Annotated in this window: 101 protein-coding genes, 4 tRNA genes and 1 pseudogene (1 of these 106 running past the window's edge); 38 read left to right on the top strand and 68 right to left on the bottom strand. The window is 62.4% G+C overall.

Translation table 11 applies throughout. The features are described 5' to 3' along the window. The 6 genes from tuf to rpoB form a co-directional block, all read right to left on the bottom strand. Window positions 1-482, bottom strand: partial view of an elongation factor Tu gene (gene tuf / locus QMG25_RS06605; RefSeq protein WP_283458426.1) — the 5' end (the start) only. 709 nt of this gene lie to the left of the window's left edge; 482 of the gene's 1,191 nt are visible here — the first part of the coding sequence; its start codon is at window positions 480-482; the stop codon falls past the left edge of the window. 160 nt (window positions 483-642) lie between these two features. Next, the gene (gene fusA, locus QMG25_RS06600) at window positions 643-2,757 is read right to left on the bottom strand and encodes an elongation factor G (RefSeq protein ID WP_283458425.1); all 2,115 of its coding nucleotides are present in this window, start codon (window positions 2,755-2,757) and stop codon (window positions 643-645) included. Window positions 2,758-2,829: 72 nt separating this feature from the next. Continuing rightward, window positions 2,830-3,300: a 30S ribosomal protein S7 gene (gene rpsG / locus QMG25_RS06595; RefSeq protein WP_038464713.1), complete on the bottom strand. Its 471-nt coding sequence runs from the start codon at window positions 3,298-3,300 to the stop codon at window positions 2,830-2,832. 1 nt (window position 3,301) lies between these two features. Beyond that, on the bottom strand, window positions 3,302-3,676 hold the full coding sequence (gene rpsL / locus QMG25_RS06590) for a 30S ribosomal protein S12 (RefSeq protein WP_038464715.1): 375 nt from the start codon (window positions 3,674-3,676) through the stop codon (window positions 3,302-3,304). 497 nt (window positions 3,677-4,173) lie between these two features. Next, window positions 4,174-8,076 (bottom strand): DNA-directed RNA polymerase subunit beta', encoded by a 3,903-nt coding sequence (locus tag QMG25_RS06585; RefSeq protein WP_283458415.1) that lies wholly within the window; start codon window positions 8,074-8,076, stop codon window positions 4,174-4,176. A 106-nt stretch (window positions 8,077-8,182) separates the two neighbouring features. After that, window positions 8,183-11,701, bottom strand: a complete 3,519-nt coding sequence (rpoB, locus tag QMG25_RS06580; protein WP_283458413.1) for a DNA-directed RNA polymerase subunit beta — start codon at window positions 11,699-11,701, stop codon at window positions 8,183-8,185. A gap of 476 nt (window positions 11,702-12,177) precedes the next feature. Here rpoB and QMG25_RS06575 point away from each other — a divergent pair, with 476 nt between their 5' ends. Continuing rightward, complete coding sequence (locus QMG25_RS06575; protein ID WP_283458412.1) at window positions 12,178-13,377, top strand: acetyl-CoA C-acetyltransferase; 1,200 nt, start codon at window positions 12,178-12,180, stop codon at window positions 13,375-13,377. Continuing rightward, the gene (locus QMG25_RS06570) at window positions 13,374-13,859 is read left to right on the top strand and encodes an aminoacyl-tRNA deacylase (RefSeq protein ID WP_283458410.1); all 486 of its coding nucleotides are present in this window, start codon (window positions 13,374-13,376) and stop codon (window positions 13,857-13,859) included. The genes QMG25_RS06575 and QMG25_RS06570 overlap by 4 nt, the downstream gene beginning before the upstream one ends. A gap of 369 nt (window positions 13,860-14,228) precedes the next feature. On the opposite strand, the gene rplL is transcribed toward QMG25_RS06570, so the two are convergent. The 8 genes from rplL to QMG25_RS06530 all read right to left on the bottom strand — a co-directional run bounded on the left by rplL (window position 14,229) and on the right by QMG25_RS06530 (window position 19,849). After that, window positions 14,229-14,606 carry a 50S ribosomal protein L7/L12 gene (gene rplL, locus QMG25_RS06565; protein ID WP_283458408.1) on the bottom strand — a complete coding sequence of 126 codons (378 nt, stop codon included), beginning with the start codon at window positions 14,604-14,606 and terminating at the stop codon, window positions 14,229-14,231. Between the two features lie 151 nt (window positions 14,607-14,757). Further along, window positions 14,758-15,321 carry a 50S ribosomal protein L10 gene (gene rplJ / locus QMG25_RS06560; protein ID WP_349307113.1) on the bottom strand — a complete coding sequence of 188 codons (564 nt, stop codon included), beginning with the start codon at window positions 15,319-15,321 and terminating at the stop codon, window positions 14,758-14,760. Window positions 15,322-15,713: 392 nt separating this feature from the next. Continuing rightward, the gene (locus tag QMG25_RS06555) at window positions 15,714-16,796 is read right to left on the bottom strand and encodes a GNAT family N-acetyltransferase (protein ID WP_283458406.1); all 1,083 of its coding nucleotides are present in this window, start codon (window positions 16,794-16,796) and stop codon (window positions 15,714-15,716) included. A gap of 171 nt (window positions 16,797-16,967) precedes the next feature. After that, entirely contained in the window at window positions 16,968-17,675 is a 708-nt protein-coding gene (gene rplA / locus QMG25_RS06550; RefSeq protein WP_283458404.1) for a 50S ribosomal protein L1, read from the bottom strand. 156 nt (window positions 17,676-17,831) lie between these two features. Next, entirely contained in the window at window positions 17,832-18,263 is a 432-nt protein-coding gene (rplK, locus tag QMG25_RS06545) for a 50S ribosomal protein L11 (RefSeq protein WP_283458401.1), read from the bottom strand. Window positions 18,264-18,393: 130 nt separating this feature from the next. Next, window positions 18,394-19,278 carry a transcription termination/antitermination protein NusG gene (gene nusG, locus QMG25_RS06540; RefSeq protein WP_283458399.1) on the bottom strand — a complete coding sequence of 295 codons (885 nt, stop codon included), beginning with the start codon at window positions 19,276-19,278 and terminating at the stop codon, window positions 18,394-18,396. Between the two features lie 89 nt (window positions 19,279-19,367). Then, window positions 19,368-19,658 carry a preprotein translocase subunit SecE gene (gene secE / locus QMG25_RS06535; protein ID WP_283458559.1) on the bottom strand — a complete coding sequence of 97 codons (291 nt, stop codon included), beginning with the start codon at window positions 19,656-19,658 and terminating at the stop codon, window positions 19,368-19,370. Window positions 19,659-19,776: 118 nt separating this feature from the next. After that, window positions 19,777-19,849, bottom strand: a tRNA-Trp gene (locus QMG25_RS06530). A 249-nt stretch (window positions 19,850-20,098) separates the two neighbouring features. Here QMG25_RS06530 and QMG25_RS06525 point away from each other — a divergent pair. Further along, window positions 20,099-21,334 (top strand): pyridoxal phosphate-dependent aminotransferase, encoded by a 1,236-nt coding sequence (locus QMG25_RS06525; RefSeq protein WP_283458398.1) that lies wholly within the window; start codon window positions 20,099-20,101, stop codon window positions 21,332-21,334. A gap of 365 nt (window positions 21,335-21,699) precedes the next feature. On the opposite strand, the gene QMG25_RS06520 is transcribed toward QMG25_RS06525, so the two are convergent. Both QMG25_RS06520 and QMG25_RS06515 read right to left on the bottom strand, forming a co-directional pair. Next, window positions 21,700-22,356, bottom strand: a complete 657-nt coding sequence (locus QMG25_RS06520; protein WP_283458396.1) for a LuxR C-terminal-related transcriptional regulator — start codon at window positions 22,354-22,356, stop codon at window positions 21,700-21,702. Beyond that, complete coding sequence (locus QMG25_RS06515; RefSeq protein WP_283458394.1) at window positions 22,353-23,627, bottom strand: ATP-binding protein; 1,275 nt, start codon at window positions 23,625-23,627, stop codon at window positions 22,353-22,355. The genes QMG25_RS06520 and QMG25_RS06515 overlap by 4 nt, the downstream gene beginning before the upstream one ends. A 114-nt stretch (window positions 23,628-23,741) precedes the next feature. Here QMG25_RS06515 and QMG25_RS06510 point away from each other — a divergent pair, with 114 nt between their 5' ends. The 4 genes from QMG25_RS06510 to QMG25_RS06495 all read left to right on the top strand — a co-directional run bounded on the left by QMG25_RS06510 (window position 23,742) and on the right by QMG25_RS06495 (window position 27,349). Continuing rightward, the gene (locus QMG25_RS06510) at window positions 23,742-25,070 is read left to right on the top strand and encodes a PspC domain-containing protein (protein WP_283458393.1); all 1,329 of its coding nucleotides are present in this window, start codon (window positions 23,742-23,744) and stop codon (window positions 25,068-25,070) included. Window positions 25,071-25,159: 89 nt separating this feature from the next. Beyond that, window positions 25,160-25,420, top strand: coding sequence for a hypothetical protein (locus QMG25_RS06505; protein ID WP_283458391.1), 261 nt, complete (start codon window positions 25,160-25,162; stop codon window positions 25,418-25,420). A gap of 132 nt (window positions 25,421-25,552) precedes the next feature. Then, on the top strand, window positions 25,553-26,578 hold the full coding sequence (locus tag QMG25_RS06500; protein WP_283458388.1) for a 6-phosphofructokinase: 1,026 nt from the start codon (window positions 25,553-25,555) through the stop codon (window positions 26,576-26,578). A 54-nt stretch (window positions 26,579-26,632) separates the two neighbouring features. Further along, complete coding sequence (locus QMG25_RS06495) at window positions 26,633-27,349, top strand: GNAT family N-acetyltransferase (protein WP_283458386.1); 717 nt, start codon at window positions 26,633-26,635, stop codon at window positions 27,347-27,349. Here QMG25_RS06495 and QMG25_RS06490 read toward each other — a convergent pair. The 5 genes from QMG25_RS06490 to QMG25_RS06470 form a co-directional block, all read right to left on the bottom strand. Then, the gene (locus QMG25_RS06490) at window positions 27,303-28,808 is read right to left on the bottom strand and encodes a DHA2 family efflux MFS transporter permease subunit (protein WP_283458384.1); all 1,506 of its coding nucleotides are present in this window, start codon (window positions 28,806-28,808) and stop codon (window positions 27,303-27,305) included. The two genes, QMG25_RS06495 and QMG25_RS06490, sit on opposite strands and share 47 nt — an antisense overlap. A 65-nt stretch (window positions 28,809-28,873) precedes the next feature. Beyond that, the gene (locus QMG25_RS06485) at window positions 28,874-29,470 is read right to left on the bottom strand and encodes a PadR family transcriptional regulator (protein ID WP_283458382.1); all 597 of its coding nucleotides are present in this window, start codon (window positions 29,468-29,470) and stop codon (window positions 28,874-28,876) included. A 262-nt stretch (window positions 29,471-29,732) separates the two neighbouring features. Continuing rightward, window positions 29,733-30,830, bottom strand: a complete 1,098-nt coding sequence (ygfZ, locus tag QMG25_RS06480) for a CAF17-like 4Fe-4S cluster assembly/insertion protein YgfZ (protein ID WP_283458380.1) — start codon at window positions 30,828-30,830, stop codon at window positions 29,733-29,735. 56 nt (window positions 30,831-30,886) lie between these two features. Further along, complete coding sequence (locus QMG25_RS06475) at window positions 30,887-31,489, bottom strand: heme-binding beta-barrel domain-containing protein (RefSeq protein WP_283458378.1); 603 nt, start codon at window positions 31,487-31,489, stop codon at window positions 30,887-30,889. Window positions 31,490-31,675: 186 nt separating this feature from the next. Then, window positions 31,676-32,410: a permease gene (locus QMG25_RS06470; protein ID WP_283458376.1), complete on the bottom strand. Its 735-nt coding sequence runs from the start codon at window positions 32,408-32,410 to the stop codon at window positions 31,676-31,678. Between the two features lie 145 nt (window positions 32,411-32,555). On the opposite strand from QMG25_RS06470, the gene QMG25_RS06465 reads away from it, so the two are divergent. The 14 genes from QMG25_RS06465 (at window position 32,556) to QMG25_RS06400 (ending at window position 48,338) form a co-directional block, all read left to right on the top strand. Then, window positions 32,556-33,254, top strand: coding sequence for a winged helix-turn-helix transcriptional regulator (locus QMG25_RS06465; RefSeq protein ID WP_283458374.1), 699 nt, complete (start codon window positions 32,556-32,558; stop codon window positions 33,252-33,254). A 66-nt stretch (window positions 33,255-33,320) separates the two neighbouring features. Beyond that, on the top strand, window positions 33,321-34,349 hold the full coding sequence (locus QMG25_RS06460) for a hydroxyacid dehydrogenase (RefSeq protein ID WP_283458372.1): 1,029 nt from the start codon (window positions 33,321-33,323) through the stop codon (window positions 34,347-34,349). 369 nt (window positions 34,350-34,718) lie between these two features. Next, entirely contained in the window at window positions 34,719-35,705 is a 987-nt protein-coding gene (gene mshD, locus QMG25_RS06455) for a mycothiol synthase (protein ID WP_283458370.1), read from the top strand. Window positions 35,706-35,781: 76 nt separating this feature from the next. Next, window positions 35,782-38,025, top strand: coding sequence for an RNA degradosome polyphosphate kinase (locus QMG25_RS06450; protein WP_283458369.1), 2,244 nt, complete (start codon window positions 35,782-35,784; stop codon window positions 38,023-38,025). After that, window positions 38,025-38,990: an NUDIX hydrolase gene (locus QMG25_RS06445; protein ID WP_283458366.1), complete on the top strand. Its 966-nt coding sequence runs from the start codon at window positions 38,025-38,027 to the stop codon at window positions 38,988-38,990. Before QMG25_RS06450 ends, QMG25_RS06445 begins: the two co-directional genes overlap by 1 nt. A gap of 227 nt (window positions 38,991-39,217) precedes the next feature. Continuing rightward, the gene (locus QMG25_RS06440) at window positions 39,218-40,849 is read left to right on the top strand and encodes a hypothetical protein (protein WP_283458364.1); all 1,632 of its coding nucleotides are present in this window, start codon (window positions 39,218-39,220) and stop codon (window positions 40,847-40,849) included. 3 nt (window positions 40,850-40,852) lie between these two features. Beyond that, the gene (locus QMG25_RS06435) at window positions 40,853-41,347 is read left to right on the top strand and encodes a GntR family transcriptional regulator (RefSeq protein ID WP_283458362.1); all 495 of its coding nucleotides are present in this window, start codon (window positions 40,853-40,855) and stop codon (window positions 41,345-41,347) included. A 64-nt stretch (window positions 41,348-41,411) separates the two neighbouring features. After that, entirely contained in the window at window positions 41,412-42,203 is a 792-nt protein-coding gene (locus QMG25_RS06430) for a thymidylate synthase (protein WP_283458557.1), read from the top strand. After that, window positions 42,200-42,787 carry a dihydrofolate reductase gene (locus tag QMG25_RS06425; RefSeq protein WP_283458360.1) on the top strand — a complete coding sequence of 196 codons (588 nt, stop codon included), beginning with the start codon at window positions 42,200-42,202 and terminating at the stop codon, window positions 42,785-42,787. The genes QMG25_RS06430 and QMG25_RS06425 overlap by 4 nt, the downstream gene beginning before the upstream one ends. A gap of 109 nt (window positions 42,788-42,896) precedes the next feature. Beyond that, the gene (locus tag QMG25_RS06420; RefSeq protein ID WP_283458358.1) at window positions 42,897-43,646 is read left to right on the top strand and encodes a WXG100 family type VII secretion target; all 750 of its coding nucleotides are present in this window, start codon (window positions 42,897-42,899) and stop codon (window positions 43,644-43,646) included. 299 nt (window positions 43,647-43,945) lie between these two features. Then, on the top strand, window positions 43,946-44,074 hold the full coding sequence (locus QMG25_RS06415; RefSeq protein ID WP_283458357.1) for a hypothetical protein: 129 nt from the start codon (window positions 43,946-43,948) through the stop codon (window positions 44,072-44,074). Between the two features lie 318 nt (window positions 44,075-44,392). Then, window positions 44,393-45,529, top strand: a complete 1,137-nt coding sequence (gene asd, locus QMG25_RS06410) for an aspartate-semialdehyde dehydrogenase (protein ID WP_283458355.1) — start codon at window positions 44,393-44,395, stop codon at window positions 45,527-45,529. Window positions 45,530-45,743: 214 nt separating this feature from the next. Beyond that, on the top strand, window positions 45,744-46,181 hold the full coding sequence (locus QMG25_RS06405) for a hypothetical protein (RefSeq protein ID WP_283458352.1): 438 nt from the start codon (window positions 45,744-45,746) through the stop codon (window positions 46,179-46,181). A gap of 6 nt (window positions 46,182-46,187) precedes the next feature. Continuing rightward, window positions 46,188-48,338, top strand: a complete 2,151-nt coding sequence (locus tag QMG25_RS06400; protein WP_283458350.1) for a L,D-transpeptidase family protein — start codon at window positions 46,188-46,190, stop codon at window positions 48,336-48,338. 31 nt (window positions 48,339-48,369) lie between these two features. Here the strand turns inward: QMG25_RS06400 and QMG25_RS06395 are convergent, their stop codons facing one another. From QMG25_RS06395 to QMG25_RS06365, 7 genes are all read right to left on the bottom strand, one after another. Continuing rightward, entirely contained in the window at window positions 48,370-49,557 is a 1,188-nt protein-coding gene (locus QMG25_RS06395) for a winged helix DNA-binding domain-containing protein (RefSeq protein WP_283458348.1), read from the bottom strand. Between the two features lie 337 nt (window positions 49,558-49,894). After that, window positions 49,895-51,028: a fatty acid desaturase family protein gene (locus tag QMG25_RS06390; protein WP_283458346.1), complete on the bottom strand. Its 1,134-nt coding sequence runs from the start codon at window positions 51,026-51,028 to the stop codon at window positions 49,895-49,897. Between the two features lie 171 nt (window positions 51,029-51,199). Then, on the bottom strand, window positions 51,200-52,285 hold the full coding sequence (locus QMG25_RS06385; protein ID WP_283458344.1) for a UDP-N-acetylmuramate dehydrogenase: 1,086 nt from the start codon (window positions 52,283-52,285) through the stop codon (window positions 51,200-51,202). Then, window positions 52,282-53,643 (bottom strand): MFS transporter, encoded by a 1,362-nt coding sequence (locus QMG25_RS06380; RefSeq protein WP_283458342.1) that lies wholly within the window; start codon window positions 53,641-53,643, stop codon window positions 52,282-52,284. The genes QMG25_RS06385 and QMG25_RS06380 overlap by 4 nt, the downstream gene beginning before the upstream one ends. Beyond that, window positions 53,640-54,080, bottom strand: a complete 441-nt coding sequence (locus QMG25_RS06375; protein ID WP_283458340.1) for a MaoC family dehydratase — start codon at window positions 54,078-54,080, stop codon at window positions 53,640-53,642. Before QMG25_RS06375 ends, QMG25_RS06380 begins: the two co-directional genes overlap by 4 nt. Next, window positions 54,080-54,529 (bottom strand): FAS1-like dehydratase domain-containing protein, encoded by a 450-nt coding sequence (locus QMG25_RS06370; protein WP_283458338.1) that lies wholly within the window; start codon window positions 54,527-54,529, stop codon window positions 54,080-54,082. The genes QMG25_RS06375 and QMG25_RS06370 overlap by 1 nt, the downstream gene beginning before the upstream one ends. Before the next feature lie 38 nt (window positions 54,530-54,567). Further along, a complete protein-coding gene (locus QMG25_RS06365; protein WP_283458336.1) occupies window positions 54,568-55,134 on the bottom strand; it encodes a TetR/AcrR family transcriptional regulator in 567 nt (188 codons plus the stop codon). Window positions 55,135-55,212: 78 nt separating this feature from the next. On the opposite strand from QMG25_RS06365, the gene QMG25_RS06360 reads away from it, so the two are divergent. Then, window positions 55,213-56,748, top strand: coding sequence for an MFS transporter (locus QMG25_RS06360; RefSeq protein WP_283458334.1), 1,536 nt, complete (start codon window positions 55,213-55,215; stop codon window positions 56,746-56,748). Window positions 56,749-56,811: 63 nt separating this feature from the next. Here QMG25_RS06360 and QMG25_RS06355 read toward each other — a convergent pair whose 3' ends face one another. From QMG25_RS06355 to QMG25_RS06275, 17 genes are all read right to left on the bottom strand, one after another. Further along, window positions 56,812-57,084 carry a DUF3188 domain-containing protein gene (locus QMG25_RS06355; RefSeq protein WP_283458332.1) on the bottom strand — a complete coding sequence of 91 codons (273 nt, stop codon included), beginning with the start codon at window positions 57,082-57,084 and terminating at the stop codon, window positions 56,812-56,814. 155 nt (window positions 57,085-57,239) lie between these two features. Further along, entirely contained in the window at window positions 57,240-58,112 is an 873-nt protein-coding gene (locus QMG25_RS06350; RefSeq protein ID WP_283458330.1) for an HpcH/HpaI aldolase/citrate lyase family protein, read from the bottom strand. 113 nt (window positions 58,113-58,225) lie between these two features. Then, complete coding sequence (locus QMG25_RS06345) at window positions 58,226-59,800, bottom strand: Na+/H+ antiporter (RefSeq protein ID WP_283458329.1); 1,575 nt, start codon at window positions 59,798-59,800, stop codon at window positions 58,226-58,228. 40 nt (window positions 59,801-59,840) lie between these two features. Beyond that, a complete protein-coding gene (locus tag QMG25_RS06340) occupies window positions 59,841-60,506 on the bottom strand; it encodes an NAD(P)H-binding protein (protein WP_283458327.1) in 666 nt (221 codons plus the stop codon). A 269-nt stretch (window positions 60,507-60,775) separates the two neighbouring features. Continuing rightward, a tRNA-Met gene (locus QMG25_RS06335) sits at window positions 60,776-60,849 on the bottom strand. A gap of 63 nt (window positions 60,850-60,912) precedes the next feature. Then, window positions 60,913-60,984: transfer RNA gene (locus tag QMG25_RS06330), tRNA-Thr, on the bottom strand. Between the two features lie 263 nt (window positions 60,985-61,247). Continuing rightward, window positions 61,248-63,167, bottom strand: a complete 1,920-nt coding sequence (locus QMG25_RS06325) for a DEAD/DEAH box helicase (RefSeq protein WP_283458325.1) — start codon at window positions 63,165-63,167, stop codon at window positions 61,248-61,250. A 362-nt stretch (window positions 63,168-63,529) separates the two neighbouring features. After that, window positions 63,530-64,192 (bottom strand): MOSC domain-containing protein, encoded by a 663-nt coding sequence (locus QMG25_RS06320; RefSeq protein ID WP_283458323.1) that lies wholly within the window; start codon window positions 64,190-64,192, stop codon window positions 63,530-63,532. A gap of 252 nt (window positions 64,193-64,444) precedes the next feature. Then, window positions 64,445-65,917 (bottom strand): MFS transporter, encoded by a 1,473-nt coding sequence (locus QMG25_RS06315; RefSeq protein WP_283458320.1) that lies wholly within the window; start codon window positions 65,915-65,917, stop codon window positions 64,445-64,447. An 87-nt stretch (window positions 65,918-66,004) separates the two neighbouring features. Next, complete coding sequence (locus tag QMG25_RS06310; protein WP_283458318.1) at window positions 66,005-66,637, bottom strand: PadR family transcriptional regulator; 633 nt, start codon at window positions 66,635-66,637, stop codon at window positions 66,005-66,007. A 167-nt stretch (window positions 66,638-66,804) separates the two neighbouring features. Next, window positions 66,805-67,479: a response regulator gene (locus QMG25_RS06305; protein WP_283458315.1), complete on the bottom strand. Its 675-nt coding sequence runs from the start codon at window positions 67,477-67,479 to the stop codon at window positions 66,805-66,807. Further along, window positions 67,476-70,016, bottom strand: a complete 2,541-nt coding sequence (locus tag QMG25_RS06300) for a sensor histidine kinase (RefSeq protein WP_283458313.1) — start codon at window positions 70,014-70,016, stop codon at window positions 67,476-67,478. Before QMG25_RS06300 ends, QMG25_RS06305 begins: the two co-directional genes overlap by 4 nt. Window positions 70,017-70,037: 21 nt before the next feature. Then, window positions 70,038-70,619, bottom strand: a complete 582-nt coding sequence (kdpC, locus tag QMG25_RS06295) for a potassium-transporting ATPase subunit KdpC (RefSeq protein WP_283458311.1) — start codon at window positions 70,617-70,619, stop codon at window positions 70,038-70,040. Window positions 70,620-70,623: 4 nt separating this feature from the next. Then, window positions 70,624-72,738 carry a potassium-transporting ATPase subunit KdpB gene (kdpB, locus tag QMG25_RS06290; protein WP_283458309.1) on the bottom strand — a complete coding sequence of 705 codons (2,115 nt, stop codon included), beginning with the start codon at window positions 72,736-72,738 and terminating at the stop codon, window positions 70,624-70,626. Further along, window positions 72,735-74,390 carry a potassium-transporting ATPase subunit KdpA gene (gene kdpA / locus QMG25_RS06285; protein WP_283458307.1) on the bottom strand — a complete coding sequence of 552 codons (1,656 nt, stop codon included), beginning with the start codon at window positions 74,388-74,390 and terminating at the stop codon, window positions 72,735-72,737. The genes kdpB and kdpA overlap by 4 nt, the downstream gene beginning before the upstream one ends. Window positions 74,391-74,398: 8 nt before the next feature. After that, window positions 74,399-74,464, bottom strand: coding sequence for a K(+)-transporting ATPase subunit F (gene kdpF / locus QMG25_RS06280; RefSeq protein ID WP_283458554.1), 66 nt, complete (start codon window positions 74,462-74,464; stop codon window positions 74,399-74,401). A 474-nt stretch (window positions 74,465-74,938) separates the two neighbouring features. Then, a complete protein-coding gene (locus tag QMG25_RS06275) occupies window positions 74,939-75,694 on the bottom strand; it encodes an SDR family oxidoreductase (RefSeq protein ID WP_283458552.1) in 756 nt (251 codons plus the stop codon). Between the two features lie 105 nt (window positions 75,695-75,799). On the opposite strand from QMG25_RS06275, the gene QMG25_RS06270 reads away from it, so the two are divergent. Next, on the top strand, window positions 75,800-77,200 hold the full coding sequence (locus tag QMG25_RS06270) for an amidohydrolase (RefSeq protein WP_283458305.1): 1,401 nt from the start codon (window positions 75,800-75,802) through the stop codon (window positions 77,198-77,200). Between the two features lie 278 nt (window positions 77,201-77,478). Here the strand turns inward: QMG25_RS06270 and QMG25_RS06265 are convergent, their stop codons facing one another. After that, complete coding sequence (locus QMG25_RS06265; protein WP_283458301.1) at window positions 77,479-78,180, bottom strand: transglycosylase family protein; 702 nt, start codon at window positions 78,178-78,180, stop codon at window positions 77,479-77,481. A gap of 408 nt (window positions 78,181-78,588) precedes the next feature. On the opposite strand from QMG25_RS06265, the gene QMG25_RS06260 reads away from it, so the two are divergent. Then, window positions 78,589-79,407, top strand: coding sequence for an MBL fold metallo-hydrolase (locus tag QMG25_RS06260; RefSeq protein ID WP_283458299.1), 819 nt, complete (start codon window positions 78,589-78,591; stop codon window positions 79,405-79,407). Between the two features lie 205 nt (window positions 79,408-79,612). Here the strand turns inward: QMG25_RS06260 and QMG25_RS06255 are convergent, their stop codons facing one another. After that, window positions 79,613-80,773 carry a cystathionine gamma-synthase gene (locus QMG25_RS06255; protein WP_283458297.1) on the bottom strand — a complete coding sequence of 387 codons (1,161 nt, stop codon included), beginning with the start codon at window positions 80,771-80,773 and terminating at the stop codon, window positions 79,613-79,615. A gap of 45 nt (window positions 80,774-80,818) precedes the next feature. Next, entirely contained in the window at window positions 80,819-82,204 is a 1,386-nt protein-coding gene (locus QMG25_RS06250) for a cystathionine beta-synthase (protein ID WP_283458296.1), read from the bottom strand. 150 nt (window positions 82,205-82,354) lie between these two features. On the opposite strand from QMG25_RS06250, the gene QMG25_RS06245 reads away from it, so the two are divergent. Next, window positions 82,355-82,774 (top strand): helix-turn-helix transcriptional regulator, encoded by a 420-nt coding sequence (locus QMG25_RS06245; protein WP_283458294.1) that lies wholly within the window; start codon window positions 82,355-82,357, stop codon window positions 82,772-82,774. Between the two features lie 103 nt (window positions 82,775-82,877). Then, window positions 82,878-83,279, top strand: coding sequence for a VOC family protein (locus tag QMG25_RS06240; RefSeq protein ID WP_283458292.1), 402 nt, complete (start codon window positions 82,878-82,880; stop codon window positions 83,277-83,279). A 129-nt stretch (window positions 83,280-83,408) separates the two neighbouring features. Here QMG25_RS06240 and QMG25_RS06235 read toward each other — a convergent pair whose 3' ends face one another. Next, complete coding sequence (locus QMG25_RS06235; protein ID WP_283458290.1) at window positions 83,409-86,855, bottom strand: bifunctional proline dehydrogenase/L-glutamate gamma-semialdehyde dehydrogenase; 3,447 nt, start codon at window positions 86,853-86,855, stop codon at window positions 83,409-83,411. Between the two features lie 146 nt (window positions 86,856-87,001). Here QMG25_RS06235 and QMG25_RS06230 point away from each other — a divergent pair, with 146 nt between their 5' ends. From QMG25_RS06230 to QMG25_RS06215, 4 genes are all read left to right on the top strand, one after another. After that, window positions 87,002-87,940: a LysR family transcriptional regulator gene (locus QMG25_RS06230; protein ID WP_283458288.1), complete on the top strand. Its 939-nt coding sequence runs from the start codon at window positions 87,002-87,004 to the stop codon at window positions 87,938-87,940. Then, window positions 87,937-89,166 carry an ArsB/NhaD family transporter gene (locus QMG25_RS06225; protein WP_283458286.1) on the top strand — a complete coding sequence of 410 codons (1,230 nt, stop codon included), beginning with the start codon at window positions 87,937-87,939 and terminating at the stop codon, window positions 89,164-89,166. Before QMG25_RS06230 ends, QMG25_RS06225 begins: the two co-directional genes overlap by 4 nt. Before the next feature lie 154 nt (window positions 89,167-89,320). Further along, on the top strand, window positions 89,321-90,274 hold the full coding sequence (locus tag QMG25_RS06220) for a DNA-3-methyladenine glycosylase family protein (RefSeq protein ID WP_283458283.1): 954 nt from the start codon (window positions 89,321-89,323) through the stop codon (window positions 90,272-90,274). Between the two features lie 72 nt (window positions 90,275-90,346). After that, window positions 90,347-90,625 (top strand): putative quinol monooxygenase, encoded by a 279-nt coding sequence (locus tag QMG25_RS06215; protein WP_283458282.1) that lies wholly within the window; start codon window positions 90,347-90,349, stop codon window positions 90,623-90,625. A gap of 85 nt (window positions 90,626-90,710) precedes the next feature. On the opposite strand, the gene QMG25_RS06210 is transcribed toward QMG25_RS06215, so the two are convergent. Beyond that, window positions 90,711-91,127, bottom strand: a complete 417-nt coding sequence (locus QMG25_RS06210; RefSeq protein WP_283458280.1) for a thioredoxin family protein — start codon at window positions 91,125-91,127, stop codon at window positions 90,711-90,713. Window positions 91,128-91,544: 417 nt separating this feature from the next. On the opposite strand from QMG25_RS06210, the gene QMG25_RS06205 reads away from it, so the two are divergent. Beyond that, window positions 91,545-91,811: a hypothetical protein gene (locus QMG25_RS06205; protein ID WP_283458278.1), complete on the top strand. Its 267-nt coding sequence runs from the start codon at window positions 91,545-91,547 to the stop codon at window positions 91,809-91,811. A 73-nt stretch (window positions 91,812-91,884) separates the two neighbouring features. On the opposite strand, the gene QMG25_RS20505 is transcribed toward QMG25_RS06205, so the two are convergent. From QMG25_RS20505 to QMG25_RS06185, 5 genes are all read right to left on the bottom strand, one after another. Beyond that, entirely contained in the window at window positions 91,885-92,082 is a 198-nt protein-coding gene (locus QMG25_RS20505) for a sunset domain-containing protein (protein ID WP_502866363.1), read from the bottom strand. Between the two features lie 5 nt (window positions 92,083-92,087). Further along, on the bottom strand, window positions 92,088-92,375 hold the full coding sequence (locus tag QMG25_RS06200) for a hypothetical protein (RefSeq protein WP_283458276.1): 288 nt from the start codon (window positions 92,373-92,375) through the stop codon (window positions 92,088-92,090). Between the two features lie 113 nt (window positions 92,376-92,488). Next, window positions 92,489-93,163: a hypothetical protein gene (locus tag QMG25_RS06195; RefSeq protein ID WP_283458274.1), complete on the bottom strand. Its 675-nt coding sequence runs from the start codon at window positions 93,161-93,163 to the stop codon at window positions 92,489-92,491. Window positions 93,164-93,477: 314 nt separating this feature from the next. After that, window positions 93,478-93,562, bottom strand: a tRNA-Tyr gene (locus tag QMG25_RS06190). Between the two features lie 145 nt (window positions 93,563-93,707). Further along, window positions 93,708-94,064 carry a hypothetical protein gene (locus tag QMG25_RS06185; protein ID WP_283458272.1) on the bottom strand — a complete coding sequence of 119 codons (357 nt, stop codon included), beginning with the start codon at window positions 94,062-94,064 and terminating at the stop codon, window positions 93,708-93,710. 191 nt (window positions 94,065-94,255) lie between these two features. On the opposite strand from QMG25_RS06185, the gene QMG25_RS06180 reads away from it, so the two are divergent. After that, on the top strand, window positions 94,256-94,744 hold the full coding sequence (locus QMG25_RS06180; RefSeq protein ID WP_283458270.1) for a YajQ family cyclic di-GMP-binding protein: 489 nt from the start codon (window positions 94,256-94,258) through the stop codon (window positions 94,742-94,744). Window positions 94,745-94,923: 179 nt separating this feature from the next. Continuing rightward, on the top strand, window positions 94,924-95,496 hold the full coding sequence (locus tag QMG25_RS06175; protein WP_283458268.1) for a VOC family protein: 573 nt from the start codon (window positions 94,924-94,926) through the stop codon (window positions 95,494-95,496). Here QMG25_RS06175 and QMG25_RS06170 read toward each other — a convergent pair. From QMG25_RS06170 to htpX, 4 genes are all read right to left on the bottom strand, one after another. Beyond that, on the bottom strand, window positions 95,463-96,137 hold the full coding sequence (locus tag QMG25_RS06170) for a response regulator (protein ID WP_283458267.1): 675 nt from the start codon (window positions 96,135-96,137) through the stop codon (window positions 95,463-95,465). The genes QMG25_RS06175 and QMG25_RS06170 overlap by 34 nt on opposite strands. Continuing rightward, on the bottom strand, window positions 96,134-97,495 hold the full coding sequence (locus QMG25_RS06165; protein WP_283458266.1) for a sensor histidine kinase: 1,362 nt from the start codon (window positions 97,493-97,495) through the stop codon (window positions 96,134-96,136). Before QMG25_RS06165 ends, QMG25_RS06170 begins: the two co-directional genes overlap by 4 nt. Next, on the bottom strand, window positions 97,482-98,177 hold the full coding sequence (locus QMG25_RS06160) for a histidine phosphatase family protein (RefSeq protein WP_283458265.1): 696 nt from the start codon (window positions 98,175-98,177) through the stop codon (window positions 97,482-97,484). Before QMG25_RS06160 ends, QMG25_RS06165 begins: the two co-directional genes overlap by 14 nt. Window positions 98,178-98,265: 88 nt before the next feature. Then, entirely contained in the window at window positions 98,266-99,132 is an 867-nt protein-coding gene (gene htpX / locus QMG25_RS06155) for a zinc metalloprotease HtpX (RefSeq protein WP_283458264.1), read from the bottom strand. Between the two features lie 181 nt (window positions 99,133-99,313). Between htpX and QMG25_RS06150 the strand changes: the two genes are divergently transcribed. Both QMG25_RS06150 and QMG25_RS06145 read left to right on the top strand, forming a co-directional pair. After that, entirely contained in the window at window positions 99,314-100,204 is an 891-nt protein-coding gene (locus QMG25_RS06150; RefSeq protein ID WP_283458263.1) for a hypothetical protein, read from the top strand. Further along, complete coding sequence (locus QMG25_RS06145; protein ID WP_283458262.1) at window positions 100,201-100,587, top strand: ankyrin repeat domain-containing protein; 387 nt, start codon at window positions 100,201-100,203, stop codon at window positions 100,585-100,587. The genes QMG25_RS06150 and QMG25_RS06145 overlap by 4 nt, the downstream gene beginning before the upstream one ends. 189 nt (window positions 100,588-100,776) lie before the next feature. Here QMG25_RS06145 and QMG25_RS06140 read toward each other — a convergent pair whose 3' ends face one another. Next, a complete protein-coding gene (locus tag QMG25_RS06140; protein WP_283458261.1) occupies window positions 100,777-102,246 on the bottom strand; it encodes a catalase in 1,470 nt (489 codons plus the stop codon). A gap of 2 nt (window positions 102,247-102,248) precedes the next feature. After that, window positions 102,249-102,716: a Fur family transcriptional regulator gene (locus tag QMG25_RS06135; RefSeq protein WP_283458260.1), complete on the bottom strand. Its 468-nt coding sequence runs from the start codon at window positions 102,714-102,716 to the stop codon at window positions 102,249-102,251. A 152-nt stretch (window positions 102,717-102,868) separates the two neighbouring features. Between QMG25_RS06135 and QMG25_RS06130 the strand changes: the two genes are divergently transcribed. Next, window positions 102,869-103,504, top strand: a complete 636-nt coding sequence (locus QMG25_RS06130; protein ID WP_283458259.1) for a DUF2461 domain-containing protein — start codon at window positions 102,869-102,871, stop codon at window positions 103,502-103,504. Between the two features lie 73 nt (window positions 103,505-103,577). Here the strand turns inward: QMG25_RS06130 and QMG25_RS06125 are convergent, their stop codons facing one another. Next, window positions 103,578-104,366, bottom strand: coding sequence for an oxygenase MpaB family protein (locus tag QMG25_RS06125; RefSeq protein WP_283458258.1), 789 nt, complete (start codon window positions 104,364-104,366; stop codon window positions 103,578-103,580). Window positions 104,367-104,711: 345 nt separating this feature from the next. Further along, the gene (locus QMG25_RS06120; protein WP_283458257.1) at window positions 104,712-106,127 is read right to left on the bottom strand and encodes an FAD-dependent oxidoreductase; all 1,416 of its coding nucleotides are present in this window, start codon (window positions 106,125-106,127) and stop codon (window positions 104,712-104,714) included. 204 nt (window positions 106,128-106,331) lie between these two features. On the opposite strand from QMG25_RS06120, the gene rarD reads away from it, so the two are divergent. Continuing rightward, window positions 106,332-107,315 carry an EamA family transporter RarD gene (gene rarD, locus QMG25_RS06115; RefSeq protein WP_283458256.1) on the top strand — a complete coding sequence of 328 codons (984 nt, stop codon included), beginning with the start codon at window positions 106,332-106,334 and terminating at the stop codon, window positions 107,313-107,315. Between the two features lie 20 nt (window positions 107,316-107,335). Here the strand turns inward: rarD and QMG25_RS06110 are convergent, their stop codons facing one another. From QMG25_RS06110 to QMG25_RS06095, 4 genes are all read right to left on the bottom strand, one after another. Next, window positions 107,336-108,157 carry a universal stress protein gene (locus QMG25_RS06110; protein WP_283458255.1) on the bottom strand — a complete coding sequence of 274 codons (822 nt, stop codon included), beginning with the start codon at window positions 108,155-108,157 and terminating at the stop codon, window positions 107,336-107,338. Window positions 108,158-108,304: 147 nt separating this feature from the next. Further along, window positions 108,305-109,051, bottom strand: coding sequence for a hypothetical protein (locus QMG25_RS06105; protein ID WP_283458254.1), 747 nt, complete (start codon window positions 109,049-109,051; stop codon window positions 108,305-108,307). 536 nt (window positions 109,052-109,587) lie between these two features. Next, window positions 109,588-110,949: a 4-aminobutyrate--2-oxoglutarate transaminase gene (gene gabT, locus QMG25_RS06100; protein ID WP_283458253.1), complete on the bottom strand. Its 1,362-nt coding sequence runs from the start codon at window positions 110,947-110,949 to the stop codon at window positions 109,588-109,590. Between the two features lie 85 nt (window positions 110,950-111,034). Next, window positions 111,035-112,465, bottom strand: coding sequence for a gamma-aminobutyraldehyde dehydrogenase (locus QMG25_RS06095; protein WP_283458252.1), 1,431 nt, complete (start codon window positions 112,463-112,465; stop codon window positions 111,035-111,037). Window positions 112,466-112,606: 141 nt separating this feature from the next. Here QMG25_RS06095 and QMG25_RS06090 point away from each other — a divergent pair, with 141 nt between their 5' ends. After that, entirely contained in the window at window positions 112,607-114,055 is a 1,449-nt protein-coding gene (locus QMG25_RS06090; RefSeq protein ID WP_283458251.1) for a PucR family transcriptional regulator, read from the top strand. 109 nt (window positions 114,056-114,164) lie between these two features. Here the strand turns inward: QMG25_RS06090 and QMG25_RS06085 are convergent. Next, a pseudogene (locus QMG25_RS06085) lies at window positions 114,165-115,343 on the bottom strand (hypothetical protein); the annotation flags it as partial.

The raw sequence follows: 115,343 nt of genomic DNA, 5'->3' as shown, positions 1-115,343 counted from the left end.
GAGAGCAGTTCACGAACTTCCATCTCGACCAAGTCGAGAAGTTCTTCGTCGTCAACCATGTCGGACTTGTTCAGTGCGACCAGCAGGTAGGGAACGCCAACCTGGCGGGCCAACAGAACGTGCTCGCGAGTCTGCGCCATCGGGCCGTCAGTCGCAGCAACCACCAGGATAGCGCCGTCCATCTGGGCAGCACCGGTGATCATGTTCTTGATGTAGTCAGCGTGGCCGGGAGCGTCTACGTGTGCGTAGTGGCGCTTCTCGGTCTGGTACTCAACGTGGGAGATGTTGATCGTGATTCCACGCTGCTTCTCCTCGGGAGCCGAGTCGATGGTGCTGAAATCACGCGCCTCGTTGAGATCGGGGTACTTGTCATAAAGTACCTTGGAAATGGCAGCCGTCAACGTGGTCTTACCATGGTCAACGTGACCGATGGTGCCGATGTTAACGTGCGGCTTAGTCCGCTCGAACTTTGCCTTCGCCACGGGTTCCTCCTAGAACGTTTGCTGTTGACTTACTCTCAGCGACGCTATTCGTCACCGAAATCCAAAGTAAGTCTACTGGGGGCTTTTGATATTTAAGAAATTACTGCTGCTTGGGCCTGCCACAGCATAAGGTGCAGGAACAGGCCCAAGCAAGGTGCGACTACTCGCCGCGGGCCTTCTGGATGATCTCGTCGGCTACTGCCTTCGGAACCTCAGAATAGCTGTCAAACTTCATCGAGTACACTGCGCGGCCCTGGGTCTTGGACCGTAGATCGCCGATGTAACCGAACATGCCGGACAAGGGAACAAGAGCCGTAATGACCTTGACACCGCTTGCGTCCTCCATGGACTGCATCTGGCCGCGACGTGAGTTGATGTCACCAATTACTTCACCCATGTATTCCTCAGGGGTGCGGACTTCAACTTCCATCAACGGTTCGAGCAGAACCGGGTTGGCCTGCCGAGCGGCTTCCTTGAACGCCATACGACCGGCGATCTTGAAGGCCATTTCGGAGGAGTCAACATCGTGGGACGCGCCGTCGAGCAGCTGGGCCTTGATGCCAACCATCGGGTAGCCGGCCAGCACGCCGTCAGGCAATGCGGACTGGATGCCCTGGTCAACGCTGGGGATGTATTCGCGCGGAACGCGGCCACCAGTGACCTTGTTCTCGAATGAGTACATTTCGCCGTCGTGCGTATCCAGCGGCTCAATGGAGATCTGGATCTTGGCGAACTGACCTGAACCACCGGTCTGCTTCTTGTGCGTGTAGTCGTACTTGGGCACAGCGCGCTTGATGGTTTCACGGTAAGCAACCTGCGGCTTGCCAACGTTGGCTTCCACGTTGAATTCGCGACGCATGCGGTCCACCAGGATATCCAAGTGGAGCTCGCCCATGCCGCCAATTTCAGTCTGGCCGGTGTCTTCGTTGAGGTTGACGGTGAACGTCGGGTCCTCGGCGGAGAGCTTCTGGATAGCCGTGGACAGCTTCTCCTGGTCACCCTTGGTCTTCGGCTCAATGGCCACGAAGATCACGGGAGCGGGGAAGGTCATCGATTCAAGCACGATCGGGTTCGCAGGATCGCACAAGGTGTCGCCTGTAGTGGTGTCCTTGAGGCCGATCACAGCGTAGATGTGACCTGCGTGAACCTCGGCTACCGGCATTTCCTTGTTGGCATGCATCTGGAAGAGCTTGCCGATGCGTTCCTTCTTCTGCTTGGTCGAGTTCAGCAGCTGAGTACCGGGAGTTGCCTTGCCGGAGTACACGCGGATGAAGTTCAACTGGCCGAAGAACGGGTGCGTTGCGATCTTGAAGGCAAGAGCCGAGAACGGCGCTTCCTCACTGGGCTCACGGGTGAGCTCAATTTCCTCGTTGCGGGGATCGTGACCGATCATGGCGCCGACGTCCAACGGGTTCGGCAAGTACTCGATGACAGCATCGAGCATGGGCTGAACGCCGCGGTTCTTGAATGCCGAACCACAGAACACGGGGTAGATCTCCGAATTCACGGTCAGCTTGCGAATGCCAGCCTTCAGCTCCTCGATGGAGGGCTCAATGCCTTCAAGGTACTTCTCCATGAGCTCTTCGGAAGCCTCGGCAGCTGCCTCAACGAGTGCAGCACGGTACTCTTCAGCGCGGTCCTGCAGATCCGCGGGGATCTCCTGAATTTCATAAGCGGCACCCATGGTGACGTCACCCTTGGAGTCGCCAGCCCAAACGAAGGCCTTCATGGTCAACAGGTCGACGACGCCAGTGAATTCGCTTTCAGCACCGATCGGCAGCTGCATCACGAGGGGTTTGGCGCCCAAACGGTTGATGATGGTGTCTACGGTGAAGTAGAAGTCAGCACCCAATTTGTCCATCTTGTTGACGAAGCAAATACGCGGAACATTGTACTTGTCGGCCTGACGCCAAACAGTCTCGGACTGCGGCTCCACGCCTTCCTTGCCATCGAAAACGGCAACGGCGCCGTCAAGCACACGCAATGAGCGCTCGACCTCAACTGTGAAGTCAACGTGGCCGGGCGTGTCAATGATGTTGATCTGGTTCTCGTTCCAGAAGCAAGTCACGGCGGCGCTCGTGATGGTGATGCCGCGTTCCTTTTCCTGTTCCATCCAGTCAGTCGTTGAAGCACCATCGTGTGTCTCGCCGAGCTTGTGGTTCACACCCGTGTAGAACAGGATGCGCTCAGTGGTGGTGGTCTTGCCGGCATCGATGTGAGCCATGATGCCGATGTTGCGGACCTTGTTGAGGTCTGTAAGCACGTCCTGTGCCACGGTTTCTCCCTTTTCTAGAGATGAGCTGGAGGGATGCCGGCGGGGTTGCCGCCAGCATTCTCATGGCTCTAGTTACCAGCGGTAATGGGCGAAAGCCTTGTTGGACTCTGCCATCTTGTGGGTGTCCTCGCGACGCTTGACAGCGGCACCAAGACCATTGGAGGCATCCAGAACTTCGTTGCGCAGACGCTCGGTCATGGTCTTCTCGCGGCGAGCCTTCGAGTAACCAACCAACCAGCGAAGGGCAAGAGCGGTCTGACGACCCGGCTTGACTTCAACCGGAACCTGGTAGGTGGCGCCACCAACACGGCGGGACTTGACCTCGAGGCTCGGCTTGATGTTCTCCATGGCCTTCTTCAAGGCAACTACGGGATCAGCACCGGTCTTTTCACGAACACCCTCAAGTGCACCGTAAACGATGCGCTCTGCGGTTGACTTCTTGCCGTCGACGAGAACCTTGTTGATCAGCTGAGTGACCAAGGGGGAACCGTATACGGGATCTACAACTAGCGGCCGCTTGGGGGCCGGACCCTTGCGAGGCATATTACTTCTTCTCCATCTTTGCACCGTAGCGGCTGCGTGCCTGCTTGCGGTTCTTGACGCCCTGGGTATCCAATGCGCCGCGGACGATCTTGTAACGAACACCGGGAAGGTCCTTAACACGGCCTCCACGAACGAGCACGATGGAGTGCTCCTGGAGGTTGTGGCCTACGCCGGGGATGTAAGCGGTAACTTCCACGCCACCGTTGAGGCGCACACGTGCAACCTTGCGCAAAGCCGAGTTCGGCTTCTTGGGGGTGGTTGTGTAGACGCGCGTGCAAACGCCGCGACGCATGGGGCTGCCCTTCAATGCGGGAGCCTTGGTCTTGGTGACCTTGGGTGTCCGGCCCTTTCGGACCAGCTGGTTAATCGTAGGCACTTTCGTGTTCTCCGTTGTTTTCTCGAGAGTTTTCTCGTGTTGCTGGCCCCGCCGATTGCATGAATCAGTCGGTGGGGATAAGCCGTTTACTGGTAGTCGCAGACTGGGCGACTTCACAGCGCCTAGGCATGCAAAAATGTGGCATTCGCTGTACAAGAACCGTACAACCCGGACCCGCATCCACTTTCCACGCCTCAACGAAGAAAATTGACACTCTTATCCACTGCCACACTAACAATTACTCACTACGTTATCACGGGATAAGCCCTGACCTGAAATCGGACCCTCCCGTGCCGCACAGGACCCGCGCAGTGCGGCCGGAAGGTGCTGGAGCGTTCCCAACAAACGCCCCAAATCTGCGGGAGCGTTTGCTTAACGGACGACGGCGGGCAGCTGGCCTCCCTCAGGAAGCCGGCCACCCGCCCGATCGTTGCCTCCCAAACCTCGCACGCTCGGTTCGGGCCCTTCGGCAACTCTCTTATCGCACTATCTTGCTGCTAGCCGGAGAAGTTGGTGCCCAGGTCGTAGTCATCCAGGGGGATGGCTCGGAACTCGGCGCCTAGTTCTCCCACGCCGCCCACATAGTCAAAGTCGCTGAAAGCGCTCGGACCGGTGAACAGGTTCGCTTTGGCTTCTTCCGTGGGCTCCACCGTAACGTCGGTGTAGCGCGGAAGGCCGGTGCCGGCAGGGATCAACTTGCCGATGATCACGTTCTCCTTCAGACCCAACAGCGGGTCCGACTTGCCTTCCATGGCCGCCTGCGTCAGAACGCGGGTGGTTTCCTGGAAGGAAGCCGCGGAGAGCCATGATTCGGTAGCCAAGGAAGCCTTGGTGATACCCATCAGCTCGTTACGGCCCGAAGCAGGCTTCTTGCCTTCGGACACGACGCGACGGTTTTCCGTCTCGAAGCGACCGCGCTCGGCAAGCTCGCCCGGGAGCAGCTTCGAGTCGCCGGACTCGATGACTGTGACGCGACGGAGCATCTGGCGGACAATAACCTCCACGTGCTTGTCGTGGATACCCACGCCCTGGCTGCGGTAAACGCGCTGAACTTCCTCAACGAGGTGCTTCTGTGCGGCACGCGGGCCCAGGATACGCAGAACCTGCTTGGGGTCAACAGCACCCACAATGAGCTTCTGGCCTACTTCAACATGCTCGCCGTCAGCTACCTGGAGGCGTGCGCGTCGGAGTACCGGATACGCGATCTCTTCGGTGCCGTCGTCCGGGGTGAGAACCAAACGCATCGTCTTCTCGGACTCATCAATGTTGATGCGACCGGCAGCTTCCGCGATCGGAGCAACGCCCTTGGGGGTACGTGCTTCGAAGAGCTCCTGGATACGGGGCAGACCCTGGGTGATGTCCTCGCCACGGCTGGCCGAAACAGCACCACCCGTGTGGAAGGTGCGCATGGTCAGCTGCGTGCCAGGCTCACCAATGGACTGTGCGGCAATAATGCCCACGGCCTCACCGATGTCCACGGTCTTGCCGGTGGCCAAGGACCGGCCATAGCACAGGGCACAAGTACCAACCGTTGACTCACAGGTGAGCACAGACCGTACCTTGATCTCTTCAATGCCGGCCGCGAACAGCTTGGCAATGAGGACATCTCCGACGTCGTCGCCGCCGGCCGCGAGCACAGTGCCGTCGGAGTCGAGAACCTCAGAAGCCAAGGTACGGGCGTAAACGCTGTTCTCGACTTCCTCGTGCAGCACGATCTCACCCGTGGAGTTGACCACGGCGATCGGCAACGTCAAGCCGCGCTCGGTGCCACAGTCGTCTTCACGAACAATGACATCCTGCGAGACGTCAACCAAACGACGGGTCAGGTAACCGGAGTTAGCCGTACGCAAAGCAGTATCGGCAAGACCCTTTCGAGCACCGTGGGTGGCAATGAAGTACTCAAGGACCGACAGGCCTTCACGGTAGGAAGACTTGATCGGGCGAGGAATAATTTCACCCTTCGGGTTTGCCACAAGGCCGCGGATACCGGCGATCTGACGAACCTGCATCCAGTTGCCTCGAGCACCCGAGGAAACCATCCGGTTGATCGTGTTCGTGGCGGCAAACGAGGCCCGCATCGACTCGGCGATCTCATTCGTTGCCTGGTTCCAGATGTCGATGAGCTCCTGTCGGCGCTCGTCGTCGGCGATCAAACCCTTGTCGTACTGGGCCTGGACCTTGGCGGCCTTGACCTCGTAGCTTTCAAGGATTGCCGGCTTGGAGACAGGCACCGCAATGTCGGAGATGGCAACTGTGATCCCTGAACGGGTTGCCCAGTAGAAACCGGCATCCTTCAGGTTGTCCAGTGTGGCTGCCACAACAACCTTGGGGTACCGCTCGGCGAGGTCGTTGACGATCTCGGAGAGCTGGCCCTTGTCCGCCACGGACTCAACCCACGGGTAGTCGGCAGGCAGTGTGTCATTGAAGATGACCTGTCCCAGCGACGTGTCGATGATTGCCGACTCGCCGGCTTCGAAGTCAACCGGTCCTTTCCGCTCGGGACCCGGAACGAAGTTCTTCAAACGAATCTTGACCTGTGAGTTCAAGTGCAACTCACCGGCGTCGTAGGCCATGACGGCCTCTGCAGACGTGGAGAACACACGGCCTTCGCCGACTGAACCCTCGCGCTTGGTGGTCAAGTGGTACAGGCCGATGATCATATCCTGTGACGGCAAGGTCACGGGGCGTCCATCAGAGGGCTTCAAGATGTTGTTCGAGGACAACATCAGGATGCGCGCCTCAGCCTGTGCTTCGGGGCTCAACGGCAGGTGCACTGCCATCTGGTCACCGTCGAAGTCAGCATTGAAAGCACCACAAACCAGCGGGTGAAGCTGGATTGCCTTGCCTTCAACAAGCTGCGGCTCGAACGCCTGGATACCCAAACGGTGCAGGGTTGGTGCACGGTTCAGCAACACCGGGTGTTCGGTGATGATCTCTTCGAGAACATCCCACACCTGGGGACGGAAACGTTCCACCATGCGTTTGGCGCTCTTGATGTTCTGTGCATGGTTTAGATCAACCAGGCGCTTCATCACGAAAGGCTTGAAGAGCTCCAGCGCCATCTGCTTGGGCAGACCACACTGGTGCAGCTTCAGCTGCGGACCAACAACAATAACCGAACGGCCCGAGTAGTCCACGCGCTTGCCCAGGAGGTTCTGGCGGAAGCGTCCCTGCTTGCCCTTGAGCATGTCGGAGAGCGACTTCAACGGTCGGTTGCCCGGCCCGGTGACGGGACGGCCTCGGCGGCCGTTGTCGAAGAGCGAGTCAACAGCTTCCTGCAGCATGCGCTTTTCGTTGTTGACGATGATCTCCGGAGCACCCAGATCAAGCAGTCGCTTGAGACGGTTGTTGCGGTTGATCACTCGACGGTACAAGTCGTTCAAGTCCGAGGTGGCGAAACGGCCACCGTCGAGCTGAACCATGGGGCGCAGTTCCGGCGGGATGACCGGGACGGCGTCCAGGACCATGCCCAGCGGGCTGTTGTTGGTGGTCAGGAACGCGTTGACAACCTTCAGGCGCTTCAAGGCACGCGTCTTGCGCTGGCCCTTGCCGTTGGCGATGATGTCGCGCAGGATCTCCGCTTCACCGGCCATGTCAAAGGTCTCAAGACGGCTCTTGATGGCTTCGGCACCCATGGCACCTTCGAAGAACATGCCGTAACGATCACGCAATTCGCGGTACAGGGCTTCGTCGCCTTCGAGGTCGGCAACCTTGAGCGCCTTGAAACGGTCCCACACCTGCTCGAGGCGGTCGATGTCAGCGTCGGCGCGCTTGCGCACGTTGGCCATCTGACGGTCCGCAGAATCGCGGGCCTTCTTCTTGTCGCTGGCCTTGGCGCCTTCGCCTTCGAGGCGTGCAATCTCACCTTCAAGATTGCGGGCGATCGTGGCGATGTCGCTGTCACGAGTGTCCACCATCTGCTTCTTCTCCAGGTCGTGCTCAACCTGGAGGTTCGGCAGTTCAGCATGGCGGGCTTCGTCGTCGACGCTGGTGATCATGTAGGCGGCGAAGTAAATGACCTTTTCAAGGTCCTTCGGTGCAAGGTCCAAGAGGTAGCCCAAGCGCGAGGGAACGCCCTTGAAGTACCAGATGTGCGTGACGGGTGCCGCCAGCTCAATGTGGCCCATGCGCTCGCGGCGCACCTTTGCGCGGGTGACTTCAACGCCACAACGCTCGCAGATGATGCCCTTGAAGCGCACGCGCTTGTACTTGCCGCAGTAGCATTCCCAGTCGCGTGAAGGTCCGAAGATCTTCTCGCAGAACAGGCCGTCTTTTTCCGGCTTGAGCGTGCGGTAGTTGATAGTTTCCGGCTTCTTGACTTCGCCGTGGCTCCAGTCGCGGATATCTTGCGCGGTGGCCAGGCCAATCTGCATAGTGCCGAAGGAGGATTCGCTGGACATATGGGTCCTGTTCTCTCTAATTCTCTAAAGTCTGAATGTCTTGGCGGGTACGGGAGGAAGTGAAGGTTCTTTCGGCGACGCAGCTGCGCGCCGCCGAAATTTCCCGCTAAACTTCTTCGACAGAGTTCGGCTCGGCCCGTGACAGGTCGATGCCCAGCTCCTCCGCGGCCCGGAAGACTTCTTCATCCGAGTCACGCATCTCAATCGTGGCGCCGTCGGTGGAAAGGACTTCCACGTTCAGGCACAGCGACTGCATTTCCTTGATCAGAACCTTGAAGGATTCCGGAATGCCCGGCTCCGGGATGTTCTCGCCCTTGACGATGGCTTCGTAGACCTTCACGCGGCCATGGATGTCATCGCTCTTGATGGTCAGCAATTCCTGCAGCGTGTACGCCGCACCGTATGCTTCCAGCGCCCAAACTTCCATCTCGCCAAAGCGCTGGCCACCGAACTGGGCCTTGCCGCCCAAGGGCTGCTGGGTGATCATGGAGTACGGTCCGGTGGAGCGGGCGTGAATCTTGTCGTCCACCAAGTGGTGGAGCTTCAAGATGTACATGTAGCCCACCGAGACCGGGTCCGGGAACGGCTCGCCGGAGCGGCCGTCGAAGAGCATGGTCTTGCCGCTGGAATCGATCAGGCGGTCGCCGTCGCGAGTTACGTTGGTGGAATCGAGCAACCCGGTGATTTCAGAATCACGAGCACCGTCGAACACGGGGGTGGCAACCTTGGTCTGACCGGTTTCACGCGGCAGGTTGGGCAGGTCCTTGATCCAGTCCGGCTCGCCTTCAACCTTCCAGCCGGTCTTGGCAACCCACCCGAGGTGGATTTCCAACACCTGGCCCACGTTCATGCGGCCAGGAACACCCAACGGGTTCAACACGATGTCAACGGGCGTGCCGTCTGCAAGGAAGGGCATGTCTTCGATCGGGAGGATCTTGGAAATAACACCCTTGTTGCCGTGGCGGCCGGCAAGCTTGTCACCGTCGGTGATCTTGCGCTTGTTGGCAACGTAGACGCGGACCAGCTGGTTCACGCCGGGAGGCAGGTCGTCTTCGGAGTCGCGGTCAAAGACGCGGACGCCAATGACTGTGCCGGACTCGCCGTGGGGAACCTTCAAGGAAGTGTCGCGAACTTCACGGCTCTTCTCACCGAAGATGGCACGGAGCAGGCGCTCTTCCGGAGTCAACTCGGTTTCACCCTTGGGCGTGACCTTCCCAACCAGGATGTCGCCGGCTTCAACCTCTGCACCAATGTGGATGATGCCGCGCTCGTCCAGGCCAGCCAGGATTTCCTCGGAAACGTTCGGGATGTCCCGGGTGATTTCCTCGGCACCAAGCTTCGTGTCGCGGGCGTCGATCTCATGCTCTTCGATGTGGATGGAGGAAAGCACATCTTCAGCAACAATGCGCTGCGAAAGGATAATGGCATCCTCGTAGTTGTGGCCTTCCCAAGACATGAAGGCAACCAGCAGGTTCTTGCCCAAGGCAAGCTCGCCCATGTCCGTTGCCGGGCCGTCGGCGATGATTCCGCCAACTTCCAGGCGCTGGCCCTCTGAGGCCAGAACACGCTGGTTGTAGGCCGTTCCCTGGTTTGAACGCTGGTATTTGGCGATCGGGTAGCTGATCTCCGTGCCGTCGTCGTTCAACATGACAACGACGTCGGCGGACACTTCCGAAACCACACCGGCCTTCTTCGCAATGACAACGTCACCGGCGTCGACTGCCGTGGCGCGCTCCATGCCGGTGCCCACGAACGGGGACTCGGAACGGACCAGCGGCACTGCTTGACGCTGCATGTTCGCACCCATCAAGGCGCGGTTGGCGTCGTCGTGCTCGAGGAACGGGATCAGGGCGGTTGCCACAGATACCATCTGGCGCGGGGAAACATCCATGTACTCGACATCATCAGCCGGGATCAGGACAGGCTCGCCGCCACCGCCGCGCTGGCGGACCAGCACGGAGTCTTCCTCGAAGTGGTTGTTGGCATCGAGCGGCGCGTTGGCCTGGGCGATGACAACTTCCATCTCGTCGTCTGCCGTCAGGTAGTCAACTTCGTCGGAAACGAAGCCTTCCTTGACACGACGGTAAGGGGTCTCGATGAAGCCAAACGGGTTGATGCGACCATAGGACGCCAAGGAACCGATCAGCCCAATGTTGGGGCCTTCAGGAGTTTCAATGGGGCACATGCGGCCGTAGTGCGACGGGTGAACGTCTCGAACTTCCATCCCTGCACGGTCACGGGACAAACCGCCCGGGCCCAGCGCGGACAGGCGACGCTTGTGCGTCAGACCGGCCAGCGGGTTGTTCTGGTCCATGAACTGCGAGAGCTGGGAAGTTCCAAAGAACTCCTTGATGGCTGCCACAACTGGACGGATGTTGATCAGGGTCTGCGGCGTGATCGCTTCGACGTCTTGGGTGGTCATGCGTTCACGGACAACGCGCTCCATGCGGGAAAGACCCGTACGGACCTGGTTCTCGATGAGCTCACCCACGGCGCGGATACGACGGTTGCCGAAGTGGTCGATGTCATCAACATCAACGCGCAGATCCACTTCAGCGCCATCGCGATGGCCCTTGGTGGTCTTTTTTCCTGCGTGCAAGGCGACAAGGTACTTGATCATGGCAACGATGTCGTCCACGCTCAGCACCGAAGCCTCGGGGTCGCTCAACGGCATGTCGATGCCAAGCTTGCGGTTGATCTTGTAGCGGCCAACCTTGGCCAGATCGTAGCGCTTGGGGTTGAAGTACAGGTTGTGCAGCAGCGCATCGGCGGCGTCAACGGTCGGCGGCTCGCCCGGGCGGAGCTTGCGGTAGATGTCCAGGAGGGCATCTTCGCGGCCGGTGGTGGCATCCTTTTCCAAGGTGGCGCGGATGGAGTCAAACTCGCCGAACTCTTCCAGGATCTGGCCTTCGGTCCAACCGAGGGCCTTCAGCAGTACGGTGACTGACTGCTTGCGCTTGCGGTCGAGGCGAACGCCAACCTGGTCGCGCTTGTCAATCTCCAGCTCGAACCATGCACCGCGTGAGGGGATGATCTTGGCGGTGAAGATTTCCTTGTCGCTGGTCTTGTCCGCAGTGCGCTCAAAGTAAGCACCCGGGGAGCGGACCAACTGCGACACAACAACACGCTCGGTGCCGTTGATGACGAACGTGCCCTTGTTGGTCATGAGCGGGAAATCACCCATGAAGACAGTCTGTTGCTTGATTTCACCGGTCAAGTTGTTCATGAACTCGGCCTTGACGTACAACGGCGCGGCGTACGTGGCGTCGCGGTCCTTGCACTCGTCAACGGTAAACTTGGGGTCAGAGAATTCCGGCTCAGTGAAGGACAGGGACATGGTGCCCTGGAAATCCTCAATGGGTGAAATTTCTTCGAAAATGTCGGATAGTCCGGAGGTGACGGCCACGCTGTCATCGCCGGCATTCACGGCTGACTGCATGCGGTCCTGCCAGCGCCCATTTCCTACGAGCCAGTCAAAGCTCTCGGTCTGGAGGGCAAGCAGATTCGGCACGTCAAGCGGCTCGTGAATCTTTGCGAATGAGAGGCGACTCTTTGCACCATCGGTGCTGTTTGAATCGATAGCGGTTGCAGCGTTATTTACATTAGAGGTGCTCGAGGCGACCAAGAGGGATCCTTCCACAGACCTGCAGGCTTGTTCTTACGACCCTCACCCGATTCACACCTGGTCATCAAACCCGGTGGAACGCTGGCCAGAACAGTCTTGGAAAGCGCAACATATTGGCGTAAAATGCCTCATGTTGCATGCCGTCCTTGACTCCTGACCGAAACAAAGCCCACCGCTATATGAAGGCTGAAGGTTAAGAGGGATACGCAAAGATCTACATTACAGTATTTTATGCCCGCGTGTCTACCCCAGTATCAAATAAATGGCAAGTATCAACCTTGTGTGCCACCCAGATGCCTGATTTTTGGCGGGTTTTCGGGTACTTCCGGGCCCACTATTAGCCCCATCACACAGCAACTTGCTGCCCCTTGCCGTTGCCCGAAATAACCTGCCGGGTGATGCTGTTACATTCTATGGAGAACAAGTGTGGATCAATGAGGATGCGCACGGAACGAGTTTCAAGGAGCACTGCGGCCATGACTGCACTATCAAACGATGTGGTAATTCTTGCAGGAGCCCGCACCCCGCAGGGCAAGCTCAACGGGCAATTGGCGCCCTTTACCGCCGTCGAGCTTGGCTCCAAGGCCATTGCAGCAGCCGTGTCGCGCTCCGGAGTGGACGTCTCCTGCATCAATTTCGTGGTCATGGGGCAGGTGTTGCAGGCCGGCGCCGGTCAGAATCCTGCGCGGCAGAGCGCGGTTGGCGCCGGCATTGGTTGGAATGTGCCCGCAGTGACCATCAACAAGGTGTGCCTGTCCGGCCTGACGGCCGTTATCGATGCCGCACGAATGATCCGCAGCGGCGAGGCAAATGTTGTTGTGGCAGGCGGGCAGGAGTCGATGACCCAGGCGCCGCACATCCTTCCCGGTTCGCGCAGGGGCTGGAGCTACGGGGCCGTACAAGCGCTCGATGTCGCGGCCCATGACGGTTTGACCGACGCCTTCGACAACGATTCCATGGGCCTTTCCACCGAGCGGGGCAATATTCTCTTGGGCATCTCCCGCACCGCACAGGACGAGATTGCCGCCGCTTCCCACCAGCGCGCAGCGGCCGCCGCTGACGCCGGCGTCTTCGAGAGTGAAATTGTGCCCGTCACGCTGCGCCGGCGCAAAGGTGAACCGTTGGTGCTCGACAAGGATGAAGGCATCCGCCCCCAGAGCACCGTGGAGTCCCTGGCTGGCCTGCGTCCGGCCTTCACGGCCGACGGCGCCATCACGGCCGGGAACTCATCCCCGCTTTCGGACGGGGCCAGTGCCCTGGTGCTGGCTTCCCGCAGCTACGCCGAGGCGCACGGGCTCGCGTGGCTTGCTGTCGTCGGCGCATCCGGGCAGGTGGCCGGGCCCGACAATACGCTTCATTCCCAGCCCTCCCATGCCATCGAAAGTGCCTTGGCAAAGACCAACTGGAGCGTTGCGGATCTTGACTTTGTCGAGATCAACGAGGCTTTTGCTTCAGTCGCCGTCCAGTCGATGCGCGACCTTCAGCTTCCGCCGGAAAAATGCAACATCCACGGCGGTGCCATTGCCCTGGGCCACCCCATTGGCGCTTCCGGCGCCCGCTTGGCACTCCACGCCGCCCTTGAACTAAGCCGCCGAGGCTCCGGCAAGGCTGCAGTTTCGCTCTGCGGAGGCGGCGGCCAGGGCGAGGCACTGCTCTTGTTCCTGGACGCTGAGTGAGTCCAGCCCCCGGACCCACTGGCCGTGCCAGGGTTGCTGCGGATGCGGCTGACCGCGGTTTGGCGGTGGACATCGTTGCCAGAGCCGCCGCAAGCTCGCTGGCTGAGGCTGCCGTCCTCCTGGGCATTGAGACCGCGGACATCGTGAAGTCCCTTGTCCTCAAGCGCAGCGACGGAGCCTTCCTCTTTGCCCTTGTGCCGGGTGGACGCTCCATCTCCTGGCCCAAACTGCGCGCCGCCGTGGGCGTGAACAAGCTGCAGATGCCTGCCGCCGACGTGGCACTCGCCGCCACCGGTTACGAACGCGGCACCATCACGCCGTTGGGAAGCACCACGGCCTGGCCGGTCTTCGTTGACGAATCAGTCCGGGGCCGCCGCGTTTCCATGGGCGCCGGTGAGCACGGCTTCAGCCTGTTCGTCGACGCCGACGCCCTCATCCTGGCATTGAACGCCACCGTCGCAGACATCTCCGTCCCCGAATAACACACCAGCGCTTGCGATCTTCGGCGGAGCTGGCATTCCCTCGGTTGGGCCCACGAGCGCGAGGGACCCGCTGCGAGCTTGCGAGCGGCGGGAGCGCTTGGGGACTATCCGACGCGTCGGCCGCGAGCGGCCTTTGGCGTCTCCTTTACGTCGCCTACAAAAAATGTCGGCTCCGCTGCCTTGCGGCCAGCCTGCAGTCTGGGCGCGGGGCCGGTGTTTCCGTAGGCCGCGTCGGGGAGACCGCAAGGCCGTCCGTGGCCGGCGGTCGGAAAGCGGCCGAGGGAATGCCGGTACCGCGGCGAGGAAGCCCCTGGACGCAGAAAAGCCCCGCACCAACCGGTGCGGGGCTTTTCGAGAAACGCGAGGTGATTACTTGACGGTAACCGTGGCGCCGGCAGCTTCGAGAGCGTCCTTGGCCTTCTCGGCAGCTTCCTTGGTTGCACCTTCGAGAACAGCCTTGGGAGCCGCGTCAACGACCTCCTTGGCTTCCTTCAGGCCGAGGGAAGTCAGCGCGCGGACTTCCTTGATCACTGCGATCTTCTTGTCGCCGGCTGCTTCGAGGATAACGTCGAATTCAGTCTGCTCTGCTTCTTCTTCAGCTGCACCGCCACCGGCGGGGCCTGAAACTGCAACGGCAGCTGCAGTAACTTCAAAGGTCTCTTCGAAGAGCGTAACGAACTCGGAGAGCTCGATGATGGACAGTTCCTTGAAAGCTGCAATGAGCTCGTCGTTGGTGAGCTTAGCCATGGGTGGCGCTCCTTCTATGTACAAGGCCCGAAGGCCGAATCTTAAAACCCAAATCCTCATGGATCCAGGGAAAATCTATTGGGCCACGATGAGCCCACGCGCCCGGCGCCCATGATGACGCGTCAGCGGCATCTTGGGCTGGCGTGGGGCCTTAGGCCTCGGTGGTCTCAGCTGCAGGCGTTTCTTCAGCGGCGGGTGCTTCCTCAGCGGCCGGAGCCTCTTCAACGGGAGCGCCTTCGGCCAGCTTCGAACGCAGGGCATCGAGGGTGCGCGCTGCGGCGGCCATCGGAGCCTTGAGGACGCCGGCAACACGGGCCAGCTGCAGTTCACGAGACTCGAGGGCAGCCAGTGCGGCTACCTCCGAGGCGTTGAGAGCCTTGCCTTCGAAGAAGCCGGTCTTGATGATCAGCTGCTTGTTGACTTTTGCAAAATCCGTGAGGCTCTTTGCTGCTGCAATGGCGTCACCCTTGATGAAGGCAATGGCGGTGGGGCCGCTCAGCTGACCCTCGAAAGCGCCAACACCAGCTTCCTTCGCCGCAATGGCCGTCAGGGTGTTCTTAACAACCGAGAACTTGGTGTCCTGGCCGAGAGAAACGCGCAGCTCCTTGAGCTGAGCTACGGTGAGCCCACGGTATTCGGTTAGGACTGCTGCAGTTGAATCATTGAAATCTTGTGCGATTTCTGCAACTGCAGCCACCTTTGTTGGCGTTGCCATAACCCTCCTTCCGGGAATATATGCCAGTCTGTTCCAGCCCTGCCCTGCCCCAGCAAGCTGGGCCTTGGGCAAATAAAAACGCCCCGCACAGGTGTACGGGGCGTTTTTGCAGCAGTTCCAGGAATTACTTCCGGTTCTACACTGCTCAATAAGCTTTGTGCACCTGCGCTGGCCGTCCATATAAGGACTTTAGGATGACAACCCGGCCCAGTTCCAGCGCAATCCCATGCATGCTGCATGGCTTGGCTGGGGGAGATTGACATCGACCGACGGTCTTTGGTTTCCCAAGAATACAGGAGCGCCCGCAAGGATTCCAAATCGAGCCAAACACCATTGGTCACCGGCGCTTGAATTGGTCACCGTCCCTTGGCCAATGGCGTCATTCAATCGCGTTAGTCACTGGCGTTGAAGTCCTTGCGCCACAGCCCCGTGACGCCGGCGTTGACGAATCCCAGCTCGGCATTCACGGAGCGCATGTAGTCCTTTTCCGGAGCGTTCCACGTGTAGATCGTTTCCAACTGCGGCAACAGGCGCATGAGCTGTTCCAGGTTGGCCACCTTGATGTGCAGCCCGATATCCCTGCCATGGTGGGATTCCTCAACGAAGGTGTCGTCCTGAAAAGCCACATCCTTGCGGCTGCCCAAAATGGAAATGGAGGTGAACCCCACCAAGGCGCCCGTTTCCAGGCATTCCGCGGCGCTGACCAAGGTGCGCCTTCCGGTGAGCGCGGACATCTCCTCGGCTTCACGCAACCTGGCGACGTCCCACGCCTCCTCGGGATGGCCGCCGTCGTCCCCGGTCTCCTGCTCCAGACGCACAAAGTCCTGTGCCCATTGCTCCGGGCAGCTGTCCATCCACCCATGCACCTGGTAGGCGCCTTGGTGCACGGCCACCGCGCGTTCGACCAACTCTTCGATCAGTCCGGTCTGCAGGGGCAGCGCGCAGACGCTAAATTGTTCCACCCGCTCCAAGTCATAGCCGGCGCTGTAGGCAAAGCGGGCCTCCCTGCTGCTCAGCGGCAGCGAGCCACTGCCCTGGGATGCAGGGATCAGCTCAGTGCCTCCGCCGTCCAACGCCGACGCCTGGTGGCTTGTCTCAACCATGACAACTTTGCGGTTCTCACCCTTCACAAACAGTTCGGCTGCTTCGAGTAGCTTCCGGCCCAGTCCAAGCCCCTCGGCCGCAGGCAGCACGTCAAGGGTGACATGGGCCATTTCAGTGTTGTCGTCCAAGGGCAAGGCGATGCCGACCCTGCCAATGATCTCCGCTCCCCTACGGGCAATCAGCACCACATACCACTCATAGGGATCGTGACACTGGGCAAAGAGCTCCTCTGCCGTGTAAGCCAGCTTGTCGTTGCCCCAGGTTTTGACGCGGACTTGCCGGGAGACTTCAACGGCTTGCCGAAAATCAGTGGCGGAGTCGCCGTCGAGCGTCTCTGGAATCCGCAACTGTTCGATGCTGATGACTGTCATGGCTTCATTACCCCGTAGCTATCCGTCTATGCGGGCGAACAATGGCTGTGCCATGCCCGCCCATTCCCCAATTGAAAACGTGTGGCGACCGCTGCTTCCCACCAGTTTACAAAAAAAGGAAGGACATTGCAGCCACGTGCTGCAACGCCCTTCCTTTTCAAGTAGTGAAACTTAGTCTTCGATGACTACCTTTGTCGCTTGGGGATCCACGGCGATGCCGGGGCCAAACGTCGTTGAGACGGTAGCCTTCTGCAGGTAGCGGCCCTTGGAAGCGGACGGCTTCAAGCGCAGCACCTCTTCCAAAGCGGCTGCGTAGTTCTCGCCCAGCTTCACGGCGTCGAAGGATACCTTGCCGATGATGAAGTGCAGGTTGGAGTGCTTGTCGACGCGGAAGTCGATCTTGCCGCCCTTGATGTCGTTGACAGCCTTGGCGACGTCGTTGGTGACGGTGCCGGTCTTTGGGTTCGGCATCAGGTTGCGCGGCCCGAGGACCTTGCCCAAACGGCCAACCTTGCCCATGAGGTCAGGGGTGGCAACGGCTGCGTCGAAGTCGGTCCAGCCGCCCTGGATCTTTTCGATCAGGTCGTCGGTGCCAACGAAGTCGGCGCCGGCTGCGATAGCAGCCTCGGCACGCTCACCGGTTGCGAAAACCAGAACGCGTGCGGTCTTGCCGGTACCGTGGGGCAGGTTGACCGTGCCACGGATCATCTGGTCCGCCTTGCGAGGGTCTACACCCAAGCGGAAGGCAACCTCAACGGTGGCGTCGAACTTGGACGGGTTTGTCTCCTTGGCGAGCTTGATGGCGTCGAAGGGTGCGTATGTGTTGTCCACATCGATCTTCGCCTGAGCTGCCTCATATGCTTTACTGCGCTTTGCCATGCTGCGTTTCTCCTTGTGCAGTTGTGGTCATTAGGACCGCGCGGGCCCTGCCACTACGTCCGTCGCCATCCACCCAAGGTGGGCTGGACGACGTCGTTCTTGATGAATTGGGTGGTGCGTCGGGGTCTCGAGAATCTCAACTCCGATTGGAGGGGCTTAAGCCTCGACGGTGATACCCATGGAACGGGCGGTGCCGGCGATGATCTTCTCGGCGCCTTCGATGTTTGTTGCGTTGAGGTCAACCATCTTCTGGGTGGCGATCTCGGTGACCTGTGCCTTGGTCAGCTGGGCAACCTTGACGGTGTGCGGGGTAGCTGAACCCTTGGCGACGCCTGCAGCCTTCTTGATGAGCTGTGCAGCCGGCGGGGTCTTGGTGATGAAGGTGAAAGAACGGTCTTCGTAAACCGTGATTTCAACGGGGATGACATTTCCGCGCTGGGATTCCGTGGCAGCGTTGTACGCCTTGCAGAATTCCATGATGTTGACGCCGTGCTGACCAAGCGCGGGACCGATGGGAGGTGCCGGGTTGGCGGCGCCTGCCTGGATCTGCAGCTTGATAAGGCCGGTGACCTTTTTCTTGGGAGCCACTGTAGGGTCCTCTTCTCTCAATAACTTTCCTGGGACGACGGAGCGCGTCCAGGTGGGTGGCCGAATGGCGTCCGGCCGAACGTTTCACGAAGAGCTAAGCAAACTCCCGCGGAACGAAAATTGTGGGCAACTAGATCTTGGTGACCTGGTTGAAGGCAAGGGTGACGGGGGTTTCACGCTCAAAGATGGATACCAACACGACCAGCTGATGGGCTTCGGGCTTGATCTCGGAGATCGAAGCCGAGAGGCCTTCAAACGGGCCATCCTTGACGATGACGGCTTCGCCGACTTCGAAGTCGATGACCGCGTCAATCGGGTCGTGACGCAGCGGGACGCCCGTCTCTTCGGCTTGCTGCTCCTCAAAGACCGGAGCAAGCATCGAGAAAACTTCGTCCAAGCGCAGCGGCACGGGATTGTGGGCGTTGCCCACAAAGCCGGTAACGCCGGGAGTGTGGCGGACAACGCCCCACGATGCGTCGGTGAGGTCCATGCGCACCAGCACGTAGCCGGGGATGCGAACGCGGTTGACAACCTTGCGCTGCGCGTTCTTGATCTCCACCACTTCTTCCATGGGGACCTGAATTTCGAAGATGAAATCTTCCATGTTCAGCGACAGGCTGCGCGACTCAAGGTTGACCTTGACGCGGTTTTCATACCCTGCGTAGGAGTGAATGACGTACCAGTCACCCTCTTGGCGGCGAAGCATGGCCTTGAACTCGTCCGCGGGGTCAACCTCGGGCTCTGTTGCGACTTCTGCGTCGGCATCCTCAGCGTCGGAATCTTCCGCATCCACGGCATCTTCCGCGACAGCAGGCTCTGCGGCAGCAACGTCGTCTGCGGCAGCAGGCTCTGCGGCAGCAGGCTCTGCGGCAGCAACGTCGTCTGCGGCAGCAGGCTCTGCGGCCCCTGCAGCGTCTTCTGCAACAGCATCAAGGTCGGCATTGATTGCAGCATTAGCAACCACAGTGTCCTGGTCCTGCTCACTGTACGTTGCCTCGGGCTCCAGCTCAGACACGAATTTCCTGCTTTCCTTGTGCGTTTCTTAAATGGCTCAAACCGACCCCATGCCGAAGTGTTTCGGCGAGGTCGGCCAAGTTGAGCGTTTTACTGCTCGATGTTTATGTTGCCGCCGAAGATCCACAGCACGGCCTTGCCGAAGCCCAGATCCAAGACGGTAACGATGCCCATCACGATGACAACAAATACCAGTACAACGGCGGTCATGTTGAGCAACTCTTTGCGAGTGGGGGTGACAACTTTCTTCAGTTCGCCAATGACTTGGCGGAGGAAGAGAGCCATCCGGCTAAAGAACCCCGGTTTGACGGGCTTAGTTGCCTTTTTGGCAGGGCCCTTGGAGCTGCTTGCAGCAGTTTCGGTCACCAGTGCCTCACTCATCATTTGTTGGATTACCCGCAAGTCCGTGAATTCGGACTGCACGCTATACAAAATATTCGCCCGAACACTGGCTAACCTGCACGAAATGTTCGTGCGGCACACCCGCTGTGCTCATGCGCAGGGCAGACAGGACTCGAACCTGCAACCTGCGGTTTTGGAGACCGCTGCGCTACCAATTGCGCCACTACCCTTTGGAATTCAAATGCTGGTGTTGCCAGCTGTGTCAGAGAAATCCATTCAGTGCTAATAACCATGAACAACTTACCGTCTGAAAGCCGGCTTTCCAAACCGACTTGCAGGCGTGAATCATCATGGCGCTTGAACACCGGTAAACCATTCTACGCATCTTCGCGCTGTACGTCGAACCGGGCAGCAGATGCGCCTAAAGTAGACAGTGACGATGTGTGCATTTTGAGCCTCCCACCGAAGAAAGAGTCCTGATGTCTGCCGAATTGACAGCTGACCAAGCCTCCGGGCGCCGCGTTTCCGCCCGGATTGCCGCCATTGCAGAGTCCGCCACCCTGGCCGTAGATGCCAAGGCCAAGGCCTTGAAGGCTGCCGGCCGCCCAGTCATTGGCTTTGGTGCCGGTGAACCCGATTTCCCCACCCCCGACTACATTGTCGAGGCGGCCATCGCCGCCGCCCGCCAGCCCAAATACCACCGCTACTCCCCCGCCGCCGGATTGCCTGAACTGCGCAGCGCCATTGCTGAAAAGACGCTTCGCGACTCCGGCTATGGCGTTGATTCCGCCCAGGTACTGGTCACAAACGGCGGCAAGCAGGCCGTCTACGAATCCTTCGCCACGCTTCTGGATCCGGGCGATGAAGTCATTGTGCCGGCCCCGTACTGGACCACCTATCCGGAGGCCATCCGTTTGGCCGGCGGAGTGCCGGTGGAAGTTTTCGCCGGCCCCGAACAGGACTACCTCGTCACGGTGGAGCAGTTGGAAGCAGCCCTGACCCCTCGCACCAAGGTGTTGCTGTTTGTGTCCCCGTCCAATCCGACAGGTGCCGTCTACTCCCCCGAACAGACCCGCGAGATCGGTTTGTGGGCCGCTTCCAAGGGTCTCTGGGTGATCACGGATGAAATCTACGAGCACCTGACCTACGACGGCGTCCCCTTCACCTCGATTGCCACAACCACCCCCGAGCTGGGCGACCGCGTGGTCATCCTCAACGGAGTGGCCAAAACCTACGCTATGACCGGCTGGCGCGTGGGCTGGATGATCGCACCCCTTGATGTCACCAAGGCAGCGACCAACATGCAGTCCCACGCAACCTCCAACGTAGCCAACGTCTCGCAGATGGCAGCACTTGCCGCCGTCGCCGGCCCGCTGACGGCAGTGGACGAGATGAAGGTGGCTTTTGACCGCCGCCGCAAGACCATGGTCGCCGCACTGAACGCCATCGACGGCGTTGAGTGCCCCACCCCGCACGGCGCCTTTTACGCCTACCCCGACGTCCGCGGCCTGCTGGGACGTGAAATTGGCGGAATACGTCCTGCCACATCCGCTGAACTTGCCGCACTGATCTTGGACAAGGCCGAAGTTGCAGTAGTTCCCGGCGAAGCGTTTGGTCCCAGCGGATTCATGCGCCTGTCCTACGCCCTCGGCGACGACGACCTCGCCACAGGTGTTGGCCGCCTGCAGGAGTTCCTCGGCTCCGCCAAGGCATAACCGCCCTGTTGCGGGCTACTTTTCTGCCGCGACCGCGCAACGTTAAGCACGAAGGTGCCGCCACTGTGACAGTGGCGGTACCTTCGTGCTTAACGGGGCGCCTGGGCTGGCATTATGCGCAGAATTTGCCCTCCAATCCTGCTCCAGTGATGCAGTGGCACAGGACTCCACCTGCAGTTCAGCGCATAGCCGCAGCCACGAACGCTGAGCCAGCTCCCGGGGCCAAATCTGTGCGCGAATGCAGAGCGTGACCAGCCAGCGGACGCCGCAACGGGAGGCGCCGGAGCGGGGATGGATTTTTGAGGTCGCCCAGCGACCGAGAAAATCTTACTGCCCGCGAGGGGCTTCCCGCAGCAGCTGCTGGCTTAGAGCAGGCGGCGGTCCACTGCCCAGCGGGTGAGTTCGTGGCGGGAGGAAAGCTGCAACTTGCGCAAGACCGCCGAAACATGGGTTTCCACGGTCTTGATGGAGATGAACAGTGCCTTGGCCACTTCCTTGTACGAGTAGCCGCGCGCGATCAGGCGCATGACTTCCAGTTCCCGTGCCGAGAGCTTGTCCAGTTCGTCCTCCACGGCCACCTCGGCCGTGCCGAAGGCATCAAGCACGAAACCGGCAAGCCTGGGCGAAAACACGGCATCGCCGCCCGCCACACGGCGGATCGCGGCGGAAATTTCGCTGCCGGAAATTGTTTTGGTCACGTAGCCGCGCGCACCGGCCCGAATCACCGACACCACATCTTCGGCGGAGTCGGAAACACTCAATGCCAAGAACTTCGTGCCTGGCAGCAACGCCGTGCAGCCGGCGATGACCTCGCGCCCGCCCTGTCCCCGTCCACCGGGCAGGTGCACATCAAGCAACACCACATCAGGCTGCACCGCATGGACTGCCGCAATCGCCTCCTCCACAGTTGCCGCCTCGGCCTGGACGTCAACGTCCGCCGCCAGATCTGCTTTGAGGCCGGAACGAAAAATTGCGTGGTCATCGACGATCACTACCCTGATGGGTGTTGCAGGCACAGTCATTTGGCTTCCTCGTTTGCTGATGTTTCGCTGGGCAGATGCAACCGGACTTCAGTGCCTTCCGCTGAACTAATGATCTCAGCGGTGCCGCCGTTGCGTTGCATGCGTCCGACGACGGACTCCCGGACTCCCAGCCTGTCCGGCGGCACCCCTGTCAGGTCAAAGCCCGCCCCGCGATCCTTCACGAACACGTCAACACCTTTTTCCGCTGCTTCGACGTACACGGAAACAGTGGTTCCACCGTGCCGTGCACCATTTAGCACGGCCTCGCGCACTGCCTGCACCAGCGCGTTCCCGCGCTCGGTCAGCTCGGCATCGCCCACGGCCACGACTTCCACGGCTTGGCCGTACAGGTCCTCGACTTCGGCGCACACGGCCTTGACCCGCTCAACCAGGGCCCCGGAATTGTGCTCGGCGTCCTGGTATATCCATTCGCGCAGCTCGCGTTCCTGAGCGCGGGCCAGCCGGGTCACGTCGCTGGGCGACTGGGCATTTTTTTGGATGAGCGCAAGGGTTTGCAGCACGGAGTCGTGCAGGTGGGCTGCAATTTCGGCCCGTTCCGTTTCGCGGATGCGCCCGGCCCGTTCACATTGGAACTCCCGCCAAAACTTCAGCGCCCACGGGGCCAGCACCAGCGCCACACCGGCCAGAACGGCGAGGGAGGCCACTATTGAGGCCCACACCAGCGTCCACGACCCGGAACCGGCCACAATCACGATGACACCGGCAATGACCAGCGCGATGCCTCCGCCCAGCCGCAGCAAGGCCATGGGTGTGTCTGCTTTTGCCGCGCTCAACAAGCCGATGCGACGGGTGTTGTCCAACTGCATCCAGGCCAAGACGGCGCCCAGAACAATGATGGACAGCGGGACCAACGTGCCCAGCTGCAGGTTCCAACCCATTTGACGGCCGAACAAGATGAAAGCAGCGGCAAAGAGTATCCCGCCAATGAGTATTTCCTTGAAGCCGACGGGAGGTTTTTGGCGTCCGGCGTTCGGGCGTTCCGCCACAGGGGCTCCTACTGCGGGCCGGAAGAGCTTCAAGCGCGGGTTTCCGTCCAACTCAACCACGGGGGCATCGGCGCCGGCGACTTCCCCCGCCATGGGAACCAAAAGCCACAGCCACGCGTAAAAAATCAGGCCCGCCCCAAAGAAGAAGCTCGTACCGATCAGGATCGCGCGCACAAGTCCCACCTTGATCCCCAGGTGTTGGGCCAGTCCGCCGCAAACCCCGGCGACAATGCGCTTCTGGGAACGGTACATCTTTGCGCTCATGACTCAATCCAAGCATGGCAGGGGACTCCCGGAGTGCTTCCCGGGGTTGGTTCAGGGTTCTTTCAGGCTCTCCCCCGATAGTTCTGGGACGTCTCCACGAGGAACCATTGAAGCATGGACACCACACACAGCACCCCCGAGCAGCCGGAAGGGCCACAGCCCGGACCGGACCTCCCCGAATCACAGCCTTCATCCGGGCCGGATGGCCACCATCCCGGACCGGGCACGCCCGAACCGCCGCCGGCGTCCGGCAAGTTCTTTCAGTGGGTTCGCGGCCTTGGTGTGCGTCGCGCCCCCAACCGCTGGATGGGAGGGGTGTGCAGCGGCTTGGCCGATCGGTGGGGCATCGATCCTGTCATCATCCGCGGCCTGACGGTGGTCCTGACACTGTTTTTCGGTGTTGGCCTACTGGTCTACGGTGTCGCTTGGGCGCTGCTGCCTGAACCCGACGGCCGGATCCACGCCCAAGAGGCCGGCCGCGGCCACTGGTCCACGGGTATGAGCGGAGCCGTGGCGCTGGCGATCCTTGGCTTGCTCGGTCAAGGGCCCGGCTTCGTTTGGGGCCGGGACGACTCCTGGTTCCCCTGGCCGCTCTTTTGGATCGCCGGAATCGCGGCCATCATTTACTGGGCCGCCACTCGGAAAAAGTCCAAGCCGTCCGCCCCGTCACCGTACGCAGGCCCAGCCCAGGCCCCGTGGCAGGAACCACCACTTGCATACCCTTCGACCGGGTACGTCACACCAGATCCGCGGACGTACGTGAAACGGAAGCCTGTCAAGGTCACGCCGCGATTGGGTGCTGCGGCGAGCCTGTTGGCCATGGGTCTGGCTGTGGTGGTCGGCGCCGTTGTACTGATCCTTGACAGCGCCAACATCCTTGACCTCGAGGGCTACCAAGTGGCCACGGCGGCGGCCGCCGCTGCCATCACCGTCGGCCTCGCCATTGTCGCCGCAGGCGCCAGGGGCCGAGCGGCAGGCGGGGTTGGCACATTTGCCGTTGTCATGCTGGTGCTGGCCGGCTTGCTGAGCATCCCGCCGTATAGCGGGCAGCTCACCGCCTTGAACAACATAAATTGGGCACCGGCCAGTGTCAGCTCCGCGGAAGCGGGCCGCTCCATGGTCTTTGGCGACGCCACACTCGACCTGACGCAGTTCACTGCGGCCGCCCTCACCACCGATGTTCAGGTCCCCGTCAACGTGGTCGCATCCTCCGTCACCATCAAGGTGCCCAAGGACATTCCAGTCCGGCTCAAGACTGAATTGGCGGCTTCAAATTTGATCGTTGACGGCGCCACCAAGGACGGCTCCTTGGCCGCGACCTCGACCACCGACCTCAACCCGCAGGCGAAAGGCCATCGCTTGGTCATCACCTTGCAGGGGGCGGCCAGCGACATCGCAGTAGTATCCGCTGCCTCCGCCGTTCCCGTGGGAGCAACGCCATGATCGGCACCCCACACCCAAGCAGCGCCGCGCCCGGCACCCCACACCCAAGCAGCGCCGCGCCCGGCACCCCACACCCAAAGGAGCACGCCATGAACACCCCCACAGAAACCAACCCCGCTGAGGACATCGGCAGCCCCCACGGCAGCAGCAGCCCAACGGCCCCGGAGTATTCGATGCGGGTGGGCACCATGGTGTGGGGCGCCGTCGTTCTTGTCCTTGGTGTTTTGCTCATTATCGCCAGGCAATCGGGGCTGGTGCTGGATGCCGGGCAAACTGCCATGTGGCTGCTGCTGGGCACGGGTGTGGCCATGGTTGCCGGCGGGATCGTGCACCTCTTGCGCCGAAAGTAGTGGCAGCCGGGGCCGTCCACCGTACGAACGCCAAGTTGCCCGGATCACATGAGCGTCTAGAATACTATGAGAGGAGCTCAACGGTGCGCTCAAAACCACATTGACTCCACCCCTCGAAGGGCCTAAATACACATGAAGATTGGAATTCTCACCAGCGGCGGAGACTGCCCTGGCCTGAATGCTGTAATCCGCGGAATCGTCCTGAAAGGCATCAAGGTCCACGGCCATGAATTTGTTGGTTTCCGCGACGGCTGGCGTGGCGTCGTCGAGGGCGACGTCATGGATTTGCCCCGCCAGATGGTGCGCGGCATTTCCAAGCAGGGCGGCACCATTTTGGGTACTTCCCGCACCAACCCCTTTGAAGGCAATGGCGGCCCGGAAGTCATCAAGGCCCACATGGACCGCCTCGGCATCGATGCACTGATCGCCATTGGCGGCGAAGGCACGCTGGCCGCGGCCCGCCGCCTGACCGACGCAGGGTTGAAAATTGTTGGTGTCCCCAAGACCGTGGACAACGACCTTGACGCCACCGACTACACTTTTGGCTTTGACACGGCAGTGCAGATTGCCACCGAGGCGATCGACCGTTTGCGCACCACCGGCGAATCCCACCACCGCTGCATGATTGCCGAAGTCATGGGACGCCACGTGGGCTGGATTGCCTTGCATGCAGGCATGGCCACCGGGGCCCACGCCGTGTTGATCCCGGAGCAAAGCACCAGCATGGAGCAGATCGTTGAATGGGTTCAGGAAGCCCACGACCGCGGCCGCGCGCCGCTGGTGGTGGTTGCCGAGGGCTTTGTCCCGAACCATCAGGACTCGGCCCATTCCGAGCGCGGACTGGACACCTTTGGCCGTCCCCGCCTCGGCGGCATCGGCGACCAGCTGGCACCGGAGATTGAGGCCCGCACCGGCATTGAAACCCGCGCGACTATTTTGGGCCACATCCAGCGCGGCGGCGTGCCTTCCAGCTTCGACCGCGTCCTTGCCACTCGGCTGGGCATGGCCGCCGTCGACTCTGTCGTGGAGGAACGCTGGGGCACCATGGTTTCGCTCAAGGGGACCGAAATTGAGCACGTGCCATTCGAGGCCGCCTTGGGCAACCTGAAGACGGTTCCGCAGCACCGCTACGACGAAGCCGCCATTCTGTTCGGCTAGTGAAATCCGCCGGCGCGGCCGTGCGTTGGCGTCGGGGGCGCTAACGTTTAAGCCATGACCTTCGACCTCGCCTCCGCCCCCATTGTTCTGCTGGCCTGGGAACGCGGCCTGGGCCTGCCTGCCAACTCCCTCTTGGTGGGGACGGCGAAGGGCAGGATCACCCACGCCGTGGACTCGCCGGAACTGACGTTCATCCGTCTGTGGGAACAGTCGATTCTGGTGGGCCCCCAGCACTTGCTTGACGCCGCCGAAGCCTACGACGACGACGAACTCAGCGACCACTCGACAATGCTCCGCATCACCCGGTACGACGGCGGCCGCGGTCTGGGCACGCAGGGCCTCTACTACGCCGACGACCTCGACGTGCTCCAACCGGTTCACACCGTCCACGTCGCCACGGGGCCCGAACCTGCCGCCGCACTGGAATCCCTCTGCCCGCCGGATGACATCAATGATGTTGCGCTCTCCGTGCTGGAACACAAGTTCACGGTCATGGATTCGGGCACGCCCGACGCCGGACCCGTCGCCTGCAGTGCCTACACCGAGTACCAGGGGCTGCTGGCCCAGATGGGCACGCTGGTGGTCCCCGAGTTCCGGCGCCAAGGCGCGGGGCGGCTGGCCACAAGCATCGCCGCCCAGGAGGCCCTGGCCGCGGGCCTCATTGTGCAGTGGCGGGCCGACATCAACAATTCCGCAGCCCACGCGCTGGCCACGTCAATGGGTTTTAATGTTGCCGGCTTGCAGACTCAGGTTGCCCTTCAGGCTCGCTAAATTCCGCATAAATCGCGGATACAGGCCGCGGTTTGGCAAACATGATGACCATGGCCGCCCCCAGCAGGACGGCCGCTGCCGGGAGCAGGGTCGACTGGGACATGGCCGTGGCGAAGCCCGCATGCAGGGACTCCGGCAGGGGCCCTGCCATCCCGGCAGCCTGTGCTGCCGAACCTGCCGGCATTTCAGCGGCCAGCCGTGCCGCGATGAGCGCAGCAATTGCGGCGCTTCCCAGCACTGAACCAATTTGCCGGGTCGTGTTGTAAACCCCGGCCCCGGCGCCGGCTTCGCGTGGTCCCAGGTTCCGGGTGGCCGTTGTCGAAAGCGGCGCCCAGATGCCGGAGCTGGCTATGCCCAACAGTCCGCTGGGGAGCAGGAACAGCCAGATGGGCGTCTCCGGGGTCATCAAGAAAGACGTCCAGGCCAAGGAGACGGACATCAGGATAAAGCCGGTGAAAGCCACATAACGCGGGTTCACAATGTCCACAAGCTTGCCGATGAAGGGTGCCAGGATCCCGGAAAACAGCGCCATGGGAACCAGCATGAGCGCGGACTGGGTGGGGGTCAGGCCCCGCACCAGCTGGTAATAGAAGAACAGCGGCAGGCTCATGGCCGTGATGCTGAACCCCATGGTGGTAATGGCTATGTTGGCCAGGGAAAAATTCCGCACCTTGAACAAGTGCAGGCGCACCAGCGGTTCGCCCTTGTTGATGGCTTGCCAACCGACAAAGAGCAGCAGGAAGAGAATTCCGGCAATGATCAGGCTCCAGACCGTAAGAGGACCGGTGATGGTGCCCCAGTTGTAGGTCTCGCCTTCCTGAATACCAAAGACAAGCAGCAACAGCCCGGCGGAGCTGAGCAGGACTCCCAGCAGGTCGAACTTGTGGTCGTGGGTCTGCAATTTCGGCACCAGCCGCCATGCCATGGCGAAAGCCACCACGCCCACCGGAACGTTGACGAAGAAGATCCATTCCCAGCCCAAGCCATCCACCAAAACGCCGCCGAGGATGGGGCCCACCAACATGGCAACCCCGGCCGTGGCACCCCAGAGGCCCATGGCCGGGCCACGCTTGTCGGGTGCAAAGATGCGCGTGATGACTGCCATGGTTTGTGGCGTCATCATGGCAGCACCCAAGCCCTGCACCGCACGGGCAAGGATCAGCATGCCGATGTCCCCTGACAATCCGCACCACAGAGAGGCCAGGGTGAAGACCGTCAATCCCGTCAGATAGAGCTTTTTGGGCCCGTACTTGTCACCGAGCCTGCCGGTCACCAGCAGCGGCACGGCATAAGCCAGAAGGTAGGCACTCGTTACCCAGATGACGGAGTTGATGTCGGTATTGAGCCCTTCCATGATCTTGGGGTTGGCCACCGAGACTATGGTGGAATCCACCAGGATCATGAAGAACCCCAGAACGAGTGCCCACAGAGCGGGCCACGGCTTTGCCACGATTTCCATGGGCTGATCCTTAGTGTTGGGAACTGTTGTTCAAGGTGTGCGTGCTTGTTGTGCCAGCTGTGGCTCTAAATCCCCGGTCGGACAGGCGGGGTTTCGTCTCGCCAGGGCAATGAACCGCTGTCAAGATCGCCGCAGAAACGCTGCAACCAGTCGAGTTCAGCGGTGAGCTGGTGTTCCCTGTAGCCCACATCAATCCAGTACTGGCGTGGCGCCTCTCGGGCAAGGGCCAATTTCCTGTCGGCTTCAAGGACGGCAAGCTCTTTCTCCAGCGTCTCACTGCGGGTTTCCAAGAGTTCAATGACTTCCGCAGCCGGCAGGTTGTGTGCTTCGGAAAGTGCCTGCGTGAAGCGGGGGTATTCCTTGACAGGTTGTGCCAGCAAGGTGCGCAGGTTCGCGGCCAGACGCTCCCGACCTGCAGGAAGGATGGCGTACACGGTGCGTTCAGGGCGGTTTCCGTCCCGGGTGGTTCCAATGGTCTCCACCAGTGCCGCCCCGGCCAACCGGCCAACGGCGTGGTACAACGTGCCCGGCCTGACCTTGAGCAGGCGGTCTTCATGGCGATGCATCAGCAGCTGGTACATCTCATACGGATGCATGGCCCGTTCCGCCAGCAGGCCCAATGCGGCCATGGCCAACGGCGAGAGTTGTTGTCCTGACGGCATGTCCGGCCCTTTCCGCAACGTTTCCCTGCTGGTTGTTCACTCGGCTTGCAACCCGCGATGGAATGCGGGCTTGCACGCATTTGCCATTGTTCCACAAGAAGTATTCCAGATGGAATAGCGTGGCCCGTTTCACCCACAACAACCCGCCATGCAGCACCACCCTCGTCGTCACGGGACGAGGGTCATGCAGGACAGGTTCCATACAGGGCAACGGCCATGCGGGTGAGCTTCCCGTGCGGCGAGGACCACGCGGTTCCGTCGCTCACTTGGGGACGCGCAAGAACCCTGTCTGCCTGCCCACTACCTGTCCGGCGTCGGTGGCAACAATGATTTCCTGGTTGGCAGGATACCTTTCACCGGCGTCGTCAACGCTCAAAACAGCGTCGGGGTCCACTGAGCGCTTCACCACGGCCAAGGCGATGGGACCCATTTCAAAGTGCTGGGCCACGGAGGTGACCGTTCCCACCACACGGTCCTCGAGGATGACCTCGCTGCCTGGAGCCGGGAGTGTGTGCAAGGATCCGTCAAGCTGCAAGAACACCAGCCGGCGCGGCGGGCGGCCCAAATTGTGAACCCGGGCGACTGTTTCCTGCCCCTTGTAACAACCCTTGGACAAGTGGACGGCGGTGCGCAGCAGATCAAGTTCATGGGGAATGGTTTTACTGTCGGTTTCGGCTCCGCGACGGGGGCGCCATGCGGCAAGGCGCAGGGCTTCTGCCGCCCAGACACCCGCCAGGGGGCGCTGTCCCACAGCTGATTCAAGCTCGCCTGCCGGGATGAGGTATTCGCGCCACGGACGTTCAAGGCCGGGATGTTCGGCCTCGGGAACAGCCGCGTAGCTGTAGCCGCCGGCACCAAGGTGCGGCCACGGGTCAACCCAAGCCAAGTACTCGTCCCATTCGGGAACCTCTGAAACCGAGCCGACCACGGCCCACTCGGCCGAAACATCGGCAACTTCAACGCGCAACATGAACTTCATGGAGGCAAGCCACTGGGCCAAGGGTGCAGCTTCCTCGGCTTCGACAATCAACCAGGTGGTGCCGCCGTCGTCCACCACCCTCGCGTCAAACTCGATGCGGCCTTGGACGGTGAGCAACAACAGCTCGGTTCCAGTGTTGGGCGCCAAGGCCGTCAACTCTTGGCTGGACAAGGTATTGAGCCAGCTCAGCCGATCCGGGCCTGCCACGCTCACCACTCCGCGGTGGGAAAGATCCACGACGGCGGTCCCTGGTTTGCCCAAATATCCGGCCAGCAGGCGTTGTTCGCGGTTGGGATCCCCATAGTGGGCTGCGACGCCGGCGTCCAGCCCGCCTGCCTGCACGGCTCCGTGACGGTTCAACAAAGGACTCAAATAGCTCATAACGCTTGCAACGCCTTCCCTCAGCGGCCTATTCCGCCACCCGGGGCGGGCGGCGGCTAGGAGTTGATCTTGTGCAGCGCTGCCGAAGCATGCGCGTCAAGGGATTTCCCCTGTGCGGCCACGTCCCAGCGCCAATAAAGGTCGCCGTTCACGAGCCCAAAAATACGGGTTGCTGCGGTGTAGTCCTTGGCTCCGGCACCGCGCATGACTGCGTCGGTGGAAAGCTGGATCTGCGGGCCCTTGATAGTGCCGTAGTACAGTTCGGAGATGCCCCCAGGATGGACAATGTTGGCCATGAGGTCAAAGCCCCCGTCGGCATTGCGCAGGGCTTCCACATCGTCTGCCGTCCGCAGGGCCGGAACCGTGTCGGCAGGGATCAGGCCCGGACCGCCGTCGGCGTCGTTCATGGGCCGGTCAAGCTGCCAAAAGCCCGTTTCCACGGACAACGGGCGCAGAATGGCACCCTCTTCATCCGTCAGCCACGATTCCGCCGAGTACTGCAGATAGGGCAGTCCATTGGCTTTGAAAGTGGCCGTTTGGAGGAAGTGCTCGTCGTCGGCTTCTCCGGCGCCAAGGCGGCCGGCACCACTCCAAGTGCCAAGCAGCCAGGACAGCGGAACCAATTCCGGGGTCAGGTCGGTGGGAATCTCAATGGGCATGGCAGGTTACTGCTGACCCTTGTACAAGCGCCACACCACCAGTCCGGCAAACCAGGCCATGACCACGCTGGCCACCACCAAAAGACAGATGTAGAAGATTTCCAAGGCAAGTACGCTCATAATTCCATCCTACAATGTTCTCCCGTGCTTCCTGACAGGCCGCTCCATGACGGGGTGGATGCGAGCCTAGTGCAAGACCAATTTTTCCACAAAGTACACAAGGGCGCCCAGGGACAGAATGGGCGCCAGTGCCGACGACACAACCCCAATCAGGTGCCCCGGCTCCCTGGACAGCGTCCTCAACTGGCGGAAGGCGGCCATGACAGCCCCCACCAGAACGCCCAGGACGGCAGCCTGCAGAACGCGCACATCGGAGAAGATCAAAGCGGCAAGGGGGCCGGCCAACGCTGCCAGGACGATCGCCAGCGGGGCAAGCACCCGATCAGGCCACGACAGCATGCCCACGGCAATGGCCACGACGGCGCTGATGGCCACGATCAGGGTCATGCCCGGTTCGCCCAGGAACCGGATGGAGGCCACCCATCCACTGGCAAAACCGGCTATGGCCACGCCTGTTCCTGCCCCGAGCGTGGATTCCAAACGATACTTTTGCCCAGTGCCCCGAATGAGTTGAACCACCATCACGGCAGCGAAACCCACCGCGATCATGATGGGCGTCCAGACAAGGTAGTCGCCGCCGGCATCCAAGCCGGCAGTCAGGGCGGAGCCCGCACCGGTCAGCGCGATGACGGTGCCCAGTGTTTTCTTGGCCGGGATACCCAAATAATACGGCCAGCCGTAACCAAAAGCAGCGGCAAGGGCTATCCCCACACCCACCGTCCAGCCCAGGCCCAGATAGTGCGCTGCCACCAGCAGCACCAGCGCAATGATTGAAATAAGTCCGGCAATTGATGACTTCACACACCAATCCTGCCTTATTCTGCCGGTACACTGTGGAACAACCCCCGCGGGCGGGGCGTCTTGATTCATTGACCCCTGTCATCCAGGGGCCTGCGGCTTGTTCGTCGCTGAAAGATGCGTGTTTGATGCACTTTGTTAGGAAGTCATGTCGCAGATTTTATTGTTGACCAACCACCGCGGCAGTTCCGTGGAGGTTCTGCCGGCACTGGAATTCCTCAGCCACAACGTCCGCATTCTTCCGGCAGTGCCCACCGCGCTGCTGGACGCCAAGCCCGCCGACCTCATCATGGTGGACGCCCGCAAGGATTTGGCCGGTTCCCGGTCGCTGAGCCAGCTGCTGCGCGCCACCGGCATCAGCGTCCCCTTGCTGCTGGTCTTGACGGAAGGCGGCATGGCGGCAGTCACAGCATCGTGGGCGGCAGACGACGTTGTTCTTGACTCTGCCGGACCGGCAGAGGTGGAAGGGCGCATCCGGCTGGCCTTGACCCGTGCAAGCAGCGTGGAAGACAGCACACACCAGGAAATCCAAGCCGCAGGCATTGTTATTGACGAGGACAGCTACACGGCCCGGGTGCACGGATCGGCGCTGAACCTGACATACAAGGAATTCGAGCTGCTGAAATACCTTGCACAGCATCCGGGACGTGTTTTCACCAGATCCCAGTTGCTGAACGAGGTGTGGGGCTACGACTACTACGGCGGCACCCGCACGGTAGATGTCCATGTTCGGCGCCTGCGTGCAAAGCTGGGTCCCGAGAATGAAAAACTGATCAGCACCGTCAGGAACGTGGGCTACCTTCTCAGCGTGTCCAAGACTCCCGACGACGCTCTCACGGACGCGTAGCTGCCTCGGCCTTCAAGCACTTTGCCCCACCGCAACCTGGGATGACCAACGAGAGGAACCCGCACCTTGGCTCAATCGACACACGCTCCCGGCCCCGAAACACTCCTGGTCATGGACCACGGCACCTTCGAAACGCAGTTTGACGCCCAGCGCCTTGAACGGTTGAGGTCATTGGTCCGGGTGGGCACTCCCGTGTCAACAGACTCCCTTGCGGACCCCGCAGTTGCCGGGCGGCTGGCCGACGTTGAAATTCTTGTCACCAGTTGGGGCGTGCCCATGCTTGACGAGGCACAGCTGGCCCGGCTGCCCAAGCTCAAGGCCGTCTTCCACTGCGCAGGCACTGTGCGCCCCTTTGTCAGCGCAGCCCTTTGGAACCGCGGAATTATTGTTTCCAACGGTGCCGATGCCAACGCCATTCCCGTGGCCGAATTTACTTTGGCAACGATCATCCTCGCCGGCAAGCGCGCGCAGGTGCTGGCCAACGACGCACGCACCCACAAGGGATCAAACAACTACGGACATCTGCGCGGGGAGCTCGGCAACGTGGGCAGGACCGTTGGGGTGGTGGGCTATTCCAGGATTGGCCGGCGCGTTGTTGAGCTGCTGCAGATGTTGCAGGATGTGCGCGTTCTCGTGGCGGACCCCTACGCCGACCCGGCCGAGGTTGCCGCAGCCGGCGCCACACTGCTCCCGCTGGAGGAGCTCATCCCGGCGGTGGACATACTCTCCCTGCATGCACCCGAACTGCCCAGCACGCGGCACATGATCGGAGCCTCGGAGCTTGCCGCCTTGGCGGACGACGCCACCTTGATCAACACCGGCCGCGGTTCGCTCATTGACACGGTTGCGCTGGAAGAAGCGTGCAGGAGTGGCCGCATCACAGCCATCTTGGATGTGACCGACCCCGAACCGCTCAACGCCGATTCCATCCTGTATGAGCTTCCCAACGTAGTTTTGACCCCGCACGTCGCCGGATCGTTGGGGACGGAAACGCGCAGGATGTCCGACATGGCGCTCAACGACTTGGCCCACTACCTCAACAATGAACCGCTGGATGCCCAAGTCCATGCAGCCGATCTGGGCTTGAGCGCCTGAACAGCTGAATTGGTGCACCCCATCCAACCCACTGTTTAACCGCAGGTTTAGTCCCGAATTTGGTCCGGGACAGCAAAAGGCCCATTTCCAATGCGGAAATGGGCCTTTCTGGATGGGTGGAGGACATACGGGTCGAACGTATCGAGGGCACCCCACTGGTGCATCCCCCCAGCGCAAACCACAGGAAACTGCTTGCTCCCGCATTTGCCTTCGCACTCCGGTCGCCCGGCTGTGCTGCCCTCAAACTGTATGCCACCGCCGTGCCAACGCGCAAACCAGCCTCCGTACAACGCACTCGCCGGCCTGCTGCGGCACAATCGCAGGCGCAGAATCTCGCATTCACTTGGACACTCCCACTAGGCTGTGGTTATGACCCCCGCAAAGACTGACAACTGGCCGGTGACGGTGGTTCCGGGCGCGCCCGGCCCCGAGCTTCTGTGTGAGATTCAGACTGTGATTGATGCAGCTGAGGACGCCGACGGCAATCCGCCCTTTTCCGAACAAACCCTTGTTGAACTCAAATCCGCCCAAGCTGGCCCGCACAGTGTCCTGACCATGCTGACCTACGCCCCCGAGGATGCCTCCCCCACAGCGGGCGAGGACCTTGCCGGTGTGGCGGTGGCGGTTCTCGATGGCAGCGAAGGTGTGCTGGAGATCGTGGTGCACCCGTCCTATCGCAATGAAGGCGTCGGCGCCATGCTGGTTGACAAACTCATTGAGGTCCGCGGACTTCAGGGCATCAAGGCCTGGTCCCACGGCGGCCATGAGGCTGCCGCGGATCTTGCCGCCAGCTACGGCTACCGCGCCATCCGCGAACTGTGGCGCATGCGCTTGGTCCGGCAGGCGCCGTCGTCCCCGGATCTGCCGGTGCAGTCCGCGCTTGACTACCCGGCGCCCGACGGCGTGACGTTGCGGACATTTGTCCCGCACCAAGACGAGCAGGCATGGCTGGCAGCCAATGCGGCCGCGTTCGCCCACCATCCCGAGCAGGGTGCATTGACGCTCCCGGACCTGCAGGCCCGCATCGCCGAGCCATGGTTTGATCCGGCCGGGTTCTTCCTCGCCGTGAACACCTCCGATGAGATTTTGGGCTTCCACTGGACGAAGGTCCACCCCGCTCGCGCCGGCCAGGCAGCCATGGGCGAGGTGTACGTGGTGGGGGTTGCTCCCGCAGCGCAAGGCCTGGGACTGGGCCGGACATTGACCAGGCAGGGCATCGACCACCTGCAAAATGCCGGTCTTCGTGCCATTATGCTTTACGTTGATGCAGACAATGAGGCGGCAGTTTCGCTGTACCGCCAGCTGGGCTTTACCAAGTGGGATTCGGATGTCATGTACGGACCAATGTCTGCCTAGGCGTGGGCCTTTCGGTCCGGCATCGGGCCCGCTTGCACGTTAGATTCAAGGCAGTACCAACTCTGAGGACCACTGAATGAAGCGCGAATACAAGGGGAACCTGAACATGGCGGCAGCCAACGGCCGGGAACGTTTTGTTTCCGGCGAAGTACCCGCTTCACGGGCCACCCAGGACAGGATTGAGATCCCCGAGTTTGAACCCACGCTCATTCCCGCAGGCGACATCAGCCCCGACAGGTTCCTTGACCGCGAACTGAGCTGGCTGGCTTTCAACGCCCGGGTGCTGGAACTGGCGGAAGACCCCGACGTGCAGCTGTTGGAGCGAGTGAACTTCTTGTCAATCTTCGCCTCCAACCTGGACGAGTTCTTCATGGTGCGCGTGGCCGGATTGAAGCGCCGCATTGCCACCGGCCTTGCCGTGCCTTCGCCCGCCGGCCTGAGCCCGCTGGAAGTGCTGGAGCAAATCAGCGAGGCCGCCCACGAGCTCCAGGCACGGCATTCCCACGTTTTCGCCAACCAGATCCGGCCCGCCTTGGCCTACGAACACATCCACCTGGTGCATTGGGAGGAACTGGACGACCCGTCCAAGGTGCAGATGGCAGCGATGTTCGCCAAGAAGATCTTCCCCATCCTCACCCCGTTGGCTGTCGATCCGGCACACCCCTTCCCCTACATCTCCGGCCTGTCCTTGAACCTCGCTGTTGTGGTCCGCAACCCTGTCAGCGACAAGGAACTGTTTGCCCGCGTCAAGGTCCCCGACCTGCTGCCGCGGCTGATTGCCCTTGACGGCGCACGGGCCGGCACTGTGCCCGGCCGCGTGGCTCGGTTTATCCCGCTCGAGGAAGTGATCGCCCAGTTCCTGGACCAGCTGTTCCCGGGGATGGACATTGTGGAGCACCACACCTTCCGGGTGACCCGCAACGAGGACCTGGAAGTTGAAGAGGACGACGCCGAGAACCTTCTGCAGGCGTTGGAGAAGGAACTGCTGCGCCGCAAGTTCGGTCCGCCCGTGCGCCTTGAGGTGGCAACTGACATCAACCCCAGCATTCTGGAACTGCTGGTGCGTGAGCTGGACGTCGAGAAGTCGGAGGTTTACAAGCTGCCCGCACCGCTGGACCTGCGCGGACTGTCCGTCATTGGATCCATAGACCGCAGCGACCTGCGCTACTCCAAGCACGTGGCCCACACGTCCCGGGATTTAAACCCGTCCGAAACGTCCAAGGCCGCCAACGTGTTCGCGGCCATGCGCCGCCGCGACATTCTCCTGCACCACCCCTACGACGCCTTCTCCACCTCGGTGCAGGCCTTCCTGGAACAGGCCGCCGCGGACCCCAAGGTCCGCGCCATCAAACAGACCTTGTACAGGACCTCCGGCGACTCCCCCATCGTTGATGCCTTGGTGGATGCCGCCGAAGCCGGCAAGCAAGTTTTGGCACTGGTGGAAATCAAGGCCCGCTTTGACGAGCAAGCCAATATTTCCTGGGCGCGCAAGCTGGAACAAGCAGGCGTGCACGTGGTGTACGGCATTGTCGGTTTGAAAACCCACTGCAAGTTGTCCCTGGTGGTCCGCCAGGAACAGGACGGGTTGCGCCGCTACTGCCACATCGGCACCGGCAACTACCATCCCCGCACTGCCCGCTACTACGAAGACCTGGGCTTGCTGACAGCCGACAACCAAGTGGGCGAGGATCTCTCGAAGCTGTTCAACCAGCTTTCCGGTTACGCGCCCAAGACCTCCTTTGACCGTCTGCTGGTGGCACCGCGCTCGGTGCGTTCAGGCCTCGTTGAGCGCATTGACGCAGAAATCGCCAACAAAAAGGCGGGCCTGCCGGCCCAGGTGCGCATCAAGGTCAACTCCATAGTTGACGAGACCATCATCGACTCCCTCTACCGCGCTTCCCAGGCAGGAGTGGAAGTTGGCGTGATTGTGCGCGGCATTTGTTCCCTGCGCCCCGGCGTTCCCGGGCTCAGCGAGAACATCACGGTCCGTTCAATCCTGGGCCGTTTCCTTGAGCACTCGCGCGTCTTTACCTTCGCAAATGCCGGGGAACCCGTTGTGTACATAGGCTCCGCCGACATGATGCACCGCAACCTTGACCGCCGGGTGGAAGCACTCGTGCGGCTTTCCAACCGTGAAGACATTGCCGAGGTGGACTCGCTCCTGACGCGCTACCTTGATCCAGCCACGTCCAGCTGGCACTTGGAGAGCGACGGTGAGTGGAAGCGCCACCATCAGGACGGCGAGGGAGAGCCTTTGCTCGACGTCCAGTCATGGCTGCTGGCCAGCCGTTCCCGCTCACGGTCAGCACAGCATCCGTAATGCGCAACACCGAACATCTCGAAGAGCCGGTGGACGATTTCACCGGCCCCTCCATTTACGCGGCAGGCGCATTGCTTTGGCGGCTGAAGAAAAAGAAGCTTGAGCTTCTCCTTATCCACCGCCAGCGCTACGACGACTGGTCCTGGCCGAAGGGCAAGCTCGATGCGGGCGAAACCCTCGCCGAATGTGCAGTGCGTGAGGTGCATGAGGAAGTGGGGCTGCCCATCAACTTGGGCATTCCACTGCCGGCCATCCGCTACCCCGTCAAGCCCGGGCTCAAGGAAGTCCACTACTGGGCTGCGTCGGTTGATGACATGCCTCCCGTCCCCGACGGGAAGGAAGTCGACACGGCTGTTTGGTGCAGCCCCAACAAGGCCCGCGGCCTGCTGTCCAACCCCTCGGATGTGGAACCCCTTGAAGCCTTGGTGGCCGCTCATGAGAATGGGTCCCTTGACACATGGCCGCTGCTGATCATCAGGCACGCCAAAGCCAAACCCCGAGCAGCCTGGACGCGGGCCGAAGGTGAACGCCCACTGGCTGCGACAGGAAAGCGCCAAGCCTTGTACCTGCAGCGCCTGCTGATGTCATGGCACCCCGGGCGCATCAACACCAGCGGCTGGATGCGTTGCATCGCAACGATTTCCCCTTACGCCCAAGCCACCAAGGCCAAGGTCAAAGTGGTGCCGTGGCTAACCGAGGCCGACCACAAGCGCAATCCGGCCAAGGTCGGGGCAAGCATTGAAAAGTGGCTCACCAGGACAAGCGCCACGGCGGTGTGCACCCACCGCCCCGTACTGCCCACCATCCTGGCCACGCTGGCAGGACACATGACGGACGAGCTGGGCGAATTACTGCCCACGGTGGATCCGTACCTCTCCCCCGGCGAGGTTTTGGTGGCGCACGTGTCCATCACCGAACCCGGCAGGATCGTGGCGCTGGAGCAGCACAAGCCCTACGAGGACTGACTTCCGGCTGCCGCTGCCCCCGCCCAACGCCGTCGTAAACGTGCTTTGGCCGCTTGTTCGCACCTTCGCCGCTTATGGGGTGTGCACATTGCCCTTATAAGCAGCCAGACCCCGTTTATGCGGAATACAGCATGACGGGCCCTTGCTTGTACAGCACCCTCTTTGTACCGTACCTTTGATACAAAGATTGTCGATACGTTGGGGAAACGATGTTTAAGCCAAATTGGATGGAAGTTCTCATCTTGCTGGGCATGTTCGGAGTCATTGCCGCCATTGCCGCGTACGTAATCCAGCGGCTGTTCTTCTGGAACAAATCCCAAGACAGATCCCTGGGGCACATTCGAAAGCATGCCTTGTGGACGGGAATCATCGCGTGGGCACTGAGCAGCTTGGCCGGCGCGGCCCAAGCCGGTATCGTCACCCCGGCGCTGTCAGACGTTTTGGGCAACCCGTGGGATATCTTGCCCTGGTTCGCCATTGTGGCCCCAGCTGTGGCAGCTCTTGTTGTCCACGCCATTGGCCAGGCCACCTGGCCGGCACCAAAATCCGCCCGGCGAACTGCCGTCCTGCAATACCGCCGGATCCGCGACTATGTGGAACCGGCATTGGGCTGGACGGTACTGGGGGTCTTTGCGCTGACGGCAGGAGTCCTTGCCTTCCTGTTCTTCGTCCCGGGATTTTCAGCTTCACCCGCAGGCATCATCACCGATGCCGGAGTTCCGGGCATGATCCACAAAGGGCGTGTCCCCGGGTACGTGTTGGCAACAGCACTGGCCACTGGGCTGGCAGTTCTTGCTGGTGGGACGTTGCTCGTCATGCGGCTCATTGCCTCGCGCAGGTCCTTGGCGAGCTTGTCGGCCGAGCAAAACACAACCCTGCGGATCATTGGCATGAACCGGCTGTTGCGAGTTTCTGCAACGGTGGCCTCCGGATTCGTGGCCGTTGCGGGCAACTTCTTGTTCCAGCCGGTGCCCGGCTCGCAGACAGCATCCTGGACCAATTGGCTGGGCGTCGCCAACGTGGCGGTGCTGCTTGTCATGCTCTACTGGAAGCCGCCGGCACTGAAGGAAAGCACGGCTCCCGGCGTCGATGGCCACCAAGACACCGGCCCCGGGCCTGCCACAAGCTTGCTGCTCGGTGACGGTCCGGCCGCCGCCAGGCTAACAAATTCAACGCCATTGGCGGCCGCAATCGCCGGTATCCTTGGCGGACTGGCCGGCCTGCTGTTGACGCCTTGGTTTGGCTGGCTGGGCCCCCTTGCCGCGGCACTCGTTTTTGTTCTGCTCGCGCACTGGGGCATGGAGTGGTTGCTCCGCCGCAACTACGCCACCCCGGGCACACCACGCACTCCGCTCAAGGCCGCAGTGCCAACAACGCTGCCCGTTGCAATTTTGGCGGCCTGTTTGGGCCTTGCACCGGCCCTCGTGGCAGTGAACTCCATCAGCCAAGGCGGCATGTACGACTGGCCCGGATTTGGCGGTGCATCCCCGCATGCTTTGGTTCCCCTGCTCTGTGCTGCGGCAATCCTGTGCGTTGGCTCTGCGGCTGCCGCCACTGTTTTCAGCCTGCCGGGCCTCACTTCGGTTGATCCGTTGCTGGACAGGACACTGCGTCGGAGGACACTTTTCCGCATTCTTCGCACGGTGGTCGGCGGCTTGTTTGCGGTGCTGGCAGGGGTCCTGTTGAATCTGGCCACCGCGCCACGTTCGAGTCCGGGTTCCGGGCTGGGCCTGGTGGGCGCGGTCTGCATGCTGGCCGCAGTCATTCTGTGCTTCTACCCGCTCAAGGACCTCACTCCGGCAGCCTTCATGCCCCCAGCCGGCGCGAAAGCACGCCGGACCACGGGCTCGGGCAGATAACCCATGGAAGCGCGCATTGTCATCGACTTGGGCACGGCCACCCCGCCGTACGAACAAGTAAAGACCCAAATCACCTCGCTCATTGCCGTCGGCGAGCTGCAGCCCGGCACCCGCCTGCCCACCATCCGCAGCCTGGCCGGCGACCTCGGTGTCGCTGCGGGAACTGTGGCCCGGGCCTACAAGGAACTTGAAGCAGCCGGGCATGTCGCCAGCAACCGCAGGCAGGGGACCGTAGTGGCTGGGCGCCGCTCCCCGGCGGCGCCCAGCTCGCCAAGCAGAACCCCGGACACTGCGCAACCGAGTCCACCACCCCCGCAGAAGAACATAATCAAGCTGTCGCCGGTGAACAACGCATTGGAGGTGATGGCCGCCGTCGACCATTTGCTGGATGCGGGCGACCAGGCCGGACTGGACGAAAAAACGCTTGTTTCTCTCCTTAAAGGCCGGCTCAGTCAGCGGGCAAGTCTCGCCGAGCCTCAACCAGACGGGCCATCATAGGCAGCCAAACGGAGCAAGTAGACTAGTTGGCGTGACTGCCACGATCGAAACGCCCTACGAAGACATGCTCCGCGACGTGCTTGCCAACGGCACCGCGAAACCGGACCGCACAGGCACCGGGACGAGGAGCGTTTTTGGCCGCCAGCTGCGCTTCGACCTCGCCGAGAGCTTCCCGCTCATCACCACCAAGCGGGTGCATTTCAAGTCGGTGGCCATGGAGTTGCTGTGGTTTTTGCGCGGTGATTCCAATGTGCGCTGGCTCCAGGAAAATGGTGTCAAGATCTGGAACGAATGGGCGGACGACGCCGGTGAGCTGGGTCCCGTCTATGGCGTCCAGTGGCGCTCGTGGCCCACACCGGACGGGGAGCACATCGACCAGATTGCCCAAGTGATGGAGTCGCTGGCGGACAATCCGGATTCCCGCCGACACATTGTCTCGGCCTGGAATGTTGCGGAGCTGAAGAACATGGCGCTGCCTCCGTGCCACGCCCTCTTCCAGTTTTATGTTGCCCCCACCGAGGATGGCCGTGGCAGGCTCAGTTGCCAGCTCTACCAGCGCTCCGCGGACACCTTTCTCGGAGTACCGTTCAACATCGCCTCCTACGCCCTGTTGACGCTGATGGTGGCACATCAATTGGACATGGAAGCCGGTGAATTCATCTGGACAGGCGGCGACGTGCACATTTACGAGGACCACCTCCGCCAAGTCGCCGAGCAGCTTGGCCGCGAGCCATATCCTTATCCGCAACTGCGTTTCGCCCGGAAGCCCGAGTCCATCTTCGACTACACCTTTGACGACTTCGAGCTGGTCGACTACCAGCACCACCCCGCGATTAAGGCCCCGATTGCCGTATGAACGACGCACCCGAACCCCGCAAGTACTACCATTTCAGCCAACCCGTCATCGGCATGATCTGGGCCCAGACCAACCACGGCGTCATCGGCGCCGAGGGGGGCATGCCCTGGCACCTGCCCGAGGACCTGGCCCATTTCAAAAAGGTCACGCTGGGCCATCCTGTTTTGATGGGCCGCAAAACCTGGGATTCCTTCCCGGAGAAGTTCCGTCCGTTGCCTGAGCGTACCAACCTCGTGGTGACCCGCCAACAAGGGTGGGCCGGCACGCCCGAGGCGCTCGGCGCCGTCGTGCTTGATTCAGTGGACGAGGCCCTGGTGGAGGCCCAGTTCTCCCCCGGCGGCAACGAGGTGTGGGTCATTGGCGGCGGGCAGATCTTTGAGCAGGCGATCGAGCACTGCAATGTGGCCGTCGTGACCGTTATTAACACGGACGTGCCAGGAGACACGCAAGCGCCCGTGCTGGGTTCGGAATGGATGTTTCGCGGGGCGTCGCCGCTTGAGGGCTGGCACACATCCAAGAACGGCACCGAGTACAGGATCACCATGTGGGCCCGGGGCGAAACCGAGTTTGCGGCGCCCGAGTAGGAATTGGCGGCGTTGGGGAGCGCACCCCATCGCGGCCGCGCATTGGCGCCGCTAGGCTCGGTTTAGCCATACCACCGCATGTCCTTTCCTCCAGTCCTCCGGAGCTGCCATGTCTGAAATGTTGGGCGCTGACGTTGAAGAACTCCGCGCACTGGCCAGGGACTTCTCTGGCAACTCACAAAAGCTTTTCCAAGCGCAAAAAGTGCTTGACGGCGCCGTAAACCAACTCCCGCGCTACTGGCAGGGCCCGGATGCGCAGCGTTTCGCCGCCCAATGGCGCGGCCAGCACCGCGGTGTCGTCGCCCGCCCCGCCGCTGATAACAAGAGCAATCTAAGCAACATTGCACTGCGGACACGTGTGGGCGGATGGGAAGCTGCTTCAGGCACAGGCAGCGATCAAACCGTCCAGATTCCCGGCGTCTTCAACGACCAAGAGGTCCACGCACTACTGACTGAGAAATTGTTGAGCTGGGAAAACGCCATGCCCGATGAATCACCGGACAGCCCGCCCGAACCTTACGAGCCACATCACCTCAATCTCATCCGCGACCGAAAAAGAATGCGGAACCAGTACGGGCCCCATTCCTACACGCGCGGCATGTACGTCAACGGATCCAAAACTCCTCTCAAACCGCGCAATATTCGGATGCAGAGCTCCATCCCGATCATCTTTGCAGCGGCGGCCATAGCCGGCGGCATCTGGTTCTTGGCAGCCAGCGAGTACCCTGTCGGAGGGCCGGTAATGTTCGGATTCGCAGCCTTCATGCTTTTACTTAGTTGGATCGGTTTTCGGGCAGCTCGGCTCCGGGCGAAGTGGGAACATGAGAACCCTGATCTTGCCAAAAATATCGACTACTGACGTTTGTTGGTTTCGCTACTCCACGCGAGCAGGAACAGCCAATGAACGCCAAAAAACAGTGCTCGCAGCGCAACCAACTTGTTGCTTCGAGGATATGACACCGCCAAGAGCTGTGGGAGAACAACAGGCCAAGCGATCGGCAGGCGAAGGCCTGGCATGACCAGAGAGTTGCTTGTGGTCAGATGCGGCTCCTGCGACGGGCCACCACGAGCAAACTCGTCAGCTACCTCCCTGAAGAGTGCGGGGTCGGTCGCAGCGGCATCGGACCGCAGGCTCACACCGTATGCCGACACGCGTTTATGGTTTCCAGTGAAATAGTCGCCCTGGGCTTCTTCGTCTCAGCCCTCAATGTGGTGATTGGCGCGGGGAACGCCGATGTCCCCACCGGGCTGCCGCGCAAGCGCCGGCTTCCCACTCCCGCGGAATAACCATGGGGCACCTGTCTCCGACAAGTGCCCGGTTCCCGACGAGCCACACCACAACAGCCTCTTCTGCGTGCACTCCGCGAAACATGCGGATTCTCTCCCACTGCCAAACAGGGCCAAGACGGCCGACACCAAGGATCTTGTCAAGGAATCCCGCGCCTCCAGACTGTGCAAGCAGCGAGGCATCCCGCACCCCCATCGGGCAGGCCCCCGACCCGGCACCCAACCCAAGCCTTCGCGCGATGGCGGGCAACGCCGTCGTGCCTGTTCACCCAGTGACACCAACTTCGGCCGATTTGCCCCACCCACTAAACTGGTTGCATGACCAATAACAATGTTCCTTCCGTCGGCCTGGTTGGTTGGCGCGGCATGGTCGGTTCCGTTCTGCTGCAGCGCATGCAGGACGAGGGCGACTTTGGCGATATCAACCCTGTCTTTTTTTCCACCTCAAACGCGGGGGGCAGCGCCCCGGTGATTACGGGCGCCGGCGATGCCGGCAAACTTGAAGACGCTTTTGACATTGACACGTTGGCCAAACTCCCGATCATCGTCACCGCCCAGGGCGGGGACTACACCAGCCGAGTGCACAGCGAGCTGCGCGGCCGGGGCTGGGACGGCCTCTGGCTCGATGCCGCCTCCACGCTGCGCATGAACAACGACTCGATCATTGTCCTGGACCCCATCAACCGCGCGGCCATCGACGCCGGCTTGGCCAACGGCACCCGCGACTTTGTGGGCGGCAACTGCACCGTCTCATGCATGCTCATGGGCCTAGGCGGCTTGTTCAAGAACGGCCTCGTCGAGTGGGGCACCTCCATGACCTACCAGGCTGCCTCCGGCGGCGGCGCCCGCCACATGCGCGAACTGCTGAATCAGTTCGGCACGCTCAACTCCGAGGTTTCCTCCGAACTGGACAACCCGGCGTCGGCCATCCTTGAAATTGACCGCAAGGTCCTGGCCCACCAGCGCGAAGGCATAGACTCCAGCCAGTTCGGCGTGCCTCTGGCCGGTTCCCTGATCCCCTGGATCGATGCGGATTTGGGCAACGGCCAGTCCAAGGAGGAGTGGAAGGCCGGGGTGGAGACCAACAAGATCCTGGGCAACTCCGCCGAGAACCAGATCATCATGGACGGGCTGTGCGTGCGCATCGGCGCCATGCGCTCCCACTCCCAGGCACTGACCTTGAAGCTGCGCGAAGACCTCCCCGTCGCCGAAATCGAGTCCCTGCTGGCCAACGACAACCAGTGGGCGAAGGTGGTGCCCAACACCAAGGAAGCCTCCATGGCCGACCTCACCCCCGTGGCCGCCTCCGGCACGCTGGAAGTCCCGGTGGGCCGCATCCGCAAGATGGACATGGGCCCGGAATACATCAGCGCATTCACAGTGGGCGACCAACTCCTGTGGGGTGCCGCCGAGCCGCTGCGCCGCATGCTCAAGATCGCCGTAGGCACGCTCTAAACCCGGACCGCAACAGGCGTGGAACGCCGGTGGGACGCACTTTCTTTGCGAAAGTGCGTCCCACCGGCTTTTTATGCCGACATTTAGGCCGAAAAGGCCGTATCTAATCAATACAAACACTGATACTCTCATGTGATCCGGATTAGTAATCCAATCACTCATGTCGGGGGAACGCATGAAAAGGAAATGGCTTTTGGTGCCAGCGATTGCCTCCATGGCTTTAGCAGGGTGCTCGTCCGCCGCAAAGGACCAGCCGGATGAGACTTTGGCCAGCCCTTCGGCCACCGCAGTGGAATCCGCCACCGCTGCAGCTGCCACCGCGGCAAGCGCGCCAAGCGAAGAACCGGAAACGCACGCCGCTGTCACTCACATACCGCCGTCCGCTGCGGCCACCGCGGACCTGAGCGATGTCACTTGCTCGGCAGACCAAGCGGGATCGTGGACGTTCGAGGCCACCGTAAACAATCCTGGCGATACCCCACGCCGGTATACCGTGGCTGTCGCCGTCATTGTCAATGCAGTCGTCCAAGGGCACGCCATGATCGCGGTGGAAGTGCCCGCAAAAGGCACCAAGCCCGTCGTGGCAAAAGACTTCGCAACCACAGCCGAGCCCGGTGCCGTCTGCGAACCCGTCATGTCGGTAGAAGATTAGGACATCATGAAGAATCGACTCATCATCGGTACCCTTGCGCTGAGCCTGCTTGGCTCCATGCTCTCCACCACACCGGCATTTGCCACCGACATGCCAGTCTCCACACAGTCCGAAACGACCCCCGCAACGACTTCGCTGGAAGCTGTCGACGGGAACGGCACTGCTGGCACCGACGCTGTCGGAAGTGAGGTGACGCTGCCTGCAGCGAGCACGCCCGCAGCTTCACCTTCGGCTCCGGCACCAGCGCCGGTGACCCAAGCGCCAGCTCCCCCGCAGCCGGTTCCAGCCGCACCGGAAACAACGGCCCCAGAAACAACCGCACCAGCCCCGGCGTCGAAACTCTCCGACACTCCAGATCCCGCCTCGCCGAAAAAGCCCGCCATGGCCGAGATTGTAGTCAAGGGCGCCATCAAGGTTCGGTGGGATTCGCTCAAGGGAAAGAACGGCGCTCTGGGTGTTCCGCTGTCGAACGAAAAGTCGCATCCCGGCTACATCGTCCAAGAATTCAAGGGCGGTTTCATCTATGTCGACTCCGCCACTGGAACCCACCATATTCTGGCCTCGTCAGCCATTGGGAAAACTTGGTACAGCGGTGGCAAGGATGCTGCCGCGGGCTACGGGATCCCGGTTTCGGACGTAATATCCTCCGCGGACGGCAGCTACCAAAAATTCTCCAGCGGCAAGTGGATCTTTACCACCGGCCTGACGGTCGGCAGCACGGCAGGCATCGGCAGCAGATGGCTTGCCAACGGAGGTCTCAAGGCATTGGGTGCACCCACCACCAATGAAAAGTGCGGCCAGCGCGACGGCGGGTGCTTCCAGATCTTCAAGAAGACCACAATTTTCTGGTCCCCCAAGGCTGGTGCCCAGGCGGTGCACGGAGGGATCCTGACGCGCTACAAGGCTAACGGAATGCAGGCCAGCCCGCTGGGCTCCCCCACAGGTCCGGAAACGTGCAACCTTCCGCAAAGGGGCTGCGCCCAGAATTTCCAGACTGGCCTGATCTACTGGGCTGGCGGAACGGGCGCCTTTAGCGTTGTCAACGGTGCCATCAGGAACCACTTCTCCAGCTTGGGCAGCACCAGAAGCTTCCTGAAGTTCCCCCGGGGCGAACAGGTCTGCGGGCAGCCGGACAACGGCTGCTACCAGAATTTCCAGGGTGGAGTCGCCTACAACGCCAAGTCCACGGGGGCCGCGAGCGTACACAACGGCAAGCTCATGGAAGGCTACAAGCGCCGGTCATGGCACACGGGTATCCTGGGCCTCCCCAAGGGCCAAGAAGTCTGCGGCCAGCCGAACAGCGGCTGTTACCAGGACTTCAGGAACGGCAGACTCTGGTCAAGCAGGGGCCACGCGCTGTCATACATGACACGGGGCGGCATCGGTTCCTCCTACACAGCCAAGGGCGGGCCCAGAAGCTACCTTGGCTACCCGATCTCCGATGAACGCTGCTCCGGCGGCCAGTGCGTGCAGACGTTTGTGGGCGGCTACATCGGCTGGGGCAACGACGCCGCGGGCGGCTACTACAAGATGAGCGAGTGCCAAAACCTCAACAACGGAAAGTCCCGCTACACCACGGGCGGAGTCAAACGAGTGCTCATGACGTTCACCAACGGCTACAATCAAGCGCACGCCACGGTGATCTATTGCAAGCGAATAGCCGGCATCTACGTCACCGACTGGAAGAGCGACGGCTACGTCGGCGCCACTGGCTTCAAGCCGCCGGGCGTACCCTCGGGCCCCACTCGCAACTTGTTCTCCCCCACCGGATCTTTCACCGTCACAGAGGCGTTTGGCCTCGGCAACCCAGGCACGAAGCTGCCCTACAGGACCCTGAACCCCCGTTCTCGCTGGGGCGGCAACCCTTGGACACCCACGTACAACAAGTACCACGAGTCCAATTCGTGGGTCGGCTGGGACGAGAACATGTGGTATTTCGCCACCCGCGCCCAGCACGACTATCGGCAGGGCGCCGTCATCAACTACAACCGGCCCAACATCGTCCAGAATGCCGGATTTGCCATCTTCCTGCATGAAAACAAGGTCCCGACGGCGGGCTGCATTTCCGTCGACGACTGGGCCATGGTGGACTTCCTCCGCAAGGCAACCCCGGGAGACCGCATCATCATGGGCGTGAAGTCGGCGCTCTTCAAGTAGCGCAACCGCTTCGAAGGCCGGACCCGCCGAATTACGGCAGGCCCGGCCTTTTCGCGTTCAGGAACCTCGCGTAGGCTCCCGCAGACTTTTCAAGCTCCTTGTGCCGCGCAGGGCCGAGTTCGGCAAAAAGCTCTGGAAGCACGACGCCGGCCACCTGCCTTTGCTTTTCAGCCGCACCTTGGGCCTTGCGCCAGGTCCCGGCCACCTGCCCGCCGGAAACCACCGTTGCTTTGAACATGCCGTTGTTGCCTGGCACCGTTAGCGGGGCGTGGTGCGGGGCCAGCGCTGCGCTGCGGTCAGTGTAGCCGAGCAGATATTCGTCAAAGCCTGGCAGTAATAGCACAGAACGTGCACCGGACAGGGCCTCGGGCGGGGCACCGGGCGCCACCCGCTTTGACCCGGCGCCATCGAGCAGCTCGGCAGTTTCCGGGGCAAGCCAATACTGCGCTCCGTCGCATTCGATCACGGCAAGCTGGTCCTTGACCTGCGCCAGCCCCGTGTCGATGTCCTTGAGCGTCAATTTTGTCCACCACTGGAAGTCCTTGACGGTGGCAGGCCCGTGGCTGCGAAAATACCTCAGGGGCAGCTCGGCCAAGGATTCTTCCCGGGCCAAGTGCCTGGGGTTTTTGATCCATTTCTCGGCGTTCACAAAGGACTGTGTGTTGCCTTTGCCAGCGGCTGAGTTGACGGGGCCCTGCACAAGTGTTCCCTCCACACACAGCAACCACAGCAGATGGGTTCCACGTTGCATCCGTGTCCCCTGCCCAGCCTGCTCAAACACGGCGAACAAGTCATCGCGCGAAGCCCTGCCGCCAAACTCCTCCAGCATCCCCAAGGCAAGCTCGCGCACGTTGGCAATGTCCGGCGTCCCAATTTCCAGCTGGCGGTGGCGCGTGGCCATGCCGGAGAGTATCCTAGGCCCGGTCAGTGCCAGAATCCAGCCAAGGTCCTCTGCCGCGGTCACGTGCAGAGTGCCGCGCAGGGGCCAGGAGCGGACAATCTCTCCACGGTTGAAGGCGCCTTCCACCTCGGGGCGGGTGCTGCTTGGAAGCCGCAGGCCGATCGACCACAGCGCGCCGGGGAAGTCTTGGCCCTGCAGTGCCGTCAAGGAACGCACAACGTCCACCGGTCCCTGTGCGGGACTGGTGGACGTTGGTAGAATTCCTTGCGCGGCAAGCCGCAGCCGGGCAAGTGTGGCAGGTGTGACGCTGTGGCTCATACAGCCAATCTAGCGGACAGGGCGCCACGGCACTGCGTGAGGATTCGTTCTGCAGCTCCTGCGGGTCCAAACTAGGGCGCCGCCTTCATACTGCAGCTCCTGCGGGTCCGCGGCCGCGTCACCCGCAGGAGCTGCAGTATGGATTCAAACCGGTGGCAGACACCCGCAGGAGCTGCAGAATGAACGCAACTGCCGGCGGGTTCGCGGGCCGAACGGAGCCAACTGGTGAACGAGGCCGAGGATCGGGCCAAGGGAGGCCGAGGATCGAGCCACGCGCCCGAAGGCCCCAACATGATCGCCCCGACACGGGCTTGCTAGTGTCGGGGCGACGTGGGGACTAGCGGGCGGTGCGCATGTTTGCCGTGATGGGGCACTCGAAGGGATCGCGCTGACCCAAACCAACCCGGTTCAGGTACTTCATGACGATCATGTAGGACTGGCCCAAGGTGGTCTCCGTGTATGTGATGTTCCGTTCGGCGCAGTATGCACGGACCATGGGCTGGACGGCCCGGAGGTTCCTCGAGGACATGGTCGGGAACAGGTGGTGCTCGATCTGGTAGTTCAGCCCGCCCATGGCGGCATCAACCCACTTGCCGCCGGTGATGTTGCGGCTCATGAGGGTCTGGCGGCGCATGAAGTCGATCTTGACGTCCTTGGGCACCAGCGGCATGCCCTTGTGGTTCGGGGCAAAGGAACCGCCCATGTAAAGTCCAAGCGCCATGACCTGCACGACGATGAACGCCAATCCGATGGCCCATCCCAGGTACCAAACGGTGAAGGCCGGCAGCAGCACGAGGCGCACGAACAGCAGAGCGATCTCGGCCTTGCGCTCGGGCACAATCTGCTTGCGGTCCAGTACACGGCCCAGCGCGGAGATGTGCAGGTCCAAGGCGGCCAGTGTCAGCAGCGGGAAGAAGAAATAGCCTTGGCGGCGGGCAAACCACTTGGCGAAACCCTTGCGCTTGGCTGCGTTCTCCGGGTCAAAGACGAGCGCGCCGGGGTCGATGTCGCCATCTACGCCGACCTTGTTCGGGTTCAGGTGGTGCTTGCCGTGCTTGTTCATCCACCAGCCGTAGCTCAATCCAACGAACAAGTTCCCGGCAATGCGGGCCAGCCACGCGTTCTTCTTGGCCGAGGCGAAGACTTGGCGGTGCGCGGCGTCGTGCGAGATAAAAGCGGTCTGCGTGCACATGAAAGCGAACAGTACCGCGGTAACCAGCTGCCACCAGCTCTGTCCCAGCGTCAGGAACAAGGCAAGGACGGCTAGGTAGCCCAGGCTCTGGCGCACAAAGCGCACCACGTACCAGTTGACGTCACGATCCATGAGACCGGTGGCTCGCACCTGCTCCGTCAGTTGAATGAAGTCCGTGACGTGGCGGTCGCGGGCCGGACGCTTCCGGGCGGCGGCGGGCACGGCCGGCGCTGCGGGTTCTTCGAGTACATCCGGGCTGTCAAGTGTTGCCGACGACATGCGTTCTCCTCGTGCTGGACTCCGCAAAAGGAAGCACCACGCTAATAGAAAGGTCAAAGCTTTCCATTAAGACTATGAACAGACACGTCGTGAAACATCACACCCGGGAACCGTCTTGACCCCCTACCCCGGTAGGGGTGCTCGCCGAGGCACCCCTACCGGGCCCGCCGGCTAGAGCGCGCAGCCCACCAAAACAGGTTCCGGAACCAGGGAAATCCCAAATTGACGTTCGACGCCGGCACACACCAACCGGGCAATCGCCAGGATGTCCTCGGTGCGTGCCTCGCCACGATTCGTGATGGCGAGGGTGTGCTTGGTGGACAGTGCAGCGCGCGGCGGGGTTCCGGCGTCGTACGTGTTTTCCGTGGCTTCCCCCAACAAGCCGTAGCCCTTGGTGAAGCCCGCCCGCTCAATCAGCCAGGCGGCGCTGAGCTTGACCTTGTCCCCGGCCGGGTAGCGCGGTGCGTCGTCGGGCAGGGTGGCAGCCTCGGCGGGGCTGACCATGGGGTTGGTGAAGAAGGAACCCGTGGAGAAGGTGTCACGGTCCCCCGGGTCAAGGACCATCCCTTTGGCGGCACGGAGGGCTAGGACGGCACGACGCAGCTCGAGGGAATTGGCGCGCTTGCCGATTTCAACGTGGAGCCTGCGAGCCAGTTCTGCATATTTGACTGGCGCGCTCATGCGGCCCAGCAGGAGCTGGAATTCCACCGTCAGCACCACATAGCGCGGGGAGCCGTTGACGGTGGAGGCCTTGAGCATGGAGTCGCGGTAGCCGAACTTCAGCTCGTGGTTCGTGAAAGTGCGGACGGCGCTTTTCTCGCGGTCCCAGGTGCGCACGGAGGCAATGGTCTGGGCGACTTCGCAGCCATAGGCGCCCACGTTCTGCACCGGTGTTGCGCCCGTGCTGCCGGGGATCCCCGACAGCGCCTCCACGCCTGACCAGGCATGCAGGACGGTGTGGTGCACAAAGTCGTCCCAGTCGTGGCCGGCCTGGACCACCACGGAGGCGCCGGCGCAGGTGTTTTCCGAATTTACCGTGAAGCCCTGGCTGGCAATTTTCAGCACGGTGCCGTCGAAGCCTTCGTCGGCAACCACCAGGTTGGAGCCGCCGCCAAGAATCAACAACGGCTCGCCGACGTCGTCGGCTGCCTTGATTGCGGCGATGATCTCCGCCTCCGAGGTGGCTACAACATACTTTTTGGCGGGGCCGCCCACTGCAAGGGTTGTCAGGGAGCTCAAGGCCTTTTGCGCATTCACCGTTCCACACTATCTTGTGGGCGCGCCACGTCGTCGTTCTCCAGGTATTTCGGCTTGCGCACCACGGGGGTGAGGATGAAAGCCACGACCAGCATGCCAAGCACGGCGAGCAATGAATGCAACACGCCAACGTGCTCTGCCAGCAGCCCCAACAGCGGCGGACCGCCCAGGAAGGCGCCGTAGCCCACGGTGGAAACCACTGAAACGCGGGCGGCGGCGTGTTCGGGGTCGTCGGAAGCCGCCGACATGGCCACGGGGAAGCCCAATGCCGACCCCAGGCCCCAGAAGATGAGCGCGACCAAGGCAATTTCCTGGTTGGGCGCAAATACAAAGAGTCCCAAGCCCACCACTGCCAGTGCCGCGCCAACCCGCAGCACAATAACGCGTCCGTAACGGTCCAGGACCACGGTTCCGGCGAAGCGGCCAATGGTCATGGCGGAGACGAAGATGCCGTAGCCGACGGCGCCGATGGCCGGTGTTGTTTGGTAGCCGTCAACCATGGCCAGGGCCACCCAGTCCCCTGCCGCACCTTCGGCCAGACCAAGTCCCAGCACCAGGGCGCCGAGCATGAGGGTCCGCGGGTCACGCCACGCAGCGGCAATCTTGGCCTTGCCTGAACGTTTGGCCGCGGCAGCGTTGTTTTTCTCTGCGCTGCCGCGGCTGCCGCGGCTGCCCGCCGGCACGATGGGGATGGGCCCCGTGCCAGCGACGGCACTTGAATCGCTCACATCCACCATCGCTGCGGCGTTTGTGAGTTTGTCGGCCTGGTAGTAGCCGGTGCCTATCAGCACTGCAATGAACACGGCAACCGCAATCACGCCCAGATGGATGAGTACGGGAACGTGCATGGATGCGGCCAGCGCACCCAGACCGGCGCCAACCACCGTGCCAATGCTGAAAGACCCGTGCAGGCGCGGCATGATGTGCCGCCGCAAGGCCCGCTCCACGGCAGCGCCCTCAATGTTGCAGGCGGTGTTGTAGCTGCCAGTGCCCAGACCAACCAAAATCAGGCCGGTCCCGACGACCAGCGTTTCTGAAAACACCGTGGCTCCCAAACCCATGACGACAAAGCCAACGGTTTGAATGAGGATGCCCAGCCGGGTTGTCAGTTTCGACCCCAACCGCAGCACGACCAGCCCGGAGGCCGCCACCGAGACAAAGGAGCCCAGCGACATGCACAGCAGCATGAGGCCCACTTGGCCGGGAGTCAGTCCGAGGTCGTCGCGGATGGCGGGAATGCGCGAAACCCACGTGGCAAAGACCAGCCCGGAACCGGCGTACGCAACGAATACACCGTTGCGCCACAAGGCCACAATTTTCGCGGAAGTTGCAGTGTTCGCGGAGGTTGCAGTGCTCACGCCATGCGGACCAGGGCTTGCGCCTTGACCAGAACCTTTTGTCCTTCCAAGGTGACGGTCAAATCGATCCTGGCGGTCCGGGCGTCGGAATCCAGTGCACCCACCACCCCTGTCACTTCAACCACGGCGCCCGGCTCCCCGTCAAGGTCCGCGACGGGGACCGGCTTGGTAAAGCGCGTGCCATAAGACACGACGGCGGAGGGGTCCCCGGCCCAGTCGGTGACCAGTTGGACAGCCGCGCCCATGGTGAACATGCCGTGGGCAATGACGCCGGGCAGTTCCACCTCGCGGGCGAAGCGCTCGTTCCAGTGAATGGGGTTGAAATCCCCCGATGCGCCAGCGTACTTGACCAGGTCGGCACGAGTAATCTCGATGGTTCGCGTTCCGATCTCGGTGCCGACGGACAAATCTGCAATGTTCAACGCTGACTTGGTCATTACTGCCCTTCCCCGCGCACCAAAATGGCGGACACGGTGGTGGCAACGGATTCTCCGGCCACAGTTGAGATTTCGGCACGGGTGGTGATCATGGCGCCGCCTCCCATGCCGCGCACGCCGTCAACGTGGAGTTCGGCGACGAGCTCGTCTCCGGCAACAATGGCGCGGTGGTGGGTGAAACGCTGTTCAGCGTGCACAACCCGGGTGAAGTCGATGCCGGAGTCGGGGTCGTTGATCAGTAAGGCATCGGCACGTTGGGCGACGATGATGGCGTACGTGGGGGGAGCCACCAAATCGGCATGGCCCAATTCCCGGGCCGCCGCCACGTCAAAGTGCGCAGAATTGCCGGCCTTGACGGCGCGGGCGAAGTCACGAATGGATTCCCTGCCGACGCTGTAGATTTCGTTTGATGGGTAGCTGCGCCCCTGCAGCTCGGGATTGATGGTCATGGGCTAAAGCCTATCGTCCGGACCCTGTGCGGCGCGCACTAGGCCCGCGTTCCGGACCGCATTTTCGCCACGATGTCCAACAGCGACGCCACATCCATGTTTTCCTGCGGGTCTTGCTGCTGTTCGGCACCTGCGGGGAAGCCGAAAAGTGCTGCGTTGTAGTACATGCCGTCGCCAAGCAGCATGACCGCACGGGCCACGGTTGGATCCCCCACATCGCTCAGAATCAGTTCAAGCCAGCGGGCATGGAGCTCGGAGAGGGTGTTCCGAACGGCGCCATCGTCGCTTTGAATGAGGCGCGAGGCGGCAACGATGGCCCGGTCGAAGGGAGTGCCGCCAAAGACGCTGGTGCGAATGTAATAGCTGGCGCAGCCTTCCGGGTCCTGTGCCATGGCGGCACAGTCCTGCTCGGCGTATTCCCGCAGTTTGCTCAGGAGGCCCTCGGTCAGCGTTTCCTTGCTCTTGAAGTGGTACAACAGACCGCCCTTGGACACGCCCGCCGAGGCGGCCACGGCATCCAGGGTTGCTGCCCGGGGGCCGTCGCTGATGAGCAGGTCCGCATAGGCAGCAAGAACCCGATCGCGTGCCGGGGGTTGATTAGTCATTAGTCCACACTACAAGAAGTGATGAACTGCACCGTCCAGTCGGTTTACTGTACCGGCTGGACGGTTTAGAATTGTTGGATGGCACTGACAACCCGCACCCTCAGCATCGACTCTTCCAAGTCCCCGCCCCGGGCGGGCATCCGTTCATGGATCGCCTTGGCTGTCTTGATGCTGCCCGTGTTGCTTGTCTCCGTTGACAACACGGTGCTCAGTTTTGCCATCCCCTCCATCTCGCTGGCACTGATCCCCTCGGCCGCGGAACTGCTGTGGATCATTGACGTTTACCCGCTGGTGCTTGCCGCGCTGCTGGTGCCCATGGGCAGCATGGCAGACAGGTTCGGTCGGCGGAGGCTGCTGCTGATTGGCAGCACCGGCTTTGCCGTGGTTTCCGTCATGGCTGCCTTCGCCCCGTCCGCAGGTGCCCTGATTGGCTACCGCGCCTTGCTCGGATTCTTTGGCGCCATGCTGATGCCGTCAACACTGTCGCTGATCCGCAACTTGTTCCTGGATCCTGCCCAGCGCCGAACGGCCATCGCTGTTTGGGCCGCCGGCTTCTCGGGAGGCGCCGCCCTGGGGCCCATCATTGGCGGCTTTATCTTGGAACACTTCTGGTGGGGTGCAGTGTTCCTGCTCTCAGTGCCGGTTCTCATTCCGTTGCTGATCATGGCTCCGATCTTTGTGACTGAATCCAAGGACCCGTCGCCGGGAAGGATCGATCCCGTCAGCATCCTGCTCTCTTTTGGCGCCATGGTGCCCACCCTGATTGGCATCAAGGAAATTGCGCAGTCCGGCGTCTCCGCCGTGAACATGGCGTTCATCCTTGCAGGCATCGCCCTGGGAGTGGTCTTTGTGCGGCGCCAGCTGCGCCGTGCACACCCCATGATGGACATGAGCTTGTTCAGGAACCCGGTTTTCAGCGGCGGCGTGCTGGCAAATCTGCTGAGCATTTTTTCCCTTGTCGGCTTCCTCTACTTCGTCACCCAGCACTTGCAACTGGTGGTTGGGCTCTCCCCCACCCACGCAGCATTTGTGCTGGTCCCCGGGCTCGCCATCACGATCGTCTCGGGCCTGGTGGTGGCCAAGCTGGCCAACCACGTCAAGCCCTCTCGGCTGGTGGCTGGGGGGCTGTTGCTGAACGCCGCCGGATTCCTGATCGTGTGGTTGAACACCGACGGCTCGGTGGCAGGCATCATCGCCGCCTTCGCGGTTCTTGGTGCGGGCGTGGGCATGGCGGAAACCATTTCCAACGACCTGATCCTCTCCGCCGCTCCCCCGGCCAAGGCCGGCGCCGCCTCCGCCATCTCGGAAACCGCCTATGAAGTGGGGTCGGTGCTGGGAACCGCAATTTTGGGCAGTGTTTTGGCGGCCGCGTACAAGATGAATGTTGTGCTCCCTGCCGGCCTGTCCATGGCGAGCAAGGATTCCGCAGGGCAAACCCTGGGTGGCGCCATCGATGTGGCCAGTTCCCTGCCTCCGCAACAGGGCGCTGCACTTTTGGCATCGGCCAAGCATGCCTTCGATTCCGGCTCCGGCATTGTCGCCATGGTGGGCGTTGTGCTCATGCTCGGTGCAGCAGTCATGTGCCTGCGCACGCTGCGTTCCGCCGGCCGCTAAGCCACCAACGCTGGCGGCGTACAAGCAGTGGGGTCCACGCAGCAGAGGCGTTTGCCGCGAGTCTTAGGCCTTGCGGTGTTTCAGGGCTTCTTTCTCCGCACTGCGCTTCTCGGCAGCTTTCATTTCCTTGCGGATGTTGCGTCCGCGCAACCCCAGGGACGCCATGTGCGCCAGCAGCCCGACGCCGATCAACGGCAGACCGATGTAGGTCATCGCGGGAGTGGTGGTCACGGCACCGAGGACAATAATGACGATGCCGATGAAGGTGAGGCCCATACCGGCAAAGACCGCGTATTTGTAGCCGGCCGGAGCGGTTTCCCAAAAGTCGTTAAGCACAGCCCCAGTCTAGCCGTGAAGCATGCATCCCCGGCGCAGCCGGAAATGCAGGACAGTCGGCAGTGCCGAGCCGTTGGGAACAGTGGAGACAGGTGTGGGGCACTCCGGCGAACCGGAATGCCCCACAATCTTCGCTAAAGCAGAAGCGCTGGTGCTTAGAGCGCCGGCTGGACTCCGTAGGCTACGGCCAACTTCATGATCTTTTCCGCGCGGCCCAAGCGGGGCAGGTCCGAACCGTCGCGAATGACGCCGCCGCGGGCATCGAAGTCGTTCATGAAGTCAGTGGCCCAGGCAACGTCGGTGGGGGTGGGGCTGATGACCTCGTTGATGATGGTGGTCTGGTCGATGGCCAGGCACAGCTTGCCGGTCATGCCCATGGAGACCGTGATGGCCGACTGCTCGCGCAGGATCGGGTGGTTGGTGCCCACAGTGGGCCCGTCGATGGGGCCCGGCAGGTTGCCAACGCGGCTGGCGACAACGAGCTTGGCACGCGGGTAGGCCATGGCCTCGCGGTCGGCGGCCATGCCTGTGTCGCGGCGGAAGTCGCCGGAGCCGAAGGCCAGGCGGAAGGCGCCTTCAGCCCGGGCAATGTTGTTGGCTTCCTCGATGCCCAAGGCGGATTCCACCAGGGCCAGGACGCGGGTCTTGCCATCGAGGCGGTGGTAGGTCTCCTTGACCTGCTCGGCGTTCTCGGTCTTGGCGAGCATTACGCCCAACAGTCCGGGGACGTTGCGCAGGTTGGCGACGTCGTCGGCCCAGAACTGCGAGTGGACGTCGTTGATGCGCACCCATGCCTCGCCACCGTTGCGCAGCCAGTCGATGACGTCGTTTCGCGCGCCGTCCTTCTTCTTCGGGTCCACGGCGTCTTCAATGTCCAGCACGACGGCGTCGGCGCGCGATGCGGCGGACTCGTCAAAGATCTCCGGACGGGTTGCCGGAACAAGCAGCCATGAACGGGCGATTTCCGCAGGGATGTTGCGGGGACGGACGGGTGCGGAGGCGGCGTCATCGCCAACAGTGGTAGACATGCTTCTACCGTATACTCCAATGGCTGGCGATGCCCTGTGCCATTCCACAATGCTTTGCCCCATACACTGGACGAATACACCATGTTTTCACCATGCGATATTTATATATCATTTTATGCCTCAGGCATGATCATGGTACGCAAGTCGAGCTGCTGCAGCACCCTGTCCACAACTTCAGGATCAGCTCCAGGCTCGTTCCGGGCACTGATCACTTCGGACCGCGCGGCATTGAGGGCGATGGTTTGCACGGCAATGGTCAGTTCCCGTCCCCGGCGTCGGCGTTCCTCCGGGGGCTCGTCGCTCAGGGTCCCGTCCAGAAGTTCAGCATACAGTCGCTGCATTTTTTTCTTCACAAGTGTGTGCTTTTCCGGCGGCAGGTTCTTGATCAGCCCGTTGCTGCGCAAAGCGGAGACCGCCGCGTCCTGGGCGCGCATGGCCAGAACCTTGGTTGCTTCGCGTTCCCCGGAGCCGTCGTCGGTGGCCTTCAGCACACGCATGAGCCAAGGAAGTGTCAGGCCGGGCAGCACAAGGGTTGCCAGCAGCACGGCGCAAGCCACCACAATGATCTCGTGCCGCCCAGGGAACGCCTCACCCGTCGGGAGTGCTGTCGGCAGGGCCAGTGCCAGTGCCAGCGTCGCCAGCCCGCGCATGCCGCACCACGTCAATATCACCACGTCCTTGAGGCCGGTGGGCGGCAGCGCGTCGTCGTTCTTCCTGGACAAGAGCGCAAGCAGGCCAAACCAGAGGAACCTGACGAGGATAACAAGCACGCTGATTGCCACAGCCAAGGGCAACATGCCCCAAATGGCCGCGCCTTCCACCTTGATGACTTCCCTGACCTCCAGGCCCACGAGGCCAAAGGCAAGTCCTGTCACAAGCAGCTCCACCACATCCCAAAAAGCGGCTCGGGTGAGGCGTTCACTGGCGTCTTCGGCGCGGGCATGGCGTTTTATTTCCAGTGCTGTGACCACCACGGCAATGACGCCTGAGGCATGCAGTTCATCGGCCAGGATGTAGGCGGCAAAAGGCACCACTAGCGTCACGGCGCTGCGGGCTACCGATGAGGTGATAAAAGTGGCGATCAGACCAGTGACGCGGCCCATGAGCATACCCACCAGGACGGCGACGGCGGCACCCAACAGGAAACTTCCAATGACGCCCAACCCAAAGGGCTGTCCGCTGGTGGCACTGGCCACTGCTGTCTGGAAAATCACGATGGCGGCCGCATCGTTGAACAAGCCCTCGCTTTGAAGCACGGACCTGAGCCGTCGCGGCATGTGAACGCGCCCGGCCACCGATTCCACGGCCACCGGGTCCGGCGGGGCACACATGGCTCCCAGCGCCACCGCTGCAGGAATGCCAATGCTGGGAATCAGCAGCCACGCGGTACCGGCCACCGCGGCCGTGGATACGGCCACCAGCGCCACAGCCAGCAACAAGATGGTGCGCCAGCGGATCCGGAACACGGCCCAGGAGCTCTTTTGTGCGGTGGCGAAAAGCAGCGGCGGCAAAAAGATCGGCAGGATCAGCTCAGGGTCGATCCGCAGGTCGGGGAACCCTGGAATGAAGGTCAGCGCGCCGGCCATGATGAGCATGAGCACCGGATATGGCAGCTTCAGCCTGTCCCCCAGACCCACCGCAATCACGGTGGCGAAAAGGAGTCCAATGATCAATATCAGCTGTTCCACAGGGCCTACTTTACGGGTTCAGCCTTTAGGGGCTCAGCCTTTAGGGGTTCAGCGCCTCCGCAATGGGCACGGTTCCGTCGGTGAACTCGATGGTGCGCATGATGGTGTCCGGCCGTTCCAGGACCGCAGCGGCAACCAGGGCCACATTGGCCCGCGAGGTGTGCCCGGAGTCCGCTTCGTCCCGCTCGCTGGCAGCCGTCGGATTGATCAAGGCGGTGGGGGCATCCAGCGTCAAGGAGCCGGGGGCGAGGATGGTCCACGCCAGCTGGCTTGAGCGCAGGTGTGCATCCGCTGCCGCTTTTGCCTCGGCGTAGGCAAAGAAGCTGTTCTCCGGCGGCACACCGTGGTCCGGCCCGGCGCCCAGGTAGGAGACCATGACATAGCGCTGCACGCCTGCCGCCACGGCGGCCTCCATCGAGGCGATGGCTGCGTCGCGGTCCACAGCGTAAGTGGTCTCGTCGCTTCCACCCCCCGACCCTGCGGACCAGATGACGGCGTCCTGGCCGGCGAACAGGTCGGTGAGCTCGGCAACCGAGGAGGAAGCGACGTCGTGCATTACCGGTGTGGCCCCGGCGGCCACCACATCGTCAATGTGTTCTGCATTGCGGATCACGGCCGTCACCTCGGTCCCGGCTTGCTTCAACAACGGCGCCAGTAAAAGTGCCACTTTCCCATGTCCGCCAATAATCAATGTCTTCTTGAGCATCGCTGTTCCTTCCGATGGGTGCTTGCCGCTGAGACGCAGCCTGTTATTCGCAGCCTACGCCACGGCCGGCATTAGAGCTTCGTCCGCCGGGGCCGCTGACGCCCAGAGCGAAAATGCTGCAGTTATTCACTTGTGCTCCCGGATAAACCGGGCGCACAAGATGAACGTTGGGTCATTGCCGCCCGAGTCAACCCACACTCACGTGGCAGGGACAACAAAAAACCCGCATTTCCGGCCGAAGGCATGGAAATACGGGTTCTTATTTGATGTAGCGGCACCGGGACTCGATCCCGGGACCTCACGATTATGAGTCGTGCGCTCTAACCAACTGAGCTATGCCGCCATAAATGAGTCTGGCCCGTGCCGTCCCGGACAAACCGTCTTGGCACGAGCCTTCTCATTTCCGAGCCCCCCACCGGAATCGATCCGGTGACCTCGTTCTTACCAAGAACGCGCTCTACCACTGAGCTAGGGGGGCAACGAGAGAATACTTTACCAGTGCATTTGCCGGATGCGAAATCGAGGATATCCGAAGCATTCCTGCCTGCCGGCAATCTCTACTTTTTGCCACCTTTTTGGCGTTTATTCGGGGTAAAACGTGAAATACTGCCACCGAAATTCGAGGCAACAAACACCTTTGACGCATTGGAAATGAATTGTGTCACACCACGTTTTCGGTCTAAAAAGGGACCGGCTGCACGCGGCAACCGGCCCTTCTTTTAGCGCCTCAGGGCGTGGTATTTACCACTTGCCCTTGCTGTTGAAGCTCTGTCCGCCTTCATGGCGGGGGCGGCGGTCTCCGCCGCCGTGGCCGTCATGGCCCTGGCCGCGATCGTTGCTGAAGCCGCGGTCGCCTCCACGGCTTCCGCCACGCTCGCCGTCGAACTTCTTCTTGAAGCCGCCCTGGCCTCGGTCGCCGCGGTCTTCACGGCCCTTGTAGGGAGCACCCGTGGCGCCACCGGAGGGACGGCGCCCCTTGTCCAACTCGAGGTTGATGAGCTCACCGCTGATGCGGGTCTTGCTCAGGGCGCGCCACTGGTCCTTGCTCAGGTCTGCCGGCAGTTCCACCAGGGTGTGGTCGGAGCGAATGTCGATGCCGCCGATTTGCGAGGAGGACAGGCCGCCTTCGTTGGCAATGGCGCCAACGATGGAGCCTGGCATGACGCGCTGGCGGCGGCCCACCGAGATGCGGTAGGTGGCGTTGCCTTCGGTCAGGGTCCGGGTCGGGCCGCGGGAGCCGAAGCCGTCCTTGGCGCGATCCTTCTTCTGGTATTCCGGAGCCGCCGGCAGGTCGTTGACAAGCATCGGCTGGCCACCCTGGGCCATGACGGCCAAGGCTGCGGCAATCTCCGCGGCCGGAACGTCGTGTTCCTGCTCGTAGGAGGAGATCAGGTCGCGGAACTTGGAGACGTCCTTGCTGGCAAGGGTCTCGGTGATCTTTTCGGCGAACTTGCCAAGCCGCAGGGTGTTGATGGTTTCTGCGGACGGCAGGTGCATCTGGTCCACCGGCTGGCGGGTGGCCTTTTCAATGGCGCGCAGCAGGTACTTCTCGCGCGGGGTCATGAAGAGGATCGCGTCCCCGGAGCGGCCGGCGCGGCCCGTGCGGCCAATGCGGTGCACGTAGGACTCGGTGTCATGCGGGATGTCGTAGTTGATGACGTGGGTGATGCGCTCCACGTCAAGTCCGCGGGCTGCAACGTCCGTGGCAACCAGGACGTCGATCTTGCCGGCGCGGAGGGCTTCAATGGTGCGCTCGCGCTGCTGCTGCGGGATGTCGCCGTTGATGGCGGCAGCCAGGAAACCGCGTGAACGGAGCTTGTCGGCAAGGTCCTCGGTGGCCATCTTGGTGCGCACGAACGCGATGACGCCTTCAAATTCTTCAACTTCGAGCACGCGGGTCAGTGCGTCCAGCTTGTGCGGGCCCATGACCTGCAGGTAGCGCTGGCGGGTGTTGGCAGCGGTGGTGGTCTTGGACTTGACCGTGACCTCGGCCGGATTGTTCAGGTACTGCTTGGAGATGCGGCGGATCTGGCTGGGCATGGTGGCGGAGAACAGGGCAACCTGCTTCTCGGCCGGTGTCTTGGACAGGATCTGCTCGACATCTTCGGCGAAGCCCATGCGCAGCATCTCGTCGGCCTCATCCAGTACAAGGTACTGCAGGTTCGACAGGTCCAAGGAGCCCTTGGAGAGGTGGTCGATAACGCGGCCGGGGGTTCCGACAACAACCTGTGCCCCGCGACGCAAGCCGGCCAGCTGCGGGCCGTAGGCCGAGCCGCCGTAAACGGGAAGCACGGAGAAGTTGTCCATGTGCTTGGCGTAGGAGGCAAATGCCTCTGCAACCTGCAGGGCCAATTCGCGGGTCGGTGCCAGCACCAGGATCTGGGTGTCCTTGGTGGGCCCGTTGAGGTCCATCAGCTCAGCCATGCGGGACAGTGCCGGAACGGCGAATGCTGCCGTCTTGCCGGTACCGGTCTGGGCCAGGCCAACCACGTCGCGGCCTTCAAGCAGCAGCGGAATGGTTGCGGCCTGGATGGGTGAGGGCTTCTCGTAGCCAACGTCGCTCAGGGCAGACAGCACGCGGCCGTCGATGCCCATGTCAGCGAAAGTCATTTCGTTTTCTTCCTCCACGGCGGGGGAATTTTCAGTCAAGTTTTCGGGCATGGTGGTGAATGTCCTCATTCATAGGGCCAGGCGGCGGTGTTGCCGCTTCGGACGAGATCCAGCCGCTACTCGGCATCCCGGGCAGGATCTCGCGCCATGTGCACGCCGTGGATACGGCCGCCAGTGTTGACGCAAACCAACACTGCATGGCGTTTCTTTGCCGGCAATCCCCTATGAACGCTACTTGCCCGCCCAGAAAGCTTGCGGGCCCCATACACTTCAGGCTCCTGCCTCAAAAATTGGGCAGAAAATAAAAAAGGAGATACCGGAGTGGGGGATGTTTAAATTGTAGGCCATACGTTGGCGCTGCGATACAGGGAAAGCCGACGGCGGCCCGTGAGTTTCGGCACATGGCCGGGATTTCAGCTGGCCCGCGCCAAGATCCTCGCGAACCTGGTGTGGAAGTGGCGGGACAGTGTCAGTTCCCCGCAGGCAACAAGCCGCTGCAATGTCAGCACGTCCGCAGGCGTGGGATCACTAAAGAATTTCCCCACCGTGATCCCGTGCCCGGGAACATGCTCAACCACGACGGCGTCCCCCGCCTTGGCCTTGCCGTGTTCCAACACCCTCAGGTAGCTGCCCACGCGGCCTGCCTGCGTGAAGCGCTTGACCCATTGCGGCTCGTCCATGCGCTCCCCAAAGGTGGCGCACGGCACGCGGGGCGACGTGACTTCCAGCAGCGCCGTGCCAATCCGCCAACGCGTGCCGATCACGGCATGGCTGGTCTCCACACCCAGGGTGCGCAGGTTTTCCCCAAACAATCCCGGTGGGATCGGACGCCCGAGTTCGGCGCTCCAGTAGTCGGCGTCCTCCTGTGAATAGGCATACACTGCCTGGTCCGGCCCGCCGTGATGTTCGGAGTCGCCCTGCACGTCGCCGAACACGCCAAACTTGCGCAAGCTGACGAGTCCTTCAACAGCGCGCTTGTCGATGGCCGTGACGCCAAAACCCGTGGTTGTGGCGATCAGCTGGTGGACCCGGCAGATGGCAAGCACCGAACCGGACGGGTGCACAATGTCAGTCATGCCTCAACTTTAGGGCAGGGTGGGACGTGCCCCGCGCGCGGTGCGAAATTCCTTGACCTGTACGCAAAGCCCAGTCCGAGTTGCGCGCCGTTCGGGCGCTGGGGTTCACTTGTCCGCAGAACTCCGCCCTGGTCATGCGGGCAAGTGCTTCCGCGCCTTGCTCGAGGCGGGTTCTGCGGAGAAATCCAGTCCGAGCCGCAACCCGCGGCGGCCGGTCCACGCGAAGCCGGGACCCGGCGTCGTGCAACAGGCTCAGGCTTCGACGAGGTCTGCCGCTGCGTCGTCGGCAACGTCGGCCTCGGAGGCATGGCGCGGCAGGAACGACGCCGCAACGGCGGCCAGCACCATGCCGGCGGCCATGATCCACATGGTGGAGGTGAAGCCCTCGATGAACACTTCCGGCTTGCTCGTTGCCGTGCTCCCCTCAAGTGCGTCGAAGAAGATGGTGCCGATGATGGCCACGCCGAACGCGCCGGCGAGCTGGCTGGTGGTGTTGAAAAGGCCCGAGGCGCTGCCGGCGAGCTTGGCGGGGACTTCCGAGAGCACGAAGATGCCCACGGGTGCCACGACCATGCCGAACCCGGCGCCGCTCAGGGCAAGCCCGGCCAACAGTTGCCACGGGGTGACGGTGCCGCCGACCGCCTGCACCGTGAAGATCAGCACCACGAATCCGGCGGCCACCACCAGCGGGCCCAGCTGCAACACCACGCGGCCAAACTTGCGGGCCAGGATTGCCGCTGAGATGCCCGCCAGAATCGGCACCATGAGCGAGAACGGCACCATGGTCAGCCCGGCCTTCAGGATCGGATAGTCAAGGCCCAACTGCAGGAACAGGGTCTGGATCAGGAAGAATCCGTTCATCGGGATGAAGAACAGGAACATCAGGGCGATGCCGGCGGCGAACGCGCGGCTCTTGAAAAGTGAGACGGCCACCAACGGCTCGCCCCCGCGCTTTTCCTGGCGGTGCTGCAGCAGCACAAAGCCTGTCAGCACCAGCACGCCGAATGCCATGGACGCGAACGTCCACGCCGGCCAACCTTCTTCCCGTCCCATGGTGAGGGGATAGAGGATCGCCAGCATGCCAACCGCCAGAACCACGACGCCGGACAGGTCAAGTTTGTGCCGCACCGGTGCCTTGGACTCGGGAACGTACTTCACGGCACAGACCACGGCGAAAATGCCGACGGGGATGTTGACGAAGAAGATGGTGCGCCAGCCCCAGCCGAAGAGGTCCGCGTCGGTCAGGACGGCACCGACGATGGGCCCGGAGACTGCCGCAACACCTGCCAGCGCGGAGAAGCCGGCCATGGCACCGGCCCGTTCGGACGGCTTGTACATGACCTGCAGGCTGGAGAGCACCTGGGGAATCATGGCCGCGGAGGCGAACCCTTGCAGAGCCCGTGAAGCGATGAGCATCTCCGGGTTCATGGCCGCCCCGCAGAGCACGGACGCCACGGTGAACACCACCAGGCCGATGATGAAGACCTTTTTGCGGCCGTAGATGTCCCCCAGGCGGGAACCGGTGATCAAGCCAACGGCCAAAGCCAGCGTGTAGGAGGCCACCATCCACTGCAGCTCGGCATTCTGGGCGCCGAGGGCACGTTCGATGTCGGGCAGGGCGACGTTGACAATGGTGGCGTCAAGCAATTCCATGAAGGAGGCCATGAACAGGCAGACCAAGGCAATGCTGCGTGCCTTGCCAACGGGTGGGGCGGAGGGTTTCAAATGGCTTCCTTGGGAAAGTGAGAAAAACGAGGGGCAAGTGGAAGTTGCGTAGGTGCATCAGTGGCACGCGCCCCTGCGATGTGCCGGTCAGTGCTTTGCGTCTTGGCTGACGGAGTCCTGGCTTGGGGCGTCCTGGCGCAGGGCAAGCGCGGCCAACGACTGCCGGGTCCACGTCATGCCCCCGGAGTCCAACCCTGCCAGCGCGTCGCGGAGAAAACCAAGTTCGATGGAACGGGTCCGTGCAATCAATTCAGCATCCAAAAGCACGACGCGCGGCAGGTATGCACTGGCGAGCTCCAGCTCCTTTTCCAGTTCTGCCACCTCGCATGCCACGGTGTCGCAACGGGTGCGCAGCAGGGCGGCCAATTCTGCTGGTTCAAGCATCGGGGCGTGGGCCAGGGCTGCATGGAAGTCCGGAAAACCGTTCTTGGGAACAGAGAGCATTTCCCTGAGCCAACCGCGGGCGGTGACGCGTCCGGCGTCGGATATTTCATAGATGGAGCGTTCCGGCCGCTGCCCGTCTCGTTCAGTCTCCAGCACGCGAATCAAGCCGTCGCGCGCCAAACGGTCCACGGTGCTGTAAAGGCTGGCCCGCTGGCTGACATTGATGACTTTGTCCTTGCCGCGCAGGGCTATCAATTGCTGGATCCGGTACGGGTGCATGGGTGCTTCCTCCAGCAATGCCAGCACGGCCAAGGCAAGGGGGGAGCGTTTTGTCATAGTCATAATTTTACTATTGGCTTTATGGCCAGATGGTTCTCCATGGTGAGAAAATCACTGTGGAATCCGTCACAACTGCAGCGGGTAAGCGGGGTTTCATCCATAGGTGGCGCCGCTGTCGCACCAGCACCACCTGGGAATTCGATGCTGCCTAGGCGTCGGATTTTCTATGGCACGAAACGGTAGCCCATGCCGGCTTCGGTGAGCAGGTGGGCCGGATTCGCCGGGTCGGCCTCCAGCTTCCGCCGCAGCTGACCCATGTAGACCCGCAGGTAGTGGGTTTCTTTCGCGTACGCCGGCCCCCACACTTCGGAGAGGAGCTGCTGCTGGCTGACAAGGCGGCCCGGGTTGCGCACCAGCAGCTCAAGCAGACTCCATTCGGTGGGCGTCATGCGCACGGCTTCCCCGCCGCGCAGCACCAGCCTGTTGGCCAGATCCACCGTGAATTCGGCTGTTTCAACCAGCGGTTCAGCACTCTGCGGACCGGCCCTTCTCGTCGCCGCCCGCAGCCTGGCCAGCAACTCGTCCAGTCCGAACGGCTTCGTCACGTAGTCGTCCGCGCCGGCGTCGAGCGCCTCCACCTTGTCATGCGAGCCGTGCCTGGCCGAAAGCACGATGATGGGCACCTCGCTCCATCCGCGCAGCCCGGCGATCACCTCCAGCCCGTCCATGTCGGGCAACCCCAGATCAAGCACGACGACGTCAATGGCCTGGGTTTGTGCCGCCGCCAGCGCTGCGGTTCCGTTGACTGCCAGCACCACCGTGTACCCGTGCGCGTGCAGGTTGATTTGCAGGGCCCGCAAGATTTGGGGTTCGTCATCGACGATCAAGACGGTGGTCATGGCAGGTTCCGCACAATTCCGGTGGAGAGCGGGATGCGGATGATCATGGTCAATCCACCACCGGGTGTTTGTTCCGCTTCCAAAATTCCTCCCATGATTTCGGTGAATCCCTTGGCAACTGCCAGCCCCAGGCCCACCCCGGTGCCGCCCTGCGGACCGAAGGAGACGTCGTCGAGCCGTTGGAAGGGTTTGAACATGGCCATGACATTGGCGGCGGGGACACCCTTGCCATGATCAACCACCCGCAGTTCGCTGGCCGGGTAGCCGTCGATGGTGGCACTGCCGCTGCCACCAATGGATGCGAGAACCGTGATGTCCGAACCCGGCGCGTACTTGACGGCGTTTTCAACAATGTTGGCGATGATCCGTTCCAGCAGCCCCGGATCGGCCTCGATAGGCGGCATGTTCGCGGGAACTTCGTTGCGGATCCGCCCTGCCGGGACACCGTGCAGCGCCGCCGGCAGCACCTCCAGCCACGTGATGGGTCCCATGACGGGGCTAACCATGTCAGCGCTGAGCCGGGACATGTCCAAAAGATTGCCCACGAGCGCATCCATCCTGTCCGTGTAGTGCTCAATGGTAGCCAACAGTTCGGCCTCGTCCTCGGGGCTGAACTCCACCTCGGTTTGGCGCAGACTGCTCACGGACAGCTTGATCCCGGCCAGCGGGGTGCGCAGGTCGTGGGAGACAGCCCGCAGCACGGAGGTGCGGATCTTGTTGTCTTGGGACAGCTGCTGGTTTTCCCGCTGCGTCACAGTCAACGCTTCCCGTTGCTCCAGTGCCATCAAGTGGGCACCAAAGGCAGTGAGCAGCCTGCGGTCGCTGGCTGGCAGCACCCGCCCGTTGAGCCCGAGCATCCAGCGCTCGGAGATTTCCTCGACATTCTCGGCCCCTTCCGGGGTGACTGGAGGGTTTTCTCCCACCGAGGCGTCGGCACGCCAAGTGGACAGGTCGCTGCCGCTGCCGCTGAAGAGCACCACGGACGTCATGGCAAAGTGGTCACGGACCTGCTCCAAGAACACCTGAACGGTGTCTTGGGAAGCCAAGATGCCGCGGGCCAATTCACTCAAGGTGGCTGCCTCGGATCCGGCGCGGGCGGCTTCCCGCGAGCGCCGGGCTGATTGGTCGACGGCGAGCGCCACGGCCACGGCAACCAGCAAGAAGATTGCCAGTGCGAGCAGGTTTTCGGGGTCGCTGATAGTCAGCGTTCGCACCGGTGGTGCCGAAAAGTAGTTCAGCAACAATGTGCCCCAGATCGCTGCCGAGACCGCTGGCCACAGCCCGCCAACCAGGGCAACAGCAATGGCGGCAGCCAGTTGGATGACCATGGTGGTTTGCAGGTTCAGTGATCCTGTGCCCAGTTGCACCAAAATGGGCAGCATTGCTGCCAACACAAAGCCGACCACCACGCGCTTCTTGTTCAGCTCACCGCGGTTGCGCATGCGGGCGGTGGCGGCACCCAGCGGGTGCGGAACCATGTGAACGTCAATGTCGCCGGCATTGCGCACCACCATCGCTCCGACACCTGGCCGGGCCAAAAGGCCCAACAGCGGCTTGCGGCGGGAGGTGCCGATGACAATTTGGGTTGCCCCGACGTTGCGAGCGAATTCCAGCAGGGCTTGCCCAGGGTCGTCGCCACCCACGGAGTGGTAGGTGCCGCCCAAGTCAGTGACGAGTTGGCGTTGGGTCTCCAAGGCGGCCGGGGCACTGCCGCTCACTCCGTCGGAACGTGGCACGTGCACTGCCAGCAGTTCCCCTCCACTGACCCTGCTCAAGATCCTAGCCGCGCGGCGCAACAGGTATTCCCCTTCCGGTCCGCCGGTCAACCCCACCACCACGCGTTCCCGGGTGGGCCAGCTGGCAGCGATGCCGTGGCTCTGGCGGTACTGCGCCACACCTTCCTCCACCCGGTCCGCCAACCACAGCAGCGCCAGTTCACGCAACGCCGTCAAGTTGCCCAGCCGGAAGTAGTTCGCCAGGGCTGCATCAATTTTATCCCTGGCATAGACATTGCCCACGCTCAAGCGTTGGCGCAGCAGTTCCGGCGGAATGTCCACAAGCTCGATCTGCTCGGCCCGGCGCACAACCTCATCGGGCACGGTCTCCTGCTGCCGCACACCGGTGATGGCCTCCACCACATCCGCCAGGGAGGCAAGGTGCTGGACGTTCAGGGTGGAGTAGACGTCGATGCCGGCAGCCAGCAACTGCTCAACATCTTGCCAGCGTTTGGCGTTGCCGGATCCGGGCACATTGGTGTGCGCATACTCATCCACCAGCGCCAGGGTCGGCCTCCGGGCCAGCAGGGCCAAGACGTCGAGCTCCTGGAAATCGGCGTCCCGGTAAGGGATGCACACGGTGGGCAACATCTCCAACTCCCCCACCTGGGCTCGGGTTTGGGCCCGGCCATGGTCCAGGATGATGCCCGCCACCACATCGACCCCTGCTGCAGCTTGGGCGCGGCCTTCCTCCAGCATGGTGTAGGTTTTGCCCACACCGGGTGCCGCGCCCAAGAAAATCCTTAAGATGCCCCGTGCCATAATGCTTATTCTCGCAGTACCTTAAGGGTTGGTCCGCGCCTGGAGCAGCGCGGCGTTCAAGGTGGTGGTGTTGACCGAGGGCTGGCCCAGAAAACCCAACACTGCATTGTTGGTGTTTTCGCGGATCAGCTCATTCACTGTGGCTTCCCCCAGTCCTGTTGCTTTAGCTACCCGTGGCAGCTGCATGCGTGCGTTGGCCAAAGAGATGTCCGGATCTAGTCCGGAGCCGCTAGCGGTGAGTGCATCAATTGGAATGCTTCCCGGCACTACGTTTTCCCGTGTAGCAACTTCTGCCTTATTAGTAGTCATGGCCTCGATCAGGGATGGTTGATTCGGTCCCAAGTTACTGGGTGAGGAGCCGGCCGCATCCCACTGCACAGCTGAGGGCCGGGGGTAGAAGAACTCTTCTCCTGTGACGGGCTGGGCAAGCAGCGAAGAACCGGCAGCTTTCCCATCCACGCTGACCAGTGAACCGTTGGCTTGAGCGGGAGCAATGAGCTGTCCCAGCCCAAAGACCAGTGCCGGGTAGGCCAGTCCCAGAATGAGTGTGGTGCACAGCAGGAATCGCAATGCGGTTAATAGTTGGCGTCCATAGGCGTTCATAGTGCTAACCAATCGTTGGGAAGAGAGAAAGAACAAGGTCAATGGCTTTGATGCCTACGAACGGGGCGATCATGCCGCCCAAGCCATACACCAACAGGTTCCTGGACAGCGCCTGAGCGGCGGACACTGCCCGGTATTTCACCCCGCGCAACGCCAGCGGCACCAGGAGGACAATGATCAGGGCATTGAAAATCACGGCGGAGAGAATGGCGCTCTCCGGCGAGGACAAGCCCATAATGTTCAAAAGCCCCAGTCCCGGGAACGTGGCCGCGAACAAGGCCGGCACAATCGCAAAATACTTCGCCACATCGTTGGCCACCGAGAACGTGGTCAACGAACCACGGGTGATCAATAGCTGCTTGCCAATGCCCACAATGTCGATCAGCTTGGTGGGATCGGAATCCAGATCCACCATGTTGGCCGCTTCCTTGGCCGCACTCGTGCCTGAATTCATGGCCACCCCCACATCCGCCGCGGCCAGCGCCGGGGCGTCGTTAGTGCCATCGCCTGTCATCGCCACCAAACGCCCGGACTCCTGCTCGGCCTTGATCACGGCCAGCTTGTCCTCCGGCGTAGCCTCGGCAACAAAGTCATCCACGCCAGCCTCGGCCGCAATAGCCGCCGCCGTGATCTTGTTGTCGCCGGTGATCATGATGGTCTTGATGCCCATGGCCCGCAGCTCCGCGAACCGCTCCTTCATGCCGGGTTTAACCACATCAGCTAGGTGAATGACACCCAAAATCTGGGCGCGCTCGCCGTTGTGGCTGGCCACCAGCAGCGGGGTGCCACCGGTTCCGGAAATAGTCTCCACAGCCTGCTGCACTTCAGCTGGCAGCATCCCGCCGCGCTCGCTGACATAACGCTCGACGGCGGATCCGGCCCCTTTGCGGACCTCCCGGATGGTGGTACCCGGGTTGGCGGGATGACCCACGGGCAGGTTGAGCCCGCTCATGCGGGTGGTGGCGCTGAACTCAATGATCTCAACATCAGCACTCAGTGTCTGCGTGGCGCCGAGTCCCCCAGCTTCAACTCCTTCAGTCCTCTCGTCGGCCAGTTCCACGATGGATCGGCCCTCGGGTGTTTCATCGGCGAGTGAGGATAGCCGTGCGGTTTCGATCAGCTCTTCTTCGCTGACGCCGTCGGCTGCAATAAATGCCACGGCCCGGCGGTTTCCGTACGTGATGGTGCCGGTCTTATCCAGCAACAAGGTGGTCACATCGCCGGCTGTTTCCACGGCCCGTCCGGAGGTGGCCAGCACATTGCGTTGGATGAGCCGGTCCATGCCGGCAATACCAATCGCTGGGACCAGCGCACCAATCGTGGTGGGAATCAGGCAGACCACCAGGGCTACCAAGACCACCGGGCTCGGCAGCGCATTGGCGAATGCCGCCATGGGCGCCAAGGTCATAATGGCCACAACAAACACGATGGTCAGCGAGGCCAACAGCACGTTCAGGGCGATCTCGTTGGGTGTTTTTTGACGGGTGGCACCCTCGACGAGGGAGATCATGCGGTCCAGGAACGTTTTGCCGCTGGCTGCGGTAATGCGCACCACAATCCGGTCCGAGAGCACCATGGTGCCGCCGGTGACCGAGCTCCTGTCCCCGCCAGATTCACGGATGACAGGTGCTGATTCGCCCGTGATGGCGGATTCGTCAACACTGGCCAGGCCTTCGATGACGTCACCGTCGCTGGGGATCAGTTCCCCGGCCACAACAATCACCATGTCTCCCACCACCAGGTCGGTGCCAGGAACCATTTCTTCCTCGTAGTCCGGCTCTCCCCCGGCTAGCTGGCCGGCGGGCACCAAAGCCGAGCTCCGCCGTCGTGCCATGACCGAGGTGCGGGCTGAACGCAGACTGTCTGCCTGCGCTTTACCACGGCCCTCGGCGATGGACTCTGCCAGGTTCCCGAACAGCACAGTCAGCCACAACCAGACCGTGACACTGAAGGAAAACACTGCCGTCGAGGAGCCCAGGATGAGCTGTTGGATGCTCACTGCGGTGCACAGGATCGAACCGATGAGCACTGTGAACATGACAGGAGAATGGATCATGAGGCGGGGGTTGAGTTTGGACAACGCCAAGGGCAGTGCCGCGCGGAGGGTGGTCAGGTTCATTTCAGCAGTCCTTCAGCAGCCGGGCCCAAGGCGAGCGCCGGGAAGTAGGTGAGTGCGGTGAGGATCAGTACGATCCCGCCAAGCAGCACCGCAAAGAGGGGGCCGTGCGTGGCGAGGGTGCCGGCGGTGTTCGGTATCTTGCGTTGTTTCGCGAAGGAACCGGCCAGGGCAAGCACCAGGGCGATCGGCAGGAACCGGCCGAAGAACATGGCCAGTGCCAACATGGTGGCCAATGCCGGTCCGGAGCTGGTGATGCCACCAAAGGCGGAGCCGTTGTTGTTCGCGGCCGAGGTGAAGGCGTAGAGGACTTCGCTGAATCCGTGCGGTCCTTGCGCCGGGGCGGCGGCGGCGAGCGCGGGAATGGAGACGGTGATGGCCGTGCCGAGCAGCACCAGGGTTGGTGTCACCAGAATGTACACGGCGACCAGTTTCATTTGCCCGGCGCCCACCTTCTTGCCCAACATTTCCGGGGTGCGTCCCACCATGAGTCCGCCAATGAAGACGGCCACTACGGACAGCACCAGCAGCCCGTACAGCCCTGATCCCACGCCGCCGGGAGCAACTTCTCCTAGCATCATGTTCACCATGGCGAGTCCGCCAGCCAGGGGTGGTAGGGAATCGTGGGCGGCATTGACGGCCCCGGTTGAGGTCAGTGTGGTGGCGGTGGCAAACAGTGCGGTGCCGTTGGCGCCGAAACGTTGCTCAAGGCCTTCACCCACGCTGGTTCCGGTGCCTGCGAAAGCGGCAAGCGCCCAGCCCATCAGTGCTGTTGAAATAAGCCAGAATGCGGACATGACGGTGAGCAGTGTGTACCCCTGGCGTTTATCGCCCACCATGCGCCCGTACATGGCCGGTAAGGAGAAGGGGATCAGCAGAATCAAGAACACCTCAAAGAGGTTGCTGAGAGCGTTGGGGTTTTCAAAAGGGTGGGCGGAGTTGGCGTTGAAGTAGCCGCCGCCGTTGGTGCCCAGCAACTTGATGACTTCCTGGGAGGCCACGGGCCCGCCCGGGACGGTTTGCTGTGCGCCGGTGACAAGGGTGTGAATGTCCGTCCCGCCCCAGTTTTGCACAACCCCGGTGATGATCAGCACCACTGCGCCAATGATGCTGATGGGCAGTAGCACCCGGAGGGCGCCGCGGGTCAAGTCCACCCAAAAGTTGCCTAGATTGGAAGTTTGGGACCGCACAAGTCCGCGGATGAGCGCAACCACCACGGCCAGTCCGACGGCGGCGGAGAGAAAGTTCTGCACGGCCAGTCCCAGCATCTGCACGCCGAAGCCCAGTGTGGTTTCAGGTGCGTACGTCTGCCAGTTGGTGTTGGTCACAAAGGAGATGGCCGTGTTCATGGCAACCCACGGATCAACGGAGCCCAGGCCCTGGTTGAACGGGAGCACTCCTTGGAGCAGTTGGAAGGCGATCAACGCCACGATGGAGACGAGGCTAAAGGCCACCAGCGAGCGCAGATAAACCTTCCAATGCTGGTCGGCACGCGGTTCCACTCCGGAGAGTTTGTACAGGCCACGTTCCACCGCCAAGTGTTTGTGGCTGCTGAACGTTGCCGCCAGATATTTGCCCATCGGTTGGTGCAGTGCCCCGAGGGTCACTATGAGGATGACCAGCTGGGTGGTTAGCGCGAATGCATGGAGTTCCATGGCCGCGTTCACCACTTCTCGGGTCGAATGAGGGCCGTAAGCAGGTACACCAGCAATCCCAGCCCCACCAACACCAAAATTAACCACGTAACCAATTCCACAACCAGCTCCCTTTCACAATGTGCGTTGATGTCTTTCTCAATCACACATCCGTGCGGGGGCGCTGCCGCCCGTTTTTACGCGTTCTTAACGCGCTGGCCGCCGTTCTTGACACCTTCCTGACGTGCTACCTGAGAGTTCTCGCTTTGTGTCTGCTGTGGCTGTTCACTTATGCGCAGGGTTCACCCCCGCATTGCACGCATAACTAGCGGCACTTCACTTATGCGCAGGGTTCACCCCCGAGTGACGCGCACAACCGCTTATGCGCCAGGTTCAACCCCCAACCCAACGCATAACTAGCGGCACTTCACTTATGCGCAGGGTTCACCCCCGAGTGACGCGCACAACCGCTTATGCGCCAGGTTCAACCCCCAACCCAACGCATAACTAGCGGCACTTCACTTATGCGCAGGGTTCACCCCCGAGTTATGCGCATACGTGAGCAAAAGTCAGGCCGAGAAGCCGCCGTCGGCCTTGATCAACTGCCCACTGACCCAGCGCCCGGCCGGGGACAGCAGGAACCCGACGGTCGGCGCCACGTCCTCGGGCGTGCCGAGCCGTCCGCCCGGCTGCAACGCCGTCAGCTCGGCCCGCACGGCATCGTCCATCCAGCCGGTGTCCACGGGGCCGGGGTTCAGGACGTTCGCGCTGATGTGCTGCCCAGCCAATTCCCGCGCAGCCGCAATGACAATCCTGTCCAGCGCTCCCTTCGACGCGCCGTAGGGCAGGTTGAACGCCGTGTGGTCGCTTGTCAGCGCAACGACCGCGCCGCCGTCGTCCGTGGCCTGGCGGGCAAACGCCGCAATCAGCTGCCAACTGGCCCGGCTGTTGACGGCGAAGTGCCGCTCGAAGCTTTCCAGGGAGGTGTCGAGGATCGCCGAGTCCACCGACTCGCAGTGCGAGAGCACCATCCCCTGCAGCGGGCCGGCCTCCTGGGCGACCTGCGCGAAAAGATGCTCGACGGCGGAGGAGTCGGCCAGGTCTGCGGGCACGGCCCACACCCTGGAGCCGGCCGCAACAAGCTCGGCGGTGAGCGTGGCAATGTCCCGGGCCATGTCACGAGTTTTTGCGCCGCCGAACATGCGCTCGTCGTAGGGATGCCAATAGTTCAGGACCAGGTCCCAGTCGTCTGCGGCCAAGGCGCGGGCAACACCGGCACCCAGCCCAACCGTGCGGCCCACCCCAGTGATCAAGGCTGTTTTCATATGCATCGTCCAAGACTATGCCGGGCAAGCCGCGTCCAAAAGCATCCTGTGGGGGAATAAACGCGGTAGCTTGGAAAGGTCCCCGATGGCACGCGAAAGGCAGTCATGAGCAACTCACAGCCCACCCCCAACCCCGGATTCATCCCTGGAAGGGTCACGCGCCGGGCTGCCGCCCCCGCAGGAAAGCCCGGCTCCGTCCCCGTGAAGCCGGGCGGGCCGACCACCGCCAAAAAGGTTGGCAAGGCTGGTGGGAAAGGTGCGCCGGTGAAGCCTGCTGCCAACACGACCTCCATCAGCGCCGCCATCCACGAGGCCGCAGCCGCGGCAAAGCGGCGTGTTGTGGCCATCACGAACGCCCATGTGGTGCCGGTGGAAGGCGCACCTTTTGACGGAACCGTGCTGGTGGAAGGCGGAAAAATTCTGGGTTTGGGCGCATCGCTGGAGATTCCCGAGGGTGCCGACGTCCTCGATGCCAAGGGGCAGTGGCTACTGCCCGGCTTCATCGACGCACATGTGCATCTGGGCATGGACCCCGAAGGCGAACTGGGCTCCACCAGCGACGTCAATGAGATGACGAATCCCGTCATGGCCGGCGTGCGCGCCATCGACGCCGTGGACCCCTTTGATCCCGGCTTCGACGACGCCCTGGCTGGCGGCATCACCGCCGTCAACGTCAACCCCGGTTCCGGCAACCCCATTGGCGGACAGGCAGTGGCCATGCACACGCACGGGCGCTACATCGAAGAGATGGTGCTGCGCTCCCCCAGCGGGCTGAAGTCGGCCCTGGGTGAGAACCCGAAAACCGTGTATGGGGAGAAAAAGAAGACCCCTTCCACCCGCTTGGGCACGGCGCTGGTGATCCGCCAGGCGTTCATGGACGCACAAAATTGGATGGCCCAGCCGGAGCCGCGACCGCGCGACGCCCACATGGAGGCGCTGGCCATGGTGCTGCGCCGCGAGATTCCCTGGCGCCAGCACTGCCACCGCACCGACGACGTCGCCACGGCCCTCCGCCTGGCCGACGAGTTTGGCTACGAGCTCGTCATTGACCACGGCACGGAAGCGCACCTGATCGCAGACGTCATCGCCGATCGGGGCATCCCGGTGCTGATCGGACCGCTTTTCACCACCAAGTCCAAGCCTGAATTGCGCGGGCGGTCCCTGGCCAACCCGGGCAAGCTGACCGCGGCCGGCGTCGAAATTTCCATTATCACCGACCACCCCGTGGTGCCCATCAACTTCCTCGTCCACCAGGCGGCCTTGGCCGTCAAGGAGGGGCTGGATGCGGACACCGCACTGCGCGCCATCACCATCAACCCGGCCAAGGTGCTGGGTTTGGCGGACCGGATCGGCTCGCTGAAGGCGGGCAAGGACGCGGATCTGGTGCTGTGGAGTGGGGATCCCCTCGACGTCATGTCACGGGCGATGAAAGTCTTCATCGGCGGCAAGCAGGTTTACACGCACGACGCCGAGACCCGGGTGGGTGCCGCAGCCTCCCGCGGGTAGAGGCCGGACAGCCAAGCGTCGCACCTGCTGCCACCTCCGTCCACGTCTCTCCGTATTCGACGGCCGGACGTGCACCAGCACGCCGAAGGGCGGCCCGCCACGATGGCGGGCCGCCCTTCGGCGTGCTGGTCGCGAGCTGCTGACCCTATGGGTTTATGTGGATGGGGCCACGCGCCCGAGGGTCCCGCTGCGAGCTTGCGAGCAGTGGGAGGGCGTGATTGGGGCCACGCGCCCGAGGGTCCCGCTGCGAGCTTGCGAGCAGTGGGAGGGCGTGGGGATTAGGCCGGGAGCTGCAGGACCGCGCCGGTGAAGATGAGGTCGGCGTGGATGACAGTGTCGGCGTTGGCCTGGTAAAGCGCCTGCCATCCTCCCTGGATGCCCAGCTTGTCAGCGATGGTCGACAGTGTGTCGCCGGACTGGATGGTGTAGGTCTCGCCGCTGAGTGCAACGGTCGCGGGTGCCTGCTGCACAGGAGCCTGCTGGACCGGTGCCTGCTGCACGGGAGCCTGCTGGACCGGTGCTTGCTGCACAGGAGCCTGCTGGACCGGTGCTTGCTGCACAGGAGCCTGCTGCACGGGGACAACCTGTGAGGACTGCGCAACTACGGGGGCCGGTGCCGGAACAGCTGCAGGCGAGTAGGCCTGGCCGCCTCCGCCGGAAAGTCCCAACTGTGCTGAACAGGACGGCCATGCGCCCCATCCCTGGCCGGCCTGGACTCGCTCGGCCACGGCGATCTGCTCTGCCCTCGATGCGTTCTGCGGTGCTCCTGCGCCGCCAAAGGCTGCCCAGGTGCTGGGGGTGAACTGCAGTCCACCAGAGAAACCGTTGCCGGTGCTGATGCCCCAGTCGCCGCCGCTTTCACACTGTGCCAGTGCGTCCCAGGTGCCGCCGCTTGCTGCGTTGGCGCCAGTTCCGGCAACTGCCAGTCCGCCTCCGACGAGGGCACCAACTGCCAAAACGCGGCCAAAATTACGAACCATTTTAGTATTCTTCATCGATGCGCTCTCCCAAAGGCCACCTCGCGCTCCATCCGTCCCCGGACATCTGTGCACCACCGTCCAACCTGTAAATATGGAGGTTGTTTCCGTGATCTACCACATGACGGTGTTGGTGTGGGTAGATCCGGGCAATCGTGGCCGCCAAGAAATGCGACCTGTCCAAACGGACAATACCAAGAGTAAAGCGAAACCAAATCGATATGCAAGTCGGCAAACTGTGACCTTATTGTCATAGTATTTGACAGGTTCATGGTGTATTTAAGCAAATCGCTGCCAGCAGACCAACTTCCCGCACACCTGTTCGCCGCAAGAGTTGACTGGTTGACTGTCTTATATGCCACTTCCCCTCCATGCAGTTTCGCCGGCCGAGGCACTACGCGAAGGAACACCATGACCATCTGGACGTGCGCCACATGCGCCATCGAACATACCGACACCACCGACCCCCCGCAGGTGTGTGAAATCTGCTCCGATGAACGCCAGTACGTCCCCGCCACTGGCCAGCGCTGGACCACCCGCGATGAACTCGAGGCGGAGGGATTTCGCATCACTGTGGTGGAGCTGGAACCCGGTCTCCACGCCGTGGAGACCATGCCGGAACTGGGAATAGGCCAACGCGGCCTGCTCGTGCAAACGGAGCACGGAAACTTGCTGTGGGAGCCCCCGGGATTCCTTGACAACGCTGGCATTGAGGCGGTTCGCGCCTTGGGAGGGGTCGCCGTCGTCGCAGCCAGCCATCCGCACCTGACCGGCTCCTCAATCCAGTGGAGCCACGCTTTTGGTCGCGCACCCGTCTACGTTGCCGCTGCCGACCGGCAGTGGATTCGCCGCCCGGACCCCGCAATCCGGTTGTGGGAGGACGTGGAGGAGCTTTTGCCGGGCCTGGCTATGCACCAGTTCGGGGGTCACTTTGCCGGCAGCAGCATGGTCCATTGGCTTGCTGGCGCACAAGGGCACGGTGCACTGCTGGCCGGCGACACCGTCGGTATCGGCCGGGACAGGAAGTCCGTGAACGCCATGCGCAGCTACGTCAACAACATCCCGCTGCCGGCCCGTGCCATCCGACGAATCCTTGACACCTCTGCGCCGCTGGCCTTCGAACGAATCTACGGTGCTTTCGCCACCATCGACGGCGGTGCGAAGGACATTACCGAGCGATCCCTGCGCCGCTACATCGACTGGGTCACCGACACTGTCCCCGACGAATAGGCCCGACGAACAGGCCACAACGGACACCCCATCCACCGACGCTCCTGCAGTTTTGGGCGGTTTTACCGGATCACTCATGCAGTTGCTGCGGAAGCGTTCGTAAAATCACCCCCGAAAGTGCAGGAGGGTCAGTGGGGAGGGGAGGGTGGGAAGGCAGGCTGCGGAGGGTGCGCTGCCGGCTCGCACACACGACGGCTCGCCGGTTCTAAAGGGCGTCTAGCGCTTGCTCCAGGTCCGCGAGCAGGTCCTCGATGTCTTCGATGCCCACCGAGAGCCGGATCAGGTTGACGGGAACGGCCAGCTCGGTGCCCTTGACGGAGGCGTGCGTCATCTCCGAGGGGTAGTTCATCAGCGATTCGATGCCGCCCAGCGACTCGGCCAGCGTAAACAGCGCGGTGGACTCGGCCACCTTGCGTGCGGCTTCCTCGCCGCCCTTGAACTGCACGGAAATCATGCCGCCAAAGCCGCGCATCTGCCGGGCAGCCAGTTCGTGGCCGGGGTGGCTGGGCAGGCCCGGGTACAGCACACGCTCCACTTCGGGACGCTGCAGCAGCCATTCAGCAATCGCCTGGGCGTTGAAGCAGTGCCTGTCCATGCGCACGCCCAGCGTCTTGAGCCCGCGGGTGGTCAACCACGCCTCCATCGGCGCGGACACGGCACCGACGGCAAACTGCACAAACCCGATCTTCTCGGCCGCCTCGGCGTCGTTGAGAATGATCGCGCCGCCGGAAGCATCCGAGTGCCCGCCAATGTACTTCGTGGTGGAGTGGACCACCACGTCGGCACCGAGCGCCAGCGGATTTTGCAGGTACGGAGAGGCAAAGGTGTTGTCCACCACCAACAGCGCTCCAGCGGCATGGGCCACGTCTGCGAGCGCGGCAATGTCGGTAATTTTCATCATCGGGTTCGACGGCGTCTCGACCCACAGCATCTTTGTCCCGCCATCGGGTCCACCTGCGGCAACAGCGGCAGCCAGCGCCCCGGCGTCGAACATGTCAACGGCGGCGTTGGTGATGCCCCAGACCGACAGGATGCGGTTCAGGAGCCGGTAGGTGCCGCCGTAGACGTCGTTGCCCATGACGATGTGGTCGCCGGGGACCAGCAGGGCTCGGATCAGTGCGTCCTCGGCAGCCAGCCCGGAGGCGAAGCTGAACGCGAACTGCCCGCCCTCGACGCCGGCCAGCTGTGCCTGGAGCGCGTCGCGGGTGGGGTTGGTGCCGCGGCCGTACTCGTAGCCGTTGCGCAGCTTGCCGATCCCGTCCTGCGCGAACGTGGTGGTTTGGTACAGCGCGGGGATGACGGCACCGGTGGTGGGGTCCGGTGTCTGGCCGGCATGGACGGCGCGGGTGTTGAAGCCTTCAGTCATGATGTTCTCCTTTTAGGACGGTCGTGTTAAATCAGTAGTGCCAAGTCAGTGGTTGAGATAGTTCAGCAGGTCCAGGCGGGTCAGCACCCCGACGGGCGATCCGACGAATGTCACCATCAGCGCATCCACGTCCTGCAGCTTGGCGCGCGCGGCCGAAATGGGCTCCAGCGAGCCGATGATCGGCAACAGCGGCTGCATGTGGTCGGTGATCTTGTCGGTCAGTTTCGCCTCGTGCCGGAACAGCATGCCTGTCAGCGTGCGTTCATCCACCGAGCCGAGCACCTCCCCCATGACCACCGGCGGTTCCGCGCTGAGCACGGGAATCTGGGACACCCCGTACTCGGCCATCAGGTTGATGACGTCGCGCACCGTCTCGTTCGGGTGGATGTGCACAAGGTCCGGCAGCCCGCCCGTCTTGGCCTTGAGCACGTCGCCAATGGCCGGCTCGTCGCTCAGTTTCAGGAAACCGTAGGACTGCATCCACAAGTCGCTAAAGATCTTGCCCAGGTAGCCGCGCCCGCTGTCAGGCAGAAGCACGACGACGACTGCCTCCGGTCCCAGCCCCTTGGCGGCTTCCAGCGCAGCCACCACCGCCATGCCGGAGGAACCACCCACCAGCAGCCCTTCCTCCCGGGCCAGGCGGCGGGTCATGGCAAAGGAGTCGTTGTCGCTGACGGCGATGACCTTGTGCGGGACGGAGGGATCGTAGGAGCGGGGCCAGACGTCCTCGCCCACGCCTTCGATGAGGTAGGGGCGGCCGGTTCCGCCCGAGTACACGGAACCTTCCGGGTCCGCGCCGATGATCTGCACCTCCCCGCCGTCGGCTGCCGGGCGGTCCCGGGATGCTTCGCGCAGGAAACGGCCGGCGCCGGTAATGGTGCCGCCGGTTCCCACGCCTGCCACAAAGTGCGTGATGCGCCCGTCGGTGTCCGCCCAGATTTCCGGGCCAGTGGTTTCGTAGTGGCTCAGCGGGCCGTTTTGGTTGGAGAATTGGTCGGGTTTGTAGGCACCCGGAATTTCCTGGGTCAGCCGGTCGGAGACCCCGTAGTAGGACTGCGGGCTGCTGGCGGACACTGCCGACGGCGTGACCACCACCTCGGCACCGTAGGCCCGTAGGACCGAACGCTTGTCCTCGCCCACCTTGTCGGGCACCACGAACACGCACTTGTAGCCGCGCTGCTGGGCCACCATGGCCATGGCGACCCCGGTGTTTCCGCTGGTGGGTTCCACCACGGTGCCACCCGGGAGGATTTTTCCTTCCTTGGCAGCCTCGTCGAGCATTTTCACGGCAATGCGGTCCTTGGCGGAGCCGCCGGGGTTCATGTACTCAAGCTTGACAAGCACTGTAGCTTGGAGACCCTCGGTGACCTTGTGCAATTTCACCAGCGGAGTGTTGCCAATCAGGTCCAGGACGGAGTTCGCGTACTTCATAGCTCCCAAGGTATCCTCCCGGCCGGGAAAGTGACCACCGATCGTTACGTCCGCTGACGCGGGCACGCGATCCTTTGGCTGCCATGCACCGCCCGCACTCCCGCTTCCTGATGCTGCCGCCGCGCAACCAGGAGCTGGTAACCTCGGGCCATGACACCGGATGAGCTGGCCGACCTGGCCCACCTGCGACGCGCGCGGGACATGATCGACAGGGATTACGCTTTGCCGCTCAACGTGCCAACCATGGCCGCCCGGGCGCTGATGTCCACCGCTCACTTCTCGCGCAAATTCCGTGCGGCTTACGGCGAAACACCCCACAGTTATCTCATGACCAGACGCATTGAACGCGCAGCGGCACTGCTGCGGGCGGGGTCGTCGGTGACGGAGGCATGCATGGCCGTGGGCTCGACGTCGCTGGGTTCCTTCAGCACCCGCTTCACCGAAATTATGGGCGAAACTCCCAGCGCCTACAGCTCCCGGGAGCACAGTGCCATCGAGGCCATGCCCCCGTGCTTTGCCAAGGCCACCACGCGGCCCACGCGTGGCGCCGCCACAAATGGCAACCAATAATCCGGGCCTCGTTTCCCAGTCATAGGCGCAGCTCACGGGCTCGTCCAACCAGCAGAGCAGAAATGAAGAAGCGCAACGGCCGGGTCCACGTTAGTTTTTTTCCATGGCTATTTCACTTCAGTACACACATGTCACCGTCCACGATGCCGAGGCATCCATCGCGTTTTACCGTGATGCCCTCGGCCTGAACGTCAGCAATGACGTGAAATCCGGCGAATTCCGCTGGGTCACCCTGGGCACGGACACCCAGCCAGGCCTGGGCATTGTCATTTCCGAACCCCATGCGGGCCGTTCCAAGGACGACGGCGACGCGATGGCCGCCCTGCTCACCAAGGGATTGCTACCCATGCTCGTCTTCAGTAGCGACAACCTTCAGTCCCTCTTCGAGCAGGCCGTGGTGTCCGGCGCCGAAGTGCTCCAGGAACCAACGGACCAACCATGGGGCCCGCGCGACTGCGCATTCCGCGATCCATCCGGAAACATGGTCCGCGTCAGCCAGGCCTGAGCCGGGCTACTGCGCGGTCCAATCACATTCCCCACGCCCCCACACACATCGAAAGCGCAGTAGATTGCAATGTTCGCCACGAACATTGCAATCTACTGCGCTTTCGAATGGTTTCGGAGCGGGCTGGCGCTAGATCAGCCCGTCCGTGAGGTGGTTGGGCGTGCCAAAGCGGTGCGCGGTGATGCTGATGGCCTGCTCATGCAGGAACGGCAGCATCTCCACGCGACCGGCCTCCGTCACCTCGCCGGCGTAAATCGCCAGGTCCGGACGCCCTTCGCTGGCTGCATACAGGGCTGAAGCGTCGCCGCCGATGAGCCGAATGCGCCCGGCCCCGAAGCTGCGCGCCAACCAGGCAGCGTCGCCCTCCACGGTGACAGTGAGGTGTTCGCTGAGCAACAGTGCCTGCACTGCCTGTGGGAGAACGACGGCGCTGGAGACTTCCGGGGCGGCCCCGGCCCGGATGCCTGCCGCAAGCACGCGCAGCAGCTTCGCCACGGGTTCGCCTTCGCTCAAACGCACCAACGGATGCAGGGGACGGTAGCGGAACACATTGCGTTCGGCGGACAGCGCCGAGACGTCCTTGGCGTTGCCAAATTCCGTTGCCCAGGCCACCGCGTCGCTGTGCAGCGCCCGCTTCAGGAAGGCATGCTCGTCATCTGACAGGTTCGCGTCCGCATGGAGCATTTTGGTGGCCGCATCGCCCAATGGCGCCGTGGCCGAGGACGGCGCAGCACGCCAGTTGCCCAGTCCCACGAGGTAGTTGGGCCCGCCGGCCTTCGTTCCGGCCCCCACTGCGGATTTCTTCCAGCCGCCGAACGGCTGGCGCTGCACAATGGCGCCGGTGATGCCGCGGTTGACGTACAGGTTTCCGGCCTGGACGGTGTCCATCCACACGCCGATCTCCGCCGAGTCGAGGGAATGCAACCCGCTGGTCAGCCCGTACTCGGTGCGGTTGACCATGGCGATGGCCTCCTCGAGCGTCTCGGCCTGCATGACGCCCAGGACGGGGCCAAAGTACTCGGTCAGGTGGAAGGCAGAACCGGCCGCAACGCCGGTGCGCACGCCCGGGGACCAGAGGCGCCCGGTCTCGTCGAGCTGCCGGGGTTCAAGGGCCCAGGCCTCGCCGTCGTCGAGGGTGGTAAGCGCCGTGTGCAGCTTGCCGGCAGCCGGCTCGATGATGGGACCCATCTGCGAGGTGGCGGTCTCCGGGTAGCCGACGCGCAGGCTGGCGGCGGCGTCAAGCAGCTGCTTGTGGAAGCGCGCGGAGGTGGCCACCGCCCCCACCATGATGACAAGGGACGCCGCGGAGCACTTCTGCCCGGCGTGCCCGAAAGCCGACTGCACAACGTCCTTGGCCGCCAGGTCCAGATCGGCGCTGGGGGTGACGATGATGGCATTCTTGCCCGACGTCTCGGCCAGCAGCGGCAGGTCGGTGCGGAAGCTGCGGAACAGTTCGGCGGTCTCGTACCCGCCTGTCAGGATGACACGGTCGACGGCGGGATGGGACACCAGCGCCCGGCCCAGGTCGCGCTCGCCCAGCTGGACAAGGGCCAGCACCTCGCGCGGCACTCCGGCATCCCACAGGGCCTGGACCATGACGGAACCGGTACGCTGTGCCTGCCGTGCGGGCTTGATGACCACGGCGGAGCCCGCGGCCAGCGCTGCCAGCGTGGATCCTGCCGGGATGGCGAGCGGGAAGTTCCACGGCGGGGTCACCACGGTGAGCTTCGCCGGGACGAACGTGGCGCCGTCGACCGTTTCCAAGTCCTTGGCGCGCTCGGCGTAGAAGTGGGCGAAGTCCACGGCCTCGCTGACTTCCGGGTCCCCCTGGTCAAGGGTCTTGCCGGTCTCGGCGGCCATGACCTCCATGAGCTCGGCACGGCGCGATTCCAGGATGTCCCCGGCACGGTGCAGGATGGCGGCGCGCCCGGCCCCGCCCAGCTCACCCCAGGCTTTTCCATGCTCGACGGCGGTGTCCACGACGCTGTTCAGCCGGTCCAGTTCGGTGATGGTGGTGGCCGCGACGAGGTCGACGCCCAGCTTGGAGCCGGGGATGCGGGCCAGGATGTCCCGGCCCCAGGCTTGGTTGGCCGGCAGCGCCGGGTCGGTGTCGGCGGTGTTGACGAAGCGGTCCACGGGCGCCGGGGAGGAGGGCACATTGCGGTCCTGGACACGGTTGCTGGACGGCACTTCGGCGTCCACGCCCTGCAGGGAGGCCAGGAAGCGTTCCTTCTCGCGCTCAAACAAGGCATCGCTGTCGGTGAGCTCAAAAACGGCGGACATGAAGTTTTCCTGGCTGGCGCCCTCTTCAAGGCGCCGGACCAGGTAGGAGATGGCGACGTCAAACTCTCCCGGGTGCACCACGGGCGTGTACAGCAGCAGGGAGCCGATGTCCTGGCGGACGGCCTCGGCCTGACCTGTGGCCATGCCCAGCAGCATTTCGAATTCAAGGGCGCGGCTGGCCGTGTCGATGCCGCGCTGCTTGGCCAGGAGCCAAGCGTGGGCCACGTCGAAGAGGTTGTGCCCGGCCACGCCGATGTGGACGTTGGCCAGGTGTTCGGGTGTGAGCGCATAATTCACCAGGCGCTTGTAGTTCGTGTCGGAGTCCTGCTTGCTTCCCCACGTTGCCAGCGGCCAGTTGTAGACGGAGGCCTGCACCTCTTCCATGGGCAGATTGGCACCCTTGACGAGGCGGACCTTTACCGGCGCCCCGCCGTCGGCTGTACGCCGGGCCGCCCACTCCTGCAGCTCCATCAGGGCCCCGAGCGTGTCCGGCAGGTAGGCCTGGAGCACGATGCCGGCCTCGACGTGCTTGAACTCCGGCTTGTCCAAAATCTGCTTGAACACGGCGAGGGTCATGGTGAGGTCCTTGTACTCCTCCATGTCCAAGTTGATGAATTTCGGCTTGTCGAAGGAGGCCGCCAGCGAGTACAGCGGGCTGAGTTTTTCCACCACCTCCGCCACGGCGTCATCGAAGGCCCACGGCGTGTGGGGTGCCACGGTGGAGGATTCCTTGATCGAGACGTAGTTCACGTCCTCCCGCGCCAGCAGCGCCAAGGTGCCCTCAAGGCGGCGGGCGGCTTCGTGCTCGCCCAACACCGCCTCGCCGAGGAGGTTGATATTCAGGTCCACGCTGTCCTTGCGGATCTTGGCGATGGCCGGGCCCAGCTTGGCGGAGGTGGCATCCACAATCAAGTGGCCCACCATCTCCCGGAGAACCCTGCGGGCAATGGGGATCACCAGCCGCGGCAGGCGAGGGGCCATGATGCCGCCGAGCCGAACAGCCCCGCGCATGTACCAAGGCAGGAAGGCCGGCACCTTGGAGGCCAGTGCGGCCAGATTGCGCCCGGCCACGGCCACGTCTTCGGGACGGACCACGCCGTCAACAAAACCCACGGTGAAAGCCAGGCCGTTGGGATCCTTCAAAACCCCGGCCAGGCGTTGGGCGGAGACGTCGGCGGGGAACTTTCCCGCCTCGCTGAGCCAGTGTCTTACAAGGGCGATCGTCTCCTCGACGAGATCGTCGCCGGGAACCGGAATGCTTGCGGCTGTAGCCGCGGAAGTGGTGCTTGTCATGGTCCTTGCCTGGTTCATTTCTGTTGGTGCTCAAAGCGCTTGTTTTGGCGGCTTGCCTGCCACCAGTATGAGACTCTTCTTCAATAAGAAAAAGTGCTGATTTATAATCAATATAAGTCAGTATTACTACACTCTCTGGAGCACCCATGCTTGACGTCAAACGCCTGCGCCTGCTGCGTGAATTGCACCTCCGCGGCACCTTGGCCGACGTTGCCGCAACGCTGCAATACAGCCCCTCGGCCGTGTCGCAGCAGCTGGCCCTGCTGGAGAGGGAAGTCGGGGTCCCGCTGCTGCTGAAAGTGGGGCGCAGAGTCCAGCTCACGCCCCAAGCGGAGATCCTCGTGGCCCACACGGCGGAGCTGCTGGAAACCCTGGAACGGGCCGAAGCAGACCTGGCCGCCTCGCTGACTGTCCCCACGGGGACCGTAAAACTGGCCATGTTCCAGTCGGCGGCCCTGGCCCTGCTGCCGAATCTGCTCACGGCCATGGCACAGGCCTATCCTGATGTGCGCATTGAAATGATCCAGCGCGAACCCGAAAGCGCCCTCCATGAGACGTGGGCCCGCGACTTTGACCTGGTGGTGGCCGAGCAATATCCGGGCCACGCTGCACCCATGCTCCCCGAGCTGGACAGGGTCACGCTGACCACCGACGCCATTCGGCTCGCCGTCCCCTTCCACGATGTGGCCGGCGGCATGGCCAAGCTCCTCAGCTCACCCATCACAGAACTGGAGGACACGGCCGAACTACCTTGGGTCATGGAACCGCGGGGTGCGGCGTCCCGCCATTGGGCCGAGCAAAGATGCCGGCAGGCAGGCTTTGAACCCGACGTTCGTTTCGAAACTGCCGATCTGCAGGCCCAAATCCGGCTCATCGAGTCAGGCAACGCCGTGGGCCTGATGCCGGATCTCATGTGGACGGGACGCCCGCCCCAGCTTCGCCTGATTGACCTGCCGGGCCTGCCCCAACGCACAGTCTTCACCTCTGTCCGCCGCGCCAGCCGCAGCCGTCCGGCCCTTTTGGCCTGCCGGGAAATTCTGGAGCTGACGGCGCAGGAATTGGCCGTCCCGACGCCCCTGCCATGACCACCGCCCCGGCCGCGGCAAAAGCTCTGGCCGCCTCCGTTCCCGCGGCGCTCTTTGCGGCGGGTCTGGCACTGCTCGCCTCGGGGCTGCTGACCCCGGCATCAGCGCTGGAGCTGGCCTCGCGCACCGTGCCGATCCTGGTGTTTGTGGTGGCGATGACAGTGGTGACGGGGCTGGCGGACTCGGCCGGGCTGTTCACGGCTGTTACGGCCAGGCTGGCCGGTGCCCGCCGTTCTGCAGATCCCGGCCCGACGCCGTCGGGCCGGGTCTGGCTGTTGTGGCTGCTGGCGGTGGCCCTTGCCACGGTGAGCACGGTGTCCCTGTCGCTGGACACCACCGCCGTGCTGGTCACGCCGGTGGTGGTCTCCCTGGCACGGCACGCACGGATCCCGCCGCTGCCGTTTGCCTTGACCACCGTGTGGCTGGCGAACACAGCCTCCCTGCTGCTGCCGGTTTCCAACCTGACAAACCTGCTGGCCCAGCACCGCCTGGGCCTGTCCCCGTGGGGCTTCGCGCAACTGCTGTGGGCGCCGGCCGCTGTGGGAGTCGCGGTTCCGGTGGTGTTCCTGCTGTTGATTTTCCGGACCGAACTGCACGGCAGCTTTCCCCGCCCTGCGGTGCCGCACGTCAAGGACAGGGGCCTGCTGGCCTTCAGCGCCGTCACGGTGGCCGTGCTGCTGCCCCTGCTGGTGTCCGGGCTGCCCGTCTGGATCCCGACGAGCGTCGCGGCGGTGTTTTTGCTGGCGGTGTTCGTGCTCCGCCGCCAATCGTCCCCGGGGTGGGCAGCAGCGTGGAGGATGCTCCCCGTCCAGCCGCTGCTGTTGGCGATGGGACTGTTCCTGATCATCCAAACGCTGCATGACCACGGCTTGGGCACCGCCCTTGCCCGCGCTTCCGGCACCGGCGAGAGTTTCACCGCGCTGCTCCAGCTGGCGGGGCTCGGCGCGCTGAGCGCAAATGCCGTCAACAACCTGCCGGCTTATTTGGCGCTTGAACCTGCCGCAGGCTCCCCGCTCCGGCTGGCGGCGCTGCTCATCGGCGTGAATCTCGGGCCGCTGGTGTCCCCGTGGGCATCCTTGGCCACCTTGTTGTGGCACAGCCGGCTGCGCGCCATGGGCATCAACATCTCGTGGCGCGGCTACATGCTGGCCGGGGCCGCCGTCGTGGTTGTCTTGCTGCCACTGTCGGTGCTGGCATTGTGGCTTTCTGCCGGGATGCCGGGCTAGCGACGCTGCCTTTCCGGCGTTCCTTTCCCACGCACGACGCCGGATGGCCGGGTTTAGTCCGCCAGTTCCCGCGCGATGGGACCCAGCAGGCGGCGCTGCTCCCGGGTGGTCCGAGCCCGCGCCCACTGTCAGCTGCGCGTGCGACCATGGAGTCATGACCGCCACAGCACTCACCGGCCGCACTCTGGTCTGGGACGCGGAGGGCCCCTATTCCCTGCCGCAGACATTGGACATCATCGGCCGGGGCCCCGCCGACAAGACAGTCATGGTCGCATCCGGCACCGCTTGGCTCGCCTTCAACACCCCGGACGGCCCCGCAACGCTGGGGATCTCCCAACGAGGCAGCGAACTGCACGCCCGCGCCTGGGGCCCCGGCGCGGACCATGCCCTCACCGGCGCCCCCGGGCTGCTCGGAGCGCACGACGACTGGTCCCACTTCGACTCCCCCGGATTCGCGGATTCCCTCCCCCACTGCGTCAAGGAAGCACGACGCCGGCACCCGGCAGTGCGCCTGCCCTCCACCCGGCGCGTGGTTGATGCCCTCATCCCTGCCGTGCTGGAACAAAAGGTCACGTCGGCGGAGGCTCGCCGCGGGTACGCAACACTGGTGCAGAAGTTCGGCACCCCGGCCCCGGGGATCGGCACGGATCCGGCCATCCCGGTAGACCTGATGGTGGCCCCCACTCCCCGGCAATGGGCCATGATTCCCTCCTGGGCGTGGCATCAGGCAGGTGTTGGGCCACAGCGTTCGGCAACGGTCATGCGGGTGGCCGGTTCGGCGTCGGGCTTGGAACGGCTGGCCAAGCTGCCGGCAACTCAGGCGGCAGCAAAGATGCAGAGCATCCCCGGCATTGGTGTGTGGACGGCGGCGGAAACCACCCAGCGCACGCATGGCGACGCCGACCAGGTGGCCGTGGGCGACTATCACCTGGCCGCCTATGTGGGCTGGGCCCTGGCGGGGAAACCCGTGGATGATGCCGGCATGCTCGAGCTGCTCGAGCCGTGGCACGGACACCGGCAGCGCGTGGTGCGAATGCTGTATTTGAGCGGATTCCGGAAACCTGCCTTTGGGCCGCGCATGACCATCCAAGACCACCGCGGGCACTAACCGGCTTGCCGCAGGCGTTCACAGAGCGGAACGGCTTCCCCACCCCGCGGCCACATCGCCTAGGCTGGCTCCATGAGCGACATCATCAACCTACAGGCCACTTTCATCCCCAACGAGGGCGAATTCTTCCGTGTGAAGCTCGCCCTCGAGATTGCCATCGAGCAGGTCGTGGAAGAGGCCGGCTGCATCCAATACGAAATCACCGAAGAAGCGGAAGAAAAGATTGTCTTGACCGAGCAGTGGGCCTCGGCGGCGGACCTTGCCAAGCACGGCAACGGCATCGCCGTGCAGGACTTGAACGAGTCCCTGAGCGCCTTGCTGGCCGAACCGGTCAAGCTGGTGCGCAGCTAGCCCCGCCCGTTAAGCCCCAGCCCGTTAAACACGTTGGAGCTGGTGATGCCCGTGGGGCTTCACCAGCTCCAACGGAGCGGGAATGCTACTTTGCGGTGTCGCCTTCGCTGGCGGTGTCGCCTTCGCTGGCGGTGTCGCCTTCGTTTTCCTTGGCAGCCACTGCCGCATGCACTTCTGCCATGTCAAGTGCCTTGACCGCGTCGATGACGGAATCGAGCTGTGTTCCGTTCAGGGCACCCGGCTGGGCAAACACCAGCACCTTTTCCCTGAAGGCCATCAGGGTGGGGATCGAGGTGATGTTTGCCTCGGCCGCGAGCGCCTGCTGGGCCTCGGTGTCCACCTTGGCGAACACGACGTCGTCGTGCTTTTCCGAAGCAGCTTCAAAGGTGGGCGCAAACCCTACGCAGGGCTGGCACCAGGTTGCCCAAAAATCAACGAACACAATGTCGTTGCCTTCGATGGTGGGACCGAAATTTTCCGTGGTGATTTCAACTGTAGCCATGTCTCCACGGTACGTCAGGGTACAGTTCCCCGCCGGATATTTCGCTTACCGCGTGAGTGGGAATTAGTGCGGACTCCGGTCATCCACCGTTGACATTGCCTCCATTCGGGGTTGACCGGCCCGCCATCAGAACCCGTTGCGCTCACGTGCGACGGACCGGGTGAAATGCGAATTCCGGCCCGGTCCACCCTCGCAACCGGACTGGGCGCAACGCTGCTGGGCGCCGCCATTCCATCGCGGATGAGTGGCAGCAACATGAGAATCATGGACGACGGCGGCACCCGGGTTGGCGAGGCACCCGCCCAGGTTCCGCCGTCGGGCTTTAACCCGCAGTCCCCACATAGACACATGCAGTTCACAGGCAGTTCACCCGGAGCGTGCATACTGGCAGTATTGACTACAGAAAAGGAAGCAGCGATGACTTTCACACCAGGAGAAACCATGACCCGTCCCACGCACAACCAGACCTTCACCAATCCCGCCACGCATGACGTTTGGCCCGTTTTGGCCAAGAACGAGCCCGTTGCGCTTGTCAACGAGCGCGGCTGGCGCCTATCCGGCCGAGTTGAGACGCTGTCCCGCGATCGCCAATGCTTGTGGATTCAGCTCGACTCCGGTTTGGGCCGCCAGCTCATCCACCACCAGGACGGCTTTGTGCTGGAAAGCGAAGAACAGGCTGGCTGATCCGAGCTGTTGAAAAAAGTTGCCCGATCCCTTGCAGGGTTCGGGCAACTTTTTTGTTCGGAGCTGCCGGGAATCAGACCTTGGATTTCCGGTAGCCGGCTTTCCTGGCTGCGGCTTCGGTGCTGAAACAAATTTTCGGAGTTGTCCTGGTGCAGAACCGCTGGCCCTTGAGATGGTAAATCTTGCTCGGGGCGTAGCCCTTGATGGGAGCCCACGAGGGGCAGTTCCATTTGCTGGAGGGCTTTGACGTGGCGGGTTTTGGTGCTGGCACAACTTTCACGTATTTCTGTCCACTGGACGCTGCTGCAATACTGCCCTGCTTGGCCCATCGGATCGACCATTTTCGGAGGTCGTCGCGGGGAATGTCGTCTTCAAGTACCCGGTGGAGCCGCTCTTGAACGTTCGGACCGCCTTGTTGGGGGCTGCTCCGTCGGCATCGAAATACACAGTTGCCGTCAGCGTGCCGGTCTTGCTCCAAGCCTTGCCGGAGTGGCGCTGCGCTTGGGCCGGAGCCGGGATGCCGGCAAGCGGAGCCACAAGCGCCGGAGCGGTGATTCCGGGCATGAGCTGGCGGCACAGGGCGTACGCAGAATTGAGTTCATTTCTCCCCCAAGGAGCAAGGCCAAGCCAACAGTGGATAATTCAAAGACCACCTATAGCGTCGTGTGAATCGACAACTACTGCTCTTCGGTCCCGATCATGGAGACAAATTCGTTGGCTTCGGTCTCGCCAATATCGGAATGGTCGCGCAGCAAGCGGGCTGCGCTTTCGTGGTCCCCCGACTGTGCCAGTTCGCGGATGTGGCGGAAGACCTCTTCGTTCAGGCGGGTGCTGGCAACTTCTCGAATCTCTTCGCCTTGGGAGACTATGGCCCTGTACCGGTAAGCATTGGGTACCCCGGCCGGCTTCGTCCCTGCTTCCGGTGCCGCCTTGATGATGTCCTCCACCGTCAGCGCGGCCTCATTTGTCGTGGGCTGGGCAGGCTCTGCCGTGGGCTGCGCCGGTTCTGCCGTGGGCTGTGGGAACTGTGCCAACGCCGCCACGGCTGCGGCCGAATCACCCAAGCCCAAGCGAGTGGCCTTACGATATTCCTTCACCGCATTGAGAATCTGGCGCTGGGCAATGAGCGAATAGACCAGCTGGTGGGATTCGGGAGTGAGCCGTGCCCCGGCTTCTACTGCGACTTCCCGGGTAATTTCACGGCCCTTGCCCCTGCGGAGGGGTTTCGGGGGTGCCGAACCGTCCTTCACGGGTTCCGCCGCGTTCCGGTTTCGCTTGCCCATGATCCGTGATCCCACCACAACGACTACGACAACAACGAGCACGATCAGCAGCGGCACCAGGTATTCCATGCCTTAACTGTAGTTCGCTTTGGCCAAGGTTTCTGGTGGGAGCAATCCGGTCGTGGCCCGCATGCCGGATCACCGGCTGCGCGGCGCACAATGAAGCCGGCCTGCCAAAGCGGGTCCATTGCCAAAGTTGACACAGGTGTGGTGATCCGCGCCCGGAAATACCTGCAGCGAATCACCACAGCTGCAGCAGTCGTTGACACGCCCGGGCTGTACACACATTTTGGCCGCTAACCCCCAGAGCTGCAGCGGAACTGTCCAAGCACGAAAAAGCCCGGAACCTGCGCTTTCACGCGAGGTTCCGGGCTGTCCCGTTTTGGTGGCAGATACTGGATTCGAACCAGTGAAGGCGTTGCCAGCTGATTTACAGTCAGCCCCCTTTGGCCACTCGGGTAATCTGCCATGGCCACCAAACCCCAAACAACGGATTCGGCTTTCGCACCCAACAAGTGGAAGCAGTAAAACAATACAAGGAATTTGTCCAAGAATCGAATCGAGGGCTCGGTCGCACCAAAATTGCTTTGCCCGGCTGCGGCTTGTGCAGTCGCTAGACGTCCGTTTGAATCCGCCTGACCAGCTGGTTTTTCAGGAACGCAGCCTGTTCGGGAGTGATCTGTTCCAACGCCACGGCCCTGGCCATGTCGTCGTCGACACCCGCGATGCGCGAGGACGCGGAATTAGGCGGTGAGCCGATGATGCTGCCCGGGTCAAGACTGGCTGCCGGCCCGCCCACCAAGGTGGGCCCGCCCAACGCTGTCATGGCAGCCAAGGTCACGGCCGCGACGGCTGTTCCCACGGTTTTCCGTCCTCGACCTGACCGGGAGCTTGCGGAGCCGAGCGTCGCGGCCCCGTCGTGTGGCATTGCCGGCAAGGCGGCAAGTGCAGGATCGGTGCTTTCGGCCATCGTCTTTGGTCCTCCTGATGCAGTCTGTCTCACATCCACTACTATGCCCGGTACAAATGTGCGGGCGCCGGAGAAATCCTTGGAGGTGACTGTGAGCGGCACGCCACCGGATGAAAAAACACCACGGGCCCGGGGCCAGCTAGGCTAGGAGGCAAATCAACCGCCCGAATTTCCAAGCAAGTGGAGGAACCATGGCTAGTGAGTCAACGTTCGACGTCGTCAGCAAAGTGGATAAGCAGGAGGTAGCCAACGCCTTGCACCAAGCCCAGAAGGAAGTGGCCCAGCGCTACGACTTCAAGGGCATTGGCGCCGAGATCGACTTCAGTGGCGAGAAGATCCTGCTCAAGGCCAACTCCGAAGAGCGCGTCTTGGCTGTCATGGACGTTTTTGAGTCCAAACTGATCAAGCGCGGCATTTCCTTGAAGTCCCTGGATGCCGGGGAGCCCTTCGCGTCAGGCAAGGAGTACCGCATCGAGGCCGAGATCGTGGAAGGCATTGCCCAGGACGTGGCCAAGAAGATCAACAAGCTCATCCGCGATGAAGGCCCCAAGGGTGTCAAGTCCACCATTCAGGGCGATGAACTGCGCGTGAGCTCCAAGAGCCGTGACGACCTTCAGGACGTTATGGCCATGCTGCGCAAGTTTGAGGACGCCGACCTGCAGTTCGTGAACATGCGCTAAAACGCAACGCCACTGGGCCGCGAAGCCCCCGCACGAACCAAAAAGCGCCTGCTGCTGATTTCTGCCATTTTCATGGGCAATTCAGCCGGCAGGCGCTTTTTTTGCTCTTGCCGGGCCCCCGCACGCAGCATAATCTTCCCTTTGCGTGCACCAATCCCATGACATCGTCTGGAGCGGCCATGAACCCCCAGCGAACTCCCGCCGGAGCCCCGTACTGGATTGATCTGACGACCTCTGATTTGAAGAAGTCGCATGAGTTTTACGCCGCCCTGTTTGGGTGGAGCACCCACCTGGGCGTGGACAACATTGTCAAGCCCATCGAAGCTGCCAAGAACGCCGGCTCCATCGTCTATTTGCAGCCCCTGGACGTCCCCGAACAGGGCAAAATAGCCATGTTGGTGACCCCGGCGAGGCTTCGACGGGGCTGTGGGGATCTGGCGCCCATGCTGGGTTCCAGGCCCATGAAGAAGACGGTGCGGCTGCGCGGCATGAGCTGCACTCCCAAGTCCCGCGACACCAACCCCGGCGACGGCGAGAGGGAACTGGCCGGCATCATGGGTGCAGCCGCCTTCCTGCCCCACGGGACACCTTCCAGCTGGCATGTGTATTTCCAGACGCACGGCGTCGATGCCACCATCGCGAAGTCCCTCACCCTGGGTGCCGCCATTGTCAACGCCGCCGACGATTCCCCCTCCGTCAGGAAGGTTTGGTACATTTTTCAAGCGCCGGGCTCAACCAAACCCGTCTCATAGGACAGGACCACGGCCTGCACCCTGTCCCGCAGGCCAAGTTTCGTCAAAATTTTGCTGACGTGTGTCTTGACTGTCTGTTGTGCGATGAACAGCTGCGCGGCAATCTCCTGGTTCGAGAAGCCCCTGCCAACGAGCCTCATCACTTCAAGTTCCCGGTCGGTGAGACAGGCAAGCCGGTCGCGGGAAAGCACCGGACGGACCGCCGACACGGCGAACTGTTCAATCAGCCGCTTGGTGACTGAAGGGGCAAGCAGCCCTTCCCCGGATGCCACGATCCGCACCGCTGCCACCAGTTCTTCCGCCAGTGCATCCTTGAGCAGGAACCCGCTGGCGCCCAGGCGCAGCGCATCATAGATGTAGTCATCGACGTCGAAGGTCGTCAGCATGAGGACGTGGGGTGCGTCCTCCTCGGGGTCCGGCGTGCTCGCGAGAATTTGCCGTGCGGCTTCCAACCCGTCCATGACCGGCATGCGAACGTCCATCAGCACCACGTTGGGACGACAGGAGGCTGCCAGCTCAACTGCCCGGGCGCCGTTCTCCGCCTGCCCCACCACAACAATGTCTTCCTGGGCACCCAACAGGGCGGCAAATCCTTCGCGGACCATCGCCTGGTCATCGACAACAAGTACTTTAATGCTCATGGCAGGGCACTTCCCTTGCTGTTTTCCTTGTTATTTTTTGGATTTGCCGTGCTGGTACTCATGGGAAGCCGTGCAGTGACGGAAAAGCCGCCATCAGCCGTGGATGTGCAGACCACCGAACCGCCCACAATGTCGGCCCGCTCGCGCATTCCTATCAGGCCCTGCCCCAAGTGCGGGCCCTTGTCCAGCTGTGCCATGATCGCACCCACGGCTGAGCTGGAGTTGACCACCGACACGGCCAACATGCCTGCTTCAACAGTGAACTCCACCTGCACGCTTGCCCCCGGGGCATGCCGGATGACGTTGCTCAGTGCCTCTTGGACAATTCTGTAGGTGGTCAGGGCTATGACCTCGCCAATCTCGTAGCGCTCACCATCGGGTAGCGCCGGGTCCTCGATGCGCACTCCGGTGGAGCGCGCCGAAGCAAAGAGCTGCGGCAGGTCTGCAAGAGTGGGCTGGGGACCCAATTCGCGTCCCACTTCGGCATTGCGCAGGGATCCCAGCATGCTGCGCATCTCCATCATGGCCCTCCGGGAGCTCGCGGCAATGTCATCGAACTCTTGTTTCAGCTCAGGACTCAGACCAGAGTGGCGGTAGCTGGCCGTGGTTGCCTGAACCACCACCACCGACATGCCATGGGCAACGACGTCGTGAAGTTCACGCGCTATGCGCGTGCGTTCCTCGGCCAAACGGCGCCGCGACTGTTCCTCCGCACTGACTGTTCGTTCGGCGGCCAGTTCAACGCGCAAATGCTGCCATTGCTGGGCCACAACGGACGCCATCATGAGCCCGCCAGCCACTGCGGCAAAAATAACAACATTGGTTTGGGCGCCCGTCGACTGCCCGCCCGGCATGGTCAAGTAGTTCGCCACTACACCCACGATAACGCTGCCCAGCCAAGCGACGGCCGGAACCATCCAGTGCGAGCGCAGCCCGGCCACGCAGATGACAAGCACCTGGGTGATCATGGCAACGACGCTGAAAGGCATGGGGGCTCCGCCTATGGGATCCGAGACAAGAGGCAAGACGGCTAACGGAACCAGCGAGACAAGCGCCCCTGCCACCGGGCGGGCAGCAGTCAACCCCAACGAAGCTGAATGCAGAATCGACATGCCCAGCGCAAACGGCAGGGCCATATTATACAAAGCCATGTTCAGCGGCGCGCCGACGGCAAGGAGCGCAATGCAAACCACGGCTGTGCCCAGCCAGACCCAGCTAATCCCTTTCAACCGCCACAAATGCACAGTGCTAAAGGGCATTTGTGTTTCGGCGCCGGTCCCCGTTACCGAAGCCGCCCCGGTCCCTGCCGAGGCGGATCCGCCCGTCCTGTCCGTTCCCGCGCCCTTAGCCATTTTCATGTCGGTCGTCTAGTGCTTCCGTTGTCAGTTCGGCCGTGGGCCCGTCCTCGTCCAGTCCGCTCAGGCCGCCGGCCGGTGCACCGTTCCACTGTTGGATCTGCCAACCGCCGGGGGCCGTGCTGCCCTTGGGTTCTCCGTCGAGCACCACAATTCCGGTGTTTGACAGGTCATGGTATTTATTGGAGGCCCAGTCGATGTTTATGCCCCTGTGACCGGCCCAGAAGCGGATCATCGCCCCGTGGCTGACCATGGCCACTGCTTGGTGGGCACCGGCAGCCTCTTCCACGACGGCGTCAAAGCGTTCAAGCACTTCATATCCGGTGTCGGCCCCTGGCATCCGGGCCGACAGGTCGCCTGTCAACCAGGACTTCAACGCGTCGAGGTATGCCTCAATGGAAGGCACATCCCCTTTCATCTCCAGCTCGCCGGCGCTGATCTCGCGCAGTCCCTCGCGCACTACCGGATCAAGGCGTCGCTCGGCAGCCAGCGGCGCCGCTGTCAGGGCCGTGCGCGTGAGGTTTGAGATATACAGCGCCTCGATGCTTTGATCAGCCACGGCACCCGGAACAGCAGCAGCCTGCAATTCCCCCAAACGCGTCAGTCCCGGCCCCGGGACCGCGGTGTCCAAGAGACTGCGGACATTGTTGGGAGTCTGGCCGTGCCGAATCAAAATCAGTCGCATATCCCCATTCTGTCCTACTCTGCCGGTGGCTGGGTGTCGGTTTCCCGGAGGCGACGCCTTCAAGGGCCGACGTCGCTCGACAGAACAGTCAGGCTAGCGGTCGGCCCGCCATCTTTTCCAGCCGCGCAATGCGCTGCGCCATCGGCGGGTGGGTGGCAAAAAGCTTGGCTGCTCCACCGCTCTTGAAGGGGTTGGCGATCATCAAGTGGCTGGTGTTGACAAGGTTTTGATCTTGCGGCAACGGCGCCCGTTGCACGCCCAGCTCCAGTTTTCGCAGTGCCGAGGCCAAGGCCAGGGGGTCGTCGCTCAGGTGGGCGCCATCCTCGTCGGCGTCGTATTCCCGGGTGCGGCTGATGGCCAGCTGGATCAAGGACGCAGCCATCGGCGCCAGGAGCGCCATAGCGATCATTGCCAGCGGGTTGGCGTTGCGGCGGTCCCCTCCGAAGAACAGCATCATTTGGGCCACGGATGTGATAATGCCGGCCACGGCAGCCGCCACGGAGGAGGTCAAGATGTCCCGGTTGTAGACGTGCATGAGTTCATGCCCCAGCACCCCGCGCAGTTCCCGCTCATCAAGGATGTTCAAGATGCCCTCGGTGCAGCAAACGGCAGCATTTTTGGGGTTCCGGCCGGTGGCAAAGGCATTGGGCGATTGGGTGGGTGAGATGTAAATGGCAGGCATGGGCTGGTTCGCCTTGACGGAGAGCTCACGCACGATCCTGTAGAGGCCGGGCGCCTGTGTTTCGGTGGCCGGGTAGGCCTGCATGGATCGGATGGCGATCTTGCCGCTGTTCCAATATCCGTACGCCGTGGTGGCAACGCCCAGGACGGCAAAGATCCACAGCGGCGCAGCACTGCCGGTCCCGGCCGCAATAAGGGCGCCGATCCCCAGCAGCACCGCCCACAACACGCCAAAGAGTGCTGCTGTCTTGAGTCCGTTGTAATGCCTGCGCACTTTCGTGTCCCTTCACCGGTTGCTTGCAAAGGTTAAAACGTGTCTGCTCGAGTCCTTGTTCCCGTGCCAAGCCTGCAGGTGGCGCGCCCCGGCGCAGGCAGCTTCCGCTCCGTGCGGAATTCTTCTCCGTTATGCTGGCAACGGACTCATTGGGCAAACATGAATCGGGGAAAAACATACGATGCCAACGCCGCGCACCCAGCTGTGCTCCTCCACGTTTTGGACTGTTCGCCGCCCCAACTCGACCTTGACCGAAGGCCACTTTGTGCTCCGCCTCAACGATCCTTCCCTCGCCTTCGGCCCCGACTCGGCGGCCGACCTGCTGCGCTGCTACGGCCATTTGCGCGGTGCCCTGCTCGAGTTGGGCGGCGCCACCGCTGCCCATCTCTACTGTGCATTGAACTGGCAGCCCATCGGCGACGCCCTGGGTGAACCGACCGCCGAAACATCCACCCCCACACTGCACGCCTTCTTCACGATGCCGGGAAGCCGGACTGCGGCATCCGTCCTTGCGCTGCCCGCACACCAACGCGTCCCGGAGACAAACACCGAAGAACTCGATGAGCGGCTTCGCCGTTGGCACGGCGGCAGGGTCGCTGTCACCACCCAGACTGGCCCGGACCACGCACTCGAACAGCCTTCAGCCACCGAACCCGGGCAGTCCGGGATGTCAGAGTTGCCCGGGCAGCAGGTTGGCTGGGAGTCCCGTGCCTTCCACATCGAACCGGCAACTCCGGCACCCGGCATGCCGTTCCGCGGCGGGCACTGGACCGGTGTCCCGCGGCAACCCGTTGCAAGCCTTGAGCGAACCAATCCGTCCGCGCTGTTGGAACTGGCCCAGGGGATGAACATTCTCGCCACCCACGCGCAGCCCGCCTTTGCCGGTGTGACGGTGTGGGTCTGCGACGACTGGGCTTCGCCGGCGCCCCCAACCTTCCACATTTTCGGCCGCCGGCACGGCGATGCACCGCAGCAGCTCGCAGGTTTCGTGACGGGCGGCGGGCTGGATGTGCCGCTGCCGGCACTCTGGCGCGGCAAAAGCGACGGGCCATCGCCTATTGTGGAGAAATGACCAATAACGCATCCCTCAATGACGAGCAGACTGCCAAGGTCGTCGCCCTGGCCATGGACCTTGCCCGCGACGGCAAAAGCACGGAGCTGGCCGAATTTCTCGACCACGGGCTGGCGATCGACGTCTTGGATCCCGAAGGCAACACCTTGCTAATGCTTGCCGCGTACAAGGGGCAGACGGATACTGTGGCCCAGCTGTTGGAGCGCGGCGCCAATGTCGACATCCGCAACGGCCGCGACCAGTCGCCGCTGGCAGGCGCCTTGTTCAAGGGCGAGGACGCCGTGGTGGGCCTGCTCATCGCCGCAGGCGCCGATCTCGACGCCGGCACCCCCTCCGCCCGCGCCGCAGCGGCCATGTTTGGCCGCGAACACCTGTTGGGATAGTTCCCGCTTTCCGCCCCACTCCCCTGAACCACATTCGAGTTTGCACTTGTTGGCAATGTTCGCACGAAACATTGCCAACAAGTGCAAACTCGATGTCGTTTCGGGGCATAACGACGGCGGCACCCGGCCCACGCTGAACGCGTGGGACGGGTGCCGCCGTCGTGCTTGGCTGTCGTACTTGCCTAGGGACTAGGCCTTGGACGCCTGCAAAGCTTCGATGGCCTTGCGAACACCTTCGCCGTAGGCCGGATCGGCCTGCGTGCAGTTGAAGATGTGGCGCTCGACGGTGGCCTCGGAGGCACCGTCAATGGCACGCGCGGTGTTCTCGAACAGCACCTGGCGCTGAGCGTCGTCCATCTTCTCGCGGAACAGGATGCCGGGCTGCTCAAAGTAGTTGGCATCATCTTCGCGGAAGTTGAAACGGTCAGCTGTGGCACCAATAGCCTGTGCCGGATCGGCGTAGGCCGGCTGCTCGGCCCAGCGGCCGTAGGAGTTCGGCTCGATGCCGGGGGTGCGGCCCTGGTTGCCGTCAACGCGACCCTGGCCGTCACGGTGGTACGTGTTGGCCGTGGGGTTCTTCGGCGCGTTCACCGGGATCTGGTGGTGGTTCACACCGAGGCGGTAGCGCTGTGCATCACCGTAGGAGAACAAGCGGCCCTGAAGCATGCGGTCAGGGGAGAAGCTGATGCCCGGGACCACGTTGGCCGGCGCAAATGCTGCCTGCTCAACGTCTGCGTGGTAGTTCTCCGCGTTGCGGTTCAGTTCCCACTCGCCAACCTCGATCAGCGGGTAGTCTTCCTTGCTCCAGACCTTGGTGAGGTCGAACGGGTGGTACTTGTACGTCTCTGCGTCGGCTTCGGGCATGATCTGCACCATGAGCTTCCACTTGGGGAAGTCGCCGTTCTCGATCGAGTCGAACAGGTCGCGCTGGTGGGATTCGCGGTCGGAACCAACCAGTGCGGCCGACTCTGCGTCGGTCAGGTTCTTGATGCCCTGCTGGGTGCGGTGGTGGAACTTGACCCAGAAACGCTCGCCTTCGGCGTTGATCAGGGAGAAGGTGTGTGAGCCGAAGCCGTGCATGTGGCGGTAGCTGGCCGGGACGCCGCGGTCGGACATGACAATGGTGACCTGGTGCAGGGACTCGGGCAGGTTGGTCCAGAAGTCCCAGTTGTTCTCGGCGCTGCGCAGGTTGGTGCGCGGGTCGCGCTTGACGGCGCGGTTCAGGTCCGGGAACTTCAACGGATCGCGGAAGAAGAACACGGGGGTGTTGTTGCCCACCAGGTCCCAGTTTCCTTCATCGGTGTAGAACTTCAGCGAGAAGCCGCGGATGTCGCGCTCGGCGTCGGCAGCGCCGCGCTCTCCGGCAACGGTGGAGAAGCGGGCAAACATTTCCGTCTTCTTGCCCACTTCGGCGAAAATGTTCGCCTTGGTGTACTTGGAGATGTCATTGGTGACGGTGAAGGTTCCGAAGGCACCTGAGCCCTTGGCGTGCATGCGGCGCTCGGGGATGACCTCGCGGCTGAAGTGGGCCAGCTTCTCAAGGAACCAAACGTCCTGCAGCAGCAGCGGCCCGCGGGGTCCCGCAGTGAGGCTGTCTTGGTTGTTGGCAACTGGCGCGCCTGCGGCTGTGGTCAGCGGCGCGGTGTTCTCGATAGTCATCTTTATTTATCGCTCCTAGTACTCGTGAGATCGTGTTCGTTCAGAAGTCTCTTGCTTGCACAGTCCGGGCAAGTGCCCCAGTAGATGACCTCGGCTTCATCAATGCTGAAACCGTGGCTGTTGGAGGCATGCAAACATGGTGCGTGGCCGACAGCGCAGTCGACATCGGCAATGTCCCCACAGGTTCGGCACACAACGTGGTGGTGGTTGTCTCCCACCCGCGTTTCAAAGCGTGCCGGTGACCCTGCCGGTTCAATGCGATGCACCAGGTTTGACTCGACAAGGACCGCCAAGACGTCGTAGACGGCCTGTTTGGAAACACTGCCCAAGTCATTCCGCACCTCACCAATAATGGTGTCGGCATCGGCATGTGGATTGGAGCTGACTGCTTCCAAAACGGCGAGGCGGGGTCGAGTCACGCGCAGTGATACTGCCCGCAACATCTCTTCCGACTGCTGTTTGGTGACCATGTGTCAACTATCCCTTTTCTTCTGGACTCAGTCCAGTTAGGCCCTCCTAAGATGGTGCATTCCCTCCTCCACAGGTGGTGCACGATGGCCGCCGGCCCACAGATGCGGTGGCGGCCATGGCAGCATTTTCGACGCATCCCTAGGCTCGAACCATGAACACGTTTACTGGAATTCCGACAGCGGCCCTTGAGTTTTATGCGGCTTTGGAACAGCACAACAACAAGACGTGGTGGCTGGAACACAAAGACGCGTACGACGCCGATGTGCGCCAGCCGCTGTTGGCCCTCCAAGGTGGCTTGTCGAGCAAATTTGGGCCCGGCAAGCTGTTTCGCCCCTACCGGGATGTGCGCTTTTCCCGTGCCAAGGAACCGTACAAAACCGCTCAAGGCATGTTCACCTCGAACTATGGGGAGGTGGGTTTTTACCTGCAGATCGATGCCGCTGGGCTGCTGCTGGGCGGCGGCTGCCATTCCTTTCCTCCCGCGCAGCTTTCCCGGTATCGTGCAGCCGTGGATGCCGCAGCGAGCGGCAAGGCTTTGGCGGGCATCGTGACGGAGCTGGCCGGCGCCGGCTTCACGGTTGAGGGAAGGGTATTGAAGACAGTGCCGCGCGAGTTTCCCCGGGATCACCCCCGTGCCGAACTCTTGAAGCACAAGACACTCAGTGCCTCAACCCGGTTGGGTCGGCCGGAATGGCTTCATACGGCTGGGGCGCTCGAGCGGATCTCCGGGCAATGGGAAATGCTGCGCCCTCTCGTTGATTGGGTGCTCCGCTATGCCGCCCCGTAGCCGCCATCCCCCAACCGGACCAGTTGCCATCGCAGGCCGGTCAGAGGCGCCCCAGTGGATGCGTTGGCCGTGATTAGCCGGGGATGCGCTTGAGATAAAAATACATGGGGGCGCGGCGCATTTTCTTGGGCGTGAGGGGAACCAACTTGGCAGCTGCCGAGAAGAGGAGCTGCAGGAGCTTGTCACTGCGCAGGGACCACGGCAGGGCATACATTTGTCGCACCGGCGGAGGGAGCATGCCGGCAGTCAGGAACCGTGCCAGTGGCATGGCCGCTTTCACCCACCACGGGGCATTCGTGGCTGCCAGAAGTTCGGCCGCCGCCGCCCTGACTGTGTCATCCACTTGCAGCCGCCCCAATTGCTGCTCCCAGTACACCGTAAAGTCGGCACGCGTTTTGGGCCAAAGACCGGCAGGCATGCCCAGCGCAGTGCCCAGCACGGCATAGCTTTGGTACACGGATTCTGCGTCGGAGGCAGTTAGGGCCGGGAACACGGCGTCATATGTTTGGCAGGCTGACTCGTAAAGCGTGGCAGCCACCCACAATTGCAGTTCCGGGTCGGCGGCATTGTAGGCGGGCACCTGCCCGGAAGCAGTCGCCTTGACGGGCAGGTGGGCTCGCTGAACCTGCCTCTGCACCGTCTTCCGTTGTCCCGGAGTGCCGTTGCTCAGCGCATAGATGTAGGCCAGCGTGCCATGAAACCGTTTGAGTGGATCAACGGCGAAACTTGAGTGCCGCGCCACGCCGTAACCCACGGAGGGGTGAGCCAGCTGCAACAAGATGGCGCGGCCGGCACCCGCCAGCAGCACGGATTCCGGTGCCACCTCAGCCAAGGTCATGGGGGCTGTTTCTATTACCGTCATGTTCTCAAGCGTGGCATGTCCGGGACGTTGCGGCCGCATCCCAGTGAATGCTGCCGAGTGTCTTTTCGGGAAGGCCAACAGTTTCTTCCTTTCGCAGGTACGAGTTCCAGGACCAGCCAGACGGCGAAAAGGGCCCGGGCGGGTGTCCCCAGGTTCAACATCTGGCAGCCGCACAGTAGTGCCGCCACAATGGGAAAGACAGGACCGAAGGGGACCCGGAAGCCGAGCTTGAGGTTGGGAGGCTTGCAGCGCAGAATCAAAAAGCCGAGAATCTGCGTGCTGGCAATGCCCGCCGCCTCCCACATTAAGGCTGGGCATCCGTTGTTTTTCGTCGAGCAGCAGGGGCTACTTTTTGGAGATGTTTACCATCTGCTCGCGTTCCACGATCTTGATGCGTTCGCGGCTAACCTCAACTCCGGGTTGCGGCTCATAGCTGGCACCCAGGTGCTTCTCATGGGCATCGAGTTTGTTCCACCCTTCCCAGGTGGTGAATTCAATGCCACGGGATTCCAACAGCTCAAGGATTTCCTCTTCGCCCGGATGCTCCGCAATGGGCAGGCTGAGCCTGTCCTCGAGCAGGCAGCCGATGGTTTCCAACGCATCCCCCTTGGTGCTTCCAATCAAACCAACCGGTCCACGCTTGATCCAGCCAGTCGCATAGAGGCCCGCCACTTGGGTGCCATCGACCCCCAGCACGCGTCCGCCGTCGTTCGGGATGACACCTCGGCGGGCATCAAAGTGTACTTCTGGCAGCTCGGAGCCCAAATAGCCGACAGCACGGTAGACAGCCTGGACTGGATAGTCGATGAACTCGCCGGTGCCGCGCGCATTGCCGGTGCCGTCAAGTTCATTGCGTTCAAAGCGGATGCCTGAGACGTGACCGTCGGTCCCGGCAATTTCCACCGGTGTGTGGAGGAAATGCAGGTGGAGGCGGCGTGATGCCGCAACCCTGCCTTCCTCGTGCTCTTCCACCAGCCAGTTGGTGAGCGTCTTGACCATGATCTTGACCTGATTGTTGCTTTTCATGGCAGCATCCGAGGCCTCGTCAAAGTCGAAGTCCTCTTCGTACAGCACGATGTCCACATCGCGCGACTGGCTTAATTCCCGCAATTCAAGCGGCGTGAACTTGACCTGCGCGGGGCCGCGGCGGCCAAAAATGTGCACATCGGTCACCGGCGAGGACTTCAGGCCCGCATAGACGTTGTCCGGAATCTCGGTCGTCAACAGGTCGTCTGCATGCTTGGACAATACGCGAGCCACATCCAGCGCCACGTTTCCGTTGCCGATGACGGCGACTTCCTTGGCGTGCAGCGGCCATTCCCGGGCAACGTCCGGGTGACCGTCATACCAAGAGACAAAGTCGGCGCCGCCGTAGGACCCGTCAAGCTCGATGCCGGGAATATTCAGCTCTGCGTCCTTCGTGGCACCCGTGGCAAAGATGACGGCGTCGTAGAAGGAACGGAGCTCGGCGAGGGCGAGGTCCCGTCCATAGGTGACATTGCCAAAGAAGCGGATATCGCCGCGGTCCAGCACCTTGTGAAGGGCATTCATGATCCCCTTGATCCGCGGATGGTCAGGTGCCACGCCATAGCGGATCAGGCCATAGGGTGCCGGCTGGGACTCGAAGATGTCAATGCTGACTTGAACCTCGCCGTCGGCAACTTCCTGGGACTTCGTCAGTATGTCTGCTGCATAGATGCCCGCCGGGCCGGAACCAATGATGGCAACGCGGAATGGGCGGGCAACGCTCGAGTTAGCCAAGAAAGAGGTCCTTCCGAACGGTGAACCGCAACATCAGGGAATGACTGTTGCGTGCGGTACGCGAATTAAGCACTGTTTTCCTAGTCTAATTGCCAACGCGCCGTGCCCGTAAGGGGCCGTGACTAAAAGTGACAAATCACTCAACCTGGTTGGACGGTGGCACAGCCATGGCTTTTAACATACATCAGTGTTGTTATTGGGTTTGTGACAATTCGCAAACCCCGGACAGGCAGTGCCTCCGGCAATCGGACGAAGGCCGTCAAACCGGCGCGTTCCACCGCCGCCTCCGGTGCGCTTTATGGGGTGGGGGCCTATGGCATTTGGGGAATGCTGCCCATCTACTTCATCTTGCTTGCGCCAGCGAACAGCTTTGAGATTGTTGCCAACCGCGTGGTGTGGTCGGTGATTTTCTGCGCCGGCATCATCACCGTTGGCCGGGGCTGGGGAAAGCTGGCCACCGCTGTGCGAAGCCGGCGGATCGTGGCCACGCTGGCGGTCGCTGGGTTCCTGATTGTCATCAACTGGTTGACTTATGTCTTTGCCGTGACCAGCGGCAACGTCATCGAGGCAGCCCTTGGCTACTTCATCAACCCGCTGGTTTCCGTGCTCATCGGTGTTGTGGTCCTGAAGGAAAGGCTCCGACCCCTGCAGTGGCTGGCCGTGGGTGTGGGATTCGTGGCCGTTGTGGTGTTGACGTTCAGCTACGGCAAGCCGCCATGGATTGCGTTGGTGCTGGCGTTTAGCTTCGGCAGCTACGGATTCGTCAAGAACCGGATGGGCGGCAGGGTTGACGCCATCACCAGTCTGAGCATTGAGACAGCCGTGTTGACCCCCTTTGCCATTGCAGGCATGCTGATGCTGGCAGCAATCGGTCAGGCAACGTTGACAGACATGGGGGCCGGACACTTTTGGCTGCTGGCCTCCACCGGCATCATCACTGCCGTCCCCCTGCTGTTCTTTGGCGCGTCTGCCAGCAGGTTGTCCATGACGGGGATCGGGCTGTTGCAGTTCATGACCCCTCTCATCCAGTTCATCGTGGCCGTCGCCGTCCTGGGCGAGCACATGGGCACGGAGCGTTGGATAGGATTCGCCATCGTCTGGGTGGCGCTGGCCATCCTGATCACCGACATGCTGATGAATTACCGACGCAACGCACGGTTGCGGAAATTCGCCGTTCTTCAGGCTTAGGCCAGTCCGGACGGTGCGGCCTAGATCCCCTGCCGTCGGAAGTCTCGTGGGACTACCACCATGGGCACCGGCAGCGCACGCAGGATCTTGTTGGCTGTGGAGCCCAGGAAGATTTTCCTGTTCTCCGCCAGCCTGCTTGAGCCCACAACAACAAGTTCACCGGATTTCCAGCCAATCCCGTCGATGGCTTCCTCAATATTGCGCCCGTGAGCCAAGGTGACGGTGACCTTTGTGTCAGGCAGCTTCGCCGCAGCCTCTGCCAAGACCGTGTTGACGTGCTGCTTGGCGGGGCTCAGGGCGTTGCCCAGATCGAAGTCGGACTGTTCTGTCTGGTCGATCTCAACCACCGAAACCAGCCGCAGCGGCACGTGGCGCCTGCCGGCTGCGGTGGTGCCCACGTTGAGCACGGCCTGCCATCCTTCCCGCACGCCTGTCATGACAGTGAGCCTGGTGAGCGGATCCTTGCGGTTGTAGCCACGGGGGGCCAGTGCCACAGGAACCGGAGAGGCGTGCAACAGCCCATTGGCCACCGAGCCCACGGTGAACCGCTTGAACAGGCCGTTGCTGGCAGCGCCCACAACGATCAGAGCCGCATCGTCCTCCTGGGCGGCAGCAATGAGGCCATGGACAAAGGAGTCGGCAACCTTCGTGGAAAAGGTGGCTGGCACATCGTCGGGCACCATCAGCAGTGCCCGCTTTTCCATCTCCGGGTCCGACGACTTGCTGCCGTGCACCACATGGACAAGATGGAGTTCAGCGCCTTGGGTCCTGGCTGCAACACTTGCAAGGGCGACGGCGTCGGCGCCTCTCTCATCGGGGCGGTATCCAACAACGTATTTCATGCTTTAAACCCTTCGTTGGGTGGCACACCGCTCCGGACCCACCGGCTGGCAGCTTGTAGCACTGACTGTACAGGCAGCCGATGCTGCCGGACAGGGCCGGATGGCTGCCGGACAGGGCACGATGGCTGCTCTTTTGCCAAGCCCGGACTACGCGTCGGGCTTCTTGGCAGGCTCGGGCTCGAGCTCGCCTTCGACCGCCGTAAAAATCTGCGGCTTACCGATAACCCGCACCACCATGGCGCACAACAGGGCAGCAGCAGCCACCGCCAGGATCTGCGGGGACGCCTGACTCCAAAGATAGGTCCACGACGGCACATCTATGGAACTATCTCCCAGCATGAGAGACTCCGGCCGGCTGGCGATCGGAAACAGCTGCACGGAAAATGTGCCAAGAAACCCCGCGACCAGCAACACTGCGGCCACGCCCGCTGCAGCCGCACCCGAAATTGTTCCGTTCGGCCGCACGATCACCCAGGCAGCGAGGATGCCCAGGGCCAGGATGATCAGCGGGTAGGTGGACATGCTGAGAATGTATGGCCAGTCAATGACAGCTTCACCTTCGTTGACCTGCTGCTGGCCGTACGTGTGGAACTGTTCCACAAAGAGGCGGATGGATGCCAGTGAGATCCACGCCACCGCCGCGGCGGCAAGCCCCAAGACAAGGACCGCAGTATGCAACCACCGTGAGAACCGTGCGTAGTGCCGGGCACCCATCAGCAGAAGAAGCACAAACGCGGCCACTCCCGGCACCAGCAGCCACACGCCGACGTCCACCAAGGCGGAGCCCCACGGCACCACCATCAGTCCATGGAAATCATCCGGAGCAGTCGTCCTTGCCGTGGGCAGCAGGAACTGCGCCGTCCAACAAAACAGGCCAACTGCCACGACCAACACGGATACGCCAAGCCCCTGCAGCCATGCCCTCCCATTCCAGTGCCGGCCAGACTCCGGCACTGGCTCCGGTACATCCTGTGCCCCACGGAGATCCTCCTCCGAAGCTGTGCCGGGAAACGGCTCAGGGGTTCTTTCAGCGTTCGGTTGTGCAAGACGCGTGGACACAGCTTTCGGCGCAGGAGACTGTAGGGGAACGGCCGACTCCGTGGCCTCGTCCTGCTCCGGCTCCGAGACCCGCCCCGCATCGAGGTCTGCCTCGCCCCCTTGCTGGAACATTGCCGGGTACCGCGTGTCAAAATCTGGATTGCCCATGCCACCTCAAGGTGCGGTTCAGTGTGGGAAGAAAGTGCCTCCAGCCTACCCAGCACGGCAGCCGGTCGGGGCATGCATGACACCGGGGACTTCGCCGGCTCCTTAATACACAGCGCCGATTGGTGGGCTGCACAAGGAAGCCCGCCAATCGCCGTCGTACTTGGGGTCGCGACGCCTCGAGTGGAGACGAGACCACAAAAGGCTCGCGCACCGACTCTGGCTCGTCAGGCCGCCTTCCGGATGGCTTCGCACAGCACGTCGAGGCCGTCGGTCAGCAGTTCCTCGCTGATGACAAGCGGCGGGAGCAGACGGATCACGTTGCCGTAAGTGCCACAGGTCAAAATCACAACACCGGCCTGCAGGCAAGCGGCGGCGATGGCCTTGGTCGCCTCGGCGTTGATCTCCTTGGTGGTGTTGGCGGTGCCGGGCTTGACCAGCTCAACAGCCATCATGGCGCCGCGGCCGCGAATGTCGCCAATGATGCCGGCGTCGCCCATTTCCTCCGCCAGTGCCGTGAGGCGGGCGGTGACGATGCGCTCGATGTTCCGGGCGCGGCCGTTGAGGTCGTGTTCCTTCATGGTTTTGATGGCGGCCAACGATGCCGCGCAGGCGATCGGGTTGCCGCCGTAGGTCCCGCCGAGGCCGCCGGGGTGCACGGCGTCCATGAGGTCGGCACGGCCGGTGATGGCGGACAGCGGCAAGCCACCGCCGATGCCCTTGGCCATGGTGACGATGTCCGGGACAACGCCTTCGTGCTCGGAGGCGAACCATTCGCCTGTCCTGCAGAAACCGGATTGAACTTCGTCGGCGATGAAGACGACGCCGTTCTCCTTGGCCCAGGCGGCCAGGGTCGGCAGAAAGCCGTCCGCCGGGACAATGAAGCCTCCTTCGCCCTGAATTGGTTCAATGAGGATGCCGGCCACGGCGTCGGCACCAATCTGCTTTTCAATCATGCTGATGGCGCGGCGGGCGGCATCCTGGCCCTTGAGCTCGGATTCCTCGCGGTAAGGGTAGCTCATGGGCACGCGGTAGATCTCCGGCGCGAACGGGCCAAAGTTCCTTTTGTACGGCATGGCCTTGGCTGTTAGCGCCATGGTCAGGTTGGTGCGGCCGTGGTAGGCGTGGTCGAAGGCAACGATGGCGTCGCGGCCGGTGGCCAGTCGTGCCACCTTCACGGCGTTTTCCACGGCCTCGGCACCGGAGTTGAACAGCACGGTGCGCTTCTGGTGCGTGCCGGGGGTAAGTGCGTTAAGTTCCTCGGCGACTGCCACGTAGCTTTCGTAGGGGGTGACCATGAAGCAGGTGTGGGTGAAGTGGCCCACCTGCTCACGGACGGCTTCCACCACGTTCGAATCCGAGGCGCCCACGGAGGTCACCGCGATGCCGGAGCCCAGATCGATGAAGGAGTTGCCGTCCACGTCGGTGATGATGCCACCGTCGGCGTCGGCCACGTAGACGGGAACACTGGATGCGACCCCGCCGGCCACCACTGCCTTGCGGCGGGCATCCAGTTCCACGGACTTCGGGCCGGGGAATGTCCCCAATATCTGGCGCTTTTGGGCAAGGCGGTACTGAATATCTGTCATGACATTCCTTTCAACGTGGCCAACAAGGTGAAGTGTTTCGGATTCGTCCGGGGCTCGGTCGCGACGCGCGGCGTCCCCGAGCATGTCAGGAGTCGAGGTTGCTCATGACGTGCTTGATGCGGGTGTAATCCTCGACGCCGTAGATGGACAAGTCCTTGCCATAGCCGGACTGCTTGAACCCGCCGTGCGGCATTTCGGCCGTGAGCATGATGTGGGTGTTGATCCACACGGCACCAAAATCCAGGTCGCGGGACACGCGCATGGCAACACCATGGTTTGTGGTCCAGACGCTGGAGGCAAGGGCATAGTCGACGTCGTTGGCCATCTCGACGGCTTCTTCCTCGGTCTTGAAGCTCTGGACTGTAATGACCGGTCCGAACGTTTCCTGTTGCACAATGTCATCGGACTGCTTGACGCCGTCAACCACTGTGGCCTCAAAGAAGAAGCCCTTCTCTCCAACACGCTTGCCGCCGGTCACAACGGTTGCATAGTCCGGAATGTTCGCAACAACCTTCACCACCTGATTGAAGTGGTTGACATTGTTGAGCGGTCCGAAATAGTTCTTGGAGTCGTCCTCGAGACCGGTCTCCAGCCCCTTGGTTGCCGTGGCCAGGGCGGACACGAACTCGTCGTGGGCCGACTCCTCCACGAGCACCCTGGTGATAGCTGTGCAGTCCTGGCCGGCGTTGAAGAAGGAATACTCAGCAATTTCCTGGGCAGTCTTCCCCAAGTTGGCATCGGCAAAAACTATGGCGGGAGCCTTGCCGCCCAGTTCCAAATGTGCGCGCTTGAGACCCTTGGCGGCGCCGGTGGCCACGGCAATGCCGGCCCGGACCGATCCGGTGATGGAGACCATGGCAGGGATTTTGTGATCAACCAGCGCGGCACCTGTGGCACCATTTCCCAACACAAAGTTCAACACGCCGGCAGGGACAATGTCCTTGGCGATGTCGGCAAACACCAGAGTGCTTTCCGGGGTGGTGTCGCTGGGCTTGAGCACCACCGCGTTGCCGGCTGCGAGGGCCGGGCCGATCTTCCAGATCAGCATCAGGAACGGGTAGTTCCACGGTGTCACTTGGGCAATCACACCCACAGGTTCACGGCGCACAAACGAGGTGAAGTTCTCCATGTATTCCCCGGCGGAGCGGCCCTCCAGCACGCGGGCTGCACCGGCAAAGAAGCGCAGCTGGTCGGCACCTGCGGCCACTTCCTCCGCAGCGATCATGGCCTTGACCTGACCGGTGTTGCGGTGCTGGGCTTCGACGAGTTCGTCGCTGCGGGCCTCAATGGCGTCGGCAAGTTTGAGCAGGACGCTCTGGCGCTGGGCGGGCGTCGCATGCTTCCAGGTCTTGAACGCAGCGGCAGCGGCATTCATGGCAGCATCCACGTCCGCTTGGCTGGAGATGGGCGCCTTGGCCACAATCTCCCCGTTGCTGGGATTGACGATGTCAAGGGAATCTGTCCCTGTGACGGAAACGAATTCACCATTGATGAAGTTCTGCAAGGTTTGGACCACGGTGTTCAACCTCTTTAGCTCGATGTGGACGCTGCGGAATCAACGCCGCATATGCGAAAGCCTAAGCCCGAGGGCAAGCTCGGGAGAATGGCCAAGTGCACCATGGCATATGTGTGCTTAGTGCGTTTGTATAGTTAGGGCATGGCACTTTCCTTGGCTGACCTGCTTGTCACACCCGGCTTGTCCCTGAAAAACATGGGCTCGGTGCGGACTCCCCTGACCGCGGCCATCGACTGGGTTGCCGTCACCGAGCTGGAAAATCCGCAAGCGTTCCTCAGCGGAGGAGAGCTGGTGCTGACCACCGGCGCACGGCAGGGCACTGCCGACGCACAGCGTTCCTTCGTCCGGCAGATCAAGCGCGCAGGCGCCGTCGGGATCGGTTTTGGCATTGGATTTGAACACGATTCAGTCCCCCCGGCCCTCTTGGCCGAGGCGAACCGTTGGGCAGTTCCGGTGGTGGAGGTCCCCTACAGCACCCCCTTCATCGCCATTGGCAAGCTCGTTGCCGATGCCCGGGCAGCGGACCACTTCACCAAACTGGAGCGGCTGCTGCGCGAGCACCAAGTGCTGGCCCGGGCCCTGCTAACAGGCGGCGGCCTTGACGCCCTGCTGAAAAAGCTCGCCGCCATGGTGGCGTCGGACCTTGTTCTCACCCAGTACGGCGCCGAAGTTGCTGCTACCTCCCCTGGTGCTGCCCCGGACGACGGCGGATGGCACGCGGTTGCGCTGTCGACGGGCAAGCGGGACTCCAGCAAATTGTGGCTCCGCAAGCCCTTCCATGACGATGGAATTGTTGACTATGCACGCGGACTCATCAGCATTGAACTGAACAACCTGGTGCAACGCAGGCAGAGTGCGAGGCAGATCGCAGGCCAGACCATTTCCGACATACTTCGAGGCACATTGGAGGCCCCCGATGCCGCCGCACGCCTGGAAAACCTCGGCGTTGCACCGACCGCAAAGAATTTTGTCCTGCTGGTGGGAGCCGACGAAGGAAAGTTCGCCACCATCTCCACCATGTCGCTGCCAGCCGCGCTCGAATCAGCAGTGGCAGCCACGATCCGCACGGAAGGCAAACAGGAGCTGCTGCTTGTGGTGCCAACCCATGCGGGGGACCCGGCCAGGTTGGGCAGGGACTTGAGCCACCAAATGCACAACGTTGGCATCCTAGCGCCGGTGGGAATTGGCGGATCATATTCACAGGCCAACGGGTTGCGCTGGAGTTACTTTGAGGCACGGGAAGCAGCCACGAGGGGCTTGGACGTCAATGTTCCGGAACGGCTCAGCCTGACATCCTTGCTTTTGGCCAGCGAAGACGTGCCCATGGCTGACATGGCTGCCGAGGCCTTGGGCCCGCTGACTGCCTTCGATGCGGCCCACGGCTCCGATCTGGTCGATACCTTGGAGACATACTTGCGCCTCAACGGTTCAGTGGCGGCCGTGGCCGAGGTTCTTGCCCTGCACAGGAACACTGTCCGTTACCGGCTCACCCAAATCACCGAACTCACCGGCTACGATCCTTCCTTGACGCCCGACCGCGTGCAATTGTGGCTGGCTTTGGCAGTGCGCAGGTTGTCCCCGCCTGCCTGATCCGGTACCTGTAGGGCACTGAAACAGAAGGGCGGGGACACCAGCTTTGTTGCTGGGGCGGGCTTGCCCGAACTTCCGCGCAGAAAACGCCCACCCAAGCTTCGTTGCGTTATGCTCGAACCGCTGAAATACTGCGACGGTTGAATGTGCGCAGCATCAAGAGTAGTCCCAACCCGGCGATGAGCGCCATGACCGACCAGTAGACCGGCCACAAACCGCTGCCTGTGTAAGCCAACTGGTTGGGTGCCGAAGCGACACGGACCTGGATGCCTGTGCCCATGGAACGCACGTCGCTCGAAGCACCGTCAATGGCTGCCGGTGCAATTTGAACACCCGAGGCTGCTGGCGCGGCTGGAATGGCAGGCGTGACTGATGTTGCCGTTGATACGGGCGTGGCCGTCGCGACCCGAACGACAGGAACGCTTGGGGTCGCAGGCACGGCCGGGACCAGCGGTGTCGCCGGTGTGACGGGCGAGGCCGGGAACAGCGGTGTCGCCGGGATTCCCGGTTCTGCAGGCGTGACAGGCGTTGTCGACGAGCCAGTGTTGCTGGCCTGCGAACCATTCGAGACAGCATTGCCCAAAACACCCACAGCATTACCGGAAACATTCACCGGCACCGCGACCGGAACAGCAACCTGAACACTGTCCACAACATCAGCCACCACACCATCCAGCAACCCACCACTGCCCAAACCACCATTGTTCGATGGCCCCGAAACAACCGCACCCGAACCGGCACCCTGCTCAACAGCCGGAACAAGCGTGCTGTTGCTGGCCTGCGAACCATTCGAGACAGCATTGCCCAGAACACCCACAGCATTACCGGAAACATTCACCGGCACCGCGACCGGAACAGCAACCTGAACACTGTCCACAACATCAGCCACCACACCACCGCCCGAACCGCCATTGCTCGACGGCCCCGAAACAACCGCACCCGAACCGGCACCCTGCTCAACATCCGGAACAACCACGCTGTTGCTGGCCTGCGAACCATTCGAGACAGCATTGCCCAGAACACCCACAGCATTACCGGAAACATTCACCGGCACCGTGACCGGAACAGCAGCCTGAACACTGTCCACAACATCAGCCACCACACCACCGCCCGAACCGCCATTGCTCGACGGCCCCGAAACAGACGCACCCGAACCGGCATCCTGCTCAACATCCGGAACAACCACGCTGTTGCTGGCCTGCGAACCATTCGAGACAGCATTGCCCAGAACACCCACAGCATTACCGGAAACATTCACCGGCACCGTGACCGGAACAGCAACCTGAAC

Source organism: Arthrobacter sp. H35-D1 (assembly GCF_030063185.1).
In the GTDB taxonomy this organism is placed as follows: domain Bacteria; phylum Actinomycetota; class Actinomycetes; order Actinomycetales; family Micrococcaceae; genus Specibacter.
This window is presented reverse-complemented; position numbering and strand designations above follow the sequence as displayed.

Coding starts and splice junctions, on each gene's coding strand:
- rpsG (WP_038464713.1), bottom strand. CDS start 3,300: ATGCCTCGCAAGGGTCCGGCCCCCAAGCGGCCGCTAGTTGTAGATCCC.
- QMG25_RS06585 (WP_283458415.1), bottom strand. CDS start 8,076: ATGTCCAGCGAATCCTCCTTCGGCACTATGCAGATTGGCCTGGCCACC.
- QMG25_RS06575 (WP_283458412.1), top strand. CDS start 12,178: ATGACTGCACTATCAAACGATGTGGTAATTCTTGCAGGAGCCCGCACC.
- rplL (WP_283458408.1), bottom strand. CDS start 14,606: ATGGCTAAGCTCACCAACGACGAGCTCATTGCAGCTTTCAAGGAACTG.
- rplJ (WP_349307113.1), bottom strand. CDS start 15,321: ATGGCAACGCCAACAAAGGTGGCTGCAGTTGCAGAAATCGCACAAGAT.
- QMG25_RS06555 (WP_283458406.1), bottom strand. CDS start 16,796: ATGACAGTCATCAGCATCGAACAGTTGCGGATTCCAGAGACGCTCGAC.
- rplA (WP_283458404.1), bottom strand. CDS start 17,675: ATGGCAAAGCGCAGTAAAGCATATGAGGCAGCTCAGGCGAAGATCGAT.
- secE (WP_283458559.1), bottom strand. CDS start 19,658: ATGAGTGAGGCACTGGTGACCGAAACTGCTGCAAGCAGCTCCAAGGGC.
- QMG25_RS06525 (WP_283458398.1), top strand. CDS start 20,099: ATGTCTGCCGAATTGACAGCTGACCAAGCCTCCGGGCGCCGCGTTTCC.
- QMG25_RS06520 (WP_283458396.1), bottom strand. CDS start 22,356: ATGACTGTGCCTGCAACACCCATCAGGGTAGTGATCGTCGATGACCAC.
- QMG25_RS06515 (WP_283458394.1), bottom strand. CDS start 23,627: ATGAGCGCAAAGATGTACCGTTCCCAGAAGCGCATTGTCGCCGGGGTT.
- QMG25_RS06510 (WP_283458393.1), top strand. CDS start 23,742: ATGGACACCACACACAGCACCCCCGAGCAGCCGGAAGGGCCACAGCCC.
- QMG25_RS06505 (WP_283458391.1), top strand. CDS start 25,160: ATGAACACCCCCACAGAAACCAACCCCGCTGAGGACATCGGCAGCCCC.
- QMG25_RS06500 (WP_283458388.1), top strand. CDS start 25,553: ATGAAGATTGGAATTCTCACCAGCGGCGGAGACTGCCCTGGCCTGAAT.
- QMG25_RS06495 (WP_283458386.1), top strand. CDS start 26,633: ATGACCTTCGACCTCGCCTCCGCCCCCATTGTTCTGCTGGCCTGGGAA.
- QMG25_RS06490 (WP_283458384.1), bottom strand. CDS start 28,808: ATGGAAATCGTGGCAAAGCCGTGGCCCGCTCTGTGGGCACTCGTTCTG.
- QMG25_RS06485 (WP_283458382.1), bottom strand. CDS start 29,470: ATGCCGTCAGGACAACAACTCTCGCCGTTGGCCATGGCCGCATTGGGC.
- ygfZ (WP_283458380.1), bottom strand. CDS start 30,830: ATGAGCTATTTGAGTCCTTTGTTGAACCGTCACGGAGCCGTGCAGGCA.
- QMG25_RS06475 (WP_283458378.1), bottom strand. CDS start 31,489: ATGCCCATTGAGATTCCCACCGACCTGACCCCGGAATTGGTTCCGCTG.
- QMG25_RS06465 (WP_283458374.1), top strand. CDS start 32,556: ATGTCGCAGATTTTATTGTTGACCAACCACCGCGGCAGTTCCGTGGAG.
- mshD (WP_283458370.1), top strand. CDS start 34,719: ATGACCCCCGCAAAGACTGACAACTGGCCGGTGACGGTGGTTCCGGGC.
- QMG25_RS06450 (WP_283458369.1), top strand. CDS start 35,782: ATGAAGCGCGAATACAAGGGGAACCTGAACATGGCGGCAGCCAACGGC.
- QMG25_RS06445 (WP_283458366.1), top strand. CDS start 38,025: ATGCGCAACACCGAACATCTCGAAGAGCCGGTGGACGATTTCACCGGC.
- QMG25_RS06440 (WP_283458364.1), top strand. CDS start 39,218: ATGGAAGTTCTCATCTTGCTGGGCATGTTCGGAGTCATTGCCGCCATT.
- QMG25_RS06435 (WP_283458362.1), top strand. CDS start 40,853: ATGGAAGCGCGCATTGTCATCGACTTGGGCACGGCCACCCCGCCGTAC.
- QMG25_RS06430 (WP_283458557.1), top strand. CDS start 41,412: ATGCTCCGCGACGTGCTTGCCAACGGCACCGCGAAACCGGACCGCACA.
- QMG25_RS06425 (WP_283458360.1), top strand. CDS start 42,200: ATGAACGACGCACCCGAACCCCGCAAGTACTACCATTTCAGCCAACCC.
- QMG25_RS06420 (WP_283458358.1), top strand. CDS start 42,897: ATGTCTGAAATGTTGGGCGCTGACGTTGAAGAACTCCGCGCACTGGCC.
- QMG25_RS06415 (WP_283458357.1), top strand. CDS start 43,946: ATGGTTTCCAGTGAAATAGTCGCCCTGGGCTTCTTCGTCTCAGCCCTC.
- asd (WP_283458355.1), top strand. CDS start 44,393: ATGACCAATAACAATGTTCCTTCCGTCGGCCTGGTTGGTTGGCGCGGC.
- QMG25_RS06405 (WP_283458352.1), top strand. CDS start 45,744: ATGGCTTTAGCAGGGTGCTCGTCCGCCGCAAAGGACCAGCCGGATGAG.
- QMG25_RS06400 (WP_283458350.1), top strand. CDS start 46,188: ATGAAGAATCGACTCATCATCGGTACCCTTGCGCTGAGCCTGCTTGGC.
- QMG25_RS06395 (WP_283458348.1), bottom strand. CDS start 49,557: ATGAGCCACAGCGTCACACCTGCCACACTTGCCCGGCTGCGGCTTGCC.
- QMG25_RS06390 (WP_283458346.1), bottom strand. CDS start 51,028: ATGTCGTCGGCAACACTTGACAGCCCGGATGTACTCGAAGAACCCGCA.
- QMG25_RS06375 (WP_283458340.1), bottom strand. CDS start 54,080: ATGACCAAGTCAGCGTTGAACATTGCAGATTTGTCCGTCGGCACCGAG.
- QMG25_RS06370 (WP_283458338.1), bottom strand. CDS start 54,529: ATGACCATCAATCCCGAGCTGCAGGGGCGCAGCTACCCATCAAACGAA.
- QMG25_RS06365 (WP_283458336.1), bottom strand. CDS start 55,134: ATGACTAATCAACCCCCGGCACGCGATCGGGTTCTTGCTGCCTATGCG.
- QMG25_RS06360 (WP_283458334.1), top strand. CDS start 55,213: ATGGCACTGACAACCCGCACCCTCAGCATCGACTCTTCCAAGTCCCCG.
- QMG25_RS06350 (WP_283458330.1), bottom strand. CDS start 58,112: ATGTCTACCACTGTTGGCGATGACGCCGCCTCCGCACCCGTCCGTCCC.
- QMG25_RS06340 (WP_283458327.1), bottom strand. CDS start 60,506: ATGCTCAAGAAGACATTGATTATTGGCGGACATGGGAAAGTGGCACTT.
- QMG25_RS06325 (WP_283458325.1), bottom strand. CDS start 63,167: ATGCCCGAAAACTTGACTGAAAATTCCCCCGCCGTGGAGGAAGAAAAC.
- QMG25_RS06320 (WP_283458323.1), bottom strand. CDS start 64,192: ATGACTGACATTGTGCACCCGTCCGGTTCGGTGCTTGCCATCTGCCGG.
- QMG25_RS06310 (WP_283458318.1), bottom strand. CDS start 66,637: ATGACAAAACGCTCCCCCCTTGCCTTGGCCGTGCTGGCATTGCTGGAG.
- QMG25_RS06305 (WP_283458315.1), bottom strand. CDS start 67,479: ATGACCACCGTCTTGATCGTCGATGACGAACCCCAAATCTTGCGGGCC.
- QMG25_RS06300 (WP_283458313.1), bottom strand. CDS start 70,016: ATGGCACGGGGCATCTTAAGGATTTTCTTGGGCGCGGCACCCGGTGTG.
- kdpC (WP_283458311.1), bottom strand. CDS start 70,619: ATGAACGCCTATGGACGCCAACTATTAACCGCATTGCGATTCCTGCTG.
- kdpB (WP_283458309.1), bottom strand. CDS start 72,738: ATGAACCTGACCACCCTCCGCGCGGCACTGCCCTTGGCGTTGTCCAAA.
- kdpA (WP_283458307.1), bottom strand. CDS start 74,390: ATGGAACTCCATGCATTCGCGCTAACCACCCAGCTGGTCATCCTCATA.
- QMG25_RS06275 (WP_283458552.1), bottom strand. CDS start 75,694: ATGAAAACAGCCTTGATCACTGGGGTGGGCCGCACGGTTGGGCTGGGT.
- QMG25_RS06270 (WP_283458305.1), top strand. CDS start 75,800: ATGAGCAACTCACAGCCCACCCCCAACCCCGGATTCATCCCTGGAAGG.
- QMG25_RS06265 (WP_283458301.1), bottom strand. CDS start 78,180: ATGGTTCGTAATTTTGGCCGCGTTTTGGCAGTTGGTGCCCTCGTCGGA.
- QMG25_RS06260 (WP_283458299.1), top strand. CDS start 78,589: ATGACCATCTGGACGTGCGCCACATGCGCCATCGAACATACCGACACC.
- QMG25_RS06255 (WP_283458297.1), bottom strand. CDS start 80,773: ATGACTGAAGGCTTCAACACCCGCGCCGTCCATGCCGGCCAGACACCG.
- QMG25_RS06250 (WP_283458296.1), bottom strand. CDS start 82,204: ATGAAGTACGCGAACTCCGTCCTGGACCTGATTGGCAACACTCCGCTG.
- QMG25_RS06245 (WP_283458294.1), top strand. CDS start 82,355: ATGACACCGGATGAGCTGGCCGACCTGGCCCACCTGCGACGCGCGCGG.
- QMG25_RS06240 (WP_283458292.1), top strand. CDS start 82,878: ATGGCTATTTCACTTCAGTACACACATGTCACCGTCCACGATGCCGAG.
- QMG25_RS06235 (WP_283458290.1), bottom strand. CDS start 86,855: ATGACAAGCACCACTTCCGCGGCTACAGCCGCAAGCATTCCGGTTCCC.
- QMG25_RS06230 (WP_283458288.1), top strand. CDS start 87,002: ATGCTTGACGTCAAACGCCTGCGCCTGCTGCGTGAATTGCACCTCCGC.
- QMG25_RS06225 (WP_283458286.1), top strand. CDS start 87,937: ATGACCACCGCCCCGGCCGCGGCAAAAGCTCTGGCCGCCTCCGTTCCC.
- QMG25_RS06220 (WP_283458283.1), top strand. CDS start 89,321: ATGACCGCCACAGCACTCACCGGCCGCACTCTGGTCTGGGACGCGGAG.
- QMG25_RS06215 (WP_283458282.1), top strand. CDS start 90,347: ATGAGCGACATCATCAACCTACAGGCCACTTTCATCCCCAACGAGGGC.
- QMG25_RS06210 (WP_283458280.1), bottom strand. CDS start 91,127: ATGGCTACAGTTGAAATCACCACGGAAAATTTCGGTCCCACCATCGAA.
- QMG25_RS06205 (WP_283458278.1), top strand. CDS start 91,545: ATGACTTTCACACCAGGAGAAACCATGACCCGTCCCACGCACAACCAG.
- QMG25_RS06200 (WP_283458276.1), bottom strand. CDS start 92,375: ATGCCCGGAATCACCGCTCCGGCGCTTGTGGCTCCGCTTGCCGGCATC.
- QMG25_RS06195 (WP_283458274.1), bottom strand. CDS start 93,163: ATGGAATACCTGGTGCCGCTGCTGATCGTGCTCGTTGTTGTCGTAGTC.
- QMG25_RS06185 (WP_283458272.1), bottom strand. CDS start 94,064: ATGGCCGAAAGCACCGATCCTGCACTTGCCGCCTTGCCGGCAATGCCA.
- QMG25_RS06180 (WP_283458270.1), top strand. CDS start 94,256: ATGGCTAGTGAGTCAACGTTCGACGTCGTCAGCAAAGTGGATAAGCAG.
- QMG25_RS06175 (WP_283458268.1), top strand. CDS start 94,924: ATGAACCCCCAGCGAACTCCCGCCGGAGCCCCGTACTGGATTGATCTG.
- QMG25_RS06170 (WP_283458267.1), bottom strand. CDS start 96,137: ATGAGCATTAAAGTACTTGTTGTCGATGACCAGGCGATGGTCCGCGAA.
- QMG25_RS06165 (WP_283458266.1), bottom strand. CDS start 97,495: ATGAAAATGGCTAAGGGCGCGGGAACGGACAGGACGGGCGGATCCGCC.
- QMG25_RS06160 (WP_283458265.1), bottom strand. CDS start 98,177: ATGCGACTGATTTTGATTCGGCACGGCCAGACTCCCAACAATGTCCGC.
- QMG25_RS06150 (WP_283458263.1), top strand. CDS start 99,314: ATGCCAACGCCGCGCACCCAGCTGTGCTCCTCCACGTTTTGGACTGTT.
- QMG25_RS06145 (WP_283458262.1), top strand. CDS start 100,201: ATGACCAATAACGCATCCCTCAATGACGAGCAGACTGCCAAGGTCGTC.
- QMG25_RS06140 (WP_283458261.1), bottom strand. CDS start 102,246: ATGACTATCGAGAACACCGCGCCGCTGACCACAGCCGCAGGCGCGCCA.
- QMG25_RS06135 (WP_283458260.1), bottom strand. CDS start 102,716: ATGGTCACCAAACAGCAGTCGGAAGAGATGTTGCGGGCAGTATCACTG.
- QMG25_RS06130 (WP_283458259.1), top strand. CDS start 102,869: ATGAACACGTTTACTGGAATTCCGACAGCGGCCCTTGAGTTTTATGCG.
- QMG25_RS06125 (WP_283458258.1), bottom strand. CDS start 104,366: ATGACGGTAATAGAAACAGCCCCCATGACCTTGGCTGAGGTGGCACCG.
- QMG25_RS06110 (WP_283458255.1), bottom strand. CDS start 108,157: ATGAAATACGTTGTTGGATACCGCCCCGATGAGAGAGGCGCCGACGCC.
- gabT (WP_283458253.1), bottom strand. CDS start 110,949: ATGACAGATATTCAGTACCGCCTTGCCCAAAAGCGCCAGATATTGGGG.
- QMG25_RS06090 (WP_283458251.1), top strand. CDS start 112,607: ATGGCACTTTCCTTGGCTGACCTGCTTGTCACACCCGGCTTGTCCCTG.